This window comes from Afipia sp. GAS231 (assembly GCF_900103365.1).
In the GTDB taxonomy this organism is placed as follows: Bacteria; Pseudomonadota; Alphaproteobacteria; order Rhizobiales; family Xanthobacteraceae; genus Bradyrhizobium.
This window is the reverse complement of sequence record NZ_LT629703.1, coordinates 4822501-4936491: the sequence shown is the minus strand read 5'-3', so window position 1 is coordinate 4936491 and position 113991 is coordinate 4822501. Positions and strand designations below refer to the sequence as shown.

The 113991-nt window shown below is 60.6% G+C and carries 107 protein-coding genes and 1 tRNA gene (2 of these 108 cut by a window edge); 41 read left to right on the top strand and 67 right to left on the bottom strand.

From position 1 onward, the window contains the following. A protein-coding gene (locus BLS26_RS23300; protein ID WP_092514919.1) for a DUF6616 family protein crosses the window boundary here: on the bottom strand, nucleotides 1-222 show its 5' portion. It extends 132 nt beyond the left edge of the window; the window shows 222 of its 354 coding nt (coding positions 1-222); it begins with the start codon at nucleotides 220-222; the stop codon falls past the left edge of the window. 437 nt (nucleotides 223-659) lie between these two features. Continuing rightward, nucleotides 660-1409, bottom strand: coding sequence for a DJ-1/PfpI family protein (locus BLS26_RS23295; RefSeq protein ID WP_092514918.1), 750 nt, complete (start codon nucleotides 1407-1409; stop codon nucleotides 660-662). A gap of 353 nt (nucleotides 1410-1762) precedes the next feature. On the opposite strand from BLS26_RS23295, the gene BLS26_RS23290 reads away from it, so the two are divergent. After that, entirely contained in the window at nucleotides 1763-2662 is a 900-nt protein-coding gene (locus tag BLS26_RS23290) for a GlxA family transcriptional regulator (protein WP_244541661.1), read from the top strand. An 82-nt stretch (nucleotides 2663-2744) separates the two neighbouring features. On the opposite strand, the gene BLS26_RS23285 is transcribed toward BLS26_RS23290, so the two are convergent. Beyond that, on the bottom strand, nucleotides 2745-3035 hold the full coding sequence (locus BLS26_RS23285; RefSeq protein ID WP_092514914.1) for a hypothetical protein: 291 nt from the start codon (nucleotides 3033-3035) through the stop codon (nucleotides 2745-2747). Between the two features lie 110 nt (nucleotides 3036-3145). Between BLS26_RS23285 and BLS26_RS23280 the strand changes: the two genes are divergently transcribed. Further along, nucleotides 3146-4111 (top strand): GlxA family transcriptional regulator, encoded by a 966-nt coding sequence (locus tag BLS26_RS23280; RefSeq protein ID WP_092514912.1) that lies wholly within the window; start codon nucleotides 3146-3148, stop codon nucleotides 4109-4111. Between the two features lie 187 nt (nucleotides 4112-4298). Here BLS26_RS23280 and BLS26_RS23275 read toward each other — a convergent pair whose 3' ends face one another. The 8 genes from BLS26_RS23275 to BLS26_RS23240 all read right to left on the bottom strand — a co-directional run bounded on the left by BLS26_RS23275 (nucleotide 4299) and on the right by BLS26_RS23240 (nucleotide 13965). Continuing rightward, the gene (locus BLS26_RS23275; protein WP_092514911.1) at nucleotides 4299-4976 is read right to left on the bottom strand and encodes an ABC transporter ATP-binding protein; all 678 of its coding nucleotides are present in this window, start codon (nucleotides 4974-4976) and stop codon (nucleotides 4299-4301) included. 11 nt (nucleotides 4977-4987) lie between these two features. Beyond that, the gene (locus BLS26_RS23270; RefSeq protein WP_092514909.1) at nucleotides 4988-6721 is read right to left on the bottom strand and encodes an ATP-binding cassette domain-containing protein; all 1734 of its coding nucleotides are present in this window, start codon (nucleotides 6719-6721) and stop codon (nucleotides 4988-4990) included. Next, on the bottom strand, nucleotides 6708-7559 hold the full coding sequence (locus tag BLS26_RS23265; protein ID WP_092514907.1) for a branched-chain amino acid ABC transporter permease: 852 nt from the start codon (nucleotides 7557-7559) through the stop codon (nucleotides 6708-6710). Before BLS26_RS23265 ends, BLS26_RS23270 begins: the two co-directional genes overlap by 14 nt. Before the next feature lie 6 nt (nucleotides 7560-7565). Then, on the bottom strand, nucleotides 7566-8723 hold the full coding sequence (locus BLS26_RS23260) for a substrate-binding domain-containing protein (protein ID WP_092514905.1): 1158 nt from the start codon (nucleotides 8721-8723) through the stop codon (nucleotides 7566-7568). Nucleotides 8724-9014: 291 nt separating this feature from the next. Next, entirely contained in the window at nucleotides 9015-10004 is a 990-nt protein-coding gene (locus BLS26_RS23255; protein WP_092514903.1) for a VOC family protein, read from the bottom strand. A gap of 112 nt (nucleotides 10005-10116) precedes the next feature. Then, nucleotides 10117-11541 (bottom strand): indoleacetamide hydrolase, encoded by a 1425-nt coding sequence (gene iaaH / locus BLS26_RS23250; protein WP_092514902.1) that lies wholly within the window; start codon nucleotides 11539-11541, stop codon nucleotides 10117-10119. Between the two features lie 142 nt (nucleotides 11542-11683). Further along, nucleotides 11684-12697 (bottom strand): alpha/beta fold hydrolase, encoded by a 1014-nt coding sequence (locus BLS26_RS23245; RefSeq protein ID WP_092514901.1) that lies wholly within the window; start codon nucleotides 12695-12697, stop codon nucleotides 11684-11686. Nucleotides 12698-12969: 272 nt separating this feature from the next. Continuing rightward, the gene (locus BLS26_RS23240; RefSeq protein ID WP_157676559.1) at nucleotides 12970-13965 is read right to left on the bottom strand and encodes a transporter; all 996 of its coding nucleotides are present in this window, start codon (nucleotides 13963-13965) and stop codon (nucleotides 12970-12972) included. Between the two features lie 613 nt (nucleotides 13966-14578). Here BLS26_RS23240 and BLS26_RS23235 point away from each other — a divergent pair. The 4 genes from BLS26_RS23235 to BLS26_RS23220 all read left to right on the top strand — a co-directional run bounded on the left by BLS26_RS23235 (nucleotide 14579) and on the right by BLS26_RS23220 (nucleotide 18182). After that, a complete protein-coding gene (locus BLS26_RS23235) occupies nucleotides 14579-15490 on the top strand; it encodes an alpha/beta fold hydrolase (protein ID WP_157676558.1) in 912 nt (303 codons plus the stop codon). A 209-nt stretch (nucleotides 15491-15699) separates the two neighbouring features. Beyond that, nucleotides 15700-16428, top strand: coding sequence for a LuxR family transcriptional regulator (locus BLS26_RS23230; RefSeq protein ID WP_092518446.1), 729 nt, complete (start codon nucleotides 15700-15702; stop codon nucleotides 16426-16428). Between the two features lie 87 nt (nucleotides 16429-16515). After that, on the top strand, nucleotides 16516-17148 hold the full coding sequence (locus BLS26_RS23225) for an acyl-homoserine-lactone synthase (RefSeq protein ID WP_092514898.1): 633 nt from the start codon (nucleotides 16516-16518) through the stop codon (nucleotides 17146-17148). 95 nt (nucleotides 17149-17243) lie between these two features. Next, nucleotides 17244-18182: a LysR family transcriptional regulator gene (locus BLS26_RS23220; protein ID WP_092518444.1), complete on the top strand. Its 939-nt coding sequence runs from the start codon at nucleotides 17244-17246 to the stop codon at nucleotides 18180-18182. Here BLS26_RS23220 and BLS26_RS23215 read toward each other — a convergent pair. The 15 genes from BLS26_RS23215 to BLS26_RS23140 form a co-directional block, all read right to left on the bottom strand. Continuing rightward, entirely contained in the window at nucleotides 18155-18397 is a 243-nt protein-coding gene (locus BLS26_RS23215; RefSeq protein ID WP_092514896.1) for a DUF2274 domain-containing protein, read from the bottom strand. The two genes, BLS26_RS23220 and BLS26_RS23215, sit on opposite strands and share 28 nt — an antisense overlap. 1 nt (nucleotide 18398) lies before the next feature. After that, nucleotides 18399-19619, bottom strand: a complete 1221-nt coding sequence (locus BLS26_RS23210; protein WP_092514895.1) for a TrbI/VirB10 family protein — start codon at nucleotides 19617-19619, stop codon at nucleotides 18399-18401. After that, nucleotides 19616-20650: a P-type conjugative transfer protein TrbG gene (gene trbG / locus BLS26_RS23205; RefSeq protein ID WP_172804672.1), complete on the bottom strand. Its 1035-nt coding sequence runs from the start codon at nucleotides 20648-20650 to the stop codon at nucleotides 19616-19618. Before trbG ends, BLS26_RS23210 begins: the two co-directional genes overlap by 4 nt. Then, complete coding sequence (gene trbF / locus BLS26_RS23200; RefSeq protein WP_092514894.1) at nucleotides 20647-21330, bottom strand: conjugal transfer protein TrbF; 684 nt, start codon at nucleotides 21328-21330, stop codon at nucleotides 20647-20649. The genes trbG and trbF overlap by 4 nt, the downstream gene beginning before the upstream one ends. A gap of 106 nt (nucleotides 21331-21436) precedes the next feature. Then, entirely contained in the window at nucleotides 21437-22666 is a 1230-nt protein-coding gene (gene trbL / locus BLS26_RS23195) for a P-type conjugative transfer protein TrbL (protein ID WP_092514893.1), read from the bottom strand. After that, nucleotides 22663-23034, bottom strand: a complete 372-nt coding sequence (trbK-alt, locus tag BLS26_RS23190; RefSeq protein WP_092514892.1) for a putative entry exclusion protein TrbK-alt — start codon at nucleotides 23032-23034, stop codon at nucleotides 22663-22665. Before trbK-alt ends, trbL begins: the two co-directional genes overlap by 4 nt. Next, nucleotides 23031-23765: a P-type conjugative transfer protein TrbJ gene (gene trbJ / locus BLS26_RS23185; RefSeq protein WP_092514891.1), complete on the bottom strand. Its 735-nt coding sequence runs from the start codon at nucleotides 23763-23765 to the stop codon at nucleotides 23031-23033. Before trbJ ends, trbK-alt begins: the two co-directional genes overlap by 4 nt. Next, nucleotides 23762-26203: a conjugal transfer protein TrbE gene (gene trbE, locus BLS26_RS23180; protein ID WP_092514889.1), complete on the bottom strand. Its 2442-nt coding sequence runs from the start codon at nucleotides 26201-26203 to the stop codon at nucleotides 23762-23764. The genes trbJ and trbE overlap by 4 nt, the downstream gene beginning before the upstream one ends. An 8-nt stretch (nucleotides 26204-26211) precedes the next feature. After that, on the bottom strand, nucleotides 26212-26475 hold the full coding sequence (locus tag BLS26_RS23175) for a VirB3 family type IV secretion system protein (protein WP_092514888.1): 264 nt from the start codon (nucleotides 26473-26475) through the stop codon (nucleotides 26212-26214). After that, nucleotides 26475-26747 (bottom strand): TrbC/VirB2 family protein, encoded by a 273-nt coding sequence (locus BLS26_RS23170; RefSeq protein ID WP_244541660.1) that lies wholly within the window; start codon nucleotides 26745-26747, stop codon nucleotides 26475-26477. Before BLS26_RS23170 ends, BLS26_RS23175 begins: the two co-directional genes overlap by 1 nt. Nucleotides 26748-26797: 50 nt before the next feature. Next, on the bottom strand, nucleotides 26798-27718 hold the full coding sequence (trbB, locus tag BLS26_RS23165) for a P-type conjugative transfer ATPase TrbB (protein WP_172804671.1): 921 nt from the start codon (nucleotides 27716-27718) through the stop codon (nucleotides 26798-26800). A gap of 265 nt (nucleotides 27719-27983) precedes the next feature. Next, the gene (locus tag BLS26_RS23160; RefSeq protein WP_244542027.1) at nucleotides 27984-29264 is read right to left on the bottom strand and encodes a nitrate/nitrite transporter; all 1281 of its coding nucleotides are present in this window, start codon (nucleotides 29262-29264) and stop codon (nucleotides 27984-27986) included. A 945-nt stretch (nucleotides 29265-30209) separates the two neighbouring features. Beyond that, complete coding sequence (locus tag BLS26_RS23150) at nucleotides 30210-30638, bottom strand: CopG family transcriptional regulator (protein WP_092514885.1); 429 nt, start codon at nucleotides 30636-30638, stop codon at nucleotides 30210-30212. Between the two features lie 6 nt (nucleotides 30639-30644). Beyond that, nucleotides 30645-32633 carry a conjugal transfer protein TraG gene (locus tag BLS26_RS23145; protein WP_092514884.1) on the bottom strand — a complete coding sequence of 663 codons (1989 nt, stop codon included), beginning with the start codon at nucleotides 32631-32633 and terminating at the stop codon, nucleotides 30645-30647. Nucleotides 32634-32673: 40 nt separating this feature from the next. Continuing rightward, a complete protein-coding gene (locus BLS26_RS23140) occupies nucleotides 32674-34437 on the bottom strand; it encodes a DUF3363 domain-containing protein (protein ID WP_092514883.1) in 1764 nt (587 codons plus the stop codon). A 265-nt stretch (nucleotides 34438-34702) separates the two neighbouring features. Here BLS26_RS23140 and BLS26_RS35920 point away from each other — a divergent pair, with 265 nt between their 5' ends. Further along, entirely contained in the window at nucleotides 34703-34858 is a 156-nt protein-coding gene (locus BLS26_RS35920) for a hypothetical protein (RefSeq protein WP_157676557.1), read from the top strand. Between the two features lie 134 nt (nucleotides 34859-34992). Here the strand turns inward: BLS26_RS35920 and BLS26_RS23130 are convergent, their stop codons facing one another. The 6 genes from BLS26_RS23130 to BLS26_RS36895 form a co-directional block, all read right to left on the bottom strand. Then, complete coding sequence (locus tag BLS26_RS23130) at nucleotides 34993-36081, bottom strand: IS110 family transposase (protein WP_092514882.1); 1089 nt, start codon at nucleotides 36079-36081, stop codon at nucleotides 34993-34995. Between the two features lie 190 nt (nucleotides 36082-36271). Continuing rightward, the gene (locus tag BLS26_RS23125) at nucleotides 36272-36820 is read right to left on the bottom strand and encodes a lytic transglycosylase domain-containing protein (protein WP_244542026.1); all 549 of its coding nucleotides are present in this window, start codon (nucleotides 36818-36820) and stop codon (nucleotides 36272-36274) included. A 347-nt stretch (nucleotides 36821-37167) separates the two neighbouring features. Further along, complete coding sequence (locus BLS26_RS23120) at nucleotides 37168-37680, bottom strand: S26 family signal peptidase (protein ID WP_092514880.1); 513 nt, start codon at nucleotides 37678-37680, stop codon at nucleotides 37168-37170. Further along, a complete protein-coding gene (locus tag BLS26_RS23115; RefSeq protein WP_092514879.1) occupies nucleotides 37677-38141 on the bottom strand; it encodes a DUF2840 domain-containing protein in 465 nt (154 codons plus the stop codon). The genes BLS26_RS23120 and BLS26_RS23115 overlap by 4 nt, the downstream gene beginning before the upstream one ends. A 782-nt stretch (nucleotides 38142-38923) precedes the next feature. Then, on the bottom strand, nucleotides 38924-39118 hold the full coding sequence (locus BLS26_RS36900; RefSeq protein ID WP_092514877.1) for a transcriptional regulator domain-containing protein: 195 nt from the start codon (nucleotides 39116-39118) through the stop codon (nucleotides 38924-38926). Between the two features lie 162 nt (nucleotides 39119-39280). Further along, complete coding sequence (locus BLS26_RS36895; RefSeq protein WP_092514876.1) at nucleotides 39281-39553, bottom strand: DUF2285 domain-containing protein; 273 nt, start codon at nucleotides 39551-39553, stop codon at nucleotides 39281-39283. Nucleotides 39554-39710: 157 nt separating this feature from the next. On the opposite strand from BLS26_RS36895, the gene BLS26_RS23090 reads away from it, so the two are divergent. After that, nucleotides 39711-39962, top strand: a complete 252-nt coding sequence (locus BLS26_RS23090) for a helix-turn-helix domain-containing protein (RefSeq protein ID WP_092514874.1) — start codon at nucleotides 39711-39713, stop codon at nucleotides 39960-39962. Nucleotides 39963-40071: 109 nt separating this feature from the next. Here the strand turns inward: BLS26_RS23090 and BLS26_RS23085 are convergent, their stop codons facing one another. The 8 genes from BLS26_RS23085 to BLS26_RS23045 all read right to left on the bottom strand — a co-directional run bounded on the left by BLS26_RS23085 (nucleotide 40072) and on the right by BLS26_RS23045 (nucleotide 52832). Then, nucleotides 40072-40392, bottom strand: a complete 321-nt coding sequence (locus tag BLS26_RS23085; protein WP_092514869.1) for a DUF736 domain-containing protein — start codon at nucleotides 40390-40392, stop codon at nucleotides 40072-40074. 551 nt (nucleotides 40393-40943) lie between these two features. Continuing rightward, nucleotides 40944-41429 carry a hypothetical protein gene (locus BLS26_RS23075; RefSeq protein ID WP_092514861.1) on the bottom strand — a complete coding sequence of 162 codons (486 nt, stop codon included), beginning with the start codon at nucleotides 41427-41429 and terminating at the stop codon, nucleotides 40944-40946. A 140-nt stretch (nucleotides 41430-41569) separates the two neighbouring features. Then, entirely contained in the window at nucleotides 41570-42493 is a 924-nt protein-coding gene (locus tag BLS26_RS23070) for a DUF2493 domain-containing protein (protein ID WP_092514859.1), read from the bottom strand. 344 nt (nucleotides 42494-42837) lie between these two features. Beyond that, nucleotides 42838-43896 (bottom strand): toprim domain-containing protein, encoded by a 1059-nt coding sequence (locus BLS26_RS23065; protein WP_092514857.1) that lies wholly within the window; start codon nucleotides 43894-43896, stop codon nucleotides 42838-42840. After that, complete coding sequence (locus BLS26_RS23060; RefSeq protein ID WP_092514855.1) at nucleotides 43896-48215, bottom strand: strawberry notch-like NTP hydrolase domain-containing protein; 4320 nt, start codon at nucleotides 48213-48215, stop codon at nucleotides 43896-43898. The genes BLS26_RS23065 and BLS26_RS23060 overlap by 1 nt, the downstream gene beginning before the upstream one ends. A gap of 177 nt (nucleotides 48216-48392) precedes the next feature. Then, entirely contained in the window at nucleotides 48393-50510 is a 2118-nt protein-coding gene (locus BLS26_RS23055; RefSeq protein WP_092514854.1) for a ParB/RepB/Spo0J family partition protein, read from the bottom strand. Nucleotides 50511-51206: 696 nt separating this feature from the next. After that, nucleotides 51207-51830 (bottom strand): metal-dependent phosphohydrolase, encoded by a 624-nt coding sequence (locus BLS26_RS23050; protein WP_092514853.1) that lies wholly within the window; start codon nucleotides 51828-51830, stop codon nucleotides 51207-51209. A 126-nt stretch (nucleotides 51831-51956) separates the two neighbouring features. After that, complete coding sequence (locus BLS26_RS23045) at nucleotides 51957-52832, bottom strand: MBL fold metallo-hydrolase (RefSeq protein WP_157676556.1); 876 nt, start codon at nucleotides 52830-52832, stop codon at nucleotides 51957-51959. A gap of 131 nt (nucleotides 52833-52963) precedes the next feature. Between BLS26_RS23045 and BLS26_RS35915 the strand changes: the two genes are divergently transcribed. After that, a complete protein-coding gene (locus BLS26_RS35915) occupies nucleotides 52964-53128 on the top strand; it encodes a hypothetical protein (protein WP_157676555.1) in 165 nt (54 codons plus the stop codon). Nucleotide 53129: 1 nt separating this feature from the next. On the opposite strand, the gene BLS26_RS23040 is transcribed toward BLS26_RS35915, so the two are convergent. Then, nucleotides 53130-54086: a GlxA family transcriptional regulator gene (locus BLS26_RS23040; RefSeq protein WP_092514850.1), complete on the bottom strand. Its 957-nt coding sequence runs from the start codon at nucleotides 54084-54086 to the stop codon at nucleotides 53130-53132. Nucleotides 54087-54248: 162 nt separating this feature from the next. Here BLS26_RS23040 and BLS26_RS23035 point away from each other — a divergent pair, with 162 nt between their 5' ends. Then, nucleotides 54249-54878: an HD domain-containing protein gene (locus BLS26_RS23035; RefSeq protein WP_157676554.1), complete on the top strand. Its 630-nt coding sequence runs from the start codon at nucleotides 54249-54251 to the stop codon at nucleotides 54876-54878. A gap of 673 nt (nucleotides 54879-55551) precedes the next feature. Continuing rightward, on the top strand, nucleotides 55552-55815 hold the full coding sequence (locus tag BLS26_RS23030) for a hypothetical protein (protein WP_092514846.1): 264 nt from the start codon (nucleotides 55552-55554) through the stop codon (nucleotides 55813-55815). Between the two features lie 40 nt (nucleotides 55816-55855). On the opposite strand, the gene BLS26_RS23025 is transcribed toward BLS26_RS23030, so the two are convergent. The 8 genes from BLS26_RS23025 to BLS26_RS22990 form a co-directional block, all read right to left on the bottom strand. Further along, nucleotides 55856-56041 carry a DUF3606 domain-containing protein gene (locus tag BLS26_RS23025; RefSeq protein WP_092514844.1) on the bottom strand — a complete coding sequence of 62 codons (186 nt, stop codon included), beginning with the start codon at nucleotides 56039-56041 and terminating at the stop codon, nucleotides 55856-55858. A 421-nt stretch (nucleotides 56042-56462) separates the two neighbouring features. Then, the gene (locus tag BLS26_RS23020; RefSeq protein ID WP_092514842.1) at nucleotides 56463-56780 is read right to left on the bottom strand and encodes a hypothetical protein; all 318 of its coding nucleotides are present in this window, start codon (nucleotides 56778-56780) and stop codon (nucleotides 56463-56465) included. Between the two features lie 38 nt (nucleotides 56781-56818). After that, the gene (locus tag BLS26_RS23015) at nucleotides 56819-58969 is read right to left on the bottom strand and encodes a multicopper oxidase family protein (RefSeq protein WP_092514840.1); all 2151 of its coding nucleotides are present in this window, start codon (nucleotides 58967-58969) and stop codon (nucleotides 56819-56821) included. A 131-nt stretch (nucleotides 58970-59100) separates the two neighbouring features. Then, on the bottom strand, nucleotides 59101-59370 hold the full coding sequence (locus BLS26_RS23010) for a hypothetical protein (protein WP_157676553.1): 270 nt from the start codon (nucleotides 59368-59370) through the stop codon (nucleotides 59101-59103). Nucleotides 59371-59397: 27 nt separating this feature from the next. Then, entirely contained in the window at nucleotides 59398-60756 is a 1359-nt protein-coding gene (locus tag BLS26_RS23005; RefSeq protein WP_157676552.1) for a hypothetical protein, read from the bottom strand. Between the two features lie 732 nt (nucleotides 60757-61488). After that, nucleotides 61489-62355, bottom strand: coding sequence for a L,D-transpeptidase (locus BLS26_RS23000; protein WP_172804670.1), 867 nt, complete (start codon nucleotides 62353-62355; stop codon nucleotides 61489-61491). A 383-nt stretch (nucleotides 62356-62738) separates the two neighbouring features. Next, entirely contained in the window at nucleotides 62739-63353 is a 615-nt protein-coding gene (locus BLS26_RS22995) for a cell envelope biogenesis protein TolA (protein ID WP_092514832.1), read from the bottom strand. A 170-nt stretch (nucleotides 63354-63523) separates the two neighbouring features. After that, the gene (locus BLS26_RS22990; RefSeq protein ID WP_092514830.1) at nucleotides 63524-64456 is read right to left on the bottom strand and encodes a Ku protein; all 933 of its coding nucleotides are present in this window, start codon (nucleotides 64454-64456) and stop codon (nucleotides 63524-63526) included. Nucleotides 64457-64597: 141 nt separating this feature from the next. On the opposite strand from BLS26_RS22990, the gene BLS26_RS36890 reads away from it, so the two are divergent. The 6 genes from BLS26_RS36890 (at nucleotide 64598) to dinB (ending at nucleotide 69930) form a co-directional block, all read left to right on the top strand. After that, complete coding sequence (locus tag BLS26_RS36890) at nucleotides 64598-64993, top strand: hypothetical protein (RefSeq protein ID WP_244541659.1); 396 nt, start codon at nucleotides 64598-64600, stop codon at nucleotides 64991-64993. A 37-nt stretch (nucleotides 64994-65030) separates the two neighbouring features. Beyond that, entirely contained in the window at nucleotides 65031-65480 is a 450-nt protein-coding gene (locus tag BLS26_RS22975) for a hypothetical protein (protein WP_092514826.1), read from the top strand. Nucleotides 65481-65541: 61 nt separating this feature from the next. Then, nucleotides 65542-67605, top strand: a complete 2064-nt coding sequence (locus BLS26_RS22970) for an ATP-dependent helicase (protein WP_092518433.1) — start codon at nucleotides 65542-65544, stop codon at nucleotides 67603-67605. 15 nt (nucleotides 67606-67620) lie between these two features. Beyond that, nucleotides 67621-68046, top strand: a complete 426-nt coding sequence (locus BLS26_RS22965) for a thermonuclease family protein (protein WP_092514824.1) — start codon at nucleotides 67621-67623, stop codon at nucleotides 68044-68046. A gap of 55 nt (nucleotides 68047-68101) precedes the next feature. Next, nucleotides 68102-68827, top strand: coding sequence for an SOS response-associated peptidase (locus BLS26_RS22960; protein WP_092514823.1), 726 nt, complete (start codon nucleotides 68102-68104; stop codon nucleotides 68825-68827). A gap of 65 nt (nucleotides 68828-68892) precedes the next feature. Next, entirely contained in the window at nucleotides 68893-69930 is a 1038-nt protein-coding gene (gene dinB / locus BLS26_RS22955; protein WP_244542025.1) for a DNA polymerase IV, read from the top strand. Between the two features lie 64 nt (nucleotides 69931-69994). Here the strand turns inward: dinB and BLS26_RS22950 are convergent, their stop codons facing one another. From BLS26_RS22950 to BLS26_RS22915, 7 genes are all read right to left on the bottom strand, one after another. After that, on the bottom strand, nucleotides 69995-70687 hold the full coding sequence (locus BLS26_RS22950) for a hypothetical protein (RefSeq protein ID WP_092514819.1): 693 nt from the start codon (nucleotides 70685-70687) through the stop codon (nucleotides 69995-69997). 7 nt (nucleotides 70688-70694) lie between these two features. Then, entirely contained in the window at nucleotides 70695-71600 is a 906-nt protein-coding gene (locus BLS26_RS22945; RefSeq protein WP_092514818.1) for a nucleotidyltransferase, read from the bottom strand. Nucleotides 71601-71609: 9 nt separating this feature from the next. Beyond that, nucleotides 71610-72542 (bottom strand): patatin-like phospholipase family protein, encoded by a 933-nt coding sequence (locus tag BLS26_RS22940; protein WP_092514817.1) that lies wholly within the window; start codon nucleotides 72540-72542, stop codon nucleotides 71610-71612. A gap of 707 nt (nucleotides 72543-73249) precedes the next feature. Then, entirely contained in the window at nucleotides 73250-74872 is a 1623-nt protein-coding gene (locus BLS26_RS22930) for a nuclease-related domain-containing DEAD/DEAH box helicase (RefSeq protein ID WP_092514814.1), read from the bottom strand. Then, nucleotides 74869-76698 (bottom strand): DUF1998 domain-containing protein, encoded by a 1830-nt coding sequence (gene drmB / locus BLS26_RS22925; RefSeq protein ID WP_092514812.1) that lies wholly within the window; start codon nucleotides 76696-76698, stop codon nucleotides 74869-74871. Before drmB ends, BLS26_RS22930 begins: the two co-directional genes overlap by 4 nt. Beyond that, the gene (locus tag BLS26_RS22920; protein WP_172804669.1) at nucleotides 76688-79759 is read right to left on the bottom strand and encodes a helicase-related protein; all 3072 of its coding nucleotides are present in this window, start codon (nucleotides 79757-79759) and stop codon (nucleotides 76688-76690) included. The genes drmB and BLS26_RS22920 overlap by 11 nt, the downstream gene beginning before the upstream one ends. A 23-nt stretch (nucleotides 79760-79782) precedes the next feature. Next, nucleotides 79783-81822 (bottom strand): UvrD-helicase domain-containing protein, encoded by a 2040-nt coding sequence (locus BLS26_RS22915; protein ID WP_172804668.1) that lies wholly within the window; start codon nucleotides 81820-81822, stop codon nucleotides 79783-79785. A gap of 166 nt (nucleotides 81823-81988) precedes the next feature. Between BLS26_RS22915 and dcm the strand changes: the two genes are divergently transcribed. The 4 genes from dcm to BLS26_RS22895 are packed head-to-tail and all read left to right on the top strand — an operon-like array spanning nucleotide 81989 to nucleotide 85863. Continuing rightward, nucleotides 81989-83311, top strand: coding sequence for a DNA (cytosine-5-)-methyltransferase (gene dcm / locus BLS26_RS22910; protein ID WP_092514808.1), 1323 nt, complete (start codon nucleotides 81989-81991; stop codon nucleotides 83309-83311). Nucleotides 83312-83342: 31 nt separating this feature from the next. Then, nucleotides 83343-83756, top strand: coding sequence for a very short patch repair endonuclease (locus tag BLS26_RS22905; protein ID WP_244541658.1), 414 nt, complete (start codon nucleotides 83343-83345; stop codon nucleotides 83754-83756). Then, nucleotides 83756-84994 (top strand): type II restriction endonuclease, encoded by a 1239-nt coding sequence (locus BLS26_RS22900; protein ID WP_092514804.1) that lies wholly within the window; start codon nucleotides 83756-83758, stop codon nucleotides 84992-84994. The genes BLS26_RS22905 and BLS26_RS22900 overlap by 1 nt, the downstream gene beginning before the upstream one ends. Beyond that, on the top strand, nucleotides 84991-85863 hold the full coding sequence (locus BLS26_RS22895; RefSeq protein ID WP_092514803.1) for a DUF2971 domain-containing protein: 873 nt from the start codon (nucleotides 84991-84993) through the stop codon (nucleotides 85861-85863). The genes BLS26_RS22900 and BLS26_RS22895 overlap by 4 nt, the downstream gene beginning before the upstream one ends. A gap of 62 nt (nucleotides 85864-85925) precedes the next feature. Here BLS26_RS22895 and BLS26_RS22890 read toward each other — a convergent pair whose 3' ends face one another. The 7 genes from BLS26_RS22890 to BLS26_RS22865 all read right to left on the bottom strand — a co-directional run bounded on the left by BLS26_RS22890 (nucleotide 85926) and on the right by BLS26_RS22865 (nucleotide 89754). Beyond that, complete coding sequence (locus BLS26_RS22890) at nucleotides 85926-86321, bottom strand: hypothetical protein (protein WP_092514802.1); 396 nt, start codon at nucleotides 86319-86321, stop codon at nucleotides 85926-85928. Further along, nucleotides 86318-86881, bottom strand: coding sequence for a hypothetical protein (locus BLS26_RS22885; RefSeq protein WP_092514801.1), 564 nt, complete (start codon nucleotides 86879-86881; stop codon nucleotides 86318-86320). The genes BLS26_RS22890 and BLS26_RS22885 overlap by 4 nt, the downstream gene beginning before the upstream one ends. Nucleotides 86882-86883: 2 nt before the next feature. Continuing rightward, nucleotides 86884-87273 carry a hypothetical protein gene (locus BLS26_RS36335; RefSeq protein WP_172804508.1) on the bottom strand — a complete coding sequence of 130 codons (390 nt, stop codon included), beginning with the start codon at nucleotides 87271-87273 and terminating at the stop codon, nucleotides 86884-86886. After that, nucleotides 87225-87368, bottom strand: a complete 144-nt coding sequence (locus BLS26_RS36885) for a DUF6527 family protein (RefSeq protein WP_371361008.1) — start codon at nucleotides 87366-87368, stop codon at nucleotides 87225-87227. Before BLS26_RS36885 ends, BLS26_RS36335 begins: the two co-directional genes overlap by 49 nt. Nucleotides 87369-87595: 227 nt before the next feature. Next, nucleotides 87596-89011 carry a ThiF family adenylyltransferase gene (locus BLS26_RS22875; RefSeq protein ID WP_092514800.1) on the bottom strand — a complete coding sequence of 472 codons (1416 nt, stop codon included), beginning with the start codon at nucleotides 89009-89011 and terminating at the stop codon, nucleotides 87596-87598. After that, nucleotides 89008-89409 carry an E2/UBC family protein gene (locus BLS26_RS22870; protein ID WP_092514799.1) on the bottom strand — a complete coding sequence of 134 codons (402 nt, stop codon included), beginning with the start codon at nucleotides 89407-89409 and terminating at the stop codon, nucleotides 89008-89010. Before BLS26_RS22870 ends, BLS26_RS22875 begins: the two co-directional genes overlap by 4 nt. Nucleotides 89410-89412: 3 nt before the next feature. Beyond that, on the bottom strand, nucleotides 89413-89754 hold the full coding sequence (locus BLS26_RS22865; protein WP_092514798.1) for a multiubiquitin domain-containing protein: 342 nt from the start codon (nucleotides 89752-89754) through the stop codon (nucleotides 89413-89415). A 164-nt stretch (nucleotides 89755-89918) separates the two neighbouring features. On the opposite strand from BLS26_RS22865, the gene BLS26_RS22860 reads away from it, so the two are divergent. The 4 genes from BLS26_RS22860 (at nucleotide 89919) to BLS26_RS22845 (ending at nucleotide 93315) form a co-directional block, all read left to right on the top strand. Then, nucleotides 89919-90311 carry a helix-turn-helix domain-containing protein gene (locus BLS26_RS22860; protein ID WP_092514796.1) on the top strand — a complete coding sequence of 131 codons (393 nt, stop codon included), beginning with the start codon at nucleotides 89919-89921 and terminating at the stop codon, nucleotides 90309-90311. Continuing rightward, entirely contained in the window at nucleotides 90298-91239 is a 942-nt protein-coding gene (locus BLS26_RS22855; protein WP_092514794.1) for an ImmA/IrrE family metallo-endopeptidase, read from the top strand. Before BLS26_RS22860 ends, BLS26_RS22855 begins: the two co-directional genes overlap by 14 nt. A gap of 71 nt (nucleotides 91240-91310) precedes the next feature. Beyond that, a complete protein-coding gene (locus BLS26_RS22850; RefSeq protein WP_092514793.1) occupies nucleotides 91311-92381 on the top strand; it encodes a hypothetical protein in 1071 nt (356 codons plus the stop codon). A gap of 283 nt (nucleotides 92382-92664) precedes the next feature. After that, a complete protein-coding gene (locus BLS26_RS22845; protein WP_157676551.1) occupies nucleotides 92665-93315 on the top strand; it encodes a hypothetical protein in 651 nt (216 codons plus the stop codon). A 481-nt stretch (nucleotides 93316-93796) separates the two neighbouring features. On the opposite strand, the gene BLS26_RS22840 is transcribed toward BLS26_RS22845, so the two are convergent. Beyond that, nucleotides 93797-93873: transfer RNA gene (locus tag BLS26_RS22840), tRNA-Met, on the bottom strand. Between the two features lie 395 nt (nucleotides 93874-94268). Here BLS26_RS22840 and BLS26_RS22835 point away from each other — a divergent pair. From BLS26_RS22835 to BLS26_RS22790, 10 genes are all read left to right on the top strand, one after another. Continuing rightward, nucleotides 94269-95876 carry a GMC family oxidoreductase gene (locus tag BLS26_RS22835; protein ID WP_092514791.1) on the top strand — a complete coding sequence of 536 codons (1608 nt, stop codon included), beginning with the start codon at nucleotides 94269-94271 and terminating at the stop codon, nucleotides 95874-95876. 235 nt (nucleotides 95877-96111) lie between these two features. Next, nucleotides 96112-96627, top strand: a complete 516-nt coding sequence (locus tag BLS26_RS22830; protein WP_092514790.1) for a CvpA family protein — start codon at nucleotides 96112-96114, stop codon at nucleotides 96625-96627. Nucleotides 96628-96742: 115 nt separating this feature from the next. Continuing rightward, nucleotides 96743-97525, top strand: coding sequence for an SDR family oxidoreductase (locus tag BLS26_RS22825; protein WP_092514789.1), 783 nt, complete (start codon nucleotides 96743-96745; stop codon nucleotides 97523-97525). Nucleotides 97526-97643: 118 nt separating this feature from the next. Next, nucleotides 97644-98633 carry an NADPH:quinone reductase gene (locus BLS26_RS22820; RefSeq protein WP_092514788.1) on the top strand — a complete coding sequence of 330 codons (990 nt, stop codon included), beginning with the start codon at nucleotides 97644-97646 and terminating at the stop codon, nucleotides 98631-98633. A 38-nt stretch (nucleotides 98634-98671) separates the two neighbouring features. Further along, the gene (locus BLS26_RS22815; protein ID WP_092514787.1) at nucleotides 98672-99523 is read left to right on the top strand and encodes an MBL fold metallo-hydrolase; all 852 of its coding nucleotides are present in this window, start codon (nucleotides 98672-98674) and stop codon (nucleotides 99521-99523) included. Nucleotides 99524-99769: 246 nt separating this feature from the next. Then, nucleotides 99770-100612, top strand: a complete 843-nt coding sequence (locus tag BLS26_RS22810) for a fumarylacetoacetate hydrolase family protein (protein ID WP_092514786.1) — start codon at nucleotides 99770-99772, stop codon at nucleotides 100610-100612. A gap of 161 nt (nucleotides 100613-100773) precedes the next feature. Further along, nucleotides 100774-101388 carry a glutathione S-transferase family protein gene (locus BLS26_RS22805; protein ID WP_092514785.1) on the top strand — a complete coding sequence of 205 codons (615 nt, stop codon included), beginning with the start codon at nucleotides 100774-100776 and terminating at the stop codon, nucleotides 101386-101388. A 22-nt stretch (nucleotides 101389-101410) separates the two neighbouring features. Further along, nucleotides 101411-102625, top strand: coding sequence for a serine hydrolase (locus tag BLS26_RS22800; protein ID WP_092514784.1), 1215 nt, complete (start codon nucleotides 101411-101413; stop codon nucleotides 102623-102625). Between the two features lie 34 nt (nucleotides 102626-102659). After that, nucleotides 102660-103529 (top strand): MBL fold metallo-hydrolase, encoded by an 870-nt coding sequence (locus BLS26_RS22795; protein ID WP_092514782.1) that lies wholly within the window; start codon nucleotides 102660-102662, stop codon nucleotides 103527-103529. After that, nucleotides 103526-104326 (top strand): enoyl-CoA hydratase/isomerase family protein, encoded by an 801-nt coding sequence (locus BLS26_RS22790; RefSeq protein WP_092514781.1) that lies wholly within the window; start codon nucleotides 103526-103528, stop codon nucleotides 104324-104326. The genes BLS26_RS22795 and BLS26_RS22790 overlap by 4 nt, the downstream gene beginning before the upstream one ends. 110 nt (nucleotides 104327-104436) lie before the next feature. Here BLS26_RS22790 and BLS26_RS22785 read toward each other — a convergent pair whose 3' ends face one another. After that, nucleotides 104437-104979, bottom strand: coding sequence for a methylated-DNA--[protein]-cysteine S-methyltransferase (locus BLS26_RS22785; RefSeq protein ID WP_092514780.1), 543 nt, complete (start codon nucleotides 104977-104979; stop codon nucleotides 104437-104439). 185 nt (nucleotides 104980-105164) lie between these two features. Between BLS26_RS22785 and BLS26_RS22780 the strand changes: the two genes are divergently transcribed. Beyond that, a complete protein-coding gene (locus tag BLS26_RS22780) occupies nucleotides 105165-105983 on the top strand; it encodes an alpha/beta fold hydrolase (RefSeq protein ID WP_092514779.1) in 819 nt (272 codons plus the stop codon). A 6-nt stretch (nucleotides 105984-105989) separates the two neighbouring features. Here the strand turns inward: BLS26_RS22780 and BLS26_RS22775 are convergent, their stop codons facing one another. Continuing rightward, nucleotides 105990-107663 (bottom strand): adenylate/guanylate cyclase domain-containing protein, encoded by a 1674-nt coding sequence (locus tag BLS26_RS22775; RefSeq protein ID WP_244542023.1) that lies wholly within the window; start codon nucleotides 107661-107663, stop codon nucleotides 105990-105992. Between the two features lie 276 nt (nucleotides 107664-107939). On the opposite strand from BLS26_RS22775, the gene BLS26_RS22770 reads away from it, so the two are divergent. From BLS26_RS22770 to BLS26_RS22755, 4 genes are all read left to right on the top strand, one after another. Further along, nucleotides 107940-108614: a GntR family transcriptional regulator gene (locus BLS26_RS22770; RefSeq protein ID WP_092514775.1), complete on the top strand. Its 675-nt coding sequence runs from the start codon at nucleotides 107940-107942 to the stop codon at nucleotides 108612-108614. A 118-nt stretch (nucleotides 108615-108732) separates the two neighbouring features. Further along, nucleotides 108733-109533, top strand: coding sequence for a phytanoyl-CoA dioxygenase family protein (locus BLS26_RS22765; protein WP_092514771.1), 801 nt, complete (start codon nucleotides 108733-108735; stop codon nucleotides 109531-109533). Nucleotides 109534-109662: 129 nt separating this feature from the next. After that, nucleotides 109663-110976 (top strand): NAD(P)H-dependent oxidoreductase, encoded by a 1314-nt coding sequence (locus BLS26_RS22760; RefSeq protein ID WP_092514770.1) that lies wholly within the window; start codon nucleotides 109663-109665, stop codon nucleotides 110974-110976. A gap of 89 nt (nucleotides 110977-111065) precedes the next feature. Further along, a complete protein-coding gene (locus tag BLS26_RS22755) occupies nucleotides 111066-111959 on the top strand; it encodes a DMT family transporter (RefSeq protein ID WP_092514769.1) in 894 nt (297 codons plus the stop codon). Between the two features lie 12 nt (nucleotides 111960-111971). Here BLS26_RS22755 and BLS26_RS22750 read toward each other — a convergent pair whose 3' ends face one another. Then, nucleotides 111972-113057, bottom strand: a complete 1086-nt coding sequence (locus BLS26_RS22750; RefSeq protein WP_092514768.1) for an NAD-dependent epimerase/dehydratase family protein — start codon at nucleotides 113055-113057, stop codon at nucleotides 111972-111974. 277 nt (nucleotides 113058-113334) lie between these two features. Between BLS26_RS22750 and BLS26_RS22745 the strand changes: the two genes are divergently transcribed. Then, a protein-coding gene (locus tag BLS26_RS22745; RefSeq protein WP_092518427.1) for a TRAP transporter substrate-binding protein crosses the window boundary here: on the top strand, nucleotides 113335-113991 show its 5' portion. The gene runs 432 nt beyond the window's last position; only the first 657 of its 1089 coding nucleotides appear in the window; it begins with the start codon at nucleotides 113335-113337; its stop codon lies off the right edge, out of view.

Below are 113991 nucleotides of genomic sequence, written 5' to 3'. Positions count from 1 at the left end.
AAATTCGGCGCTCGGCACACGATAGACGCAAAAGAAGTCGTACGGCGCGCGGCGATCGGTCTCACGAGAATTCTTGCCGTAGGCAATGAGATCAACGCCGGCAGATTTCACTCCGTTGACGGATTCGATCACCTTCTTGATGAAATCGGTCCGTTCGTTTTCGGAGCATTTGCCCCAAGCCGGACCGTAGTTGTATAACTCGATGAAGATCTGCTGCATCATGTCGCCTCGTCGCGTGTTGGACGAGGCCATTCTTCTTTCATGCGCGCGAATGCGGCAACGTCAAAAAAGCTTCGTTTTCTGCCATCGACATCGTAACTGGCCGCTGGAGGACATTCGTCGTGAATTGGCACCGACGCCCTGCCGACTGCCAGGCCGCGGAAGCGTCTGCGTGGTTTGGATCGTCGGAGGCGGTCTCAGAACAAGCCTCCATCCTCGGCCGTGCGCCGATCTGAGGACACAACTATGTGCGAGCGACCAGATCTAAACTATTGCAGTCGAGCTGGAATTCACTGACGCCCATCCGACGTCGAGCATTTTGGCTCTACAAAACGAAAGGGGGATCCAGCGAAAGGATCCCCTTTCAACTTGGTGAGGGCGCCCTAGTCGGCTCGAACGCCTGGCCAAGCCGATTAGGGCAGCGTTCCCGAATGCGGCCGTCAAGCGTTTCCGGCGACCTTCAAAGCTTCGGCGTGATAGAGAGAAATCATGTCAGCCATCATTCCCTGGAACTTAGCGACCGTTCCAGGTCCGGCGCCTGCCGCGGTTCCGGTGCCGAACGGTGGGTGCGGGTCATACTCGATGATAAACTCGGCCAACTGCGCGACCGGTCGCCCGAACGCCTGTTCCGCCACGAGGAGAGCAGCTTCGAAACTGCCTACACTGGGTCCCGCAGTATAAACATTGCCATCGGCGACTACTCCGCTCTCAACGACCTCTGTCACTCCGTAATGCGGCAGAATCGCGTGGGAGTTATAGCTGATCGTCGCGCGCTTGCCGCGTAGCAGGCCTGCGGCACCGAGCGTCAGGACGCCATTGCAAACACCGATAATGTAGCGCGCTGTTTTCCCTCGAGCCGCAACGAACTCCACGACTTCGCGATCGTTCTGCACCTCCGGAGGCATCATCGGCACCGCGACCACGTCCAAGTCAGGGCAGTCGGAGAAGGTTGCCGTGGGGATTGTCCACCAGCCCCGGAAGCCTTCGACTGGCTCACGCGACTTCCAGACTAGGTAAATTTCCGCGCCAGGCATCGTACCCAGGACAGCCTGGACGCCTACCATATCCAGCGGAAAGTAACCGGGGCCGATTACTATGCCTACCCGGAACGGAGGGGCTCCCTTTTTCGCGGTCGCCCCGCGAAGCCTGTTGAGAGAAGGAATGTCTGTCTTCATGGATTCATTGGTCATCACTGCCTTCGCTTTCTATTGATATTCAACGGGACGTAGCCGGGGCCGACCAGAATGCCGACTGCAGAGGTCGGCACACCGGCGCGCAGGTCGCCGCGCGCAGTGATTTGAGATCGGTGACGTCCATCACGGAATCCTTCGTCGTTCTGGCAAGCGGACACCGGCAGCTTTGGCACAGGCCCCTCTTGGCAGAAATGACAATAAAGCCCTAAATAAAGACACGACCGCACGGCAAGTCACCGTCTGCGGCGCGTGGAAGCGACCGCGACAGCCGCTTAGACAAGGACGACGCCATGCACAGAGTCACCTTTTTCGTTGCTCCAGAGTTCGCAGCACTGGATCTCGCGGGTCCGATGAGCGTTTTCACGGTGGCGCGCGGCATCTACGATGTGCCCTATGAGGTCGGCGTCGTCTCGGTCGCCGGGGGGATGGTCACCGGCAATTCCGGGCTGATGGTCGCCACCGGCGCATCGAGCGCGGTCGGTCGTCACGATACGGTCGTCGTCGTCGGCGGACCGCAGGCCCTTGTTCCCTGCAACCAGCCCGAGACGAGCGCGACGCTGCAACGGCTTGCCGCCTCGACGCCGCGGATTGCCAGCGTCTGCACGGGGGCCTTCTATCTCGCCGAGGCCGGCGTACTGAATGGCCGCCGCGCCACCACGCATTGGCGGTACGCACCGCTGCTTCAGTCGCGCTTCCCAACCGTCTCAGTTGAGGTCGACCGGATCTTCGTGAACGATCACGGCGTCTGGACGTCGGCGGGCATTTCCGCCGGAATCGATCTGGCCCTCGCGATGTTAGAAGCCGACTTCGGGCCCGAGCTTGCAAGGTCGGTCGCGCGGGAGCTTGTCGTCTACCATCGTCGCCCTGGCGGCCAGTCGCAGTTCTCGGCGTTGCTGGAGCTGGAGCCAGCATCCGGCCGGGTTCGCAATGCCCTGGCTTATGCACGCAACCACCTGAACGAGGCGCTGTCGGTCGAGCGGCTGGCCGAGGCCGCTTGTGTCAGCAGCCGGCAGTTCGCCCGCATATTCCTGAAGGAAACCGGCGATACGCCGGCGCGCGCGGTCGAGCGCCTGCGGGCAGAGGCGGCAAGGCCGCGGATCGAGGATGGGCTCGAGCCGATCGAGAGTATCGCCCGCGACGTTGGCTTCGGCGATATCGAGTGCATGCGGCGTGCATTCGTGAAGCTGTTCGGGCATTCGCCGCAGACCGTCCGTCGGATGGCCCGCGCCCATGCGGCGAGCCTGAACTGACGGGCCCAGCCATATTGCGCGTCTTCACGAGACCGGGTCGCCGAAGAAACGGCCCGGTCTCGTTGCACACGCACTTGCGTGATTAGGCCTTGATCAACTGGCCGAGCGGCTTGAGCGGACCCAACTGCATGTATTCATAAGCGGCGACGCCCTCGATCATGAGCGGCATCGCGTCGATGATCGCCTTCGCTTCCTCGATCGTTTCTACGTCCATCAGAAAGACCGGGCCGGGCTTGTCCTGCCGGAACCAGAATTGCTCGATGGCACCCTTGAGATAGAGCTGCAGGGTGTGGGGAACTTCCTTACCCAGGACAACTTCCCGACGCTCGTCCGAAAGCGGTTTCACGAGCGAACCGATGGCAAGAACTTTCATGTCTGATTTCCTTTTCAACCGTCGACCGCCGTGGTCGATGCGACTCTGTCTAGCTATCCACCCCGCAATTTGGTATTGTCGTATACGACAACTTTCGGGTCATTCACGCCATGCGCATATTCATCCTTGCCCTTGAGGGTGTGTTCGACACGGGGCTCACCGGTCCGCTGGATATTTTCTCGTCGGCCAACTCGCTTTCCCGAGCCCTGCAAGGGAGCCCACCCGGCTTCGAAGTCTCGGTTGTCGGTGTGAGACGGAAGGTGCGCTCCAGTCAGGGTTTAACGATTCCCGTCGTCGACGCCGCCTCGGGGCCGGCCCCGGACTGGGTGATCGTGCCGGCCTTGAAGACCGTCACACCGGAAACGCTGCTCCCTGCCCTGGCCCGCCCCGACGTGCGCCAGGCGGTTGACAGGATCGCTGAGTGGCACGCCGCCGGGTCCCGCATCGCCGCCGCCTGCGTCGGCACCTATCTTTTGGCGGAGACCGGCTTGCTCAACGGGCGGAAGGCCACGAGCACATGGTCGCTCGCGCCGCTGTTTCGGCAACGCTATCCAGGCGTCCATCTCGACGAAACTCAGATGCTGGTGCCCACGGATACGGGTGTCACGGCCGGTTCGGCGATGGGGCACCTGGACCTGGCGCTCTGGCTGGTGCGCCAGGCGAGCCCCCAGCTCGCTGGTCTCGTCTCGCGCTTTCTGCTCGCCGACCAGCGCGCATCGCAGGCGCCCTATATCATTCCCAATTTCCTGGCACAGGCCGACCCAGTGGTGTTGCGATTCGAGCGCTGGTGCCGCGAGCATCTGAGCGAGGGCTTTACCCTGCAGGGGGCCGCGAGTGCGCTGGCGACGAGCCCACGCTCGCTTCAGCGTCGGTGCCAGGCGATCCTCGGCAAGTCGCCGCTCGCCTATTTCCAGGACATGCGCGTCGAACGCGCGCGCGCGCTAGTTCGCGAGCGCCGCCTCAGCCTCGACGCCATCGCCACCGAGGTCGGTTATGTCGATGCAGCGACCTTGCGCACGCTGCTTCGTCAGCGATTGGGCCGCGGCGTGCGCGAGCTTCGTGCCGAACTGCGGTAGTCCACAGGTGCGGCCACCGACACCGAAGGCTCTATCGCTAGAGAGCCCAGCGCGGCGACGGCGCTACTCGCAACGGCGGCTGTCCGCCGCAACGTCGCAGCGCCTCCCTGCGCCATCGCCCAATTGCTCGCCCGAAGCGCGCGATGAGAGCACGTGCTGTCAACCGCATTGTTCTGAGGCCGTCTCGTCACACGCGCAGCTGCGCCTCGATTTCCTGACGCAGATTGGGCATGGCCGTGCAGCGATAAATGATCTCGCCGTGATCGATTACGATCACCTTGTCGGCTACCGCTTCGACCAGCGTCAGGTTCTGTTCGACGATGGCCATGGCTGTACCTTCGGCTGCGGCTGAACGGATAGCGTCGATCATGAGCGCTATATTTTCCGGCGCGACGCCTTCGGTAGGCTCATCGAGCGCGACAAGACTGCCACCTTCGGCCATGACCCGGCAGAAGGACAAGATCTTGCGCTCGCCGCCCGAAAGGCTGCCGGCCTTCTGCTCGAGCCGCTCCTCGATCCTGGGAAACGCCTGGAAGAGGCGCTCGTAGCGCGACAGATCATACCCATCGAGATGCAGCGTCAGGTTTTCGCGCACCGTGAGCGGAGCGAAGCTGACGTTTTCCTGCGGACCGTAGCTCAAGCCCAGCTTCTGCCGTTTGTTCGTAGCAAGCGCGGTCATGTCTTGCCCGTTCAACGTGATGTGTCCCGCAATTAGCGGGAGCGCCCCGCTGACGGCTCGCATGAGCGTCGTCTTGCCAACTCCATTGCGTCCGGTAATGCACAGGATTTCTCCCTCCGCCACATCGAACGATAGATCGCGGAGCACAACCAGGTCGCCATATCCCGCAGTAAGACCTGAAACCATAAGATGGGGTCTCATTTCGCGCCCCCCGTGTAGACGGCCTGCACTTTGTGGTCCGCGCGAATGGCTTCGAGCGTGCCCTCGGACAGGGTTTGGCCCTGGTGCAGGACGAAGATATGGTCAGAGAGTTCTTCAACGACGCTGAAGTCATGCTCGATAATCAACGCCGAAATGTCGAAGCGGCCGGCGATCTTGCGTATGGCCGCGGTCAAATCCGCTGTTTCCTGCGTCGACAGACCAGCGCACGGCTCGTCGAGTAAAACTATCTCCGGCCGTGCGATGACTGAGAGGGCAAACTCAAGCACCTGCCGGTGGCCCAGCGAGAGATCGCCAGCGCGTTTTTCCTCATCGTTCAGGAAGGGAAACGTCTCCTTCAACACGCCGAGTATTTCGTTGCGGTAGCGGAAGGACCTCTGGCTCAGCAGCTCCCATCCCGATATGCCGCCCGACCACAGCGCGATATCGAGATGCACGCCGACCGTCATGTCGTGGAAGATGGCAGGCACCTGCAATTTGCGAGCAATGCCGAGGCGCGCCACTTTATGGGCAGGCAAGCCGGTGATGTCGCTTCCTCCCCATGTTATGCGTCCGCCCGAAACCGTCAGGCGGCCCGTGAGCGCATTGAAGGCCGAGGTTTTGCCAGCGCCGTTCGGCCCGATCAAGCAATGCAGCCCCCGTTTCTTGAGTTCAAGACTCAATCCCTGGAGGATGCGCACCGATCCAATCGTGACGCGCACCTCTTCGAAGGACAGCATCGGCACGTCGCCGCGGTCGGGCAGTGGGCGCTCCACATCGCGTGTAGCGTGTGCCGGCTTCGGCAAGCGTTTGAGGAGGGGAGCGATGAGGCCCGCCAGACCCGTAGGTGCAAATAGCACGATGGCGAGGAAGATAAGCGCGAGCAGGATTTCCCAGTATTGGAACGTATCTCTCAGATTCGAGGTCAGCATCCCGATCAGAACTGCGCCGGCCACCGGGCCGATGAGGCTGGCCCGGCCACCCACCGCGGTCCAAATGAGCAACTCCCCCGAAAGCACGTAAGCGAGCACCTGCGGCGTGACGATGCCTTGCTGGGCTGCATAAAGCGTCCCGGCCATGCCCGCGAGAGCCGCAGACACGGCGAAGGCCAGCGCCTTCAGCCGCGCTATGTCGAAGCCGAGAAAGGACAGGCGATCCTCGTTCTGAGAGACCGCGTGCAGAAGTTGCCCGAGTGGGCTGCGCGTAATCCACCAAAGCACCCCGGTAGAAAGCACCAGCGCGCCGAGGATGACCCAATAAAGTGTACTCCACGGGTCGGTTCCGGGCAGTGGGGGGATACCGTTCAACCCCATGTAGCCGCCGGTAAGCCAATCAGCGCCGAGTGCGACCTGATAGGCCAGCATGGAGAGGGCCAGCGTGATGAGCGAAAAATATGGACCCGAACCGACGTTCCGGCGGAAGACCAGAATGCCGATGGCTCCCGCCACGGCCGCCGGCGCCAAAACCGCCCCGAGAAGCGCCGGATAGAGCAGGATGGGGCTGTGTTCGAACCGGATCAGCGCGCCTCCGGCAAGATACGCGCCAAGGCCGAAGAAGAGGGCTTGGCCGAGTGGCAGAATGCCAACGCGGCCCCAGCAAAGCGCGATGCCTTGGGCGACAATGCCGTAAAGTAGGAAGAGCCCGACCTGATATGCAATGAAATCGCCGAAGACGAAGGGCACCGCGACGAGAGCTGCCAGCAACAACGGCAGCGAAAGGTCAGCGACCCGCATAAAGACCCTCCGGCTTCAGCCACAAGAAGAGGATCGAGACCAGCAACAACGTCACGTAGCCGCCTGTGCCCCCGAACGCAGCGGATGCGGTGCTCGCGACGCTGCCGATGACGCCTGAGCCGATAAACAGGCCTTGAAAACTGCCCAGTCCCCCAACGACCAGAACGAAGAAGCTCTGGAGAAGGTAGTTGATGCCCATATAGGGCTCAATCTGCACAAGCGGCGCAAGCATCGCGCCGGCGATACCTGCGGACGCCGCACCGATGACGAAGGCGAGACTGGCAAGGCGCTTCGTATTTATTCCGACGATGGCGGCCAGTTCCGGATTGGCGATCATCGCACGCACCCGTGCACTCGCGTGGCTCCGGCGGTACCACAGAAACAGCAGAAAGAAACAGACCAGAAGCGCCGCCATCACAGCGATGCGATAGGTCGGATAGTCGATGCCAAGAACGCCGGAACTGCCGGAGACGGGCTCGACCACGGATTTGTAATCGACGCCGAAAAGCAGCTTGATTCCTTCGCGCAGCAGGATCGAGAGCCCCCATGTCGCCAGCAAGGTGTCGAAGGGGCGCTTATAGAGATGGCGGACAACCGTCGCCTCGATGAGCCAACCGACGGCCCCGGTGATCAGGGCCGCCGCAGGCAGAGACACGAAAAGCGGCAGCCCCGCCGACTGAGCGGCATAGACGCTATAGGCTCCTATGGCGATGAACTCGCCATGGGCCATGTTCAGCACGCCAAGCAGGCCGAAGATCACGGCCAGCCCAAGGGCAACAAGCGCCAGAGTCAGTACGCCATAGCCCATGTTAAGAAGGAAGAAGAGGAAAGCATCCATTCCGGTTCAGTTGGTGCAGACTGTGCCGGGATCGATGCTCTGGAAGCTCTCGATGATCTTGAAGGCAGCCCCTTCTGCGGTGGCCAGATAGATATTGCTGTTGACGAAGCGGCCCTTCATGGTGACTTGGCCGCGCGGGCCTTGGTAGCTCGTGCCTTCAGCGGCAGCGGCAAAGGCCTTGGGATCGGTAGACCCCATCTTGCTGAACACCGCCTTGACGAAGAGCAGTCCTTCGTACAAGCCCTCGCTCGCCGTGTTGAGCACAGGCGCATCCTTGCCGAAGGTGTTGTAATAAGGCGTACGGAAGGCCTGAGCGGCCGGCGTATCGAGCGCATCAAAATAGCCAACCGTCGAGAACAGGTTCTTGCTATTTTCAGCGCCTATCCCGACGAGAGTGTTCTCTTCGATAAGCGTACCCACGCGAAGCGCCTGTTTGTCCAGGCCAAACGAGGCATAGGCGCGATTGAAGCCCACTGAGGCCGAGCCAACTAGGGTGATGAACACTGCATCTGCGCCGCTGTCGCGAATCTTTGCCAGCGTGGTGTCGAAGTTGTTGACGCTGAATGGCAGGTATTCCTCGCCGACGATCTTGCCACCGCTCGCGCTAATCATGGGCTTCGCGATATCGTTCGACTTGCGCGGCCAATCGTAATCGTTGCCGACAAGATACCACTTGGAGGCACCCTTCTTCTTCGCAAGGTAGGGGATAACTGGCCCAAGCTGTTGCTGTGGCGTTTCGCCGAGAGCGTAAAGTCCCGGCTGACAGAAGCCGCCTTCGCTCAAAGCGGTGAAGATATATGGAATCTGGCCACGGATGGACCCAATGACGGCCGCGCGCGACGCGCTGTCATGCTGGCCAATAAGCGCCACAATGCCATTGCTTCGCCACATGCGTTGTGCGGCCTGGACCGTGTCGGACGGCGCGCCACCGGCATCGCCGGTGAAGGCTTCGATCTGGCGACCTAGAATGCCGCCCGCGGCATTGATCTGATTGACGCCCAACTTGATGCAGGTCTCGGAAGACGGGCCGAAGATCGCCGCCGGACCCGACTTGGGGAAGAGAAATCCGAGTTTGAGCGTATCGGATTGCGCCAATGCCTGTCTTGGCAGCGCCGCCGAAATGCTCGCGATCAGGCTGGCCTTCAAGAAATCTCTACGTTCCATTACTAACTCCCATGTTGGCCACGCTGAGCCGAGCCGCAGCACTTTCCCCATTTGCCGAAGAGTATCCGGCGCGCTTGGAGGATGCGGTATCGACAATATTGTCGAGTGGGTTCAGCACTGATCCGTTTCGAACAGCCGAAATGAGGATGGTCTCTGTGCGATGTGCCTGTAGATTGGGCGGAAGCGAGCGCTGACACACCGAGATCGTAGATGACAATGACGAGCCGCGCCTCGCTCGACGTCGCGTGGTCGTCGACGGTGATGCCGAGCCATCGACTTGTGCGCCGGCAGTCAGATCGGATACGACAGGGTTGATGCAACTAGACCGCTGAGTTCTGCGCGATTGGCGCAGCCGAGCTTTTCAAAGCACCGATTCACGTGCGTCCGTACTGTCGAAAAGCTGATCCGGAGCATCCGCGCGATATCGAGGTCGGTGCAGCCTCTGGCTATCAATTGTGCGATCTCGCGCTCGCGCGCCGTAAGTGTTCCGCCCCGATCAGTGCCTCCTTGGCGTGAAACCGCATTCCAAACGACCGCAGTCTGCGTGTTCAGGAAGTCAACCTCGCAAGCCGCGAAGGGACTGTCTGTCCCATGCCGCCAGACCCGCAAGTCGACGATATGGCCGTCGCCCATGTCGTGATAGATATTGATCCCGTGGTACATGTCATCGGGCCGCAGGAATTCCCTGTAAAACGCCGTATGTCGGAGGCTCTTCATCGGGAAGTCCTCTTCGACCGCCTCCGCCCCCCGGAACCGGCGCATCCGCGCGGACGGTGGATCGCCGGACGGGACAGGATGGACGTCGCAACGCCCTCTTTCGGGATCCTGGTTGACGACCCTAGGCCCGTCAAAGCCAGCATCGGTGGTCAGTTCCAGCCGGATGCCGTTGGGATCGAAGAAGTAGATTGACTTGATGTAGTTGTGGTCGGTGGTCCCGAGAATCGGGACTCCCTCCGCCTCCAGAGCTGCCTTCGCCTTTTCCAGCGTGGCGAGATCGTCGACAGCGAGCGCCAGGTGGTTGAACCACGTCGAGTTATTGGCGGAGGGCTCGACCTTCTGCTGGTCGCCGAGGTCGAAGAAAGCGATGTGCGAACCGTCCTTCATCCGAAAGAAAAGTTGCACGAACTGGCAACATTCACCCGTCGAGAGCACATTGTTCGACCGCACTATGTGAACCAGCGGCAATCCGAGGATGTCCTCGTAGAAATGCCGGGTTTCCTCCGCGTCCCGACAGCGATAGGCGAAGTGGTGCAGCCCCTTCACCGGAACCATCTGGGTCATTTCGGTACCTCTCTGAGTCCGCCCCAAGAATGGAGCTTCCGATCACATGCGCAGAAATCAGACCGAGAGCACCGCGCAACTGGCTCTAAGCTTTCGGACGTGTGGCCTGAAATTAACCCGACCTGACGTTTGGAGCTCGAATGCGCGGGAAGTGCTCTGAGATCTTTGCAGCGATTTCCAGGAGACGCCGATCGCTGCCGGCTGGACCATCCATCGCAAGACCGATTGGCAAGCCGGTTGGGCTAAGGCCTATGGGTAGCGAAACGCCGGGCACACCTGCATTGCTCCCCGGATCCGTGTTGCGGATGTAGGACGGGAACGTGGGCAGGCGGTGACCGTTCAACTCGACCGTTGCATCATCACCAATAGGACGGGCGCACAAGGCACTTGTCGGAAAGATCGTCGCGTCGACCCCATTCCGAGAAAAATAATCTGCGAAGACCTGGACCAATCTGGGTCGGTATGTGTCGATCGCAGCAGCATAGGCAGTCGCCGAAACCCGGGTCTGCTCATCAAGCAGGCCCTGCACCATATGGCGCACATCGGGACTGGCAATCTTTCGAACTATGTCATTCAACGTGACTTCTGAGCGCGCGTCGCTCAGATAGGCGGGAATGTCCACTCTTGGTTCGTACCGCGCAACAATCTGGCTGACGGCCTGGTTCAGGGCTTCGATGTCCGGAAGATCAACCTCGACAAGGGTGATGCCGAGCGCGCTCAATTGCTTCAGAGCATCGGAGCAGGCAGCTTCCACGTGGCTCTCGAGCTGCTCCCAATAGAGTTTTTTAGGAACGCCGAGCCTGACCTCGCCCAAGTCGATTTCGGATCTCTCCTCGACGTCGCCTGTTACGACGCTGTCGATTATGAGTAGATCATCGATAGACCGCGCGATCGGGCCGGCCGTGTCTCTCGTCGATGCAATCGGAACGATGCCTTGTCGTGGCCACCGCTTTACCGTTGGCCGCAGGCCCGCCACTCCGCAGAGCGCCGCGGGCAATCTGACTGATCCTCCCGTATCGGTGCCGATGCCCGCTGGAGCCAATCGAGCGGCCACCGCGGCCGCAGTGCCTCCGCTCGAGCCTCCGGGTATCATCCGTGGATCGTATGGATTGCGAACCGCCCCGAAAGCGGCGTTGTTGGAGGTGATACCGAACGCAAGTTCGTGCATCGTGTTCTTTCCGAAGATGATCGCGCCTTCTTTCAGCAAAGCAGCAACGATCGGGGCATTCGTCCTCGGATTGTTTCCGGCCAGTGCCGGCGTGCACGCGGTAGTGGCGTAGCCAACCGCATCGATATTGTCCTTCAGGCAGATCGGAACACCGTGCAGTCGCCCCAGACGTTTCCCTTGTCTTCGCGCGAGGTCGGCATGCCTGGCGGACTCCAGAATGGAATCCGGCTCGAAATCGACGAAAGCGTTTAGTTCGGCGTTGGCTTTTGTCCTCGCGATCAGAGCCTCAGCCAGCAATTCCGCCGTCAAGTCTCCTGCTCGAATAGCCTGAGCCGCCTCGGCGACGCTAAGTTCCCATGCATTCGGCATTCCGTTCTCCTTAAGAGCGATGATCTATTCGATCGCCCTTCCGGCAATCTGTACTGGTGGAGATCGTGACGCATGCGTCGACAAGCGCCTGGGTTCTCCAGCAAGGCACTGTCGCCACCCGAGATGGTCCCCAAACATCTCTCTATGCCGACAGAAGGTCTTTGATCGCCTGATCAATAAATGCGGCGTCCGTCTTGTTGCGCCCGAGAGCGCCGGCCGAATGTCCCCAAATCGATGGAATCACCTTCAGCTCTGCGTTCGGCATCTGGCTGACTTCGATTTCGCTGTCCTCGGGCGGGAAGTAGAGATCCGTCTTGCAGGGCATCACGAGTGCACGCGCTTTGATGGACCCGAGCGCCCTGGAAAAATCTCCGCCGTATGTGGTGTTCGCGCTTATGTCGGCGGCCTGCCAGGTTGCGATCATGGACAGCAGGTTATTCGCATCGGCCTTCGTGAAGCGCGCCTCCCATACGCCCAAAATGAAGGCCTCAAGGGATGGAAATCCAAGGTCCTTGATATCGCACTCGGCGCGATAGAAAGCCTGCGAAAAGCCCCAACCCGCGTAGACACGGGCAAAAGCTTTGAGGCCTTCGATGGGCGGCTTGCGATAAGCTCCGCCTTCAAACGATTGATCGGCCTTCAAGGCGGCCTTTACGCCTTCCAGAAATACGAAATTGTGGCGCGATGTACGGGCAGATCCACAGAAGGGCGCGATCCGTTCAACATAGTCGGGGTACAGAGCGCCCCAATGAAACGCCTGCTGAGCTCCCACTGACCACCCCACTGCGAGAGCAACTCGACGCACCCCGAACTGCTCTGTCAGCAGGCGGTGCTGAAGCTTGACGTTGTCGTAGATGGTTACGAGCGGAAAGCTGGGTCCCGGGGAAGTGACGCTGTTGCTGGGAGAGGTGGAAAAGCCATTTCCGACGAGATTTGGTACGACGATGAAATACCGGCTCGGGTCCAAGGCAAGACCCTCGCCGATCAACCATTCATTCTCGACGTGGCTGCCGCCAAAGAACGTGGGATACACGATAACGTTGTCGCGGGCCTTGTTCAGTTTCCCATATGTCGCATAAGCGATGGTCGCGTTATCAAGAGTGGACCCGTTTTGCAGGGTTATATCTCCTGCATGGAATGCCTCGTAGTCCTTCATCGATCGTCCTCAGGTCAGGAAAGAAATGCTCTCGCCGTTCCCGCGAGCTGACCACGGCTGAATCACCGCCAGCCGATCCAAGTGCCAAACCGCCGGGCCGCTGCAGTGGGCAGCCCGCTTACGCGTTTGACTGCATTTGCGCCGCTTGCCGATTGCGACAATCGTTGGATGAGAACCAGCACCAACTGATGGGACCAACACAGCTACCTGTTCCGGGTCGTCGCCGGCCCGTCGTTTAAAAAAACGACGGGCCAGGCACAAGCTTGTCCGCTTTATTTGTGGATCAAACCGCTCAACTTGGGCGAACTCGCGGGAGCGTCAGGAGCCCAAAGACGGTAACTCAACTGGGCGAAAACCGAGTAGCCTTCAAGTGCGACTGCGCTGTCTCGCCCGGGAATTGCCGTGCCTCCTGTTGGATTGGGCTTGAACTCTTTCATCGCCCACACGTCCAGAGCGACGTGCCCAAAATTGTACCCGATCAATCCGCCGACAGCCCATTCGTCGTACTTGTTTGTATTTATCGCATTGCCATAAAAGGCGCTGGATTTGTCGCCTGTTACTTGACCGAAGTAGTATGCGACCGGTCCGAAAGTCCAATTGTCGATGCTTTTTGTAGCGCGAAACTCCGCATGGAGGATATCACCGCTGTGATAGCCGGTGATTGTGTTTTTCGTATTGATTTCCGCAAAGGTATTAGCTGTCAAATTCCAGCCGTCTTTGAGATACGAAACAATGAACTCGGGCTGGAACGTGTACCAGGGACTGCCCTGGCCCGCTAAACCTGCCGGGCCTGAAATATTTCCGGTGGGCACATGGACTCCCAAACCCGCCTTCACGAAGAACCCGGAGTCCTGCAACTTCCAGCTCAGTTCGATCGGCACGATGTAGGTGTTGCTCATGCCGAGTTGCTGAACGTTGATCGGGGAGCCGATGCTGTCCATCACAAATGGCGTGACCAAAACGGCGTCGTAGGTAGCGCCCAAGAAAGTCCAGCCAGGAACAAACAAGAAGCCTGTTGCCGCCGCACCATATTGAACTGCCGTACCTCCGGGAGGCGCCCCGGGCCCCACGATCTTTGCTTGGTAGGTCGCGAATTGATCAAACATGTAGATTCCCGGAGGCGGCGTGCCAGCGGACGTACCACCGATCGCAACCCCAGGCTTCTGAATCGCGCCTGGCGTTCCAAATTCAAAGGCGGCAGCCGGCCTTGTTGAAATAGCCGCTGAGATGATGCTCGCAGTGCAAATCAGCTTGTATACGTTGTTCACTTCATAGCCCCCCTACTGGCGCGTCCCCATGCGATGCGCACTGCATGAACCTAGTTAGGAGCGTACTTACAATTTTGTGACGGGCTGTCCTACGGGTACAGGACATGGCGAACGAGATCTTTCCCGCTGTAGAGGAAACGGAGCATGTTGCTCCATTCAAGGTTTCAAATTGGGGGAATTTGGATTATCGATCGAGATGACGTTGCAGTCGTGCGTGTCGCGTACGAGAGCGGGCTCTGGCGCGGGCTCGTGCAGGCGCGAGACGGTTCGTTCGACAGAAGCGCTTGAGTCATTCGCGGCGCTTTTCGCCTCGGTTCAATAGCGGATCAGGTGCGCGACCGCGTCCACCGCCACCGCCACCGGTACAAACTGTAATTCTGCTAAATCCTCCACCAGTCACGACTTCTCTGAGCTGACGCAACCAAAAGAGCTGCTGTTACGAGAGTGCTTTTGCTCGGGCGCATTTTTGTCGAACACTGCTCTGGCCGCGATTGCGCTCTGTCCCAATTCCGTATGTGAGATGTCCCAGTAAGCAATGCGGCGACAGTTGCAATCATCCAAAACGGCAACCACCATTCGTTATCGTCTTGGAAGAATGATCAGGAGCCCCTTCATGCGCAAAGCCTCACGCCGCGATTTCTTCATCACCTCGCTCGGTCTTGCAGCGATTCCTGCTTTCACCACTCTTCCGTGGCTGACTCCGGCAGTGGGGCAATCGACGCCGCAAAAGGCGGTCGATATCATTACCACAACGGTTCAAACTAACGGTCTCAATTTCAAGGTTCGCGAAAGTGGGGGAAAAGATCCTGCCTTGGTCTTCCTACACTACTGGGGCGGCAGCGGACGGACTTGGGATATGGCTGTGAATCAATTATCGGAACTCCACCGCTGTGTCGCGCCCGACCTACGTGGCTGGGGCGGTTCCGACAGAAGTATCGAAGACTACAGTTTGAACGCGCAGGCCGACGACGTCGGTGCCATCATTCAGTCGTTAGGCCTCACTCAATACATCCTTGTAGGTCATTCGAGTGGCGCAAAAATCGCCCAGATATTCGGCGCGCGCAAGCCGGTCGGCCTCAAAGGGCTCGTGTTGGTGGCGCCTTCTCCTCCGACTCCTTCCGGAGCTCCACAAGAGCAGAAAGATGGAATGCTGAAGAGCTATCAAAGCGCCGAAGGCGTCAAAATGGCTCTCCCCCACCTGACGGCCAGACAGCTTTCTCCTGAGCTTCAGCAGCAAGTTGTCGAAGATAGCGTCAACGGAACGCCCGCAGCCAAGCGTGCCTGGCCCCAAGAAGGTATGGCGCTCGACATCAGCAACCTGGTTGGAAATATCGATGTTCCCACTACGATCATCGTGGGCGATGCCGACAAGGTGGAGCCGGAGCCTGTCTTGCGACGCGAATTCGGAAGCCGCATCAAGAACGCCGAATTCGTTATTCTACCCGGAGTAGGCCACTTGGCTCCTTTGGAAGCGCCGAATGAATTGGCTGCCGCTATCACGAAGGCCGTGTCCCGCAGTCTTTAACCCTTCCTCGCAAAGACAAAGGCCTCGCCCGTCGTGGCGAGGCCCCACTTTTCTTGATCCTCGGGGCGCGCTGGAGCACGACGCCCCCCTTCCACGGAAGGACCGACAAGTACGTTCGCATTCCGCGTGCGGTCCCAGTCGTCGTTCCGGTCTTGCGGCAGCATCCCCCGGTGACGAGCAAATTCACCGGAGGCAGTAGGGAGACCTTGATGCACCGTGTTTATCAAAGATTTATTGATCTCCTATCGAGCGCTGGAGGCGCGGAAGATTTTTCCAAAGCGATGGCTACTGCGGCAGCCGCGATGGATTTGTCCTGTTTTGCGTATCTTGCGCTGCCGTATCGGCGAAGCAGAGAACCTCTTGTAATTTCGACATATCCTGCCGATTGGGTTACTCGCTATTTGCAAAACAATTACGAGCGCCTTGATCCGGTCATTACGCAAGCGCTTCAGAACCCAGAACCCTTCCGGTGGGGTTTGGGCTTAACCGCAAGACAACTCTCTTCGGCACAGCAGGAACTATTTTACGAAGCTTCTGAGTTTGGAATCCGATTCGGCTTTACGGTTCCTATCCACGATGGTCATGGCCCCATCGCCGCACTGACCTTCGCCACAGACGAAAAGCGGGCGCAATTCGAAAGCCGCATCAATTCGCAGGCGCGTGTTCTTCAACTCATGGCAATGTATTTCCATGCTCACGTTCGACGTAAGCTTTCAGGCGATCGGAGAATCGGCGAGGCGCTACTATCTCCTCGCGAACTCGAATGCCTGGAATGGGCTGCAAAAGGCAAGAGCGCCTGGGAGATCGGGCGCATCCTTGGCATCTCACGTCACACCGTAGCCTCCTATCTTGACAATGCGAAGGAAAAGCTTGGCGTGCGTACAATCGTGCAAGCGGCGACACGCCTAGCGGCTGCAAAACGAGAAGAGCACAATTAAGGCAGAACTCCCCCGTAAGTACGGGTGATGCCTTCTATCAAGAAGCAAGCTTCCATAAGGCATGACAAATGCTGTTAGGAGGCAATCATGATTCAGCTCATCACAGAGCGCTGCTACGGCGAATTTTCGCAAACTCTCATCGCGATGCACCAACTCCGCTATCGGGTTTTCAAGGAGCGGCTAGATTGGGAAGTCGATACCAGTGGAGACATGGAAGTTGACAGTTTCGACGCACTCCATCCTGCCTACCTTGTGCAGGTAGCAACCGACGGTCGGGCACAGGGTTGCGTTAGATTGCTTCCATCTGTCGGACCTACCATGCTGGGTGAAGCTTTTCCCGTACTTCTCGCAGGTCAAAGTGCACCGTCAAAGTGCACGATATGGGAAAGCAGTCGATTCGCGCTGGATGTAGCGACAGACGCTCCTAAAGGAAAGCACGCCATCGCTCGCGCGACATATGAATTGTTCGCTGGCATGATCGAATTCGGCCTCTCGCGACGACTTACTGATATCGTCACAGTAACCGACGCCCGAATGGAACGAATCCTGCGCCGCGCCGGCTGGCCCTTACGACGCCTGGGCAATCCGTGCAATCTTGGGAATACCCTGGCCGTTGCAGGTTATCTCGAGATATCCGCTGAGGTGCTGGCTGGGGTCCGCGACGCCGGTGGTTTCGCCGGGCCCGTCCTTTGGGAGCCGGTCGTTCTCGCGGTTGCCTGACGTTATTCTCAAGGCAAGCGATTCTATTAGCTTTCAAGCGACATCGCTGCCTACAGCGCAATACAATGCATCCGCCCACCTCGGAGAACGAGATAATGGACCAGCCACGCGTGCTCCGGATGCACGCTGTTGATCTGAAGCAGCTCCGATTTGCAATCGCAGCCGCAGATTACGGGAGTCTTCGGCAAGCTGCCGAATTACTGTCCATTCGACACTCGATCCTGAGCCGTTCTATTCGTCAGCTTGAGCATCGGATTGGCGTCACTGTATTCGAGCGCTCAGGTGGAGGGGTAAAGCCTACGCCAGCTGGGCGACGCGTTCTGAGGATGGCCCGGTTAATTCTGGAGCAAGTCGATGTGCTTGTTGCAACGGCAAAATCGAACGGGCGAGGCGAAGCTGGCCGCCTTTCGGTCGGCTTCTGCACCTCCATATCCGCCGGCAATCTGCGAGCGACACTGACCGAATTCAAGAGCCGGTTTCCGCAAGTCGAACTCGCGACCATCGAGCGGTCGCGAATACGCCTAGCAACTGCGTTGCGAAACGACACGATCGACATTCTGGTCGTAACTGGCGAGGTGCCGCTGCCCGACAATAACGTTCGCCCCCTCTGGAGTGAGCGAATCCTGGTCTCCTTGGCCGAAGATCATCCATTGGCCGCGCGCAGCGCAATCTATTGGACGGACCTCCGGAACGAGACCATTCTATTGAGCCAGCACGATCCCGGACGCGAACTCGAGGATCTCCTGATATCAAAGCTTGTTTCTCCTGAAGATCGCCCTAGGATCGCGCGCCATGACGTCAGCCGAGGCATTATTAAGAGCCTTGTCAGCATGAAGCTTGGGATCAGCTTGGTCCTGGAATCAGATGTTGGCGCAAGCTTCGCTGGTTTGGCCTATCGCGAATTGCGCGATGGGACCGGGTCGACCCGCTTTGATTTTTCGGCGCATTGGCGAGCCGATAATGACAATCCCGCCCTCGAAGGTTTTCTCAAACTCTTGGCCGAACGCTATCCTTCGCTGACGTCTGGTGAATGAGTCATACGACGCCGTTTTGCAAATCCACGATCCGTGGCCATGAATCGCGCCAACATGGGCGCGATCAGCTTACTCGGATCGCTGACCGGCTGCCCCGTTTCTCGCCCAAGAGCCGCCGCGTAAGCCACCAGATCTCGATGCACTGAAGCCGGCAGTTCAACGCTGACCTTGACTGGTCTCTCGTCTGGTAGCGCCCCAATCTTGAGCTTGGACATGTCACCCTCGGTATGGCTCTAGAACGAGATCGCGATTGACGATAACGCGCACCGGAAATCCCGGGCGTATGGTCAGCGTCGGCTGAATATTTAGGCTGCGACGAACAACCTGCTGGCCGGTTTGATTCAGCGAGTCCCCTGCCCCGTGTCGCAAAGCCTGAAGGATAGCACTGTCGTTGCTGTTGGTGTCGGAGCCCGCGCCAAGCTCGGTGCCGACGGCAAGCAGTGTCGACAGGGCAGCAGCTTTGAGCAATTCGCCCCAATGGTTGTCGACTTCGTCTTCGAGGCCGGCATATCCTGCCGTGTCTGCACCTGGCTGCCGCTCGAGCACGATCGAACGACCGTTCGGCATGATTAGCCGCGTCCAAACCAGCAGCACGCGCGATTGCCCGAAGGCGACCTGGCTGTCGTAAACGCCGATCAGACGTGCCCCTTGCGGGACGAGCAGAAGGCGCCCGGTCGGCGAATCGAATACGTTTTCAGTTATTTGCGCGGTGATTTGGCCTGGGAGGTCCGATCGGATCCCGGTGATCAATGCTCCCGGAATGACAGTTCCAGCCTGGACGATATACGGTGAAGCCGGCCTGGTGACGCGGTCAGGGCTTACTGTACGGCGATCCACTGATGCGTTGAGGAAGGCGAGCTTCCTATCCTGACCGTTCTGCGCGGATCCTTCGTCGCTATTGGTGGTCGAACTTGACGGAGCGTTGCGGTCGCTCCCCTGCGCCGCGGCAGCAGGCGAACGCACTTCTCTCCCATTGGTCGAAGCGAACACATGGCTCACGCGGGCGGCCTCGGTTTCCTGGTCCCGACGCTGCTGTTCCATATCTGGAGCCGTCACTCCGATCGTCGGAGACTGACTTTGTGCGGCAAGGATTGGCCGTCCAAGGTCTCCAGGGAGGGGCGGACCAAGCTGCGGGATGGCTTGGCGCGGCACGCCTGCGTAATCCCTCGGCAGCACCGTAAGGCCGTCGGCGACGTTGTGATGGTCGGTGCTATAGAGTTCATCAGCCGCCTGGTTTCGGAAGCGATTGCTCTGCAACGACCACAACACAGCTCCGCCGATGACAAGCAAGGCAACCGCGCTCCCTCCCGCCAGAACCTTCCGCGACAACCGTGTCACGCGCGGGTGCTCTGCTCTCAACCGGAAGTTCGTAGACTGCTCGTCCTGTGTTTGCGGCGGAATCGCCTGCCCGTGGTCGTTTCCATTCTCTGCAGTCATGTTGAGGACCTCCCGTCAGTCCTGACAATCCTGACCTTCTGCTGGTGCTCACCCCCGAGCCGCAGTTCTGCGGCTGCAAATAGCCGATCTACGATCAGAACATTACCGTAGGCGCGATAGTTGACGAGCTGGGTTTTGCCGTCGGGCCCGATGACGAAGAGCGGCGGCATCTCGCCTTGGACAATCCCTTGCGGGAATTCGACATAGACCTTATGGCCATCATCATACGCGGCAACTGGCCGCCAAGGCGGGCTGTCGCCTTCGATCGCGTAGCGAAAGACACGCTGCGTCGGATCGGGAAGAACAGGTCTTAGTGTGGCGGCTCGCGATCGTTCGCGAACCGTTTCCGGATAATACCAGGCAACGGATGGCATGTATGGCCGCTCGCGAGAGCGCAGCTCGATCAGATAGGTGCGTCGGTCCGTGTTGACGACGAGGTTGGTCTCGATCGACGCGCGGGTCGGCTTCACCAGGATGTGGACGCGCCGCGTGTCGCCGCTCCCGCTCTCTGTATCGCCCACCACCCAGCGCACGGTGTCTCCGGCCGCGATTGGACCTGATCCCGTCAATTGCTCTCCCTCCTCGAGCGCAATATCCGTGATCTGTCCGGGAGCGGCGTAAACCTGGTAGAGCGCACCCGGGCTGTAAGCATAAATTTGCGCCGCGTTGAAGTATCCTTTCTTGCGCGGTTCGACTCGTGCCGCACCGTTTGCGGTCTCAACTCGGCTCACAGGTTCGGCGTCTTCCTTCCCACCCGACTTGCCGCCCAGAACAGGCTTCCAGAGTGGTGGAACGTGAAGCGGCTGCAGTCTGTCGTCGACCGGCATCGGAGGCGCCGGCAATGGCGGGACTTCGGTGTCATAGCTGATCTCTGGCGGAATGTAGGTCGCGCACCCTCCGAGAGCCGACGTACATAGAAGAAGAGCGGACAAGAGCGTTCGCTTCGAGGCCAATAACTTGAACCAACTCGAGTTGAGCCTACGTTGCTGGATGGGATGTTTCGAAAATGCGTCAAACGTCGATTTGGTCACTGACCCAACTCCTTTGACCAGTTGATAGCGCGGACGTAGACGCCAAGGGGATTCTTGCGCAGGCGTTCGGCATCGCGCGGCGTCTCGATGACGATCGTGAGAATCGCGGTCCAGCGCTCGGTCGCACTCAACGACCCGTTGTCGTAAATGCGTTGGATCCACGCGATCCGAAAGCTGTCTGGAGAAGCGCGGATGACGCTCGAGACATCGACGGAGATCTGCGCCTTACCCAACTTGGCAAAGGGATCGTCGTTACGTGCATAATCGTTAAGTGCGCCCGCGCCGCGATCGGTCGTAAAGTCATACGCACGAAGCCAATTCTGGCGCAGAACGATACCGTCGGCCGGCAGGCCCCTGACATCTTCAATAAAGCGCGCCAAGTGGTAAGCAATCTGCGCGTCGGTGGGTTGATAGTCGGTATTGGCCGGGGCGACCCTTTGGGCCTGGCCGAGACGATCGACTTCGACCACCCAGGGCGTGATCGACCCTCGCGCCGATTGCCAGACAAGTCCGATTGCAAGACCGGCTGACAGCATGAGGCTGCCGAAGGCCATCAAGCGCCAGTTCTTGGCTTGCACGCGCGCCGATCCGATGCGCTCGTCCCAAACCTGCGCTGCCTTTTGGTACGGCGTGATAGGTTCGGGCATGCGCCCATAGTGAACGGAAGGTCGTTTGAACATCGATGATTGCCCCATTGGATCGAGTGATCGGCTTGAAGTCGTGCGGTTTCTTGATTTGAGACGTCGCTCCCCGCGGCAGGTGGCTAAGTCGGCGCTTGGCTGCGTGTCAGTGCTCTCCTTCGGACAAATCGACGGAGGAGCCGCTGCCGCCATGATCGCCGGAGCGGACCGCGTGGCCGGCTGTCGACGCGCCATGCCGAATGGTCTCGGCACGTTTCATGCGTCGTGCCCAATCAGGTTGACCGTCCGCCGAAGAGCTCGCAGCCGGTTCGCTTGCGTGCCCGTTGCTGGCGGATGCGGTCGTAGCTCGACGTAACGGGCTCATGGCAGCCGAGCTACCGGCTTCAGCGACGCCGGCAAGACCGCCGCTTCGATAGGCAGCGGATGCGCCGCTCAAGACGGCACCCCCACCACGCGCAGTACCTGCGATCGCGCCACCGGCGAAGCCAGCACCACCTGCGGCAAGTCCGGCACCTGCCGCAACAACGCCGCCAGCAGCAAGGCCAGTTCCAATTGCAGCGCCCGCGCCGAGTTGCGGTCCACCGGAAACCAGGCCGTTTGCGATTCCCGGACCGAAGATACCGAGGCCCAACAACGATAGCGCTGCGAGTACCAGCGTCATCGCGTCTTCGATCGTTGGCTGTGCACCGCCGAAGCCTGAGGTGAACTGAGAGAACAGGGTCGAGCCGACGCCGACAATGACGGCTAGGACCAAAACCTTGATTCCGGAGGATATGACGTTGCCCAAGACCCGCTCTGCCGCGAAGGCGGTCTTGCCAAACAAGCCAAAGGGAATGAGCACGAAACCGGCAAGCGTCGTGAGCTTGAACTCAATCAGGGTAACGAAGAGCTGGATCGCCAGAATGAAGAAGGCGAGCAGCACCACGACCCATGCGAACAGCAAAACGACGATCTGGACGAAATTCTCGAAGAAGCTGATGTAGCCCATCAGGTTCGAGATCGAGTCGAGTAGCGGCCGACCGGCGTCGAGTCCGACTTGAGCGATCTTTCCCGGCCTCAGGAAATCTGTCGCGGAGAGGCTCGCGCCGGACGCTTTCAGACCGAGGCCAGCAAAGCTCTCGAAGATGATGCGCGCCAGGCTGTTCCAATTGCCGATCAGATACGCAAAGACGCCGACAAAGAGCGTCTTTTTGACAAGGCGCGCGATGATGTCCTCATCCGTTCCCCAGCTCCAGAACAGGGCGGCGAGCGTGATGTCGATCGCAACCAGGGTCGTTGCAAGATAGCCGACGTCGCCACCCAGCAGTCCAAAGCCGTTGTCGATGTAGCGTGTGAACGTCTCCAGGAATTGATCGATGACCCCGGTACCAGTCATGGCTTGCCCGCCTCAGGTATCTCAACTGCGGGATACCCTTGCGGTACCCGGCTCTCATCCTTTGGCGCGGGCGTCAGGCCGGCGGCCGGATTACCGTGGCCGGAAACTGCGGCACCATCCTTCCTGCCAAGGAAGCGACGCCGGTTTTCGGCCCACACCTTCTGGCAATGCTGATAGTTCGCCGCATCCTCCGAAGTGACGCTGCGGCAGCGGGCGAGGTCGGAACCGTCGACGTCTGCGATCTGCTCTGCTTTTGACGGCGAAGACGTATCTTCTCGACCACGAAGCTGGATCGTGCAGGCTGCGACGACCAGTATCCCGGCTGATGTGAGCAGCGACAACGCCTTGAAGGGGCCTGTATCGGTCATCGGTGGAACATCTGCACGTTGGAGGATTGATATCCCTGTCCCGGCATCAGGAAACGTCGAAGCTGTTCTCGACCCTGATCTTGCGCTGAGGCGCGCTGAGCTGCCTCAAGGCTCTGCGCCCTGCCTTGTGCTGCAACTGTTGCGGTGAGATCGGCGAGTTGTTGCGCCTGAAGCGCAAGGATCTGATTGCCGGCCTGGGTCGCCTGCAGGGCGCCGCTGGCGCCCTGACTTGACGTCACCAGCGCCGACGTTTCGATGCGGTTGGTGTCGAGGTTACCGACCACGCCGGCCTGAACCCGGAGCGCGTCCTGCAACGCAGCCACTGAATTCTGCCACCGCGAATGGGCGTTGGTGATCATCATCTGGCTGGACTGGCTGCCAGTGACGGGCACATAGCTGGTCGAGAACGCGCGATCGATCTGCTGAACGTCGTAAGCGATGCGCTGAGCCTGGGCCAGCAATTGCTGAGTCCGCTGGATCGACGATTGCAGTTGCTGCAGCGATGAATACGGCAGGCTTGCGAGATTCCTTGCCTGATTGATCAGCAACTGTGCCTGGTTCTGCAACGAGGTGATCTGATTGTTGATCTGCTGCAGCGCCCGCGCCGCAGTCAGGACGTTCTGGACGTAATTGTTGGGGTCGAAGACGATCGACTGCGCTCGTACGGGCACCGTGACGCCAAGCGTGACGGCGACGGTTCCAGCGACCAGCAAAGAGCTGAGACGGCTCATAGTGATCTCTCCAGGTTGCCGAGATTGGGGATGAGGTCTGTGGCCCAGGCGACGCCTCGGTGCTGGAGCCAGGCGGGCACGAAGCCGTCGCGTCCATGTTCGGCTAGGAGCCGCTCGATGGCAGCCTGGTCGGTCTTGGAAGAGGCGGCCGTAAAGGCGAGGGCAACCTCGCCAAGGCCGAGCTCGAACATCCGGTTGCCGCGGCGGGACTGGCAATAATAGTCACGCTTCGGCGTCGCCCGGCTTAGAAGCTCGATCTGGCGGTCGTTGAGGCCGAAGCGGCGGTAGATCGCGGTGATTTGCGGCTCGATCGCCCGCTCGTTCGGCAGCAGCAGCCGCGTCGGACAGCTTTCGATGATCGCCGGCGCGATGGCGGAGCCGTCGATATCTGAAAGCGATTGGGTGGCGAAGATGACAGACGCATTCTTCTTGCGAAGCGTCTTCAGCCATTCGCGAAGCTGGCCGGCAAAATCCTCATCGTCTAGGGCCAGCCAACCCTCATCAACAATGAGAAGTGTGGGCCGGCCGTCGAGACGGTCTCCAATACGATGAAAGAGGTACGCCAGCACGGCCGGGGCCGCGCTCGTTCCGATCAACCCTTCGGTCTCAAACGCCTGGATCGAAGCTTCGCCAAGGCGCTCGAATTCGGCATCGAGTAGGCGCCCAGAAGGACCGCCCAGGCAATAGGGTTGCAAGGCGCGCTTCAGGGAGTTGGATTGCAGGAGGACTGACAGGCCCGTGAGCGTGCGTTCCTGCCTCGGCGCCGAAGCGAGAGACGTCAGCGCCGACCACAGATGATCTTTGACCTCCGGGGTGATCTCGATCTTCTCCCGCGCCAGAATCGCGCCGATCCATTCGGTGGCCCATCCTCGCTCCGAGGGATCATCGATCCAGGCCAGCGGCTGTAGGGCGACGGGGTTTTCATTTCCTTCAGACAATGCGCCGCCCAGATCATGCCAGTCGCCATCCATGGCGAGCGCGGCCGCCCGGATCGAACCGCCGAAATCGAACGCAAAGACCTGAGAGTTCGGGTAACGGCGGAACTGCAGCGCCATCAGAGCAAGCAGAACCGACTTACCAGCACCCGTGGGTCCCACCACCAGGGTATGGCCGACGTCGCCGACGTGGAGAGAGAACCGGAATGGCGTTGATCCCTCGGTCTTGCCGAACAGGAGGGGCGGACCTTTGAAGTGCAGATCCCTCGCCTCGCCAGCCCACACCGCCGACATCGGAATCATATGAGCGAGGTTAAGGGTCGAGACCGGCGGCTGCCGCACATTGGCGTAGACATGTCCCGGCAGGCTGCCGAGCCAAGCTTCGACGGCGTTCACCGTTTCGATCATGCAGGTGAAATCGCGGCCCTGAATGACTTTCTCGACCAGCCGCAGCTTTTCATCGGCTGCACCGGGATCGCCATCCCAGACGGTGATAGTTGCCGTGACAAAGGCTTGTCCGATCTGATCCGAACCGAGTTCCTGCAACGCGGCGTCGGCGTCGATAGCTTTGTTGTGGGCGTCGGTATCGAGCAGCGTCGACGCCTCGTTGGTCATGACCTCCTTGAGAATGGCGCCAATCGACTTTCTCTTTGCGAACCACTGGCGGCGGATCTTGGTCAGCAGCTTGGTGGCATCGGTCTTGTCGAGCATGATTGCCCGAGTCGACCAGCGATACGAAAACGCCAGGCGATTCAGATCATCTAAAATTCCCGGGGTCGTCGTGCCCGGGAAGCCGACAATCGTGAGAACTCGAACGTTGGCTGAGCCCAACATTGGCTCAAGCCCACCGGTCAGCGTCTGGTCGGCCAGCAGCGCATCGATGTACATGGGAATTTCGGGCACTCGAACGCGATGACGCCTGGTTGAAATCGTTGAGTGCAGGTAGGTCAGCGTGTCCTGATCATCGAGCCAGGCGCATTCCGGCATGAACCCTTCAACGAGCTGAAGCACGCGGTTGGTTTGATCGGCGAACCCATGGAGCACCTCCCGAGCGTCAGCTCCCACGGTTCGATCGCGGCCCTCATAGAGCAGTCGCTCTGCCCTGGCCACTCCTTCCTCCGGCGGCAAGTAGAGGAACGTCAGAAAATAGCTGGACTCGTAGTGGGCGCCTGCCTCCTCGAATTGTGCTCTGCGCTCGGCGTCGACCAATGCAGACGCGACATCCGGAAAGGTGTTCGGCGGGTAAACACCTGCAAAATGGCGCTGCGCCTCAACGAACACGGCCCAGCCAGATCCCAGACGACGCAAGGCGTTGTTCAGGCGACCGGCGACGCCGACAAGTTCAGCCGGCACTGCGCTGTCGAGGTCGGGGCCACGGAACTTTGCTGTCCGCTGGAACGAACCGTCCTTGTTCAGGATAATTCCCTCGTCGACCAGGGCTGCCCAAGGCAGGAAGTCCGCGAGACGAGCGTTGGAATGGCGATATTCGGCAAGATTCATCATGACTGAACTCAGACGTTGAGATGACCGGGAATGCGCAGGTGTCGACGCACCACATCGACGAAGGCGGGATCGCGCTTGGTGGCCCAGACGGCGGCCATGTGACCGACGAACCAGAGGACGAGCCCCGCGATCCACAGCCGCAGTCCAAGTCCAAGGGCGGCCGCCAACGTGCCGTTGACGATCGCAACCGATCGCGGAGCACCGCCCATCAAGATCGGCTCGGTGAGCGCACGGTGAACGGGCACGACAAAACCTGCGACCGGGTCATCCATCAGATCACCACGCCGCCGCCGAAGGAAAAGAACGACAGAAAGAAGCTCGAGGCCGCGAACGCGATCGACAGACCAAACACGATCTGGATCAACCTGCGGAAACCACCGGACGAATCGCCGAACGCGAGCGTCAGCCCGGTCACGACAATGATGATGACGGCGATGATCTTGGCGACCGGTCCTTCGACCGATTGCAGGATCTGATTGAGTGGCTGCTCCCAAGGCATGTTGGAGCCGGCGGCCCGGGCCGGCGCTGTAGCTAGGAGGACCATTCCCGATAGTGAGAACGATAGGGCTCGCGAAAAGCTAGGGAATCGAGGACTCATGTTGAATCTCCTGCAGGTGAAAGGCTGTAGTCGCCGGCGGACCCAAGCCCCGTGACGAGGGCGAGTTCGGCGAGGCGACGATCGGTACCGCGGCCGGCAAGCACGGCGATGAGGTTGATGGTCTCGGCGATCAGGGCGCGCGGAACCGTGATAACGGCTTCCTGGATGAGCTGCTCGAGCCGCCGTAGCGCGCCGAGCGCGGTGCCGGCATGGATGGTGCCGATGCCGCCGGGGTGACCGGTGCCCCAGGCCTTGAGCAAGTCGAGCGCTTCGGCGCCGCGGACCTCGCCGACCGGGATGCGGTCAGGACGCAGTCGAAGCGAGGACCGGACAAGGTCAGATAGGGTTGCTACGCCGTCCTTGGTCCGCAGGGCGACAAGATTGGGCGCCTTACACTGAAGTTCGCGGGTATCTTCAATTAGCACGACCCGATCGGAGGTCTTTGCCACCTCGGCCAGAAGCGCGTTGGTCAATGTTGTCTTGCCGGTCGACGTACCGCCAGCGACGAGGATGTTCTTGCGCGTGGCGACCGCAGCCCTTAAGGCGCTAGCCTGATCCGATGTCATCGTTCCCGCGGCGACATAGTCGTCGAGTGTGAACACCGCGACCGCGGGCTTGCGGATAGCGAACGCAGGAGCCGCAACGACGGGGGGTAACAAACCTTCGAAGCGCTCGCCGGTCCCAGGTAGTTCGGCAGAGACGCGTGGCGAGCCAGCATGCACCTCCGCGCCCACATGGTGTGCCACCAGGCGAACGATGCGCTCGCCGTCCGCCGCAGACAAAGTTTCGCCGGTATCAATGAGGCCACTCGACAGCCGGTCAATCCACAACCGCCCATCTGGATTGAGCATGACCTCGATGATTGCGTCATCTTCCAGGTAGCCCGCAATCGCCGCGCCAAGTGCGCTACGCAGCATTCGCGCGCCGCGAGAATTCGCCTCCGATTGAAAGGAATGGATTGCCACCGTCGCCCCCACCGAATGAGGACGTCTAAAGAGCGCCCTCAGATGGGGATGATTAGAAAGGCCCCCGTAGACCTAGCGCAACAGGCGCTGACAGTTGTCGTAGTACGGCGTAGAAAAAGAAAGAGTGGGAACGGATGCTTGATGTCTAGTCGACGTGGTCCACTCGATGGTGCGGTGTTTTCGTAATGCGCCCTGCGCGCAACGTGCGCGTCGGTACTCACCACGCCGCATCCTCTTCTGCGGGCACTGGTACGATCGTTTGTTCATACAAAACGACGGGCCCAATTCCGTCGGAAGAGCTAGCTGGCATAAAGAGGGAAGATGAGCCGAGCCACCAGATCAAGCGTTGTAGCCGCGGTAGCGCAAACCAAGCCAACGCCGCCATCTGAAGTGCTACGTTGAAACCAAACGCGACTTGATAGGCCACGATGGGTCTCTGGCCATCTTCCATCGACCATTGCTCCAGGATCAGACCCGTCCCGCATTGGGCTAGAAACGCCCAACCAAAGTGCAGAACGTTTAATGCGCCATTGGCACGACCGACAAGTTCCGACGGAAAATAATCAGCGATGACCGCGAAGCTGACCACGGTCGCCGCTCCGACAATTGCCACCACAGACCACGGCAAGATGGACGGAAGAGGCGCGCGTAGGGTCAAGGCAAGCTCGGCTCCGATGAACAGCATCGCAACGATCGCCAGGATTATCTCCGGGCCGAACCCTCTTCGTTTGATATGGTGGACTATCATACCAAACAAAAAGGCCCCGCCGCTCAGTACGATCGACATTACGAGTAACTGTCCAACCAGACTCGCGCGATCAAGTCCGTCTACGTCCGTCAGCCACGGCGCTGCCCACAAACCCTGCAGAGACCAGGCCGAACCGACGCAGGTCGCTGACAAGGGAGCAATTCTCCAGAAACGCCGATCTTGAAACACGTCCCTTAAAGTGCCATGGCTCGGTGGCATTGATAATGAGATGGCTCGATCGGGGACCAGGAAATAGATAAGTACGGCTGTAGCGCCGGTCGCTGCAGCCAATAAGACAAACAGCTGCTGCCAGCTGATCCACGCAAGCAACTGTTCAGCTGGAGCTGTTGCAGTCACCGCTCCAAGCGAACCCAACATAATCATGTAGCCATTCAGTAGAGCCACGCGCTCCCTCGGAAACCAGAGCACGATCGCCTTAAGTCCGGCTGTCAGCGACGCTGCGACACCAAGCCCAATCATGGCACGCCCGACTAACAATGATACGAAATCCGTCGACGTCGCGAACAGTCCGGCCCCTGCTGCAGCGACCAAGAGCAGTACGCTCTGGACACGACGCGGGCCATAGCGGTCCAAGAGTACGCCGATCGGAATCTGTGCTGCCGCGAAGACGAGAAAATAGACCGAGGTAAGCAGCCCAAGGTCAGCCGTGCCAAGACCAGCATCTGCACTGAGGCGACCGGAGATCAGACCATTGATTGTCCGAAACAGATACGCAAGGTAGTATCCCAAGGCAAACGGAAGAAAGACGCGTGCGATGAGCCGCAAACCGTGGGCTGCATTAGCAAAACGCGTTTGGAAGGTGCCGAAAGTTTGGATTGCTGCCGTCCTCCCGGACGGCAGCAATCGCTTGGTCTTGATCGACCGCTGAATCTGGCCGTGGAAGTGTATTAACTGACCGCTCCTGCGACGCTACCGGCAAAGCGTCATCCGACTTCAACTCGGAAGTTTGACGTTCAGTCTCGCTTAGGCGGTCAATCGTCTCCCGCATCAAGGATCGGCCAGAGCGAACGCGTCTCTCAACCTGTTTGGCAAGCTCATTGAACCGGTCGCGACCAAGCCCACATGCCTCGTGCTGCTGGGATTGCGACATGGGCGGGGTGATAGTCAGGTGATATCGGGCGTGGAGCGCTACTGTCTCCGCGATAATTTGGAGCTCGCTTTGAAGACGCTCCAGCTGACTGCCAATCCGATCAAAGTGGTCGTGGATAAGACCTTCGATAGGGGGAGCCAGATCGAGGAAACGCTCAAGAGCGTTCTCCACAACCATACTCTTGCCGACGCCGGGGCGGTCAGTTGCAGCTTCGAGGCGCTCAAACATCTGCTCAGAAAGTTGAACGGTTACTTTTCTGGTTCGTGGGACCTCTCGGGGCACCTGCTGCCCATCCCGACTAGCTTGATTCACAGAGTCGATGTGGCTATCGACCTCGCTCCCGACCTGCATTGTGTGCCCCCCGTCCACGTACACGCGCCAACGATCCGCACATTGTTCTCGACGCGTTACGTGAAGTTGAGTCGAGAAGGGATCAAACGCGAACTTGGCCGGCAAAAACGATGGACTGACCGCAGCCGCAACCCCGTGGACACCGGGTTCGTAGATTGTCGTAGGCAAAGAAAGAAACGGCGAGATGGATGGGTGGGTGCGCGTTTCTCAGTTCGAGATGTAAGAATGGCGTTTCAACTACCAGGTTCGTCGAGCTTCCAATGGAGGATCTCGTCCGGAATTTCCCGCAGGAAGCCCTGCCCCTTTTGCAATCGACGTCCGAGCGCCTCGACAAACCCTTCAAAGCGTTCCCTACCCTTTACCTGTGCAGCAGCTTGCGCGTCATTGGGCAACGGTGGCGTGATCGTCAGCCAGAAGCGGATGAATAGGGCTAAGGTCTCGGCCGTCAAGCCGACGTCGCGTTCCAACCTTTGCATCTGTCGCGACAACCGATCGAGGCGCCGGGTAAACGCCGCCTCCCGCCTGTCCGATCCGTCCGGTGACAGAAATGAAGCGACTGCCGCTTCCACAATCGCGGACCGGGAAAGCTTCTTGCGATCGGCAAGCTCCGTGATCTGCTTTAAAAGCTCTGGCGGGAAATACACGTTCATCCGGTCACGCATGATGCCTCACAGTTCCATGCCATCGTTCGGGTCCATGGAGATCTGACGGGCGACGCCGCGCATTTGCTGACGAAGAAGTCGGGACTGGCGGACGGAATCCTCGTCATCGTCAAGAACGGCGGAAAATTCTTCCGTAGGCGTCGGCTCGGCCGACTCCTTGACGATGGCGACATGATCGGGGAGTTCGGGCTCACGGCGAAGACCGCTGTTGGCCGTGTCCTCTCCTGCTTGCTCCGCCCGGTCGGTTGGAAGCGTCGCCGGCGTGAGCGTTCCAAGTGTTGACCATCCATCGGTTCGCGATGACCGGCCAGAGGCCGCAGGATCGGGTGGCGGCAATATCCGCTCGGTGAACCGCCGATCCTCGTAGTAGCGAACCTTCTTCGCTCGGATCGGCGGCGTACCTGCCACCATGACGACTTCCTCTCGCGACGGAAGCTGCATGACCTCGCCTGGGGTAAGCAGCGGCCGCGCCGTCTCCTGCCGCGAGACCATCAGGTGCCCCAGCCAGGGGTTCAATCTGTGTCCCGCATAATTCTTCATTGCCCGCATCTCGGTCGCCGTACCCAGCGCGTCGGACACGCGCTTGGCAGTCCGCTCATCGTTGGTCGCGAAGCTGACCCGGACGTGGCAGTTGTCGAGGATCGCGTTGTTGGGTCCGTAAGCCTTTTCGATCTGGTTGAGCGATTGCGCTATCAGAAAACTCTTGATCCCATAGCCCGCCATGAAGGCGAGCGCCGACTCAAAGAAATCAAGCCTTCCCAGCGCCGGGAACTCGTCGAGCATCATCAGAATACGATGCCGGCGATCGCTGGCATGCAAGTCCTCGGTCAAGCGCCGTCCGATCTGGTTCAGCACGAGACGGATTAAGGGCTTGGTCCGCGATATGTCGGAAGGCGGCACCACGAGGTAGAGCGTCGTCGGGCTGATGTCGGCGATCAGATCTGCAATCCGCCAGTCGCACTGGCGGGTCACCTTGGCCACGACGGGATCGCGGTAAAGTCCGAGGAACGACATCGCCGTGGAAAGAACGCCGGAGCGTTCATTCTCAGACTTGTTGAGGAGCTCGCGCGCAGTCGAAGCGACCACGGGATGCGCGCCCTGTTCGCCGAGGTGCGGCGTGGTCATCATCGCCTTCAACGTCGCCTCAATCGGCCGCTTCGGGTCTGACAGGAAGGCGGCGACGCCGGCCAAGTTCTTGTCGGCCTCGGCATAGAGGACATGGAGGATGGCGCCGACCAGGAGCGAATGACTGGTCTTCTCCCAATGGTTCCGCTTGTCGAGCGAGCCCTCGGGGTCAACCAGGACGTCGGCGACATTCTGCACGTCGCGGACCTCCCACTCCCCGCGCCGGACCTCGAGCAATGGGTTGTAAGCCGAAGACTTCGGGTTGGTCGGGTCGAACAACAGGACGCGGCCGTGCCGCGAGCGAAAGCCGGCCGTGAGTTGCCAGTTTTCCCCCTTGATGTCGTGAACGATGGCCGAACCCGGCCAGGCCAGCAGCGAGGGAACGACAAGGCCGACACCTTTGCCGGACCGGGTGGGTGCGAAACACAACACGTGCTCCGGTCCGTCATGTCGCAGGTAGTTGCGGTCGAGTTTGCCCAGCACCACGCCATCCGGACCGAGAAGTCCGGCCGCTTGAACCTCCCGTTCATCGGCCCAGCGCGCCGAGCCATAGGTCTGGACATTCTTGGCCTCGCGCGCACGCCAGACCGACATGCCGATCGCCACCGCAATCGAAAAGAAGGTTCCCGACGCGGCGATGAAGGCCCCTTCGGCAAAGACTTGAGGCGCATAGGCGTCGTAGACGAACCACCACCAGAAGAAGATCGGCGGGTAGTAGATCTTCCAACCCCAAAGCTCGAACCAAGGACGTCCGAGTTCCGACTGGTAGGCCAGCCGCCAGGCTGTCCACTCGGTCGCTCCCCAGATGCCGAGCAAAACGATCAGGCCGACAACGATTACCTGTCCCCAGAGGATTTTGGTTCCGGACATCCCAAACGTCCTTTGTGCAATTGAATTTGGCGAACTCAAGCTATAGGCCTAGGTCACGCTTGCGACCAAAACCCCATTCGATGCCGCCGCCGTCCTTCACGACGCCGGTGACGTGCTGACTGAGCCTCTTTTCGAGCTCCCGCGACCACGGCACGAGTTGGAAGCCGAGCCCGTTATCGATCATGGCGAAGCGTCCCGAGGCGAGCGTCAGGCGCTGGCGATAGGTGCCCGCCACGTGTTCACCGGATGCTCCCTTCACGTGCGGAAGCCCGATGTCGGCCGCGATCCTTGTTCCCACCTCGTCGAGTTCGCGTCGGCGCAGCGTGTTCAGGAGGTCGCGTTGTAGGATGATGCGCTGTCCCTGCCGCCGCGCCAGACCTTCCTGAACCAGATGTTCGGCGCGAGCTTCCATGGCGTCGCGGGCCTCGCGGCCGAATCCCCCCATCGCGAGTGGCATCGAGTCACGTTCGACCAGCCGGTGGTCTAGCCAGGTCGCCCCCCTCGCGCTGATCTGCTCACCGAGATCCAGATCAGAGCGGATCGCCAGCATCAGGGTGGGACGCGGATCGCTGGCTTGGCCGAACCGTCGTACTTCGACGATGCCGCCGACCGGCAGCGCATGTTCGAAGGCCTCGATCCCCGGAAAGCGGACGTGATGGGCCCTTCCGTCTGTTCCGTCGATCACCGCGTAGGCCTCGCCAGTTAACTCGTTGTGCAATCCCCGATCAACCAGCCGTCCGACGATCTGGGAGGTCGGCTGTCCACCTTCGATGACGTAATCGGAAACGCCGCGCGGTTCCTCACGCTCGGTGAAGGCGCGATGCATCGTCTTGATGATATCGCCGCGCATGCCAAGGTCGCGGAGATTACGCTCGGCCTCGAGCCCGACCATCCACTCCCCTGGCGCAGCTGGTGCCGCAAGGCCCATCTTCTCCAGATGCTGAAGACGGCCAACCATCAGGCGCCGGATCTCGAGATCGGAGCTGCCGGGATTCTCAGGGCGAAGATCGATATAGCCTGCTTCATCGGCTGCCAGCCGGATCTCCTGATCGAGCCGCGTCCATCGTTCTGCAGCGACTTCTCTCTCCAACGAATTGCATATCTCATGCTCCGGTTTTGGTCCCAGTTCGATGGCAACCAGTTCGTCGGCGCGTGAACGTAGGCCTCGGCTGATGTAGTCGCGGGAGATGACGAGATCAGTGCCCTGTTCGTCGACGCCCCGAACGAGAAGATGGACATGAGGATTGTCTGTGTTCCAGTGATCGACGGCCACCCAGTCAAGCCGCGTGCCGAGGTCTATCTCCATCTGTTTGGCCAGATCACGGGTAAAAGCCCTGAGGTCGGTCATCTCGCCGGCATCCTCGGGCGAGACGATGAACCGAAAATGATGCCGGTCGCCCTCGCATCGCTCGGCGAAGGCCGCACCATCGGCTCTGTCGCCTCTGACATCGAACATCTCGGCCCGCTCACCACTCCGGGTCACGCCGTCGCGCTTCAGGTATGAAAGATGGGCCGTCAGCGGCGCCGAGCGGAATGCTCGTCCTTTGTGGCGGACAACGCGTGCTTTCACCACGACGCGCCGCGTCGGGCTGAACAATCGGCTGCGGTTAAATGCGAGCCTACCGCGGCCAAACGTCGAGCGCCCATAAACCGTGAAACGCTTGCCAGCCGCAGCCTGACCTGAGGTGTGGCCAGCTTTCTTCGCGGCGCGTAGCACCTGGTTGATGAAGCTCTTCGGTTTTGGCGCGCGGGTGCTGCGAATGCGCCCCGGTCGAATACGCAGTTCGCTGTCACCTGCGGTCATGCCGCACCTCAATGAGCGCAACGGCGCCTACAGTGCCGAAAATGTCCTTGATTGCATTGATCAAAACGCAAGGCGCGGCACGCGCCCCGACCGACCGGCACGCCAGGACCCAAGCCATGTCAATGGCTTGCGGTTCGACCGGCGAGCCCCTTTTATCTCGCCGTCTTAATCGGTCGGGTGTTTTGCAATTTCTTACCCATTGTCGATGATTTCCTCTGTTGCGACAAGGCCCTCTGATGCACGCCTGACCACGAGACACGACGACATGAACGAGTCCTGGCGCGCTGTGCAGTCTTCCGCGCTCATCGACGGCGAAGTCGGGCTGCATCCAGGCAGCGCGGAATCCGTCGCGGCGCACCTTTCCATGGGAATGACGGAGCAGCATCACAGGCATTCCGGCGTGGTCCATCGCGCCCTTTGAAGGCGTGGCCACAGGCAAGATAGCGTGCGTTCCGTCGTCCTTTTTCTGCACCAGTCCTCTTCCGCTGTCGCGGAGCTCCGTGGTTCAACGTGTTGCAGTCAATCCGTCGTTCGATGGCTTCCGATCAACCGTCCTCATGCGTAAGTCCCGAGCAGCTTCTTGTCCTTGGCGGCGGCGCGCGCGCTCACATCAGCGGCGCGCGCCGCCGGATCACCGCAGTAAAACGTGCCGTCAACCCACATCGCATGCATGACCACGGCAAGCTTGCGTGCCACCGCCACGGTCGCCTTGCGGTGGCTCGAGCGCTTGGCGAGCGCCATGCCCCAGGCCTTGATCTTGTCCTTGCGCTTGAACCGCGTCAGCAAGGCAGAGGCCGCCTCATAGAGCGCCCGCCGCACGTCCGGGTCGCCCGCCTTGCTGATCCGCCCCTGCACGTCAATCGACTTGCCGGACTGCCAGCGCCGCGACGTCAGGCCAAAATAGGCCGCCACATCGCGTGACCTCTTGAACCGCGAGGGATCGTCGATCGCGGTCACAAAGCTCAGCGCCGCAACCGGCCCGACACCCGGGATCTGCATCAAGCGCCGGCACAGCTCATGGCCGGCAACAAATTTGACCACCATGTCGTGCAGCTTCAAATACTGCTTCCAGAGCGCGGCACGGGCATTGAGCATGGCCTCGATCAGCTCGCTCACCAGCGGATCGCCGGCGACGGCCTCGCGCACGGCCTGCGCAAAGCCGCCACGCCCGCATCCCTTGAAGCGCATGCCGAAGGCCTTCAGCGAATGCCGGATCGCATTCTCCAAATCCACGAACTTGCGCTTCAGATTGCGCCGGTGGGTCAACAACAGCCGCAGCCGGTAGCAGGCCTCGCTCTTGATATGGGCCTGGCGGAACCAGCCGGTGCGCATCAGATGCGCCAGCCCCAGCGCGTCGGTCTTGTCGGTCTTGTTGCGTTGCGCCTTCAGCGCGGCGCGCACATGCTGCGTCTCCAGGCACACCGCCGGCAGGCCGAGCTTTTCCAATTCCGGATGCAGCCACGGCGACCACGAGCCCGCCTCATGACCCACCCGCCGAAGCCGGCCCAGATACGGCCTGAGCGCAAGCTTGATCGCCTCCGGATCGGTCACCACCGTCGTCTGCAGCATCACCTTGCCCTTGTCGTCGACCACGCAAATCGCGGTTTCGTCCATGCCCACGTCCAGTCCGGTGAAGAATTCCATCGCGCGTCTCCCACGTTGCTGAGACGAATTTGTTGGCTGCGCAACCGCGCCTATTGATGATCCTTCGCAGGCTTTTCCACCGCCAAACCGATTACGGGCGGCAGTCCTGTTGTCGTGCCTCCCCACTGCTCTCGCCCTTCCGCCCACTCTTCCCCAGCGAACGCCAACGCATGCCAGCTTGCGCACTCAGTCATCGAGGGCCTCCCGCATCAGATCTCGCCACGAACAACCCTGTTGCCTGTGGTGCAATCGCCGAGATGTCGTGAACGGAGATGGCCGTCGAAGCCCGGTTCGGCGGGCGCTCAGGCTGCACCCGGGCAGCGGTCTTTGAGTCCTCAGACCGCACAACAAAGAGCGTCCCCACCGACGACCGCAGCCTCGCGGCTGCGCTGGAAGCTGCAATATCGCTGCCGATGACCGGCACGAGCGTCTTCAAGTAGGCTTGGGTCTCTGCTGGCAATGGACGGCCGACCAGTTGTTCTTCGTAGCGAGCAGGTCCCGCGTTGTAGGCTGCAAGGAACCCCGGTGAACCGTAGCGGTGACGCAGATCGCGAAGGTATGCGGTACCCGCAAGAATGTTGTCATGGGGATCGTAGGGATCGTTACCGAGGGCGTACCGCCGACGCAGCTCCGCCCACGTTTCTGGCATGATCTGCATCAGGCCCATGGCGCCTTTCGGCGACCTGGCACGCACGTCTCGGGCGCTTTCGACGTCTATGACTGCGCGTATCCAGCGCACCGGCACGCCAAAGCGGTGCGAAGCTTGCTCGACGAAATCCGCAAATGGATCGCTAGTTGCATACCTTGCTGTAGGGTCCGCGGGCCGCGTCTCTGCGACAGTAGGAACGTTGCTCACGGTCAGCGCAGCGAACAACGGTACGACAGCGAGCAGGCTCCTCTCGAACAAACGCAAGCGTGCCGCCGTGCTCGCGCCCGTCCGGGGTAAAGCCGCTTCGCGCCGACCTTTCGGCCGCCCTGAACCGCTACTGTACGCGACGGCTGCGCAATCGTTGGTCGGGACGGAGGAATGGTGCGGCACTTGGCCGAACAGAGGAATGGCAGATCGGATGCCCAATACGCGCACGATCAATCCTCCCAGGTCCACGCCGGCAGCGCGCGGCCAATGACAGCCGACGCCGGCAAGAACCCGAAATAGCGGCCATCCAGCGAGTTGGCGGACTGCCAGTTCATGACAAAGAGTTCGCCCTCGCCGACGACTCGGCAACCCTGCCATTTCGGGAGCGGCCGGCCGCGGCCATCGCGCTCCCGTGCTTCGCCCATTTCGATCGCGTCGACAGAGAGTGTGAGCCCGCTTCGGCAGACGGTCTGCCCGGGAAGCGCCAGCACGCGTTTGAGCATCGGCACCCCGGCTGGCAGATAGCCGTTCAGATCGAGGAAGGTCGCAAGCGGCTCCGGCGGCTGAACGGCAACAAGCTCGGTGATGAACAGGTTGTATGACGGCTGCAAACGATAGAGCCCGATCGGCACGCTCTCGGATGCATTCCAGACGTAGACTGGTGTGATCTCCAGAAGAATTGGCGTGATAAGAACCGCGGCACCGCCGAGCATCGCGGTCAGCGTCTTGAACCGGCTGGTCATCGCATGATCCTCTGCCGGTGAAGCCACGCCTGGTGACGTCCTTTCGTGTAAGGACGGGGGTTCTCGTTGACAGACAGCCGGTTGTGAACGTGATGCCAATAGTCCGGTGCAGCATCTGCCGGATTGATGTCCAGTGCTTCGACGGCATCGATCAACTGGAGCGCCCGTTCAACCTTCGGCCAGCCGGACAGCCGCAGAAGGATCTCTCCGCCCGGCTTCACATAAGGCACGGTCGAGCACCGCTGTCCGGGCGCGACTGCGCGCAGGATGTCGATCCGCGAGATCGCCGTTCCGAAGTCGTTCGACGTCCAACGAACGAATGCAAAGATGCTGCCTGGCGCAAATGACAACAGTCGACGGCGACGATCGAGGACTTTTTCCTCGACGGCACGCCCGAAGCGAACGCGGTTCTCAATGCGCTTCTCGAGCCAAAGGAGCTCGACTTCGGTGAGATCGCTCATAAGACGCTCCGAGCTTGAGAGATATTCCAATTGCCTGACTGGAGCGCGCTTGCGACAGCGCATCGTCGCCGTCCTTGACAGCGAGGCGAGGCAGACCTGGCGGATGGATGTTGGAGGTTGTCCTCAGCTACGCGAATGGCGCGGTCCGTTAGAAGAAATCCGAAGGATTTCAGGTTAGAAGAGTTACGGCGGCTGGAAAGCGCTAGGAGACAAGGACTTAGGCCCGATTTCGGTCCCCGATAGCACGAGGATCCGGTCCCTGATGGCACGAGGGTTGCGGTCCCCGATAGCACGAGCCGATTCACAGGCTATCTCCCGACTTCGGAATGAGACCACGCTTGCGAAGTCTCTCGGTGACTGGATCGATGAGGGCAGGCGCGAAGTTCAATCGCTCGGCGCCGTTGGCCGCGCCTAGCCGCTCGCGCCGCTGCTTGGATAACTCATGAAAAGCGGGCCCCGGCGTGCGCCCATTCATTGCGCGCCACAGCCGTCGGGCAGCGTACGCGCGCGCATCGAAGTCGCCGTCAAACGGCAACTCCGCCACATAGCTGCGACCTATCGCTGGCGGCTCTTTCAGCCAGACGCGATGCTCCACCACTCCAATGCGAAGAATAGCATGCCATCCATCAGAGGCGCGTCGCACCTGACCAACTGCGAGATCGAGCGGTGGTTGAGGCGCTTCACTGCCAGACACAGGCGACGCAGTCGCAGCGACTGGCACGACGGCCGGCAGCACCTCAGGCGCCCAATAGATGGTCTGCTCGCCGAAGGTTCCCTGCGGGTCATGAGCGAAAGCAGATGCCCCACCTCCTCCTGAACTCTGGCGTTACTTCCCCGTCGGGGGTGTTAGCGATTATCGCTTGGTAGTCGCGTTGGTAGTCGGCATTACGACGCAGACATTCCCAAGCGATGTCGGTGATGTCAGCATTTTGCAGGCTCTTGTAAGACTCCGGCGATCGCCAGTCGAATTCAGGCATTGCTTCCGCCCCATTCACAAAGCTAACGAGGATTGCGGCGCAATAATTCTGATCGATTGGGTTGTCGGAAGCCCCTACTTTGGCACCGCGTGGTGCCCCGGATGACCACCGAACGGTCGAAGAAACCTGTGTCCTCAACGGAGATATTGTCAGTAAATTCTTCTAATTTGAGCCGGCACCGCGCAAGAGACGCCCCCTCTCGGTAACCCATTTTGCGCGCGCCAGATGGCTCTCATACGCATTCCGCGCACGATCAGGCTCGCGCTCTGGATCGACATGCAAGACTATTCGCGCGACCTCCCGCCAATCAGCTCCCTCACTATCGGCTTGCAGAAGGCGCGCGTAAGTCACGACGTGCTCCTGATCGTACGCCGTCAGAATCTGCTCAGTCGGCGCAGTGTCTGCAACGTCAGGATCGAGTGGCAGATTTCTCATCAGACTCCACGCCCTAGATTTGACAAATTCTAGTTGCGAGCGGCACTGGCCGGAAGAGGGAGAAACGTTAAACTTTTGGTAGCTGGCCATTTCCGGAGATCGCTTTGTCGAGAATACTCCGTGGTGAAATACTCTTCAAGGACGTGCCCTCTCGCGTATGGACATACGCGAGATACTTGCAATCAATTTGCGAAAGCTCCGACAAGCCCGCGGCCTGTCGCAGGAGGAATTAGCTCACCGAGCGGAAATTGACCGAACCTATATCAGCGCGCTCGAGCGGAGCATCTATGCGGCGGGCATCGACGTGGTCGATCGATTGGCGCGCAGTTTGGGAGTCGAAGCGGCCGACCTTCTAACACGCCCGCCCCCAACCAGCGGTAAGCGAAAGACTCGAGGGCAGGCTGAATAGCCTGTCCGATGTGCAGCGGCTGCGCTTAGCGGTTTTGCGTCCTCGTGCCAGGTGGGCTTTGATAATGAGAAGCCCCGCCCGGCGAACCGGACGGGGCTTTGGGCGGGCCTCAGTCGCCGTTCTTCCGCGGCCGCGACCAGAGCAGGGTGTAGCCTTCGCCGCCTTCGTCGTCGAACAGGTTCGCGTAGATCGGCGCGTTGAAGGAGGGATCGTCGAGCTTGAGTGAGAGATAGTCGCGCCCCTCCTCGGAGCGCTTCGACCAGGCGGCCCCGATCTCGGCCCGGCCCACGTAGATGCGGTGGCTGGGAGCGTTCTCGTTGGAGCGGTTGGCTTCTGCGACGATGCGGACGCCCCTGGCCTGCAAGCTCAGGGTGACGATCTCGCCCTGGAAATCGTTGCCGATCTTCTTGAAAGAACCGATGGTAGCCATGTCACTTCTCCTGTTGTGTTTCGAGCCCGCGACCACCGCGGCCTCGATGGCGATCTACAGGCCGAGGACGATCGGCGACGCACCCTCTCGGGCCGCAGCGTAGCGGAGGACGCCGGCGTGAAGACTTTCTTGCCTCGCGAGGAATGGGCGTTAGCCCAGGGGAAGAAAGTCTTAAGCGGCGTTGCGGCTCAGACGATCGAGGCGTAGCCGGTCTTCGGCCAGATCAAGCCATAAAAGAGGCCACGTGCGTCCGCGTGCTGAACCGCAATTTCGGGAGAAGACTTGGCGTATCTCGGTTCTGACGAACAAGAGGTAGGAACGTTTGGGCGTAGAGAAAGAAACGACGTGCAGGAAACGGCGGCATTGTCAGCCGACCATGACCTCTAACGAAAACGCTCCCAGCCACCGCATCTGCGTGGGCCGCGCTGAGATTCGCGCAGTCTGCTCGAAGCCTCTAGAAGGAAGGGTGCCACTTCTCACTTAAGCCCGGCAATGCGTTCTTTGGTGCGCCGATCTACACGAACCTGTTCGACGACGAGGGTGGCGGAGGACTATCGGCCGCGCGTCGCGGCCAGGGAAGAACGGCGAGCGGGCTCGCTTCTCCAAGCCCCGCTGGGTACTAACGGGCGGGGTTCGGCGAAGAGGGTCAGCCGCATCCATGCCGTAGCACCAACGGAAACTGCACCGAGACAAGCGAAGACCTCACGCCAGGCCAGGGAGGGCACTCCGATCTGCGACGTCGCAAGAACCACATGGTAGCCGGCAATGGCGGCCGGGACGGCGTAGGCCGCCCCGATCGCCGCACGCAAGATCGTCGACCGCGTCATTGCGAAAGCGGTTTGACCCATAACGAGCGTCGATGCACCGGCGATAATGCCAACGAGCAGCGCGCCGATGACGCCAGCGCCGCTATTAAACGTCAGCATGCCGACGCTGACGGCGACGAAAAACGGCGCGGCATAGACTGCTAGCGCGAAGATCAGCCAGCAGAGCAAGCCGAGGCCGACGGTATTGAGCACAAGTCCAAGGGCAAGCATGGTGGTGGCTCCGTTTGCATAGAGGGAACGGTTGCGCCTTCCACCACCACCGCGGCGCAATTTTGGACATAAAGTCGAAACTTGGCGGAGTTGCGGCGCTTGCAACTCCACCTGGTTTCGGAAGGTAGCCAAGACGGCGCTTACGCGCCGCCGAACTTCCAGACGGCAATGCCGAGCCGCTTCGCCTTGTCGGCGAGGTTGTCTTGAATTCCCGTGCCCGGGAAGTGCATGAGGCCGATCGGCAGCAGTTCGAGCATGGCGTCGTTGCGTTTGAACGGTGCTGCCTTGGCGTGCTTGGTCCAATCCGGCTTAAAGGCGATCTGAGGCACCTTGCGGCTGGTCGCCCATTTGGCGGCAATCAATTCAGCGCCCTTCGGCGAGCCGCCGTGGATCAGAACCATGTCGGGATGCTTGGTGCGTACCTTGTCGAGACGATCCCAGATCAGGTGATGGTCGTTGAAGTCGAGGCCACCCGTCAGTGCGATCTTGGGACCGGGCGGCAACATGACCTCGGTGTCAGCGCGCCGCTTGGCTGCGAGATAATCTCTGGAGTCGATCATAGCTGCGGTGAGCGCGCGGTGGTTGACAAGTGATCCCGATCGGGGGCGCCAGATCGAACCGGTATGGACTTCAAAGTGGTCGACGGCTTGATCGCGGAAGAGCTCCAGGCAGTTTCGCCGCTCGATCAACGTGATGCCTTCGGCTGTCAGCCGCTCCAGTTCGACCGATCGAACTTCCGAGCCGTTCTGCTCGTGCTGACTCCTGCGTTGCGCTTGTTCGTTATTGTCGAGTTCGCGTCCAATCCGGTCTGCTGCTCGATGGAACAGGTTCACGGTCGACCAGAGCAGATCCTCGAGATCAGGTTCAAGCCGGGTGTCGCTCAGGGTGGCAACCAGGGCGTCGAAGATGTCGGCGACAGCGCCGGTGATCATCTTGCCCTCGGGAAGCGGTCTCGGATCGGGTTGGTCGTCGAATGGACGGTAGCCGAAAAGTTGCAGTTCGCTCAGGAGGTGGTCGGTAGGAGATGAGTCGTGCGCTGGTTCGATGTCGTCATGATCGGTCATGGGAGAGGTCCTTTGTCGGATTGGCTGCGCCCATCGCGGCCTTCGTGGCGATTACTCAGGCGGCGGGCGGAACGGGCCAGAACCCGAAGCGAAGCGGAGGGCCGCAGCGACAGCGGAGGATGGCGGAGGCCGGCTATTTTGCTTCGCGATGCAAAGCACGACATTCCATCATCCAAGATGTGTTTTCCCGATGCCGGCGCGCGGCGGAAAATAGCCGGGCGCAGCCATTGCCGGGCCGGGCCGCTTGCCGTCCGATCGCCCCCTAGAAGGCCGTGCGCGCGACCAAGCCCGACGAGGCGCCCCTCACCCGGCTCATTTGTCGACGTTAATCCAACGCGTGGGTCTTATGCGACCGCAGTCGACGCAGGCAGGAAGCGACCGACATCCTCCGGCACGAGTTGCAACCGTAACGCAGCCCAGAGGGCTTCGAGGCCGAAAATGTGCAGATCTTCGTTGAAGTCACCCAGCCGGGGCGACAATTTGATCGCTTCGATGCCGGCTGCTTTCGCGCGCTGCGTCAGAACTGCCACCACCATGTCTCCGGCCGCATCGGCGTCGCGCGCGATGTAGAGTCGGCGCAAACTCAGCGGGAAGTCGATAGCGCCGAGGTGACTAGCGGACAATGCTGCGGCCATCGGCAGGGTCGATAGCGGACAGCGCAACGACAGCATGGTCTCGATCCCCTCGCCGGCGGCCAGCACGTCATCGGCCGAGCCGAAGCGAACCGCATTGCCGAGCAGGTCACCCATTGCCCGTCGTGGCGTATCGATCGGAGCTTTGCCAAGTCGAATGCGATCGAAGTCTTCCGGATCGAGCCAGGTGCGGTGCACACCTGTGATCCGACCAGCGATGTCGGTCACGCGGGCGATCATTGCCGGCCAGGTTTCGGTCGGCAAGTGCTCGTCAGGCCGATAGTAGCAGCGTGGATGAAAGCGGAGGCTGCCACCATGGTGCACGAGAGCAATTCCTCGGCGCTGCAAATACGTCTCGACCACAGTCCCCTCAATCGGACCTGAGATTGCAAACAGGCGTTTTGCGGCCTCTTGCGATCCGGACGGTGCTGGTGGACAAACCGACTTTGGGGCGAGTTCCGGTTCGGTACGAGGTAGCTTGAGAAAGCGCCTTGCCTCCTCGGCAACCTCCCGGAAATCGCGCAAGCCCTGGCTTTCGCGAATGACATCGAGGAGATCCCCATGCTCGCCGGTCGCAGCATCGGTCCATTTGCCGGCGGGCCCCTTCGTCGACTGCTGTAAACGCACGAACATCGAGCGACCCGGTGTATTGTGGACGTCGCCGACCAGCCAGTACCGTCCCTCTCGCCGGCCGTTGGAGAGATAGTGCCGGCACACCGCTTCGGCCTCGCGCGCGAGGCGATGCGCCAGTTCGGCCGCATCTCGGAACATCACGCCGCCTCCCGCTCGCCGACGCGTGCGATCGGATAGTGGTCGAGCACCTTCGCCAGGATGTCGACACCACTTGCGTCTGATGGCACGAACATGCGCAGCTTCCACGAGATGATCTCGTGGAAGAGGCCGTAGGCTTTGAGACGGTCGCGCATGGCATCGGTAAAGCCTGACAGCTCGATGCGATGTTTCCCCATGACTCGGGCACGGCGCAGTTGAAGGCCTTCGGCGAGGTCGAGAACGGCTCGGCCCTCGATCAGCGCGGCGAGGACCACATCCGGCGTCAGCTTGGGCGTGTCGGTCGCGAGGGCGTTCGCCACCCAGGCGGCCGAGGCCCTGCGGCCGATCACGCGCTCGCCGGCATCGGTCTGCAACCGATAGACGCGGGTCGACTCGTTCGGCAGCCGTTTCCAGATCGGCAACAGTAACCCCGACACTACATGGATCGTGCTATCCGTGAACTCGGGTACTTCCGCAAGCTCCGCCTGCCAGGCCGAGACGAAGCGCGCACGATCCGCTTCGACCCAATGGCTTTCTGCCATCATCCTCAAGGGGACGCTGTGCTGCTCCATTGGTCTGATCAATCGGACGCGTCGCTCGATTTCGCCATCGTCAAGCATGAAACTCGGGGCCGGGATTTGCACGGCCGCGCGTCCCGAACGCTCGTTGATCAGCAGGATGGCGCGCGCGTCGGAGAGCCGGTCAAGGGCTTCATCCAGCGGCACCGGATGATTGCGCGCGCGCTGGGTGATCGTGAGAAGCCTGGTCTCCGCGGCGGTGCCGGGATGGACATAAATCGTCCGCCGGTCGGTGACGACAAAGCTTTCGGCGCGGAGCGTTTCCAACCCTACATCGTAGGTACCGGACGCGATCGCGCCCTCGATGCGAGCGGTCAGTAATTGCTCGAATGCGGTGAAGAGAATGTTCTGCAGGTCGATGGTGAGTGCCAACAGCCTGTTGAGGAAAGTCGTGATTGGCGGCAGTTCATCCTTTAATCCATTGGCGTCCGTCAGCTTCAGGCCGGTCGCGTCCTCAAACCTCTCGAGCGAGCAGCCATCTACCTTGCCCCGCGCCAGCAGCATGTAGAGCTGGCGCAACGCATCCCGACCGTACTGGCTTTCGAGATTGTCCTCGGGACGGAACAGACCGTGCCCTCCGGTCTGCCGCTGACCGCGCGTGATGGCACCGAGCGTGTCGAGCCGACGGGCAATGGTGCTGAGAAAGCGCTTTTCGGCCTTCACGTCGGTCGCAATGGGCCGAAACAACGGCGGTTGCGCCTGGTTGGTGCGGTTGGTGCGGCCGAGGCCTTGAATGGCGGCGTCCGCTTTCCAACCGGGTTCAAGCAGGTAATGGACACGCAGCCGCCTATTCCGCGCCGACAGTTCGGCATGATAGCTGCGCCCCGTGCCGCCCGCGTCCGAGAACACCAGGATGCGCTTGACGTCGTCCATGAAAGCCGCGGTCTCAGCGAGGTTGGCGGAGCCCGCGCGGCTTTCGACCACCAGCCGATCGTGCTTTCGGATGATCCGGCGCGAGCGGCCCGTCACTTCAGCAACCACGTCCGCGCCGAAGCGCTGGACGACCTGATCGAGCGCCCCAGGTACCGGTGGCAGCGAGGCGAGTTTCTCGATCAAACGGCCGCGGCGCGCGACGGCTTCCCTGCTCTCGACCGGTTGGCCGTCGCGATATACGGGCCGGGAACAGAGATTACCCTCCGCGTCGGTGAAGGGCTCGTAGAGCTGAACCGGGAAGGAATGAGCGAGATAGTCGAGGACATACTCGCGCGGGGTGATGTCGACCTGGACGTCGGCCCAGTCTTCGGTCGGGATCTCCGCAAGACGACGCTCCATCAGCGCCTCGCCGGTCGAGACGATCTGGATTACGGCGGCGTGCCCGGCCTCAAGATCGCGCTCGATCGACCGGATCAACGACGGCGTCTTCATCGAAGTCAACAGATGCCCGAAGAAGCGCTGCTTGGCGCTTTCAAAGGCAGACCGGGCCGCGGACTTCGCCTGTCCGTTCAGCGTGCCGGTTTCGCCCGTGATATTGGCGGCCCGCATCGCGGCTTCGAGGTTGTTGTGGATGATACTGAATGCGCCGGCATAGGCATCGTAGATGCGAACCTGCTCGGGCGTAAGCTGATGCTCGACCAACTCGTACGCGACGCCTTCGTAAGACAGGGAGCGGGCGGCATAGAGACCGAGCGCCTTGAGGTCACGCGCCAACACCTCCATTGCGGCAACGCCGCCTTGCTCGATGGCCTCGACGAATTCTGCACGGGTGGCGAATGGGAAGTCGTCGCCGCCCCACAAGCCGAGCCGTTGGGCGTAGCCAAGATTATGCACCGTTGTGGCGCCCGTCGCGGAGACGTAGACGACGCGGGCGTTCGGCAGCGCGTGCTGGAGGCGAAGGCCCGCGCGCCCCTGCTGCGAGGCGGCCTGGTCACCGCGCTCGCCCTTGCCGCCAACCGCATTTTGCATGGCGTGGCTCTCGTCAAAAATGATGACGCCGTCGAAGTCGGAGCCCAACCATTCGACGATCTGCTGCACCCGCGAAAGCTTTTCGCCTCGCTCGTCGGTGCGCAGCGTAGCGTAGGTGGTAAACAGGACGCCTTCCGCCAACCGGACCGACGTCCCCTGGCGGAATCTAGACAGCGGCGTAACGAGGAGCCGCTCCATGCCGAGCGCCGACCAATCGCGCTGCGCATCCTCGATCAGTTTGTCAGACTTGCTGATCCAGACGGCACGACGGCGGCCTTTCAACCAATTGTCGAGCAGGATGCCCGCGACCTGCCGGCCCTTGCCCGCCCCGGTGCCGTCGCCCAGGAACCAACCGCGGCGAAAGCGGACGGCATTTGATGCATCGTCACGCGCGGCGGCTACGACGTCAAAAGTCGCATCGACCGTCCAGGTGCCTGCGAGAAATTCCGAGTGCGCCTCGCCAGCATAAATGATGCTTTCAAGCTGGGCGTCCGACAGGACTCCATCTCCCACCAGAGTCGAAGGCAAATGCGGCCGATAGGATGGCTTTGGAGGCGCGACGGAGGCCATCGCTGCGGACTGTACGAGTTTTGTCGGATGCGCGTGGGATCCGGGAATGCGGATCGACTGGAGAGCATATTCCTCATAAAGCGTATCGGTGAGCCGGCCGCCTTCCGGCGGAGACCACTCGACCGTCTCATATATGAGTTCTACGGCTTCTGGCGCCGGGATCGCCGTTGTAGACGACCACCGCGTTGCAAAGGCCGCGACCGTTCGTGGGATCGCGGGACGTCTGATAGCATCGGCCACAACCGGGGTCGCAACTGGCAGCCTCTGAGGAACATGCTTGGTCACCCAATCAAGCAACGTGGCGACATCGCTCGCCACGCCCAGCGAGACAGGGAACACGGTCGGATCGACGGTGGGCTGCTTGTCGATCACAAGCAGCCTTGTGTCGATTTGAGTCCCGTGCTTCGCATAGACGGCGCCGTCGATGGCGGCAGAAAATACGACGCGCCCACGTTCCTGGATTCGGACGAAGGCGTCGGTCCAGGCTGGATTGTCGGGGCCGAAGTTCGCCCCGGTGATGGCGACGAGACGCCCGCCGGCGCAAAGGCGCGCTAGCGCCGAAGTGATGTGACGGAAGGCTGCATCCGCCATGCGGCGATCGACGTTCGCCATCGCCGAGAAGGGCGGGTTCATCAGAACCACGCTCGGAACAATATCGACATCGAGATGATCGTCGATCTGTGCGGCGTCGAACCGCGTCACTTTGGCGCCGGGAAACAGATGACCGAGCAAGTCGGCGCGGGCCTCGGCCAACTCGTTCAGCACCACTGTGCTGCCAGCAAGCTCCGCAAAAATGGCCAGCAGGCCGGTCCCCGCTGACGGCTCCAAAACACGGTCCGCGGAAGTGATGCCAGCCGCGGTGCATGCCGCCAGACCAAGGGGAATCGGCGTCGAGAATTGTTGAAACACCTCGCTTTCCTCGGAACGCCGAGTATGGGTCGGCAGGCAGTTCACGATCTTCGCTAGCATCGGCAACATGGCGGGCGGCGAACCGGCCCTGGCACGGATAACTGAGCCGAATTTGCGAAGGAACAGGACGGTCGCCACCTCGCAGGCGTCATAGGCAATTTTCCAATTCCAGGCGCCGGTCGCGTCGGAGGCGCCGAAGGCAGCCTCCATCGCGCTGCGAAGGACCGCGGCATCGATGCGACGGCCGCGTTCGAGATCGGTCAAAAGCTGTCGCGCAGCCTTGACGACGGCGGAGGTGAGAGTTGCGGCGGCACGGATCGAAAGCGGGACGGCGCCAGCGCCGGCGAGAGGTTCGGTCATGGCAGAATGCCTCGGGAGAGCGGGAACGGGTCGAACCGCCAGGCGCTCTCCTCGGACCGCGACGGCTCAAACCCTTCCCGGCCGGCCTCTTCCTCTCAGGCTTCCCACGAAAAAGGGGACCGGCGCTGCGCGCCGGCCCCCAACGTGCGCGGCAGCCGGAGCCGTCGCGCGATCAAGTCATTCTGCGGCGTCGAGTTGTGGCCGATCGTCGTCGCTGGCGTTGTCTCGATCCTCGTCGTCGGCAAGGAACTCGGGCAACGACGGTCCGGCTGCACCGTCCTGCTCCTGCGCCGACGTAACGTCGACGAGACGAAGCGGCTCCGGCAACCAGCCGGAAGCATCGAGAAGACGCTCGGCCTCCTTGGCCATATCGGCCTTCTTCAGATGGTCGATCAGTTGCGCGGACGTCTCACCTTTTGCTTCCCGAACTGCTTCGAGGATGCGGGGTTTTGTGACGCGGCCAAGATAGTTATCGACGGTTGGTCTCCAACCCGCCTGGACCATGTCGAGTCCGACGGACCGCGCCAGGACATCCGCGTGGTCAAGCCGGGTGCGAACGCCAAGGGCGGAGACACGGCCCTGGTTGTAGCGGTTGGCGGGCTCGTAGAGCGCGTTGACCGCAAATGATGCGCAGTGAGCGAAAAGGCAGGCTTGAGCGGCGCCATCGAGGGCTGTGAGCGCATCCCAAAGATCGTTCTCGCTCTTCGGCAGCCGCGTTTTCCAGGACTCATGCCGCGCTTCAACGGCTTTCGCGGACACGCTCTCCCTAAGTCCAGGGGCTTGAGTGGGAAACGTCGGTGGACGAAGCCCAATCTCAAGACAGCTCCCGGACGATGCGAACCGGTAAAAGGCTGTCAGAACGAAGTTGTGCAGCACCGCCTGGAACGTAATCGCTGGGTTCTCCGCCAGCGCATCCCGCAACGCCAGTGTGCGATGTGCCGTCAGCTCGGTGATGAGCCGATCCGGCAAAGGCTTTGTGACGTCCTCGTCGTCCTCTTCAGGCTCAGTCGGGCTACCTGCGACCGAAATGACCGTGCCGGGCACCGAGGTCGTATCCTCTTGGCCTCCCGTCGATGACGTATCGGCGTCCTGCCCGATTTCTGGCTCGGCCACCGTCACTTCGTCGTCCGGTCGGATATATCCCCGATCTATCGAGAGCCTCCCTTCGGAATCGATGCTGACGAAGACGCCGGCACGGACGACGTCGGCGGGATCGTAGACCAAGGATCGGTCTTCGAAGGCCAGCAGCGCCGCTTCGATCTCACCGAGTCGCTGGTCGACCTCGTCGGGCAACTCGTCCGCATCCTGATGTTCGGCCTCGAGCCCGTCATGCTCGGCGTTGAGCGCATCGATGGTCGTCTGCTCCTCGATCGTGAGATCGATCGGTTTTCCCTCCAATTCTCGCAAGCCCTCGGTGTGGCCATATGGGAAATCCACCGCGACTGAAATCCACTTCCAGCCTTCTGCCGCGATCGTCTCTGCATCGGCCTTTAGCTTCTCAGTGACGAGGCGATCCAGGAGCGCGACGTCCTTCAGCCAGCCGCCGTCGTCATGCTCGAACAGATCGCGCAAGACGGGACCTCCGGCCTGCTGGTACGCATCGATTCCGAAATACTGCGCACGGCGATCGGAGCCACGCACCGTATTTTCGGTGAGCGCGCGGCGGATCTGATATGGCTCGTCATAGCCGGAGCGGCTGACGTTCTGCCAGACTTGCTCCTGGCGGGCGTGATCGGCCGTGACCGAGAACGCCATGAGCTGCTCGAGGGTCATGCCATCTTCGGCATACACCTCGTGCAGCTTCGGTGAGACCGACGCCAGGCGCAGACGCTGCTTGACGATTGTCGCGCTCACGAAATGCCGCGCGGCAATGTCTTCCTCGGTCATGCCGAGATCCCGGAGTGTCTGGAAGGCCCGAAATTGATCAAGCGGATGCAGGCCGACCCGCTCATCGTTCTCCGCCACAGAATCGTCCTCGGCAATTCCTCCGTCACGAACGACGCACGGCACCGCCTGCGTCTTCGACATCCGCTTCTGTTTCACCAGAAGCTCGAGAGCACGATAACGCCTGCCGCCCGCCGGCACCTCGAACATGCCGGTCTCGTTGCCATCTGCATCGGCGACGGCGCGGACACTCAGGCTCTGCAGCAGAGTACGCTGCGCAATGCTTTCGGCTAGCTGCTCGATCGAAACCCCCGCCTTCACGCGCCGGACGTTGGACTGGCTGAGGACGAGCTTGTTGAAGGGAATATCCCGGGAGGGACTGAGTTTGATCTTCTGGACGACACTTGCCATGTCGGATCTCCATGACGGGCGGCCGTGAGACTCTCTCTCGGCCTCCAACCCGTCACGATAGTCCCGGCTCTCCTCTTACTCTGGACGGCTCCGCAGGCAGCCGGCCGCGCATCACGCGATAGCTCCGAGAGAGAGAGACTTCGGCCGAAGCGCAGCGGAGGCAAGAGAGAAGGCAGCCGACGAAGGGGCAGTGATAGCGACGCGGGCATGAAATGACCGCGGGCACCGAGGCGACTGCAGTCGCGAGACCGGTTAATAAGGCACCCGGGCTCGGGGCAGTGATAGCGACGCCGGAATGAAATGACGGCGGGACCCGAGAACGAGTGCCTCCGGCGAGCGACACAGTATTGCGCGGGATCGTTACCGAAAGGCGTGCGCCGTTGTGGCGCGAAGAAGCAGGAGTGCTCGTCAGTGACATGCCGTTGAAGGTCTTGCCGTCAACACCCGGCGTCAGTGCTCCCTGGTTCACGAGAGCCCGGTGCGCGTCAGCGAACGTGCCCGAAAGCAGGACCTGAACCAAAAACGATTCCGCTCACAACCGGACGGCTTGCCTGGTCCCATCGTAAGTATTCGGCCGAGGTCTTGCTCATTTATGACTGCCAGCAACACGCGACTCTCTAAGCAGCAACCAATCTCGCAGGTTCACAGCCCTTCTTCCTCTCTCGATGCCTGCTGTCTGTCTGATACCTGTTGAGCTCACTCTTCGAACGGCGCCATGTTGAGCACCGTCGAAGAGTCCGGCATCACAAGCGGCGCGCGGTTGTGCTCGATCATCGTGCATATATGATGGAAGTGCGGATACGGTTGCTTGGTATCCAGCTCGCGGTTAAGGGCCTTGTTAAAGTCGCGCTTGAAATGCAGCCTCGGGTAACGCCGAACGATCTCGGCGACGTCAGCCGGATCGAGCCCCGCATCGGCAACGCCGACGACGTCGTACAGCAGCCCGAGTTCCATGATGCGGCTGGTGTCGTCCCGGAATAGATTCACGTCCCACGTATGCAACGCGATGTTGTCCCAGACTTTCTGGGCTCGATCACTCGACACGCCCTTTTCGACCAGGAACTTGCGTGCCGCGCCGGCCCCCTCGATTTCGAAACGATGCGGTCCCGGCGCATGAGCAGTGAGGCCAAGATCGTGGAGCACCGACGACAGGAACATCAGCTCGCTGTCGACCTTCGTGCCGTGCTTCTGCGCAAAAAGCTCGCTGAACCAATAGCAGCGCATGACGTGGTTGAAGAGCATGTCGTTGGACACCGAACGCGCGAGCTCCTCGGCTTGACGGGCAATGCTGCTATCGGGAACTTTGATGTCAGAGATCATGCTGGATTCCTGAAGGTGCTAGAAACAATGGAGCGTCGGCGCAGGAGACGAAATCCAATTGCTGTTCCTGCGCGACGCTTACGAGCAGGGCTCAGTGAGAAGACCCAGACTCAAGACGTCCACATTTCAGGCGCCGGGCCGTTTGAAGAATGCATCTGCCGACATAACGAGTATCGTAGCATTCGTGTAGCCCGGATATTTGTCGCGCATCCTGGAAACAACCTCTTCGGCCGTCGCTGATGATGCGGTCACCTGAGCAAAGTCGCGTATATACGCCTCCGTTCCGTCCAGGATGGCTTCTGCCTCATCGCTGACCCCGGGCTTCTTATGCCCGGCGATTACTGTTTTTGGCTTAAGCGCTCTGAGCGCGCCCACGCTTTCGATCCAGCGTTTCCATTCCTCCGGGCCAGAGAGGCCAAGCATGAGGTGGTTCGAGTTGTAAGCGACGTCACCTGCGACAACCATTTTGAGGGTGGGAATCCACACCACCGTACTGGGCGCAATGTCTCCTTGGCCGACATTAACAACGCGAAGTTGCTCGCCCTCGAGATCAATCACGTCCGACGCAAGCGGTTCGGGAAAAGAGGTCGGCTTGGCGATATCGACGCTCATGATTTTTTCGAACTGTGCCAGGTCTTGCGGGCGATTTGCACGAATATGGTCGACCACACCTGGCGCGGCCATAACCCGGGCAGCCGGAAAACGGGACAACAAGCGATCCATACCAAAATAGTGATCTGGGTGCCCGTGCGTGATCAAAATGCTCGTCAGCCGTTGACCATGTCGTGCGATACTGTCAGCGAGAGCGTCAACGTCTTCTGTTGCGATGAGTGTATCGATGAGGACGGCTTCCGCTTCTCCACATATGAGGGTCGCTGTCGTCGGCGAAAACGTTGCTCCTGGAGGCCCCTTTAGCGGGTGCGCGGAGCTGACGAAGACATAAGCTTGCAACCTCGATCGGCCCGGTTTGCCAAGAGCTGGCTGCTGCAGAATACTGTTCATAATCATCCTTTTAGGCGAACGATCGTCGCTGCCAGTCTGTTCGTGAAGGCGAGCTCCCTCGCGGAGATAGTCCGATTAGGCTAGATCAAGCGGTTCGGAGCTGAAATGACGTTTATGCAGTGAATTCGGACATGGGGCAGCAAATCCGTGGAGCGCTCGATGAATGGTTGCTTCTTCGCTGCAATGTTCGGATGGAGCAGGAGTTCTCGACCATCTGCGGCTACTCGGTCGTGCTCTCACCTTCAGAAGGCGAATGCCTCATATCCATCGCGACCATTGAGGCTGGCGACGGGTAGATCACGCCATTCGAGATACTTTGTTCTCGTCCCGAGCTATGCGCCTGGCGGCCCGTGGCGGATATCCGAATGCTCTGATAAAGGCTTGCCGCATTCGTTCTGGATCGGAAAAACCGACCGATCGCGATATGTCCTTGAGGGAGGCGGCGCCTTCTTCGATGAGAGGCTTGGCCGCTTCAGCCCGTAGGCGTTCGATAGCCTTCGCGGGTGTTTGGCCCGTTTCAGCGACGAAAGCTCGACTGAACTGGCGCGAGCTCAATCCTACGACCTCTGCGAGCCGATCCACGGATAGATCCTCGTTCAAATGATCTCGCGCATATTGCAGGACAGATCCCACCCGTTCGGTCGGAGCGGCCATCTCAAGAAGAGCGGAGAACTGCGTCTGGCCGCCCGGTCGACGATGATAGACCACCATGTCCTGAGCGACCCGTCTCGCGACTGCGGTGCCTACATCTTCTTCGATCAGCGCCAACGCCAAATCTATTCCCGCGGCTATTCCAGCAGAAGTCCAAACGCACCCGTCCTTGATGAAGATCTTGTCAGGCTTGACGATGACCTTTGGGAATTCGGCCTGTAACCGTGGAGCATGCCGCCAATGTGTGGTGGCACGCTTGCCATCAAGAAGTCCAGCGGCGGCCAGTCCGAAGGCTCCCGTGCAGATACTTGCTACGCGGCGCGAGTGAAGCGCCATCGTGGCGATCGTGCCGGGGTCAGCCGGAAAGCCGATATCCAACACTTCGACGCCGACGACGATAAGCGTATCCCGAGCCTTTTGGGGGGCATCAGAGGTAATGGAAACGCCGCAGCTTGCCCTTACCGACGCCCCCACATCCGAAACCACGACTGCGGTATAGGTGCCTGGCGAATGTGCCTCGGCGAAGCGAAAAGCCGTCAATGGCCCGCTGAGGTCGAGCAGTTGAACGCCGTCCGAAACATAGAATTCGATAAGCCTGCTCATGTCTGGAATCGTGGCTTAAATGTCATTTACGACAGGACGTTGTTAGCTGAGAAAGACCATGTGGACAAGCGGAAGGAAATCGCGTGTTCGGATCACGCATTCCGGTTCGGAATCGGAGTGTTTTCTGCGTCAGTCGTGGCGCATCGGCAAAGGAGCGTCGCTATGCGCATGGCAGGAATTGAAGTGATCGATTCAGCGTTGACCAAACAAAGCATCGACCTCGCTCGTACTCACTTATCTCCGTATCTTTTCAATCACGTCATTCGCTCATGGCTGATGTCAACGCTCGCCGCTTCCAACTTCCCGGTCAAGCCGGACCCCGAGGTGCTCGCTTGCGCGACGATCCTCCATGATCTCGGCTTAACAGAGAAGTACGAAGCCAATGAGCGCTTTGAGGTGGATGGTGCCAACGCTGCTCGAGCCTTTTTGCGCGGGCACGGCATGAAGGAACGTGATCTCCAGCTTGTTTGGGATTCTATCGCGCTTCATACAACGCCCTCGATCGCCATCCACAAGGAACCTGAAGTCGTCTGTTGCTTGGCAGGAATTGGCGCTGACATCATTGGGTTCGGACTAGAGCGGTTCAAGCCCGAAGATGTCGAACGCATCAACCAGGCCTATCCGCGGCTCAGCATCAAAGAGCGGTTCAAGGACGACATGTGTGGGATCGTCAAACGCAAGCCCCACTGTGCTCATGGTGGCATCGCGGCCGATTTCGGGGCGCGGTACGTTCCGGGGTTCAAACCGGTATCGGCCGCAGATTTGGTTGCGAATGCACCCTATCCCGAATGAGATGTCGGACGACCGCGGTAGGGATTGCCCATTTTATCCCGTTATCGGATCGGTTAAGTGGTGTCTCTCGTCAAGGAGTTCGTTAATTCGCCGCGGCTGCACCACGCAGTTTCTCTAGGTTCGCCTGATCGAGACGCTTGGCTGCAGCGCACGGCAAAACCCAGCCTGCACTCGTACTCTCAGCCTCTTGCGCGATCTGCCTAGGGCCGCAGGCCCCGATCAGGCGTGCGCTAGCGGCGCATCGCCTTAACTAGAAATGGCACCCGCAGGAGCGTGAGCATAGCGACGCCGAAGGCGGCACGCGGGACCGAGTGCAGCGACGAGACCGGTTAAGAGGGCACCCGGGAACGGGGCAGTGATAGCGACGCCGGCATACTTCATGACGGCGGGCCCCTTTCCCGAGTGCCCCCGGCGAGGAGCTCCGCAGCTTTTGCGCGAGGGATCGAAGCCGCACGGCCGAGACGCCGCGCGGCTCGGTTCACGAGAGCCCGGTCCGGCACTTGCCGGACGCGCACAAACGGAAATGAAGCGCTAGCTGGGCCTTGGATTTCCTCGCGGGTTCGTGGGCGGTAGCACTCCAAACCCTGAGCTCCCGCCGTTGCGAATCCCAGCCATGTGTTATCGGCCGGAACGAATGGCGGACAAAACGATTCGCCGTTCAGGAGCCATTTCCATGCTGATGACAAGTGAACGAAGGCCGGCGATACGGACGATGCGCGGATGGGCGATTGACGTGCTTCAGAACGCTGGCGCCATCCGCGAGTGCGAGGAGCACGGTTGGATGCAGGACCGCGCCGATCCGCATGCACGTGAGCGGGCCTTCGATATCGCCCGTAGAGACCCGCCAGCAGGCGTCTCCCCTGATGCAGCGGCGGCCGAGGTTCGCGACGTGCTGAACTCGATCGGTGATACCTGCCCGGAATGTCCTCCTGATTAGAAGGACCGGCGCCGAGCCGATGCCAACCTAGTCCTCTAACTCAGCGGCCTAGCCGTTTCTCCACGCGCTTGCGCGCGTTGCCGACCTTTTTGACGGCCTTTTTCACCGCCGATGCGGACTTTCCGGTCTTCTTCGCCTCGTACCGCACTTCGTAGTCCTGCCCGCAAGCCACCCGCACCCGGTCCTGTTTTCGCCCGCGCGCCGTCGTCTTATTCGCTACCGCCATGGGTGCCTCCTGTTGTGACATAGAAGCAACGCGACAGGGATTCGTAGCAAGGCCACTTTAGAGATCAGCTCTCAGATTCAGAGTATGCAGGCCAGTACATAGGAATCCGTGATCGCCATAAAGGATATCAGCGAGCCATCGTCCGGACTGCCGAAATTGCATCGGCAATAACTCTCTATTGAGCAACAGAGCGCAGCGATTACGCGTTCGCTTTTCGCGTAGTGCCATCAGGGACGCCGATCGCAACTCACGAGCGGCATCCCTCAATGCCTGACGGCGCTCTCGACGAGGAATGTTGCGGAGCCTGCAATCTGCGCGGGTATTGGGGTGCGATGCCGGCTTCCGCGCCGTCATCGACACAGATAGCCGACTACAGAGAAATTTGAATGCTTATCTCTGAGAATTGCGATAACCGGTGAGGTCAAGGCAATTGACGAAAGGTGCCATGAAACTGATCGAAGGTCAGATCAGAAGCAGTTATATTCGTAACGATGGTGTTTCGGACATAATCCTCAATATGAACGACTGTTGTTTTGTCCGATTCTTGCCATGTGACGAGAAAAATTCCGTCTGTGATTGCCTCGACCTTGATGGTTACGGTTTCCGATCCGACTTTATTGCCCGATTGATCAAGATTGTAATAGGTCAGCGAGGTCTCGGACGCGAAATCAAGTTCGACCCGGAAGGCTTGAAAATCGACGAAATACCGATGTCCCACTCCCGGAAACGCGTTGCTCATAAACTTCTCCCATCTCTTGCGGCCAAGTTGCGGCGCCTTTAACGATGCATCTCGTGCGTCATCGTTCCGTTTGACGTGGTCTTCATTCCAGCCATTCCCAACCCGCCGCCAGGCGCCGAGGCGTCGGGAACGATCAGCACGTTGACCATCATGCCGCTGTCCTCGTGATCAAGAATATGACAGTGCATGACATATTCACCGATGTAGCGGTCGTACGTCGTCCTAATGTGCACCTCGTAGTCGTTCTGGACGAAGATCGTATCTTTGAACGTGTGCCACATGTTGCAGTATTGGTTTTCAAGGCCAACGCCGTCCGGAGGCACAAGGCATTTTCCATCAGGACCAAAAATGCTCTGTCCATTATGTGTCACGTCCATAATCTCAAACGGGTTGACATGGATGTGAAAAATATGGGGCTCTCCTTGCGAACTTAAAATCCAATCTTCCGTGGTATTGACCTGCATCGTGAAATCCTTGTCGATGCGATCCGGATCGTATTGTTTGCCATTGATGTAAAAGCCGAACGTCTTCGGATTATTGGGGTCGAGGAGTCCTATGAAGAACTTTGCGGTACGCGGGTTGCCCGAATTCGACGCCGGACCTTCCTCCGGCATTCCGCGCCAAGGCGAAAGGTCGCCGCGCAAAAGCCCATCAAGAGCAGCTTTCGGCAATTTCGCATCGCTTTTGTTTCCGTCATAAATCGTTTGGCGGACGAACGTCTCCAAATCACCGGCGACAGGATTTCCGCCAGATACGACAATCGTCGCGAGGAGCTGGGTTTCATTCGGTCCCTGTCCGCCGGCACCTGCACTGGCACGCTCCGCAGGCGTCGCCGCTTGGTTCAGCACGCAATAGGTACCGGCGTGCGGGAATGCCACGAGGACGTCACTTCGATAGCCGGGTTGCAGGAAATTGGTCCCGATGCCGCCACTTTGACTCTTCTGACTCACCCCGATTGATCTGATCGCCGAGCGCGTCAGCCCGTCCGCGGCGATTTCAAACTGTGGTACCAGCACTGCCGGATTGCCGTCTGGGACCAGGGTTGGGCATAGCTGCTTGACCTTGGCCGCTTGTTCTTTCGCAGTCCCCGTCACAATTCCCCGGAGCGCCAGCGCCGCCATCGGTGCGTCGGCGACCATGGGGACGATTTGCACATTCACCGTGTCGTGAATTCCCGCGTGAATGAAGCGCCATCGTTGCACTTCGCCGGCAGGAACTTGAAGAGTCGGTTGCACCACGCCATTGATGCTAGTGAACCGACCGCTCGTATCCCACACTGTCGGGGACGCAAGCTGATTGTCAAAATCGTCTACCACGCCTGTTTGATTTGCCTCACACTTCCAAGTGCCGTCTGCGTTTTGATTTATCTGTCCGGGCGCGTTGAAGCAGGCGTAGGGGATCTGTTGTAGCAGCAGAATGTGCTCCGGCATGCGCTTGCCCGAGGCGTCGTGCAGGATCGTGTCGATGTCGCCGGGGGCTGATCCTAGGTAGGGACGATCGCCGCGAATGATGATGGCCCCTGAAGCGCCGCTGGCGACGCCGATCGCGGTCGATTCATGGCGGTGAGGATGATACCAAAAAGTGCCGGAGGGATGATCCTCCGGAATATTGACCTCGTATTCATATTTTGTGTGTGGCGCGATATTGATCAACACATTGTCGCTATTTCCGGTCGGCGACACGTGAAGACCGTGAAAGTGCATATTGAGCGTGTTGAAACATCCCGGATTGGAGGCACAAGAGGGATCGTTCGGATCAAGTAAATTTGTCAGGACGATACGCAATGTGTTTCCGGGCTTCGCTTCGATGACCGGCCCAGTCAGGCAACCGCCAAACGATCGCAGCGAAACGTGATCCATGTAGCCACTAGGATTTCCAGGATTCCGTATCTGATTGGGTTTGAGTTCCAAAGCCCAATTAAGGCGCACAAGATTGCCATCATGTTTGACCGTGCCGGTCGCCCAGCACTCGGTCGCGTCCCCTGCCGGTTTTACCGACAATACGGTCGTAGCTTGTCTCTCCTCAGCCAGTTTCGGCGGATCGACATAGGGCTGCGGCGTTAGTTGTTGCGCGACGACTGATACCGGCCCGATCAAGACAAAGCCGAAGACAAAGATACCTGCGAGTATTTTTCGTTCAATTCGCGAGGCAACGGTGATTAAGCGATGAAGTTCGGCAAAAATATTCATCCGTTGCCTCCCAAATGCGTCGCCAATTGAAAATGCTTCCAGTTCCTGTGATTTCGTCGCTCGACGACAGGCGCCCGTGCGGCACTGACTCGCGCCATAGTTTTTGGAGGTGCACCGTCTCCTTCAGCGATTTACTGGAAGCCGTCCGTCATCCACTGAGCGTACAGATCAAGATTCTGTTGGCTCCAGCGTCCGCCCGCATCGGGCGGCATCTGCGGCTTCTCGGTCCCGGTGAGACGCGCGTAGACGTGCCGCGCATGTGCGTGATCTGCAAAACTCGCATCACCCGTCACGTCCGACATAAACGCATAGTCGTTAATCGGATAATGTTGGTTTTTCATGCAAACGATGTCGTGAGGTCGAAAGAGCGGCAGAATTTGTATCGCAAACTGAACGGGCATTTCGAACTTCCTCATCACAAAGGTAACTCAGGGCACCGAGTTTTGAATGGCCCAAACGAAATCCGTTTTAGTCAAGCCTCCGAATATGCTTTGGTCAGAGAGGTCAAACCATCCATTGGGCAAATAGGTCAACGGATAAAGGTTAGGCGCGGTCGAACTGATTGGCATTCGCGCGCTTGCGTGGCACGACATGCAATTGGAGTCGATGCCATCGGCTTGTGCCGTTTCCAGGTACGGGTTGAAGCAGACGATCGGCTTCCCGCTACGATCCGTCGAAGGGGTTACGGCCGCGTCCGACACGCACATCGCATAGTTCCGATAGGGTCCTTTGACGTGATTTGCATCGGGCATATCTGACAAACTGCCTGGTGAAGCGTTCGGTGGATCTTGACCGTTTTCCCAATAGAACGTCGCCCACGTCCAGTTCGCGATCTCCTTTGTGGTTACGTGCATGGCGACGAGGACCTGATAGTCGCCGGCTGCAAGCGCTGCGGCCCCCGTTAGATTCGAGAGCTTATTAATTTCGTCTGCCTGCGCTGCATCCAATTGCACCCAGTAAAACGAGTTTATTGGAACAATAGGCGCCTGAATCTGAAGAGCGTTGCAGGTCACGGACGCGGTCCCCGTCCGACTATTTGTTGGGTCGACGGCAACACAGTTCTTCCACGTATCTGGCGTCGGGCCGTCGGGGATGCTGCTTTCGTTGACCCCCGCCCAAACAGGAATCGGTGTTAGGCCTGTCGCATGAACCGTCAGAAATACGATTTTTAGGTTTGTTGCCGCGGCGGGAAAATCGATAATCTTTCTGTCGGCGACGGAAGTGTTGGCCTGGCTAAACGCATCGTTAAGACGGATAAAATCGGATTTGCTTGTGTAAGAATACGTTTGGCCAGATGCTGCGGGCGTTTCGTGCGGCTGGCGAAGGAAGCTAACCGCATCCGGGTTCATTTTTACGCCAGCAAGCAACGTCACGGCTGGCGATGGATTCGGCCCTGCGGCCATCGGGCGTACCGTCCGGGCTGCACCGTGCTCAAATTGCCGCGGTCGGGTCAGAGGTAGCAAAATCCTGGGGCGCTGCCCCGCCGATGCGATTTGGACAGGAGGAGCAAAGGCTTCCTGCTCCGACAGCCAAGTTTCCCAAATGGGCAACACCTTCCCCTGAAAGCTCTGGGTAGAATCCGCGGTTAGGCCCGACCAAAGGGTCCAAGCGTGCTGGCGGAGAGTATTCGTATCGCCCGCAGCAACTGCCGCATCTAATACACTGCTTGGCGTTGGAAATTGCGAGGAGGGCAGCTTAATTGGCTCTGGTACAATACTTTGCGCTTGAGCCTGCTGTACGATTAAAAGGGAAACGCCTACCGCGAAGAAAAACTTCGTAACGCGCATGGCCGTCCTCCGCTGGCAACCCTAGGTTTACATGGTTGTATTGTATATTGTACACTCTTTCAAGCTGCAACGCTGAACGCGAGCTAAGGGCTTCCCGCTGGGGCTCGGTCGAAAAATGGAGAATGGCGACTTCTCCAATGGACGTCGGACGGATACTTCCTTTGACACGGCGCCAAGCCGTAGTACGGCTCCATTTCCAGATCCACCAGTAGGCTGAAGCCGGATCGCATTGGCGTTTTCAAAGGTGAAAGGCACGGTCCAGCCTACCAATGACGCTCCGCGGTAGGAGGACCTGTCGGACGATACCGTACTCCGGTGAAGGATGGATCGGATCTTGCGGCACCATCGCGCGCACCGGTCGCAGCGAACCTAGGAATGGCCGCTTTGCGCCGATTGTGTTGAAAAAGTCCTTTTTCGCGATGACTGAAAATTCTCAGGACCGCCGGTGCGTTTTGCTCGCCGCGATGTGAGGGGCCATATCAAATACCGCAAAACCGACTGCCGACGCTCGTATCGATTCTACATACCTCGCTACGGCTGGAATCGCCAAAAATGCTTCATTCGCGAGATTTTCGAAGCCCCACGATTTTCGAGTTTTTCAACACAATCCGCCAATAGCGGACCAAATTCCGCTTCGCAGCAATCGGACGCTGAGGGCCAGAAGCTGACTTGGAAGCGACGACTTGAATTGCCTCCTTGTCCTCAGTTGCAAACCGAGGACGGTAGACTGAGCTACTGGATCTCGGCGATCTTCGGTCCAGACGACAGCATCTGCGGGTTCGTTGCCGAGGGCCGGTTCGACGGCGATGCCGGGTCCGGCGATCGGACAGCGGCGTCGGGCGGCACTCCCTGAGACGGCCTGCGGGCCGCAGCTGCCGGAAGCACGATCACTTTTGCTCCGACTTTCACCCGCTCATAGAGGTCCACGACGTCCTCATTGGTCAGCCGGATACAGCCGGACGACACCCGCTTGCCGATCGTATCGGGCTTGTTGGTGCCGTGAATTCTATATTCGGTTTCGCCCAGATACATCGCCCGCGCGCCGAGCGGGTTGCCGGGACCGCCTGCCATGAACCGCGGCAGATAAGGCTGACGCGAGACCATCTCAGCAGGCGGATGCCAATCCGGCCATTCTGCTTTGCGAGCCACAGTCTGCTCACCGGACCATGCGAAACCTTCGCGGCCGACACCGATGCCGTAGCGCATCGCTTGCGCGTCGTTCAGAACGAGATAGAGGAACGTGTTCTTGGTATCGATGATCACGGTGCCCGGCGCCTGGCGGCTCGTGTAGTCAACCACCTGCCGAACAAGTGCTCCGGGCCCGTCAGCGGCTGTTGGTGGTTCGACCGGAGGCGCGGGGGCCGGAATCGGAGCCGGAGCCGGAGCCGGCGCTGACGCATGAACCGGAGTTGCCACGTATACCGGAGTTGACGATGCCAGAGCCTGGGGTGCGGACGGTTTCCGTACCAGTTGCACGCTCGCCGGGCGAGACAGCCAACCGTACCCCAACGCGGCGACGGCCACGACGCCAATCGCAACTCTCGCGGCCATTGGGAGTGCGAACGTCTTCGCCTTTCCACGTTTGGTCCGCTTCCTCATATCTTTCCCCAGGTCACCATGCCCAAAAGAGGTACCCAGTAAAATTTAAGAAACTTCGAAGCGATTCCGCTCAGACTGGAACCGTTGGCGATGGTTAACGCGGACTCTTGTTCGACACTATAAAAGTTGGGGGTACCGCTTGATATTTAGCCAGCGACGTGGACAACGCGCATCGCGGAACGAGCGAGGTCTGAATCGCCCGGCGGAGCGGACACGCCCCCACTCTTTCGTTAACGGCGGCTTTCGGTCAATCGCTACACGAGCGACGGAGCGGCAATCAGGTATGCCGCCGAAAGCGGAAGCAGAGCGTAAGCTGCTCCGCCATAGGCCAATGCGGGTTGATGGCGCTGCTCGTGGGTGCCGCCGAGGGGAAGAACCGTTGACTAACCCCGCGCGCGCTGCAGCGTAGCTTCCAGTCGTTCCTTCTCCTTATCCCAGCGGGCTTTTTCGGCTTGCGATCTCTTCTTGAGCGCCTCAACCTCGGCCTGGATGGCGGCGGCCCGCTTCGCGTGCTCCTGCTCGGCCTTTTCCAACGCAGCCTGCGCCTTGTCGACGGCCTGCTGCCGGCGTTCACGGTCCTTCTGCCTGGCGGCCTCTTCGCTCGCCCGTTCACGCTCGCGCCGCTTCTGCTCCTTTTCGAAGGCGACAGCGGCCTTTCGTTCCGCAGCCTTGTCGACGGGGCGAGAGGAAGGCTGCTTCGCCTTTGCGCCTTTCGACTTGCGGACGGCTTTCGTTGGTCCTCCGCCGCCAAGATCGGTGGGCAGCTGGGCATGTTCGCTGAAAGGTCGGTCCGTTCCAACCGGGCGCCTGAGAACGACGCCAGGCTTTGCCATGGTCGCCGCGATAACGCCCGGATCGTGGCTCTCCTTTGCAGCACCCTGGTGAAAGAGATTACTGTCCGCGCCCCAGGCTTCAAGAGCCGCCTTCATCGAAGGGGCGGCCATCGCCAGATCGAAGAAGCCCAGCGAGGTCTGGTAGGTCTTCAGTTTTCTCGCCATGAGACGCTTCCCCGCACCGCCCACTGACCGCTGCCATGCGATCAGCCGTGCTGTCTACCTCACGAGCAGAGAACTTCCAAAGCGGGCGCGCAGAGCGGCCGGTCAGGAAAATATCTCGACACATCCGGCTTCTTGGAGCGAGCCTCCCGTGAACCCACAGGAATGATACCTTAAGCCGACTTCCGCTGCGGTTTTGCTGCCGGCTTCTTTGCCACCGCCTCCTTTGCCGGTTTCTTGCCGGTAATCGGCATCAGCATCTCCTTCTGCCCGGCCGCCGCCTTGCGCGCCTTCTTGGCTGGCTTCTTCGGCGCCTCTGTCGCTGTCGCCGCGCCTCCTCCGATGCTCTTGCGCAGCGCGTCCATCAGATCCACCACGTTCTCGCCGCGGGGACGCGCTTTCGCGGTGATGGGTTTGCCGGCGCGCTTCTGGTTGATGAGATCGAGAAGGGCTGTTTCGTACTGGTCTTCGAACTTATCCGGCTCGAAGTGCCCCGCCTTCTGGTTGACGATGTGTCTGGCGAGATCGAGCATGTCCTTGGTGACTTTGACATCCTGGATGTCGTCGAAGTATTCGTCCGCAGAACGCACCTCGTAAGGATAGCGCAGCAGCGTCCCCATTAGGCCCTTGTCCATGGGCTCAAGGGCGATGATGTGCTCACGGTTGGTCAGCACCACCCGTCCGATGGCGACCTTGTTCATCTCACGGATGGTTTCGCGGACGACGGCGAAGGCGTCGTGCCCCACCTTTCCGTCCGGCACCAGGTAGTAGGGACGGATCAGATACCTCGGGTCGATCTCGCTGCGGTCGACGAACTCGTCGATCTCGATGGTTCGCGTCGATTCCAGCGCAACGTTCTCAAGCTCCTCCTTCGTCACCTCGATGAAGGTGTCGGTGTCGACCTTGTAGCCCTTGACGATGTCCTCGTTGGCGACTTCCTCGCCGGTGTCGGCATCGACCTTGGCGTATTTGATCCGATGGCCGGTCTTCCGGTTGAGCTGGTTGAAGGAGACCTTTTCGGAATCCGACGTGGCCGGATAGAGCGCAACCGGACAGGTGACGAGGGAAAGACGCAGGAAGCCTTTCCAGTTGGCGCGGGGGGCCATGCGGGGGAACTCCATTGATGCCGGATTCAAGACGAATGGCCCGGCTTGGTTCCGACACCGCGACCTTTCCAACAGGAGGATTTTTTCACGGAGCGGGCTCGATCGGACTCGACTTTTGTTCTCTTTATGTTCTAATTCGGAATGAATGACCGACCCGCGAGCTGGCGCATGCCGACCCCAAAACAGATGGAAAAGCTGGCGGCTGAAGCCGCCCGCAGGCCGGGCCCCCCGGCTGCGGCTCCGGATGCGCCCCTCCCGGCGGAATATTGGGAATCGGTCCTCAAAGACCCTCGCGCCGATGCGACCGGGGCCCAGATGCGGCGGCGACGTCTTTCCGAGATTACGCGCCACGTGCTGCGCATCTCCTGCCGTCGCTGCGAGCGGACCGTGGAAATCCAGACCGCCGATGCAGTCCGATTGTATGGCGGCAACGCGGTCTGGAAGGACGTCGCGCAACGACTGCTCGACAACACCTGCCAGCAGCGCACCGGAAGACATGAAGAAGACGGGTGCTGGCCGGGATTTGACATGACCTAGCCTGCCCCCCGAGTTTGGTCTGCGCTTGGATGTCCGGATGGCGCCAAAACACCACCCCACGCCGTTGTCAGGCGGAGACCGAAAGGCTCTGACGAAGGAATTGGGGAAAGCACGCGCGATGACCGGCATTCTGGCTGCGCAATCAGCGGAGATGCGAGCCAAAGGCGCTGCGCTGATCCAGCAGGCCGACAGGTTGCTCTGCGAAAGCTGGAACGAGCGAATGTGGAGCGATGGCGAACCGATCGACCCTTCGCCAACAATTGACCAGGCTATCAACGGCGGCTTTCCCTGGCTGGAAATCCAGTGTTCGCGCTGCAAGACCCCGAACGATGTCGATTTGGCAGCCCTCAAGCACCCGCCGACCACCTTTGTGCACGATCTTGCAAGCCGTCTGCGCTGCCGCAAGTGCGCCAAGGCCGGGCGGCGCCCCTCCGCGACCTTGCTCCAACTTGGTTGGCAGCCGCGTCACCCTCGAGCGGAGGTCTAGGTTGCGATCACGGCAGGAATCATTGACCGTCGTTTATTCCAACCATGAACGGACGCCCAAGGTGCAGACGGCAACCACCTACCTCGAAGCCCTCAATCCTGAGCAGCGGTGTGCGGTCGAGCACGGCCCCGCGGGAGGATTGGCGGCGCCGCCGCTGCTGGTGATCGCAGGAGCGGGGTCCGGAAAGACTAACACCCTCGCCCATCGGGTCGCTCATCTGATCGTTCAGGGCGCTGACCCCCGCCGGATCCTGCTGATGACGTTTTCACGGCGTGCCGCGTCCGAGATGATCAAGCGGGTCGAGAGGATCGCGCGCAAGGTGTTGGGTGACAACGCCGGGATCATGACCGACGCGCTGACCTGGGCCGGCACTTACCACGGCATCGGCGCCCGGCTGCTGCGCGAGTATGCCGAACAGATCGGCCTGGACCCAGCCTTCACGATTCACGACCGCGAAGACTCCGCCGACCTCATGAACCTGGTCCGGCATGAAAAGGGATTCTCCAAGACCGAAAGTCGCTTCCCAACCAAAGGCACCTGCCTTTCCATCTATTCGCGCTGCGTCAATGCCGAGATGCCGATCGAGAAGGTCATCGGTACCTCTTATCCATGGTGCGCCGGATGGGCGGCGGAGCTGAAGGAACTGTTCGCGGCCTATGTCGAAGCCAAGCAGAAGCAGAACGTTCTCGATTACGACGATCTCCTGCTCTACTGGGCGCAGATGGTCGGCGACGCCGGCCTCGCCGATGATATCGGCGGGCGCTTCGACCACGTCCTGGTCGACGAGTATCAGGACACGAACCGCCTGCAGTCCTCGATCCTGCTGGCGCTCAAGCCTGGGGGCCGCGGCCTGACGGTCGTCGGCGACGACGCCCAATCGATCTACTCGTTCCGCGCCGCGACCGTGCGCAACATCCTCGACTTTCCCGACCAGTTCTCGCCGCCCGCGAGCATCATCACGCTCGACCGCAATTATCGCTCGACGCAGACAATTCTAGCCGCCGCCAACGGCGTCATCGGTCTCGCCAAGGAGCGTTTTACCAAGAACCTCTGGACCGATCGGACGTCCGGAGCCAAGCCGCAACTCGTCACCGTCCGCGACGAGGCCGACCAGGCCCGCTTTATCGTCGAGCGCATCCTGGAGAACCGCGAGTCCGGTACGCTCCTCAAGGAGCAAGCCATTCTGTTCCGGACGTCCAGCCACAGCGGTCCGCTTGAAATCGAACTGACGCGTCGGAACATCCCGTTCGTGAAGTTCGGCGGACTGAAATTTCTCGACGCGGCTCACATCAAGGACATGTTGGCGTTGCTGCGGTTCGTCGAAAATCCGCGCGACCGCGTCGCAGGATTCCGTCTGCTACATCTGTTGCCCGGCATCGGTTCCGCAACCGCTCAGCGCGTGCTCGACCGCATGGCGGAGGCCGCCGACCCGATCACGGCGCTCGCGGACGTACCGACGCCGCCGCGCGCCGGCGATGACTGGAAGGGCTTCGTCGAGACCGTGGGCAACCTCCGATATTCGGAATGGCCTGTCGATCTGGAACGGGCTCGCTTGTGGTACGAACCGCATCTCGACCGCATTCACGAAGACGCCGAGACCCGGCGTGCGGACCTCCTCCAACTCGAGCAGATCGCCTCCGGATATCCTTCGCGCGAACGGTTCCTGACCGAGCTCACGCTGGATCCGCCGGACGCGACCAGCGACCAGGCCGGCGTGCCGCTGCTCGACGAGGATTATCTGATCCTGTCGACGATCCACTCCGCCAAAGGCCAGGAGTGGAAGTCCGTCTATCTACTCAACGTCGTTGATGGATGCATGCCGTCTGACCTCGGTGCGGGGACCTCGGCCGAGATCGAGGAGGAACGCCGACTGCTTTACGTCGCCATGACCCGCGCCAAGGACGACCTTCATCTGGTGGTGCCGCAGCGGTTCTTCGTCCATGGTCAGCAGGCACAAGGCGATCGCCATCTCTATCCCTCCAGGACGCGCTTCATTCCCGAAAAGCTGCTGGGTCTGTTCGAGCGGACTTCCTGGCCGATTGTGCCTGCCGGTACTGCGGCGCGCACCCCCGGCCAGGGGCCGAAGGTGGATATAGGTGCCCGCATGCGGGGAATGTGGCGGTAGCCGGGAGAGACCGAAATGCGATTACTCGCCGCAATGGTCGCCGCATTTGTTTGTTCGCCAGCGATAGCGGCGGACTACCTGGGAAAGGTTCTAGCCGTGTCGGACGGAGACACCTTCACCATGGAAGCCGATGGCGCCAAGGTACGCGTGAGGATCTGCGGAATCGACGCACCCGAACGCGGGCAAGCTGGTTACGGACAGGCCGCCGGCGTTCTGTCGCGCATGATCGAGGGCAAGACGGTCCATTGCCTGCAAGTGGGTGAAGGCACCGTCTGCGACGGGCGGTCCCGACCTACCAGCCGAGACCGCATCGTGGCACAGTGCTTCCTCGACAAGGTCGACATCGCGGAACAGATGACTAGGTCCGGCACCGCGTGCGACTGGCCCAAATTCTCCGGCGGCAGGTACAAGATCAGCGACACCACCTGCTCGCGCAAATAGCATTCGACGCCGTTCAAAGGCCGTTCGTGCGGCCGCCAAAGCAGACGAGACAGCCGTGTGCAATCTTTACTCGATCACCACCAACCAGGCCGCCATCATCGCACTGTTTCGGGTGATCAACCGGTATGTCGGCAATCTGGCGCCGATGCCGGGCGTATTTCCCGATTACCAGGCACCGATCGTGCGCAACGGACCTGGCGGCCGCGAACTCGCCACGGCGCGGTGGGGCATGCCATCGTCATCAAAGGCGTTGATGGACGCCACCAAGAAGCGAGCCGAAAAGCTGCAAGCCAAGGGTAAGGCGGTCGACTTCACGCAATTGCTCCGGATGGAGCCGGACGGTGGCACGACGAACATCCGCAACGTGAAGAGCAAACACTGGACGCGATGGCTGGGAGCCGAAAACCGCTGCGTGGTGCCGTTCAACTCCTTCAGCGAATTCAACAAGGTCGAAGGCGGCGACATCTGGTTCGCGCTCGATGAGACCCGCCCCCTCGCCTGCTTTGCCGGCATCTGGACTAACTGGACCTCCGTCCGGAAGGTCAAGGAAGGCGAGACTAACAACGACCTTTACGCGTTCCTCACGACGGAGCCGAACGCCGAGGTCGGCGGCATCCACCCCAAGGCGATGCCTGTGATCTTGACGACGCCGGACGAAGTCGAGACCTGGATGACGGCCCCTCCGGACGAGGTCTTGAAGCTGCAGCGGCCGCTTCCTGACGGATTGCTCAAAATCGTCGCCCGCGGCGCCAAGGAAGATCCAGCCGGGCAGACAACGTGACCGTCGAGGACGATGACGACGAGGCAGATACCCCGGCCCGCCAGCGCAAGATCATCCACGTCGACATGGACGCATTCTACGCGTCCGTCGAGCAACGGGATAATCCGGATCTCCGCGGCAAGCCGGTCGCCGTCGGCGGATCCCGCGAGCGCGGCGTCGTGGCGGCAGCCAGCTATGAAGCGAGGAAGTTCGGGGTGCGGTCGGCCATGCCGTCCGTCACGGCAAAACGGCAATGCCACGATCTCATCTTCGTCAAGCCGCGCTTCGAGGTCTACAAGGCGGTCTCCCAGCAGATCCGTGAGATCTTCGCAGAGCACACACCGATCATCGAGCCACTGTCGCTGGACGAGGCCTACCTCGACGTGACCGAAAATCTGCAAGGCATTCCGCTGGCACGGGACGTGGCGTTGGCGATCCGTGCCAAGATCAAGCAGGAGACCGGCCTCAATGCTTCGGCCGGCATCTCCTACAACAAGTTTCTGGCGAAGCTCGCCTCTGACCACCGCAAGCCGAACGGCCAGTACGTCATCACGCCGGAGACGGGACCGGCGTTCGTCGAAGCCCTCCCCGTCGGCAAGTTTCATGGAATCGGGCCGGCGACCGGCGCCAAGATGAACGCCCTCGGCCTCTACACCGGCCTCGACGTGCGCAACCAGTCCCTCGAATTCATGCAAGCCAATTTCGGCAAGGCCGGAAGCTACTACTATTGGATCTCGCGGGGCGTCGACAATCGTGAGGTCCGCGCCGACCGGATCCGAAAATCCGTCGGCGCCGAAAACACGTTCTCCACTGACCTCACCGACTTCGACGCCATGGTCGTCGAACTCGAGCCGCTCATCGACAAAGTCTGGCGACATTGCGAAGAAAAGGGCTCGCGGGGCCGGACAGTAACGCTGAAGGTCAAATTTGCAGACTTCGAGATTATGACACGCAGCAGGTCTGTCCCCGCCGCCGTGTCGAGCAGAAGCGATCTGGAGCGCTTGGTCATCAGCCTGCTCGAGAGCGAAACGCCTCTTCCAAGACCGGTGCGGCTCTTAGGTATCTCACTCTCATCGCTACAAACGGAAGATGGCGCGGAGCCACAGCTGGATCTACCAATCTAAAACCGTGCGGATTACCACTTTGTTTCGCTGTTTCAGCTCGTCGCCCGTCCTAAAAGTCTCCTAGTCATATGGGTTCGCAACGGAAGTCTTCCGGGATCGGCTTCCCTTCCTCTAGTCGCTTTTCGCGTGTCTCTCCAACCTTCACCCCTTCGTTCAGGACGTAGAGCAGGGAGACCGCACCGTTAATCCGTCCTCCCAAGTCGAAGCGGCTCTCGGAATCCATATAATGCCCGGCTACGGCGTTGAGGACGGCTGTTATTGACAACAGCGCCGTTTTCACTTTCAGCCTGCTCGCATCCGCTAGCGGCGTGGTCGGCTGGTCGAGCGCTAGCAACAGGTCGCTGTGAGCTATGCGTCGGTTTCGCCAGTCACGGCAAAATGCGGTTTCCGCTAGGGCGTCCGCGACGAGTTGCGTCACTTGAGCTTTCAGCGTTGCATCGCTTATCAACGCCGGAAGTGCCTGAATGCTTAAGTTCTGTCTTCCAGCGCGGCCAGTCTTTGGCGGGTCAGTAAGACGAGAGATGCGAAGCAGCGCCAGCTCCCACAACTCGTCTTGAATCATGTGAAAGAAGGCTGGAGCCGCGCGATTGAGCAGGTCGATGCGCTCGGGCTTGCTGCCGAACAGCTCGACGTACTCTTTCCAGTACACATGCACGAGCGCGACCGATTGCCAGAGCGCAGAGTACAACACGCCAAGTGGCTCGCCCATTACAGCTACATTCGCGGCTTTTGCCTCGTCCGCCGTCTGGCTGCCCATCAGAAGCCTACTTCCAATAGAGCCAGAGCTTCTGAGTTTCCGCCAAGAAGTCGAGATAGCCCTGGATGGGCCACGAGGTGTGGCTGTTGTCGCGAATGAGCGGATGGATGCCGTTGGCGCACATGAGGTCGCCGGCATCTGGCGGACTGTTGAGCCAACCCCAGCACTTATTGACCGTGTTGACGTAGCTCACGCCGAACTCGCTTACCGGCACGTTGTACAGCATGCCTTCGATGAAATAGGACGGGGCGACGCCGCTCTTTATCTTCCCGTCTCGAATCAGCCGATTGCGCATGTTCTTGAAGATACGCACGGTCGGCTTGAGCCATTCGCCCGTCGCCTGATGCTTCCGAGTCATGTTCTCGGAATGGTGCTTCGGGTAGTTGACGATTTCAGTCCCGTTGGTCGTGATGAACAGGACACCCTCGACACACTCATTGTCCTGTTCGCTGTAGTAGTGGGAATATTTCTTGTGCGGTGCCACCAGCAGAATATCGGAGCTGCGCCGATTGCCGTTGGCCTTCAGGCGCGGAGCCTTCTTGCCCGAGGTGTCAAGGTCGCCCCCATACTGTTTATCGAGCCACGCGATTACGTCGGTCCGAAACGATTTCAAGGTGTATTCCGCAGGCGTGGGGTACACAGACTTGAATGCCGTCTTTTCCGGTCCCGAGAGCGCGTCGATGTTGTAATGGAACAGGCCTCTAGTGCGCAGTACTATATCGACGTCACTATCCGCGCCGTAGACGTTCGTATCGTTGCCGTACGACCCTTGCAGGAACGAGTCGACGCGCCGGTTCGAATAGGGCGCGTCCTTGTGTTCGATGACGGCCTTAATCGACTGATACGTTGCTGCAGACTGCGCGGCGGCGCCGATGTGCGTCCACGTCTCAAGTTGACTTTCAGGAATTGCCACGCGACTCTCCTATAAAATCTTCGTCAATGCAGGTTCATATTCACGAAACGATTGCCGCCCTCGCTGCCAGAGCTGGTCCAGCTTCTTCAGGTCATGCTCGAACAGATCCGTCGCCATCTCGGGCTCGGTGTACCGGGTGCTTATCCGAACGGTGTCTATGTCTTGAAAGAGAATGTCCCTGAGCTGGTTCATCGACTGCGTGTTGATTTCGAGGACCCGTTGCAGCAGCCGAACCGTGAAGAGATATCCAATCCAGCGCATCGCGCTGAACACGCTCTTTTTCGGCGGGGGATATTCGCCAACGCCGACGCTCACCACGCGTATTTGCTTGCGGTCGAACTTCAGCGCGTTCGTCGCGTCCGCGATCGCATACAGCGTCGGATTGTTCGCGCAATAGCCGCCGTCGATGAGGACAATTGACTCGCCGGCGCTCGTCGTGACGGTCTTCTTTTTGAAGAACGGATAAGCCGAACAAGACGCCTGAACCGCATCCGCTATCTTGCAGCCGAACCCCGGCACAAAATTCGGTTTGTCCCTGTGCGCTTGGTCGACGGAGGTCTTGAAAATCATCGGCGTCTCGAACGCCCATCGGGTCGACACGATGCCGACGTTGGTCTTTGTCGCCGTGAAGTCTTGGTCCTTGAACACATTCACGGCCAGAACTTCGAGCGCTGCCGTCTTGTGGCCCGGCAGCCAATACTTCATGACCTCCACGACGTGCGTCTTATAGAGTTCTAGAATCTCATCGACCGGATGCCCGAGCGCAATTAAGGCCGCGATGATAGAGCCCGTACTGGTGCCGTAAATCAAATCGAACCGCTGGTGCAGCGGACCGACCATCCCCTCGATGCCTTTTAGGACCCCCAGCGTGTAGAATCCTTTTGCACCCCCGCCATCGAGGCTGAGGATGCGGCACACCTTGGGTTCTTCTGTTTCCGCCATTACCCGCCCGTTGCGTTAGGCCGACTCGGCACCTGCAACGGGAACTATACCTGTTCCCGGTACGTTCTTGGGAACATTTCCGCGTCTCCTCGCTATTCACAACCCTGCTTCCGGACTCTGGACGCCCTGAGCCTCTGTTATTGTTCGGTCAGGGGCACCCTTCCCTCACAATTCCCCAGCTCGCGGCACCGACCGAGGCGGCGCTCGCTTGATGAAGGGATTCTCGCCCTTCAGCTGGCACACGCAATCTCAAGCGGCCTCTTTCCCGCCGATCGCCGCTCATTCCGCGATTGAGCTCTTAGTACGCTTCCATTTGGCCGTCGCACCTGCATGTGTCAGCGGAATCGTGAGCCGAAGGGTTCGCCCGTGATTCGAAAGGATGCAAGCCAATCCGGTACAGCAAGAAGCCGCGCCGTAGGCATTGGGAGATAATGAACGTCAGCAAAATTCCTTACGCCAGAGGAAGTGAGTGACCGGTATAGAGGCGAGGTCAGCGTAGGAAGGCTACGAAACTGGCGGGCGCGCAGCTTTTTGGAAGATCATTCCCGGCGCGGGGCGAAGAGCACGATGTCTGGATGCGCGCGCCATGGGATGAAGCGGTGGCATTGCAAAAAATCCTTGACCGATGACTCACTCATTGAAGTGTGTCGCGGCGCCGACAAAGAGGACACACCCGGATGATAACATGCGTCATTCGGCGCGTCAGATCACCCTGCGGCCTGAAGCCATGAGATCATGGAAGACTCTCCGAAAACCGAGAGGTGAACACGCGGTCTGGACAGCGCAACATATGCAAGTTCGCGGACGTCTGCCATCCCGCCCGATGCGGCGAGAATAATAACTTGCCGCTCAAGGCCCTTGAAATCGCGCACGTGTTCGACCGTAATTCCTTCGAACGATGCGGCCAGCTTGCCAAGATTTGCGACAAGATCCTCGTCAGCCGCGAGGATCGCAATCTTCTCGGGATGTACCTCATCTTCGCCGGTGAGCGACCGCAGCTTTGCCATGACCTTCACGGCAATGCTTCCTTTCGTGCACGCATCCCATTCGACAACGGGACCTTGAGGGCCGTCAGCAGTGATCTCGAAGCCGCTGTAAAACCGCCGTGCAACATCGTGAACGTACTGCGTATTGCGAAGGTTACGGGTCAGACGGATTGGCACAGGAATGAATGATGCGAGCGCTCCGGTTACATCGCCGTAGACGCTCTGATTGGTATCGTAGAAAGCATGGAGTTTCGACCGGGCCGGATCAACGAGCATCTCTTCGATGACAATCCACCACTGCGGCCGAAAATCCTGCGCTTCATCGACGATAACAGCGTCGAACTTCAGCTCCGGCTTTGCTGAAATTGCCCTCGCGAGAGCATCGACGGCTTCGTCCCCCGGGAGATGAGGCGCTGGCGTAAGCCTGATGCCCGATTCCGCAGCAAACGCGACACACAGCTCGTCGATGCTGTAGACATGCACCGGAGAACGGTTAAGCGTCTGGCGAAGGAAAGCCGCAAGTTTCTTTCCGGCGCAAAGTAACGCCACGCGCGAGCCATCCGCCGCGAGCCGCAAGGCATCCTCCATCGCCACAATGGTCTTGCCGGTTCCTGCCCCGCCGCCTACGGCGGCTCTCGGCAAATGCATGAATGACGAAAGAATATGGAACTGCTGTGGCGTCAGAACCGCGATCGTCTCTTCGTCGTCATCATAGTGGTGCGCGAGCGGCACGCGCAGCGTCATGGGCGAGGCCAGAAGGTCAACAAACGCCTGAACTCCGCCTGCACCAATCTCCTGTGCGCTTTCTCCGGAAAGCCGGTTTCTTATCCAGGCCCCAATATCAGCAAGTTCTGCACGGCAGCAGAACAGCTCGCGCGGACGATCAGCGCCCAGATTACCGGGAGGCTCAGCTACATCGGGGAAGACGACCCCATGCCGCATCCGGATGAAGTGGTGGCGGGGCCAGCCTGGCATTTCCCGAGCCTTGTCGAACAGCACGTGCTTTGACGAACGCGCCTGCTCGACTGGATTCTTGATCACGTGGCGGATTCGGTTCCTGTCCTCACTGATCCAGACATCAGTTGCCGGGTCCCAGGAAATTCCGCCACCCTTTACTTCAATAGTCAGAAAACCACGCACCGGGTGCACGACAACGAAATCGGCTTCCCCATCCTTCTCTTCACCATAGGGCGTGAGTCCAAGCCACGGCCGGCTGTAAAAGACCGTCCACTCCGGACCAAGCGCCTTCTCAAGCGCATCGTAAACGCGGACTTCAGCGCGGCGCTGATCGTTTTCGCGCACCTGCCGTGGCAAGCGCGCCGGCCACATCCGCGCGCCCGTCATCGTGGGGCGTCCCGCAGCAGACTGCCGAAATATCCCGTTTCAGGCGCTCCCGGCCTTCCGATAAGCAATGCCCTGTCAAGGAAACGGTTGAACTCCTCGCAGGAAGTCTCGGGCGCCAGAACACAGGAATGACATGCTGCCAGCGAAAGGTCCTCCTCGCGGGACAGCATGTCCTCAATACAAAGAGGGTCGGAGGAACACCATTCCTGCGAAGCGATTGCTGCGCGGACGGTTCGATCAATACGCTCGGGGTCACCCTGGCGCTGCAGCCCGCCAAGCGTGCCGTCGTCGTCAGTGGTCGCAGTATAAATAAGCAGCCCTGCCATGGCATTCGCGCCTGTCTGCACGTAAAGCCGCTCGCGAAGGGCAGTGGAAGAGTAACCGCAATCAAGTGTCAGCTGCCGCATCAGTGCATGTGCGAAGGTGTGTATGAGCAGGAACCTCGCGGTTATGACCCGCTCGGGCCTCTGCTCAGAACCATGTCTGGTAATCCATTCCGCAATCCAGCGGTCGTTGATCCGGGACGCGCGCGCGATTACAGCCGGGCGGTTTTCCCAGTCGGCAAGCGCTTCACTGTCCAGTTCAATGAAAATGCCTTCGCCCCGCACTTCGACGGCGGGGAGCCATTCCAGCGGTGACGCGGACAGCTGTGCGACCGGTGCAATGCTGTCGCCCGGGGGATGAATGCGGGTGAAACCAGTCATCGCACGCACTTCACGCAATCGCGTCGCCTTGACCAACCGCGAAAGCAAAGGCTTCAGCCCGTCAGGTACAGCCTGCGGCCTGATCTCGAATTCGCGATCGATGCCTCGTACATAAGTCCCGCCGGTAAACTGGCGGTACTCTTCCAGCCGGAGATTTTCAGTATCGATACTCGCTTCAGCCGCTATGCGCCGCTCAACCTCCACCCGAAACTGTTCGGGTGTCATCTCCAGCTCATTCAGCACAGCCGCCAGCACCGTTTTCGAAAGAATTTCTATTTGGCGCGGCCGGTCTTCAGGCAGTACGCCGACAATCAGCTCCCACGCCATCCCGATCGCTTCTTTCAGCCGGTCCGACCACGGCGGAATGCTGAGCGCGGACTCAATCACGGGAAAGTAGAGATTGGACGCGCCGCGCTGGGCGGCGCGGGGACGATGTGTGCAGGTTTCCGCTGGCACTGACAGCCATGGCCGCAGTCCGCGACATGCCGGCATGCGCGACGTCTCCCGGGTCGAAAAGATGCCGTCCATTGACTTTCGCGCTCCGCACTTCGCGCAGCTCAGAATCAGTCCTGCAAGACCGGCCTGCTCCGAGACAAGCTTCAGGAAGCCCTTCGTGTTCGTACAGCCCGCGTCGTGATCAACCCACATGTGCCACGGGAATTCGTCGAGATGCCCGGCTTCGCAGGCGGTAACGAAGCGGACCGGGACGACGTAGACTTCCTTGCGGCCCGGCGCCTTGCGTGTGCACTCGGGGCAAAACCGTCCCGCCCGGCCTGGCTCGTCGGCCCACATATCCTGCCTTCCAATGCGATCACATTGCGGACACTGGAGCCACGTCGGAAAACGAACCGCGACAAGGGCCTTCTCGTCATTTTCCTTCAGGGGATCGCGAACGGGCGGCAGCCTGAAGCCCCTTTTGTTCAGTTTCTTCTCAAGCCGTTCCTCGCGGATGGTCTGTTCGTTCACCATCCCCGAAGGAGGAAAGTTGCGGTCCCATTCCTCAAGGCCGGCAGCAACCGCAGAAACCGTCGCCCTGTCCGCGCGGAAATCCACCACGGCGCCGGGACCGAAGGTCGCGACAGCGGCACTCCGCCTAACTTCGCCAAGATCGTTACGTGGCATCGGTCTTCGCTTTCAGCCATTCGGCGAGTCGGTAGTGAACGGATGGTTCCACACCGCGCATCGTATTCGGTGTCGGCCACGCCTGCCCGACATTGCGTCCCGATGCGCGCTTCGCAGCGGCCTCTTCGGCACCCTGAAGCAGGGCATCCTTCGCAAACCTGTTCCAGTATTCCTGGGGTGACCGGCGAATCCATTTTTGAAGCCGCTCGCGAAGCTCGTCGCCAACTGCGGTTTCGCGCGGATCGACGCGCGCCGCGCGCTCCGCAATCCGGTCGATTAGGTCCCTTGCTTCGGCGACGGCATCATCGTCCAGTACCGGCCGCGGCAGCATCCCGGGCACGATGTGCCTTATGACTGCGACAAGAACCGCGTGAAGCGCCCGATCGCGTGCCCGCGACGCGAAGGGAGTGACGCTCGTGGCTTCAACTTCCCTGTAAAGGGTCGCGTGCCACGTGCGGAAGGTCTCATAATGCGACCGGTCGCGCGGTTTTCCGTTGTTGAGGACTGCAACCACAAGGCCGGGAATATTTCCCCGCCCGACGCGGCTCGTCGCCTGGATGTATTCAGCGATCGTCTTCGGCTGTCCGTTCACCAGCATAAGACCTAGTCGCTCGATGTCTACGCCGACGCTCACCATGTTGGTTGCGAGGACCACGTCGATCGCCGCATCGTCGCCGGCACGCCGCTTGAGTTCATCCAGCATGTCGCGGATGTCCTTCTGGGAACGCCTTGACGTCAGTTCCTCGACGGTCTTGATCCTGCGTTCGGCTTCACCACCCCGTGCTGCTGAAATGAGCCCGATCGTGTCGTAAACGTCGTCCTGCATGAGCACGAGTGCGCCACCAAGCTCCCGCAGCGAATTGAAGTACGCCACGAGTGTCCAGTAAAAGTCGCGTTCCGCGGGTTTCAGACCGGCTGCGGCCGACTGCATCAGTGAAGCCGTGACGGCCTGCAGCGTAAACTTGGCCGACCGGCCCGCCGTCGTGACACCGACGTACCGCCGGCCGGAAAGGTCGGTATCAATCACCGTGAAACCGGAATCTCCGGCATCCAGACCCGGCGGCGGGAACTGGCATGTGTCGCGATCGAACAGCGCAAGCACCTGCTCGGGCGCACGCCGGATTGTAGCTGTCGATCCGATGATCTTCGGGCGCGTGCCGTTTGTCGAGAGGATGAGATCGAGCGCAGTTTCATAAAGGCCCGAAAGCGTTCCGAGCGGGCCGGAAATCAGGTGCAATTCATCCTGCAGGATGAGCTGTGGCTGCATGCCTGCCCTGACGGCGAACAGGTTCGCCGTTGCTTCCTGACGCACGATCTGCGCGAACTTGTCAACGGTACCGATCAGCAGTGTGGGACAAAATTCGTAGATGTCCTGGTCGACTGTCCAGACCGGAAGAGGAGCGGGACCGGAAAGCAGGCAATCTTTGGTCTCGCACATGACGTGCACGGGATCCGTCGGGCGACGCTGCACGTAATTCAGTCCCTTGCCGCAGGCGGGACATGCTGCGAGCTGCCGTGGGCTGGATTTCGACGTATCGCGCTGGCTGTCGAAAGCAGCCTGTCGCCGGTTTGGCGTGGCGCCTTCACCAACCCATAGTCCGATTGAAAACGGCTCTTTGCCGAGCTTCCCCGAAAGCGAGGTTGGGATTGCACCACGCCGCACTGCCTCGCACGCACAGATCATCGCAGATGCACGAATGAACTGCTGGGTCGTCAAAAGCCGGAGCGTGTAGCGCATGATGACGGCCACACCCGCTCCGTCATCCGGCTTATTGGACGAGAGCCTGCGGTAGAAGGAAACGAACGCAATCAGGCCGAGGTAAGCTTCGGTCTTTCCGCCTCCCGTCGGAAACCAGAGAAGGTCCATGATGCCGCGATGCGGATGATCGCCCCTCACGGCACTTTCAAGCGTAAGGAGGAGGAAACCCAGCTGGAACGGGCGCCACCGCAGCGCGCCGTTGCCCGACCATTGTCGCTGAGTATCCATCACGAGGTTTGCGAGACGAAAGGCGTCTGCCGCATCTGCGTTGCTCTTCAGGAAATCAGCTCCAGCTGCCATCCGCGACCGAATCCCTGCGGCCGTTTCCAGATGGGCTTTTGCAGTCTCAGCACGTTTTCCCGTCAGTCCCGACGCACCGGCAGCCTGCAGATCGATCCACTTTCCGTAAGCGCTACACAGTTTGACAAGCGCCGCATGAAGCCGGGGCGTCTCCGCCGTTGCAAGCCACGCGGCCGACAGTACATCTGCGTCCTTGCCGGCCAGGCTGCGAAATACCTCGTGACCGTCGGGGCTGACCGCAGGAACAATCGCCTGCGGCACCCAGGACGTACGAACAGCGAGCGCCACCGTCCGGTCTGCCGTACTCTCGGTCCAGTCGGCCGAACACGTATGGCCAGCAGCAAACTCGCGTGCGTCCCGGTAGAGAAGGTCGGATGACCAGTCATCGGCATCAACCGGCGAGCGGCGGCTGGGCCGCGATATGAGCTTCGTTGCTTTTCCTGGCCTGATCTCGAAGCCGACCTGGAACATTGTCACTTTTTCGATCGCCGCGCGGTTGGGTTCGGCCGGGGTTGCGTCATTCACAAGCGTAACCGTGCACAGAAGACCGCGTTCGAAAGGCACGCTGCGGACGTGCAGCCTCAACCATGTGACTGAGCCGGACGTCAGGTTCCGGCTTTCATTTCCTTCGCGCATCGCGACAGGCACATCGTCAATGACGTGCTGCACACGTTTCCATTTTCCGTCCACCTCGCTGTATGTCGCGAAATGGATGCTGACATTTACGGACGGGTCCGCGCCCTTCTCGGCGAAAACGGCAAACGAGATTCCGGCCGTTGACGGCCGCCGCATTGCGACCGACTGTGCCTGGGCCTGATCGGCGCTTTCTTCACCACCGTCATCGCCACCCGATGATGCGTCCAGCTTCTCGTCCTCCTCCGGCGCTATCGGCGTATTTTTGGGCCAGAGAATACCTGACACATAGACGTCGGCGGGTTTCGATTCCAGGACCTCGTCTGGCGCGCGCGGTCCCACGAGATCGGCTTCGAGCCGCTCGACCATGATTTCTCGGGGAAGAAGCGCGCTCAACCTGTCGCCCCCTTGAATTTGGTCGTGCCAAAACCAGCCAGCATCGGCGCAAGCATGATGCCGCTCGAGCGCCACGGCTCATGAAGCCGCTCCAGCGCAGGGTCTTCCGGTTGGACCGCCAGTGTGCGAACGCCGATCGAACGCACGTAGGCAAGATAACCCGGCTGCACGCGATGGCCACACGTTTTCGTCACGCTATAGAGGTCGTCTTTCAACTGCCGGCTCAGAAAGCAGACACGCTCCTGGTCGTCACCGGTGCGAAGCGCGTAGCGGTAGTCCAGCTCGCGCACAGCATGCGCGTACATTTTGGTCATCACGGGCGTCTTCCGCAACCGCGCCTGGGCTGCCAGCGCTTCGCTGTCCGTCGCAAAAACCGCGCGGCCGACGAGACACGGAGCATCAAGATCACCAGCCCGCCCGATCTCGAACTGAAGCCCGTTCTGCGGCATCTTCCGCCAGACCCGGCCATTCAGGTTGCCGGCACCGCGGGATGATGAGCGGCCAACGAAGAGACGATTTTTTGCGCGGGTTGCTCCCACGAACATCACACGGATTTCTTCATCGAGATCGGACTCCTCGTCCTGATCGTCAGGCGGCAGATAGAGATGAACGTCATCCGCTTCGCGTCCCTTGCTCGCATGGATCGTTCCCAGAATTGGGCCTGCATCGCCGAATTCTCTCGACGTGAAGAGCGATGGCGGGTTTGACCGCGCGAGGATGGTTCGCAGCCGGTGCACATCGACGACAGTTTCGCTGTCGCCCGCGGTTTCGAGCAGGAGATTCCATGCCGCACCACTCGCGTCCGGTCCCTTCGCTTCCGGAACCTGCCGCAGCCACCGCTCATCGAATTCGGCGCGCGTAATCCTGCGTCCGGTAAAATTCCAGAGTACCTCGCCGATCCACGGGTGAACGCGGGGCGGCAACCCCGACATGCGCAGGCGATGCGGTATTTCTGACGACAGGCCAGACACCATCAGCACATCGCTCCTGCGTCTCAGAAGCACAAGCGTATCCGCCGAGAGACCTGCCAGACGGATTTCCCGTGCGGCACCGAGATCGTTTCCGGCGAGCCGCTCAATCTCACTCCGTAGTGCCGGGCGCCGCGTCAGTGCTGATCCCTTTTCGCCGAGAACTTTTCGCCGGACTTCAGTGAAGATTTTCAGCAGGCCCGGCTCGCTCGTGCGGTGAACACGCGACAGTTCTGCTGGTTCAAAACCCTTTTCTTCGAGCCGGGCCAGAAGGGAAGAATCGCCCTCATTACCCGTGACGGCGCTTTCTTCGGTGAAGCCATAAATCGCTTGTGCCCTGTCGGCGAAGACCGTAACACCGCAGTCCGGTGAAAGCGCGTCAATCATCGCTTCGACCAGTTCGGCGCGCGTTCCGACGATGTCCTGCGCCTCATCGACGACGAGGTGCGCAACACGCTGCATCAGATAGTCCTGCACCTCATCGTTGCTGCGGATCTGTGCTGTGGTCGCTTCGATGTTGTCATTGAACGATCCCGTGAGAGCCGCCTCGCTGGAAAATCCCGACTGCATGGCCCACGCGTGAGAATCGAGTGTTGCGATACGGACGGCGATGGCATCCGAAGGTTCGTCGAGCGATCCCGAAAGGCGGTTACGGATTTCGTGAACGGCGGTACGCGTGAAGCTGACAATCCAGATGCGGCCGGGTGCGATGCCCTCCCGGATCAGATGCGCCACGCGCTGGCACGCAACATACGTTTTACCGGTGCCCGGCCCGGCATCGACCAGCAGGCGACGGTCAACCGGCGCCCAAGCCACTCCTTCCTGAAGCCGATCGTCTTCCGGCGGCGGTTCCGGTGGAACTGCCGCCATCGGACCGGCTGCGGTAACCGCTTCTTCCAGAGACTGGTCGTCAAGGTTGATGCTTGAGCCGTTCACCCGCCAAAGCTGACGCTTGTACTTCACAACCGGGCCGTGCGGGGTTGTACGGAGGGGGCGGAGGATGCGCGCGACTTCACGGCCACGGCGCAGCACCCGCACTTCGATCTCGCCGGAGAATCCCGTTTCCATCGCAATAGGTTCCTGAAAAGCTCCACAGATAACACCAATCGAAATGCGCTTGGCAATCGCCGCATTGGGCCGCCTGCCCAAAGTTGTATTGCCCAGATTGAAGTGCCGGGCGAGGCATCGGCCGTAACTTCCAGGTAACCATGCGCTACATTCCTGTGGGAATCGCATGAAACCGTATGTTCTCTTCTTGTTCTTTGTGGCCGAATCTGACATTTTGTCAGGATTCTTCCCAGGGGCATCCGTGACACAGTTTCTTGACCTCCGCCTTCAGGCGGGCCTGACCATTCCCGAAGCGGCCATCGAGATAGGATGCTCGGAACGCGAAATTTACCGACTCGACAACGGCGAGGTTCGCGCCAAGAAGCTTGTCCTCGATCGTTTACGGATGATGGTGCCCTCCCTTTTTGAAGACGAGGAAGATGAGGCCCCCTTCACGTTCATCGATCTCTTTGCAGGCATCGGGGGGCTTCGACGCGGCTTCGATGCAATCGGGGGACGCTGCGTATTCACTTGTGAATGGGACGCATACAGCCAGCGCACCTATCGCGCCAACTATCCGCGTGACCGGCACAAGATTCACGGTGACATTCGCACCCTGCCGACCACGATGATCCCGCAGCACGACGTTCTGCTCGCCGGTTTTCCCTGCCAGCCATTCTCGATCGCAGGCGTTTCCAAAAAGAATGCGCTCAACCGTCCGCACGGATTTGCCTGCGAGGCGCAGGGGACACTGTTCTTCGAACTTGCGCGCATCATCCGTGATCTGAAGCCCAAGGCGTTTCTTCTCGAAAACGTAAAGAACCTCGTCAATCACGACAAAGGCACCACCTTTCGCGTCATCTGCGACGTGCTGACCAACGAGCTGGGCTATCACATCGACAAGCGCGTCCTTGACGCGAAATCCTGGGTGCCACAACACCGTGAACGCATATTCATTGCAGGCTTCCGCGACGAAGCCGACTTCTCCTTCAAGGAAATGGAGGTGAAGGACGCGTTGAAGGGACCGAAGCTCTCCACGATCCTCCATCCGGAAAATGGCTCCGAAAAGCCTGACAGGCATTTCACGTCGGGCCGTCAGGCCTACGTGAGTGACAAATACACCCTGACCGATCACCTTTGGCGCTATCTCAAGGCGTATGCCGAAAAGCATCAGGCCGCGGGTAACGGTTTTGGCTATGGGCTGTTCGGACCGGACAACGTCGCCCGTACTCTCTCGGCCCGTTATTATAAGGACGGCTCTGAAATTCTGATCCGGCAGAAAGGCTCCAATCCGCGCCGGTTGACCCCGCGCGAATGCGCGCGCCTGATGGGCTTCGAGAAACCCGGCAAGGCGGACTTCAAGATCGTCGTCTCCGATACCCAAGCCTACAAGCAGTTCGGTAACGCCGTCGTGGTGCCGGTCGCTGAAGCCGTCGCCCGCCACATGGAGCCGCACATCCTCGCGGCTATCGAGGCGGAGAAGCCTGCAAGGGCCGGGAAGCGTGCCTGACATCGTAGACGCCGCCACGCGAAGCCGGATGATGTCCGGCATACGCAGCAAAAACACGCGTCCCGAACTCGTTTTGCGAAAGGCGTTGCACCGGGCCGGATTTCGTTACACGCTGCACGCTAAAACTATTCCCGGCAAACCGGACATGGCATTTCCCGCACTCAACGCCGCCGTATTCGTGCATGGCTGTTTCTGGCACGGCCATGACTGCCGCTTCTTCCGTTTGCCGCAGACACGAACCGATTTCTGGAAAGCGAAGATCGATCGTAACCGTGCGCGCGACGAAATCGTCATGGCAAAGCTTGAAGAAGAGGGATGGCGTCATCTCACCGTCTGGGAGTGCGCAATTCGCGGCGCAGGGCCTGATGCACCGCTGAAGGTTGCAGCCCGTGCAGCAAATTGGCTCCGTTCCCGCCGGCGAACCGGCGAAATCAGGGGCGCCTGATGGCCGTTGCAGACGTTACCGACTGGATCGCAGACTTCGGAAAGCCGGGATACGTCTGGTACGCCAAGCGACTTTCCGGCAATGACACGCTTGCAACGCATTCACATCAGGCGGGCCCCTATATTCCGAAAGATTTTCTCTTCCGGATGTTTCCCTCGGTCCGCAAACCTGAGGAGGAGAATCCGGACCAACGTTTCGAACTCTATATCGACTCGCATTCCGACCACCGAACGGTTCGCGCGGTCTGGTACAACAACAAGATGCGGGGCGGCACGCGTAACGAATGCCGGCTGACTGGCTTCGGGGGTGGGCAGTCCGCGCTTCTCGATCCTGAAAGTACAGGCGCGCTTGCCGTGTTCGCCTTCGTGCTTGACGACGAAGGCGCCGCCACGGAATGCCACACGTGGGTTTGCCGCGACGAGGTTGAAGAAGATGTCTTTGAAGACCGTCTTGGTCCGGTTGAGCCGAAGGAATTCCGCATCTGGGAACCCGGGAGCCTGCCGCCGGGCGATCTGTTTGACGAGGCCACGCCGGAAACCCGCGCAAGCTGCTGGCTTCAGGCCAAAGAGATACCGCCCTCTTGGCTGGTGAAATTTCCAAAAGGCGAAGATGTCATCCGCAAGGCCATCGAACTTCGTCCCTTGAAGGAAATCAGCATAGACGTCCGCCTGATGCGGCGCCGCGATTGCGAATACGAAGTCTTCCGCAGCATTGAGGAAGCTTTCTTTCTGCCGCGCATCCAGCAGGGCTTCAACGCTATCGAACCGTTTCTCGGCCTCGCGCAGTCGATCCTGCAGAGCCGCAAGTCACGGTCAGGCAACTCGCTGGAATTTCATGTGCGCGAGATTTTTCTTGAGGAAGGCCTGAAAGCGGGCGAGCATTTTACGCACAAGCCAGTCATCGAAGTGAGCAAGCGACCGGACTTTCTGTTTCCCTCGAAGGCCGCTTACGATGACAAGTCATTTCCTGACGCAAACCTGCGCATGCTTGCGGCGAAGACGACCTGCAAGGACCGCTGGAGGCAGATCATCAATGAAGCCGACCGCATCAGGCTGAAACATCTGATCACGCTTCAGGAAGGCGTTTCCGAAGCGCAATTCCGTGAGATGCAGGAGGCCGGCGTCCAGCTCATCGTGCCAAAGGACGTGCAGGACTCCTATCCGAAAGAGGTCAAGCCGCACCTCTTGACCTTCGAAAGCTTCCTTGCCGATCTTCGTCTTCTGAACCTCCAGCCGTGACCCTTTACAAGTATTATCCGCCAAACCGGTACTCGCTCGAAAACCTTCGGCGTCATTCCTTCTATTGCCGCCACTACACCGACTTCAACGACCCGTTCGAGTTTTGGTGCAACATCAGTTCGGGCATTCCCGATCGGAATGCCGAGCCTAACCGGTTCAGGGCAGCCGTAGCAGAGTGGGGTTTCCCCGACGGCGAGCCGCACGACGAAGAAGACTGTCGCGCATATTTCGAATCTCTCGTCGATGCGGCACCGGACTTTCAAACCCTGATGGATCATGTCCGCATTGCCTGTTTCGCGTCGGCGCCCGACAATCTCCTCATGTGGTCGCACTATGCCGACGGCATGCGCGGATTCTGTGCCGAGTTCGATGATGCGCTTGTACAGAAAGCCGACGAGCGGGTTTTCCTCACGCCGGTAGAATACGTAGAGGCTCCGCAACACGCCGACAGCTTCGTGTACGCCGTCGCCGAGGATCAGTGGGATTTTCACGGCATGTGCGTTTACGATCATGATCGAGGTGCTGGCGGCGCAATATCTGCGCCCGAACGCGACAGCTATGAAGAAGCTTCGCTTCAGGCCCACGCCAACATGACTGCGATCTGGCGCAGGGTCTTTGCGACGAAACCGGTTGAATGGCGATACGAGGGCGAGCAGCGTCTTCTGCTTCAGGCGACCGACGGCGGTGCTGAACCCGTACAGCTTGAAATCCCGGTAGAAGCTCTCCGCGGAATCATCATGGGCGAGCGTATGGACTACGACTACCGGAAGCAGCTCGAAGTGTTGCTGGCGTCGCAGTACCCGCGCGTCCCGATCCGCCGGGCGACCCGCTCGGCCGACCGCTACACAATCGAGCTGACGGGAACGTGATGTCGCGGATTCCATCGACACATAGAGAATGCCTGTCTCAAGGCGCTCGGGGATAGACGAATTCACCGTCTGGCAGTGAGCGACAGGTGCCAGTGTGCCTCGGCTGTGCCGATTGTGAATGCCGGCACCAGGACAGGCGGAAGAGTATTGGCTTCGATGATATAGGTGCTCTCTACGAGACCCTTTGCCTTGATCTTGTTGATAACCCAGTTCGGTACCTTGTCCCGCGTAGTCCCGTGGCTCTGAGTGCCATCGCGGTTTATGATCGAAACGTCGTTGGTTCTCAGCATGACATGCACGTGGCGTTGCATGCCGGTCGTGTGCGGTGGATCGACCCTAAAACTCCAACCTTGTTGTAACTCTACCGGCTTTCCGCCCTCCACGAGGTACGCCGCATTTTTGGCCGCCACGAGATCATCGGTCCGATAGAAGACGAAGAGGTTCGCATCATCACTCATCTACTACCTCGCTTGACGTTCATCTCGTCGATCATGGCGAGCGCGCCACGCATCAGCGCGTCAACCTGATCTTGCATCAGCACATATTGGGGCACGTATCGCAGACCGTTCGGGTCCGTTCCGGTCGTAGGCCACGCGCAGAACCCACGTCCCCGACCGTATTCCTTGGCTATGTGTCTCGACAGCAACCGCGGACTCCCGCCGTCAGCAGTGCGGAACACCGACACATCCGCAAGGTAATCGCCGTAAACGATCCACGCGTGGCCATTCCAGTCCGGGTTCGACTTCGAGAATAGCGCCTTGCCGTCAAACTCTTTGCCTTCGCCGAAGATGCGCTTGTCACCGATGTAGAGCGAACCGGCCACGACGTAACCCGGCTGGGTGCCGAACTTTTCAAGCGCAATCGAATACGCGGCGCTCATCAACGCGCACTGGCCTGCCATCCGGCCCGGGAAAAAGCCCAAGACCTTAAGCGCAGCCTCACGCAATGCGAGCTTGTCTGCTTCGCCCAGTGTGAATTTGCTCCACGTCTCGGCAGCAGCCGCGTCGAACGACGCCATTATCAGGTCGCGTAAATCCCCAGGCATGTCAGTCCTGTCCCGACGGAGGTGATACCGTTGGGAATATGAGACAAATTCTTGCCCGGATCAATTTTGCGATTCGGCGCATTGCTGTCTCCGCATAACGGATAAAAAAATCCGGGCGAGACTGAACTGACCTCGAGCGACGACACGCTGACCGTCAACCAGCGTGCGACCGTCACCTCGACGAATTCAGCGATCTTCTCCTGAGTGATCCGCGCCTCGGGGCGCGTTTCAGCGAGGGCACGGTCGAATGCGACCTGCGCGACGTCCCGCTCGCTTTTACAGCGGCGACGCGTTCCTTGAGGGTTGCATCGTTCGACTAGCACCATACGACGCGGCCATTTCGAAACCAAAAATGCGAGCCGCATGCCTTCTTCCTCCAGACCGAGGGATGGAGAGTGGCAGTCCCGTCGTCATGGCGTGTGACACGCCAGCAAGGGCGTTCATCAGGGAGAAGATTCATATGTAAAACAGAGCGGCAACCGCAGGGGCAGATCATTGCTGCCTGCTCTTGGAAACCGTCCTCCTCGACGATGTAGAGGGTTCGGCGCTTCAATTGCTTGGGAAGGGTGTCTTCCACGAACAAGGTCGGATACGGCGGGACGATCCAATTATGGATACGCCCGTATGCGCCCCGCAGAAACCGGTCTGCTCGGCCATATGTATTCAGCAGAAAGCGACGAAACCTGTTCACGCCTTTCGCCTTTCCGCGAGCTCTATCAGCCCCAGGAGTGGCGTGGTATCGCCGAAGCCAACCTTCGCGCCCAGCATATCGCAAATTCCCTCTTCAGGGTCGTAGATGAGTTCCATGCTCGCAAGGCTAAACGTGACGGCGGCATACGCGCCGTTCGGCTCCTCACGGTAGGGATGCAGGCGCGCAAGCATTTCGTTTACGGCGAGCGCCGAGGCAAACATGTTGACGCTGATTACAGCGGGCCGGTGGCCGGCCACGCCCCTGATATATCCATCCTCCACCTGCCGGTCGTGAGCAGTCGGGTCATTCCGGCGCAAACCGGCAGCGGCGACGTCGCTCATCGTAAACAGTCCCCGGCTGACAAGACTGGACCGGCCAGGGCGCAAATAGTTCACGGTGCCGCAAACTTCACGGATGTGAGCCACGCCGTCGAAAACCTTGGTCGCGTCGAGGCGCACGCCGATATCGAGGTAAGGAATCGAATAGTAGGAAGCGATGGCGTTGAGAAGATACCGCCCGTCCACCGTGTCCATGCAGCCGAAGATGATGTCACATTGAGCGACTTCGCGGATGACCTCCGGGTCCCACAGATTTTTCTTTAAAGGAATGAACCGGGTGCCGAGGCCGGTCCGTTCGACCGCATCGGCAAGAACTTCAACCTTCGGGCGCTCGTTCTTCACGTCATCCATGGTCGAGTTCAGGATGCGGTTGACGTTGCGCTCCTCCATGTGATCGTCATCGACACCGACAATCAGGGCGGCACCGAGCCTCATAAGTTGTTCAATGGTTGGGCTGCCCGTCCCCGACGCGCCGATGACCGCGAACGACAACCGACGCAAGCGCTCGATCGTGCCCTTGTCGAATGCCTGCGCATGCGAGGCGACGAAGTTCGGCAGTTCGATGCTGCCAACGTCCGCGTACCAAAAGTGCAGATCGTCTCCCGCGACACTGATGCAATAGATCGGATCGAATCCGCCGGTCGCGTTCAAGACGCGCCCGAACATCTGGCCGTCCGGCAACATCACGGCGCTGCCATGCGGCACATCCGCCTCGACCCATCCTCGGATCATCGGCAACAGCCGTTCGTCGCCCTTGTCATCCGTCATCGAGAAGGCGGCATAGCCGCCGGGATGGCTGTGAACCTTAACGACCGTCAGCCCTTCGGCGGCAGCGCGGTCGAGCATTGGAGCAATATAGTCCGGTGGCCAAGTAACCCGCATCGGGGTCCGTTCTGAGCAATCCTCGTATGGGATGCCGTGAATCTCGCGCACGACGAGCCGATGGCTGCGGTCGCCCGCGCGGCTGCCGCAAAGCAAGATCGCGACGGCTTCGTTTCCGTCGCCGGGGAACAGGAAACTCTTCAAGTGCTCGTGCTGGTCGCCTGAGAAGGCCAGGGTAACGGGAGCGGTCATTTCTCGAACTCCCGGTCAAGCCAGTCTTCGATCAGGATGACATGCGTCCCGATGTGATCGCGCCCGATCTTCCACGGGTTCGCGCCCGTGCGGTGGCGGGACCAGCGCTGGTAGGTTTTTCCGTCGAGTGGCTGCGGCGCCTCGGTCGCCCCGATCGGCTTTCCGTCCGCCCGTGCGAGGGCTGGAAAGAAATACACCATGTTAAGTTCGGTGTTCGGGTAGCCGGTCTCGATCCGGATGGCCGCCGTCACCGTCGCGTGGTTGTAGCCGCGCGGCGTCGGGAAATCGTGGAGCAGCACCCACTGGGAGCCATCCACGATCGTTTCCCACGGCAGGCCGTATTCGTCGAGAAAATCCCGGTCGATGGGCAGCAGGTCAAACTGACGACGGAGGGTCATAGCTCATCCCTCCGTCTGATCACGCGGCAGCGCCTTGAACTTCTCCACACCCGGGCGGCGGAGGTCGACGTGCTCGTCGAGCCCAACCTTCTGCGGTTTCTCGCCCGCAAGTTTGATGCGGAGCGTGTAGTGCTCGGCGGGCAGCAGACCCGCGAGGGTCAGGATGGCGCGACCGGTCGGGTTCGGCTCGTTCACCACGAACGGGTCGCCGTTCACGAGGATGCGGTAGCCCTTTGAGAGCGGCGGGCGCTTGCCCAGCTTGGCGTACTCTTCGAGATCGATGATCTCGTCGAGCACCTCTTCCACGCCGGGGTCGGCGCTCCTGTCTTCGAGGTTGTCAGTCATGTTATGTTCTCCATATCGGACGTATCCAGGCACCGCGCCCTTCTACGACTCCAATATTACATAGCGCGCTAAGAATATCAAGCAATTTCTTTGCGCGCTTGACGATGCCGCGTGACTGGAGTAGAATCATAATAGAAACAATAGCTTGCAGGAGACCTCCCGCCATGCTCTCCCCCCCGGACGAAAGGAACACGTCGAAACTAACGCTCGGCCAATATCTCGCGTCGATTCGCGTGAACCGGAGCCTGAGCCTGCGCGATGTCGAGGAGGCGACGAATAAGCAGGTCTCAAACGCCTACTTGTCGCAGATCGAAAACAACAAGATCAAAAAGCCGTCGCCGAACATTCTGCATGCGCTGGCAGAACTCTATGCCATCAGCTTCGAGAATCTGATGGATATGGCCGGGTACATATCCGGCACCAAGCGCGCCGATACCGAGCGGCACGGGCGCATCGCGACGTTCGCCGAGCATAATTTGTCGGCCGAGGAAGAGACCGAGATGTTGCAGTACCTTCAATTCATGCGGGCGAGGAAAAAGCCGGGTGACAAAAGCTGACGATAGCAGCCTCGAACCCGAAGATCTTCGCGCGGTCGAGGAGCGAGCACGGCAGCTCCTTGACCGCGCAAGCGCATGGGACAGATTCCCCGTGCCTCTCGAAGATATCCTCGCCGCCGCAAACGTGCGCGTTGCACAAACCAGCCTATTCGATCCCGTCGCCGTCATGGAATACTTGGCGGGAAAGGCAATCCAAACAGCAACCGTCGTTAAATCTGCCCTTGGCAAGTTGTTCGGCCTATACGATTCCGCTGACACGCTGATCCACATCGACGACAGCGCTATAAAGTCAAAATCCAAAAAGACCTTCCTGACCCTTCATGAAACCGCGCATCACGATCTTCCCGTGCACAAGCGCATGTTTCGGTTCTTCCAGGATAGTGAACAACATCTCGATCCTGAAATCTCGGACCAGTTTGAACGCGAGGCGAACAACTTTGCTAGGTTCGCCCTGTTTAAGGGCGACACTTATGCCCGGTATGCCGCTGACTGTAAATTCGACATCAAGACACCGATCACGCTCGCGAAAAAATTCGGCGCGTCCAACTATGCCTCAGCGCGGGAATTCGCCCGTACTCACCATCGCGCCTGCATCGTCTATATCCTTGAGCCTATCGAGTTCGTTCCGGGTCACGGTGCGCGGGCCGCCGTCCGCCGTATTGAACCCTCCCCTTCGTTCATGCTTCAGTTTGGCAAGCCCACAGATACCGTTATCACGCCCGATCATAGTCTCGGCCGTATCCTGCCCGTTGGCCGAAAGATGACACGCCCCACAACCCTTTCACTGACGGATCGCAACGGCAGCTCTCACGAGTGCGTGGCGGAGGCTTTCGACACGACACACAATGTCATCATTCTGCTTTATCCGGTGAAAGCACTTGGCAAGCCGACAATTATCCTTCCACCGGGCTTCAAAAACGTCGTTTAGCGCGGCCTAAATTCAGACCGCGCTGGAGCGATACGGATAGACATATTTCTTTCGAGTGGATACCGGGACCGATGGCGCAAACAGGATTAGATGAAACGCTGAAGCTTGAGGCAGTCTATTTGACCGGCCCTGTGCCGCGTAACCTCGGCGTCCTCACGGTGCTCGGAGCCGTCTTCGACAAGGTGTATTTCCCGGGAGTTCATATGCCGAAGTCTGGCTATGACCCCAAAGAGGTCGAGAAGGAAATCGTACGTCTTGAAGGATTAAATGACCGCTGGCACGACACACAATTGCTCATCGGAGCAATGAAGTTACTGCTGCAGGCAAAGACGCTTGACGGCTTCTGCGAGTTCACCGCCGATCCTGATGATCCATTCCTGCGAAAGGACCCTGTGCCCGGCCAACTGGTCCAGGCCGTTTACGACTCAATTCATGGACCCCCACGACCTGACTTCATTCCATCGTTCAGTACGGGGCACGCCAAAGGGCTCGGCGACGGTGCTGAAACGCTCATTTATCCCGGCGACTACCACTACATTGCCGGAGCCATCGTGCATTCCGGACGAACCGGAGTGCCTCTCCTTAATGACATTCCCGGCTTGCAGATCCCGGGCATGCCAGACGTTGCGCCGGTAGACGACGCGAAGCTGCTGGCTTCTATTCTGGCCGTCGAGTGTACTCGGATCGCTCTTCCGCCGACGCCGTTGCTGCTGCCTGAAGACTTGATGGAATTCCGCGACGCCAATGCAGCATTGCTCAGAGGATTCCGGAGGTCGATGCTCCGTTACGCGGCGGACCTTAACGGCAAGATCAAAGACATGGACCGCGAGGCGTTCGAGAAGCATACGAAATTCTTCATCGAAACCCAGATCGTCCCCGCGATGGACGAGCTGAATGCCACGATGAACGATCCCGCCCGTCCGTGGCACAAGCGCGCGATTGACGCCATCAAGATTATTCCCGAAGTCGGAGGAGCTTTTCTTGCCGGCGGCCCGCACGCGGCATTGACTAAAGCGATTACCGCGACCGCGGCCCAGTTCTTCGTTGAGGTTGCGGCAAAGAACGACAAGGAAGAAGCTCTGAAGAGAAGCGGATTGACGTATTTGCTACGACTTAAAGCTTTCTATGACGAACGAAAATGACCTGCTTGATCGCTTTCAAAGCCGGTATCTGCACTGACTGATTGACCGCGAATCTTTCGCCAAGGCGTTCGCGGCTGCTCCTACGTGAAGGTCTTGGCGAATGGCGCAACGCCAGACAGCTCACGCGAAATCACCAATTTTGCCAATCGATTGCCTGTCATATCGCTATGCAAGCGGCGAAAAGGCAGGCGGTTGGCGGCCTTTCGGTTACTGAGATTTAATCCAGCAAAATATCCGAGCTGAGCGAACGGGATGCGCGCTGGATAAACGGGCGTTCATTTCCATGTCCGGTTTTAGCCACAAATCAGGACACTTACTACGCGAGTTCAACCAGGAGGAAGGGCTATTTCCCTTTACGACGATGACCAAATCTTTTCGCACAGTTTCTTGTGGAATGATTGTTGCGTTGCTGGCGAGCACTTCGATTGCGAGCGCTTGCTGCCGAGTCTCGTTTGACCTTGGTCCGGTGCACGTGGACACGGGTCACCCGCTTCAGCCGGTGACGACAACTCCGGTCAAGGTGCCCGGTGGCACGATCACGCTGCCCGCGCCCGGCCCGGTGCCGACCACACCGAGCATGCAGCTCGACAAAAACATCCCCGGCGCCGGCATAGTGAATCAGGCCGACAAGATTCTGCATATCCCTGAAACGGCGGTGCAGAGCGGCGTGAACGTGGTCGGCAAAGGCATCGAGCATCTCGCCAACGAGATTGGCATGCTTTGGGCCCATGCGAAGCAGGATGCTATCGACATGGCCAAGGGCTGGCTGGACTGGCTTTTGGCGCTTGCCAAGAAATACGCGCCGGTAGCTGTCGGCGTCGTATTCAGCGCGATGTTGCTCGCGGCGGCCATCGTCGTCCATCTGCCGAAGATGATCGTTGCACTGTTTCGCCGGAAGCGTCCCGTCCGCCGGCACACAGCACGTCACGCCTGATCGGTGAGGAAGCCTAGCGCGGCCGGAAATCCGGCCGCGCTAGAGCGATGCGGATATTGCGCAGGTTGAAGTGCGCCGCGTGCGGCTCCGGGTGGGCGGACGAGTTCGACCGGCTAATGGAGCACGGTCGTGTCATCAAAATGAGTGCCAGGCACCCCCACCCGCAGCAAAGCGCGGGGTGCGTACATTTTGTACGAGGATTTAGTTCACAGGCGGGGGCGCGCGAAGAGATTCGAACTCCTGCCCCCAAGATTCGTAGTCGTGACAAGCGGGCCTAACCGACGGCGCAACAAGCTCGTGGCGTCGCTCGCGATGCGGCCTTTGATCACAATTGAGTCATTGCGTCGCGCGCAACCCCGTCGATCTTACGCTGCGACTTTCTTCCCGCCGCTTCCACGACGCTTCCACGACCGAAATTTCGAGCTAGAATTCAGACAGCAAAAAACCCTCAAAAACAAAACGTTTTCAAGGGCTTGAAGCTTGGTTGCGGGGATAGGATTTGAACCTATGACCTTCAGGTTATGAGCCTGACGAGCTACCGGGCTGCTCCACCCCGCGTTAAACCGTTGCGATGCCGTCTCAAAAGCTGATCCGAAGCGAAAGCGGCCAACGCTTTGGGCGTCGATCGTCCCGACCGGAGGCTTCCTGAGAAGGCGACCCGGGCAAAGCCATCGGGTGCGAGGGCTATGTACCAACGTGCACCTGCTTTGGAAAGGCCCAAAGCTCCCGTTTTTGAGGTTTTTGTGACGCCGAAAACGCGGCAAAACGACCCCATGGAACCGGACTTGCCATAACCCCCGCAAAAGCGGAGTTTTGGGGCGAATAAGGGCCGGGCAACGGCCCGGGGATTCCCCGATGCGCAATTGCGCATCTGGGTTCGGTGCTACGCATCGCCCTCAGGTGCGCAATCGCGCACCGGGGAATGACGAACAAGAAATGAATGGGGGAAATACGTGACGGATACATTCGATTTCGTCGTGGTAGGCGGCGGCTCCGGCGGCTGCACGGTGGCGGGACGGCTGTCGGAGGATCCGCAGACCTCGGTGGCGCTGCTGGACGCCGGCGGCAGGAACGACAATTGGGTGGTGACGACGCCATTCGCGCTGGTGCTGATGGTCGCCGGCAACGTCAACAACTGGGCCTTCAACACCGTCCCGCAAAAGGGCCTCAACGGCCGCATCGGCTATCAGCCGCGCGGCAAGGGGCTCGGCGGTTCATCGGCGATCAACGCCATGGTCTATATCCGCGGCCACCGCGCCGACTACGACCAGTGGGCCTCGCTCGGCAATACCGGCTGGTCCTTCAACGACGTGCTGCCCTATTTCAAGCGTTCGGAAAACAACGCCGATTTCGGCGGCGAGTATCACGGCAAGGACGGCCCGCTGTCGGTCAACAAATTGCGCACCGACAATCCGGTGCAGCAGATTTTCCTGCAGGCGGCGCAGGAAGGACAGTTTCGCCTGCGCGAGGATTTCAATGCCGACGAGCACGAAGGCCTCGGCATCTACCAGGTGACGCAGCGAAACGGCGAGCGCTGCAGCGCCGCCCGCGCCTATATCCACCCGCACATGAATAACCGCGCCAACCTGCGGGTCGAGACCGGCGCGCATGCGACCCGCATCCTGTTCGAAGGCAAGCGCGCCGTCGGCGTCGAATACCGCCAGGGCAAGGAGTTGAAGCAGCTCCGCGCGCGGCGCGAGGTGATTGTCGCCTCCGGCGCGTTCCAGACGCCGCAACTGCTGCAGTTATCCGGCGTCGGCGATGCTACGGCGCTCGACAAGCACGGCATCGAAAGCCGGCATCATCTGCCCGGTGTCGGACAAAACCTGCAGGACCATCCGGATTTCGTGTTCGGCTACATGTCCGACAATCCGAATTTCAACGGCATTTCGCTTGGGGGTATCCCGCGGCTGTTGCGCGCCATCGGCCAGTACCGCCGCGAGCGCCGCGGACCGATGACCTCGAATTTTGCCGAATGCGGCGGCTTCCTGAAAACCCGTCCCGACCTCGACATCCCCGATATCCAGCTGCATTTCGGCATGGCAATGGCTGATGATCACGGCCGCAAGCGCCATCGCGGCACCGGCTTCACCTGCCACGTCTGCCTGCTGCGGCCGAAGAGCCGCGGCACGGTTTCGCTCGGCAGCACCGATCCGTTCGCGGCGCCGCTGATCGATCCGAATTTCTTCGGCGACGAGGCGGATCTCGAAACCATGGTCGCGGGCTTCAAGACCACGCGGCGGCTGATGGAAACGCCGGCGCTGAAAGCCCTGCAGAAAAAGGAAATGTACACCGCGGGCGTGAACACCGACGACGAGATCCGCGAGCTCCTGCGCCGGCGCGTCGATACCGTCTATCACCCGGTCGGCACCTGCAAGATGGGCGTCAACGATGCAATGGCGGTGGTCGATCCCAAGCTCCGGGTCTACGGCCTCGAAGGCCTGCGCGTGGTCGATGCCTCCGTGATGCCGACTTTGATCGGCGGCAATACCAACGCGCCCACCATCATGATCGGCGAAAAGGCTGCCGACATGATCAAGGCCGAGATGCGGGCTAGTTGATAGCTTCCTCGTCATGGCCGGGCATAGCCGGCCAAAGGACGGCGTTGCTTCCGCTCGCCTATTGCCCGGCCATCCCACGTCTTTTCTTGCGGATAGTGCGGAAAGACGTGGATGCCCGGCACAAGGCCGGGCATGACGGCTACTATTCAAGGCGCCCTCAATACAGACGATTTTAGCGATCGCGCCCTCGGTTCCTTGACACACCATGTGTATTGGAACCGGCGGAGAGTTCGCCATGAACAGTTTCGATGCCGTCGTCTGTGTCGGCCTGGTATTCGCCGTGGTTACCGGCTTCAACACCGGACTGGTGCGCAGCGCGGTCACGATCGTGGCCTATTTGTTTGCTGCGCCAATCGCGATGGGAGTGATGTCCGCCGTGTCGCCACCCGCGAGCGGCAATCCAACCTCCGTGCTGGCTCAGAACGGGTTTGTGTTCTTCGGCATCTTTCTGCTCGCCGGTATGGCATTTGGAAAGCTGGCACGGACGCTGGTCGACGAGGCCACCGGATCGCAATCAGGCATCGTGGACCGGCTCTGCGGCGCCGTGCTGGGCGCGGGGCGCGTCGGCCTGATTGCGGTTACCGTCGTTCTGGTCGTCGACCAGCTGCTGCCGCCGCAGCTTCAGCCACCCTGGCTGACCGGCTCGCACCTGCGGCCATGGCTTTCGGCGGCTGGACAACAAGGCGTCAAATCGCTGCCGCCGGACGTCGCCGCCACCCTCGATCGCCTGAAGCGAAACCAGCAGATATAATAGACTTACTGATATGCATTTCGTCAGGCGGGCAGCCCCTTATCAGGGATGCCTGACTTGGCTACAGTGCCATCATCGGACTTCAAAAAATCACTGACATAACGGGAGTGAAACTGTGGATCTAGGGATCAAAGGCCGCCGCGCCATCGTGTGCGCATCCAGCAAGGGACTCGGGCGCGCCTGCGCCATGGCGCTGGCCAACGAGGGCGTGCACGTGACGCTGACGGCGCGCGGCGCCGAAGCGCTGAAGAAGACCGCCGATGAAATCCGCAAAGCCAATCCCGGCATCACCGTCACCGAGGTGGCCGGCGACATCACCACGCCTGAGGGACGCGCGGCGGCGCTGAAAGCCTGTCCCGACCCGGATATCCTGATCAACAATGCCGGCGGCCCGCCGCCCGGCGATTTCCGCAACTGGACCCGCGACGACTGGATCAAGGCGATCGACGCCAACATGCTGACCCCGATCGAGCTGATCAAGGCGACGGTGGACGGCATGATGGGGCGCAAGTTCGGCCGCATCGTCAACATCACCTCGGCCGCGGTGAAGGCGCCGATCGAGATCTTGGGCCTTTCCAATGGCGCGCGCGCCGGCCTCACCGGCTTCGTCGCCGGCCTTTCGCGCAAGACCGTCATCAACAACGTCACCATCAACGGCCTGCTGCCCGGCCCCTTCAACACTGATCGCCTGCGCGGGACCGCGAAAGGCGAATCGGAAAAGCGCGGTCTTCCGGTCGAGCAGGTGCTGGCGGAACGCGCCAAGCTCAATCCGGCCGGACGCTTCGGCGATCCCGAGGAATTCGGCGAGGCTTGCGCGTTCCTGTGCAGCGCCAAGGCCGGCTTCATCACCGGCCAGAACATCCTGCTCGACGGCGGCGCATTTCCGGGGACCCTCTAGTGGTCTCCCGGTTCTGATTGCATCAGAACCGGGCTCTACTTTTTTGCTTTGACGCGTTTTCTTCATGCGAACCGGTGACCACTTCGCTCGAAAACGCTCTGGTCCGAGGGGGCGTTAGATGAAGGCAGTCTGGTACGAACGGACGGGCCCTGCGCCCGAGGTCTTGACCTATGGCGAGATGCCGACGCCGGTGGCCGGCCCGGGCGAAGTCCGGGTGCGGCTGGAGGCGTCCGGCGTCAATCCCGCCGATGTAGGCCGCCGCGGCGGCAGCTATCGCGCGCTTGAATTTCCGCGCGTGATTCCGAATAGCGATGGCGCCGGGATCGTCGATCAGGTCGGCGACGGCGTCACGCGGTTGCAGGTCGGCCAGCGCGTCTGGCTGTTCAACGGCCAGCGCAACGGCCGCGCCTTCGGTACCGCCGCTGAATATATCGCGCTATCGGAACATCTGGTGACGCCGCTGCCGGACAATCTGTCGTTCGCATCAGGCGCCACGCTCGGCATCCCCGGCATGACGGCGTGGTGCTGCCTCTATTGCGACGGACCGATCGCGGGACAAACCGTGCTGGTCACCGGCGGCGCCGGTGCCGTCGGCCACTATGCCGTGCAGCTCGCCAAATGGGGCGGCGCCAAGGTGATCGCGACCGTCAGTTCGGCGATGAAGGCCGAACAGGCGCGGCTCGCCGGTGCCGATCTCGTCATCAACTACCGCAACGAGGACGTTATCGCGAAAGTGCTGGCCTTTACCGGGCAGCGCGGCGTCGACCGCGTGGTCGAAGTCGATTTCGGCGGCAACATCGAGATCACGCTGAAGCTGATGGCGATGAATTCGACCATCGCGATCTATGCCACCAACGGCAACCGTACGCCGCTGGTGCCGATGCGCGACCTGATGGAAAAATGCGTCGCCCTGCGCGCGCTGGTGCTGTTCGCGCTGCCACCGCCCTTATTGGCGGCGGGACAGGCCGACATCACGAAATGGCTCACAGCCGGCTCGCGGCTTCACAACATCGCCGGTCAGTTTGCACTGTCGGACACCGCGCTGGCGCATCTGGCCGTGGAGAAAGGCGACAAGCTCGGCACCGTCATCGTCGACTGCGCGCGTTGAGCGACGACACGAACGCCGACATAAAAGGGAAGCGCCGGATGAACTGGAATGTGGGCAAGGTCAAAATCACAAAAATCGTCGAGCTGGAGACGGTCGGCAGCACCCGCTTCATCCTGCCGCTCGCGACCAATGAGGAAATGCAGAAACTGCCCTGGCTGATCCCGCATTTCGCCACCGAGGAAGGCCGGCTGAAAATGTCGATCCACTCGCTGCTGGTGGAAACCCCGTCGCGCCGGATCATCGTCGACACCGGACTCGGCAACGACAAAAAGGGCCGCAAGGTGCCGACCTGGAACGACCGCAAGGATCCGTTTCTCGACAGACTGACAGCGGCGGGCTTCGCCCCTGACAGCATCGACACGGTGCTTTGCACGCATCTGCATGTCGACCACGTCGGCTGGAACACGAAACTGGTCGACGGCAAATGGGTGCCGACTTTCCCTGGGGCGAGATACGTGTTCGGCAAGATCGAATACGAGTATTGGCGCGACCACAGCCACGAAGAGGCCGACAAACTGGCTGTGTTTAACGATTCCGTGAAACCGATCGCCGACGCCGGCCGGGCTGATCTTGTCGCCAGCGACGCCCGGTTGGCGGACGAGATCACCCTGATTCCGACACCCGGCCACAGCCCCGGCCATATGAGCATCCACATCACCTCGGACGGCCACGAAGCCCTGCTGACCGGCGATGTTGCCCACCATCCCTGCCAGATGGCGCATCTCGACTGGTCGTCGACCGCGGATTCCACGCCCCAGCAGTCCACGGCGACGCGGCGCGAGCTGTTCTCGCGCTTTGCCGATACGCCGACGCTGGTGATCGGCGGGCACTTCAATGCCGGCCATATCAAGCGTGAAGGGACGGCCTTCAAGTTCATCGCTTTGGGATGATGCCGGCTTCCTCGGGGTTGGTAGGGTGGGCAAAGCGACAGCGTGCCCACCATTAAACCACCGGCCTGGATAGATGGTGGGCACGACGCAAGAGCGCCTTTGCCCACCCTACCAAGTCCCCAAGAAATGAGGGGGTGCATTGCAGTACGTATCGGCAGTTGAATTTCCCCCCGTGCTGTTCCAAAAGCAGTCCAAGTCGAAAATCAAGTCGAAAAGTCCTCAAGAAAACCCGCCAGGGAGTGAAAAATGAAGCTTGTTCGTTACGGCGCCAAGGGTGCGGAAAAGCCCGGCTTGATCGATAAATCCGGCCAATTGCGCGATCTCTCCGCCCATGTGAAGGACCTCGACGGCGAGGCCTATGCGCCGGCGTCGCTGGCCAAGCTCGCCGGCCTCGATGCGTCCAAGCTGCCCGCCGTCGACGGCAAGCCGCGCTTCGGCGCCCCGGTCACCGGCATCTCGAAATTCGTTGCGATCGGCCTGAACTATGTCGATCACGCCAAGGAAACCGGTTCGCCGATCCCGACCGAGCCGATCTTCTTCATCAAGGCCAACACCGCGCTCTCAGGCCCCAATGACGCGGTCGAAAAGCCCCGCGGCTCGACCAAGCTTGACTGGGAAGTCGAGATCGCGGCCATCATCGGCACCCGCGCCAAGTATGTCAGCGAAGCCGACGCCCTCAATCACGTCGCCGGCTATTGCGTCTGCAACGACGTCTCGGAACGCAATTTCCAGATCGAACGCCTCGGTCAGTGGACCAAGGGCAAGTCGCACGACACGTTCGGCCCGGTCGGCCCGTGGCTGGTGACCAAGGATGAAGTCGCCGACGTGCAGAAGCTGTCGATGTGGCTCGACGTCAACGGCCAGCGCCGCCAGACCGGATCGACCTCGACCATGATCTTCACCATGGCGAAGTGCATTTCCTATGTTTCGCAGTTCATGACGCTGCTGCCCGGCGACATCGTCACCACGGGCACGCCTCCCGGCGTCGGCACCGGCATGAAGCCGCCGCAGTTCCTCAATGTCGGCGACGTCGTCACGCTCGGCATCGAAGGCCTCGGCGAGCAGCGGCAGGAAATCATTGCGGCGTAAGAGACCGACTGACCCAACGCGTCGTGGCCGGGCAGAAAGCGCGAAGCGCGTCTTCAAGCTAAATGTTCCGGCCATCCACGACTTCTCTCCAACAGTAAAAACGTGGATGCCCGGGACAAGCCCGGGCATGACGGAGAAAAACCCTTAAAGGGATTTCAAAAATGAAACTCACCTTCTCCCCCGCCTCGCCGTTCGCTCGCAAAGTGCGCATCGCCGCGATCGAGACCGGCCTGATCGACAAGATCGAGTTCACGCCAGCTGCGGTTGTCCCCGGCCAGCCAAACGACGAATATTCCAAGATCACGCCGCTGAAGAAGCTGCCGGTGCTGATCCTCGACAATGGCGATGTGCTTCTGGATTCCTACGTCATCGTCGAATATCTCGACGAGCTCGCCGGCGGTAACAAGCTGATCCCGGCTTCCGGCCCCGAGCGCTGGAAGGTCAAGAGCGACCATTCCCTGCTGCAGGGCATGCTCGATTCGATGCTGCTGTGCCGCTACGAAAAGATGGTGCGCCCCGAGGGGCTGCGCTGGAGCGACTGGCACAAGGACCACTGGAACCGGGCCTGGTCCGGCATGGCGCGTTTCGAGAACAGAAATGACGTGCTGTCGGGGCCGTTCAACGCCGCCCAGATCGGCCTCGTTTGCGTGCTCGGCTATGCCGACTTCCGTTTTGCCGATTGCGGCTGGCGCAAGGCCTATCCGAAGCTCGACGCCTTCAATCAAAAGATGCTGGAGCGGCCGTCGGTGAAAATCTCGGTGCCGCCGACGGCGTAACGACGAAAACGGAGACGGCAGCATGCGCGAGGGCGGCAAAAAATTGCGGCACCTCGGCCTCGCTGCCGTTGTTGTATGTGCGACGTCCGGTTTCGCGCTTGCGATAACGGGCGCGCAGGCCCAATCAAACGAAATGTCGCTGGGCCAACGAAATCTGGCCTGCGGGTCCCCGACTGCGCTCGACGACGGCTGGGTGACCGCGTCGCCCGAAAGCACAGGCCTCGACGGCGCACGGCTCTGCGGTATCGCAGCGCGGCTGAAGGAAATGGAAGCCGACGTTCACGCCGTGGTCATCGTCCGCCACGGCAAGCTCGTATTCGAGCAATACTTTGCCGGCTATGACGAGCCCTGGGGCGAGAACGGCGGGCGGCACGAATTCGATGCCACCACCAAGCACGACCTGCGCTCGGCTTCGAAGAGCTTGGTCTCGCTGCTGGTCGGCATCGCGATCGACCGCAAGCTGATTGCGAACGCCGACGAGCCGGTGGTGAAGTTCTATCCAGAATTTGCTGACGTCAAATCGCCGGGCTGGGACCAGATCACGCTGCGGCATCTGCTGACGATGTCTTCCGGCATGCAGTGGGACGAGAACCGCGGCTGGGACGATCCGAAAAACGACGAACCGCATCTCGGCAACGAATCCGATCCGATCCGCTACGTGCTGTCGAAGCCGGTCGCGAGGCCGCCGGACGCGCTGTGGACGTATAATGGTGGCAGCACCAATCTGCTCGGCAGCATCCTCGAACGCGTCTCCGGCAAGCCGCTGGACGCGTTCGCGCGCGAAACCCTGTTCCAGCCGCTTGGAATTACCGATTTCGAATGGAAGAATTATCCGGAGAACAAGAAGATCGCCCCCGCCGCCGGCCTGCGGCTGCGGCCACGCGATGCCGCCAAGATCGGCCAGCTCGTGCTCGACCATGGCGCATGGAATGGCAAACAGATCGTCTCGGCCGACTGGATCGCGCAATCGGTCAAACCGCGCTTTCAGGCCATCGGCTATTTCAGCGGATTGTTCTTCTACGGCCAGCAATGGTGGCTGGGGCGTTCGATCGTGGACGGATCGGAAGTGAAATGGATCGCCGCGATGGGCTCGGGCGGCCAGCGCATCTTCATCGTGCCCGAGCGCGACCTCGTCGTAATGACGACTTCGGGCCTGTACTTCCGGACGCGCCAGGGCGACGGCGCGCTCGACATGCTCACCAACGTCATCCTCCCATCCGTTCGCGACAAAAACTAGCGCGCCAGTCTCGCCAAAAAATCAGGGAAGAACCATGAAACTCAACTTCGCCGTCGGCGACCTCACCATCCACCGCATCATCGAGCAGGAAACCACCTTCCTGCCGGCGCTCGAGATGCTGCCGGGCCTGACGCCGGAAGTTCTGGCCGAGAACCGGTCGTGGATGCGGCAGGCCGGCGCACTCGACGACAAGGACGTGCTGATCCTGTGTTTCCAGTCCTATGTGGTGAAGACGCCGCATCACACCATCCTGATCGACAGCTGCATCGGCAACGACAAGCCGCGGCCGCTGCGTCCGAAATGGAACATGAAGACCGACGACACTTACATGCGCGGCCTCGCGGCGGCCGGTTTTTCGCCCGGCGATATCGACTACGTGATGTGCACGCATCTGCATGTCGATCACGTCGGCTGGAACACAAAACTTGAGAACGGCCGCTGGGTGCCGACCTTTCCGAAGGCGCGCTACGTGTTCGGCAAGACCGAGTTCGATTACTGGACCGAGCAGAACGCCAAGGCTCCCGTACCGCCGTTCGTCGACAGCGTGCTGCCGGTGGTCGAAGCCAAACAGGCCGAGATCGTGCGCGACGACCACGCGATCGGCGATCACGCCCGCATCCTGCCGACCCCGGGCCATACGCCCGGCCATGTCGCCTTCACCTTCGGCCGCGGCAAGGACGACGCGGTGTTCTCGGGCGATCTGATGCATTCGCCGCTGCAGACGCGGTACCCGGAATTTTCTGCGAAGTTCGATGTCGACCAGGCGCAGGCCGCGGTGACGCGGCGCAATTTCATGGAGCGCTATTGCGACACCGAAACGCTGTGCTGCACCGCGCATTTCCCCTCGCCGTCCGCGGGAAGAATTCGCCGCGCCGGCAACGGATTTTCCTGCGAGGCGATATGAGCGCATCTGTGGAGTTCGACACGCTTTCACTGGAAGCAGCCGGCGAGCACGTGACCGTCGTCCGGCTCAACCGGCCGGACGCTTCCAACGCACTCAACACCCAGATGGGCAAGGATCTGGTGCGCTGCTTCGAGGATATCGCCCTCGATCCCAAAGGCCTGCGCTGCATCGTGCTGACCGGATCAGGCGACAAAGCCTTCTGCGCCGGCGGCGACCTTAGGGAACGCCGCGGCATGACCGACGAACAATGGACGCGTCAGCATGTCATTTTTGAGCGGATGGTGCGGGCGCTGATCGATTGCCCGGTGCCGATCATCGGCGCCGTCAATGGCGCGGCCTATGGCGGCGGCTGCGAGATCGCCGGATGCTGCGATTTTCTCTACGCCGCCGACACCGCGCGCTTTGCGCTGACCGAAGTGACGCTCGGCATCATGCCGGGCGGTGGCGGCACCCAGACGCTGCCGCGCGCCGTGGGCGAACGCCGTGCCAAGGAGCTGATCCTGACCGGCAAGCCCTTTACGGCCACGCAAGCGCACGACTGGGGCCTCGTCAACGAAGTGTTTCCACAAGCCGACCTGTTGCGGGAGGCGCTGGCGACCGCATCGCATATCGCCCGCAATGCGCCGATCTCGGTGCGGCAAGCCAAGCTGTCGATCCACCGCGGCCTGCAGTCCTCGCTGCGGGACGGGCTGGCGCTCGAGATCGAGGCCTACAACCGCATGGTTCCGACCGAAGATCGCCGCGAGGGCGTGTTGGCCTTCAACGAAAAGCGAAAACCCGATTTCAAGGGGCGCTAGAGCCTTTTTCCGTTCCGATTGAATCGGAACGGGGCTCTAGATTCTTGTTTTGACGCGTTTTCTTCACGCGAACCGGCGTCCACTTCGCTGGAAAACGCTCTAACAGCCGCTCAGTCGAACAGGCTCGGCGTGTAATTCACCGGGGCGCCTTCGATCTCCAGCATCTTCAGCTTGGTCACCACCCCGCCATTGGCGGAGAAACCGCCGGGCTTGTTGCCTGCCGCCAGCACGCGATGGCAGGGCACCACGATCGGACAGGGATTGCGTCCGAGCGCCTGGCCAACGTCGCGCGACAGCTCGACGCCGCCGAGCTGCTTGGCGATATCGCCATAGGTCAGTGTCTTGCCCGGCGGAATTTTCCGCGCGATGTCGTAGACGCCGCGGTTGAATTCGGGAACGCCGTCGAGGTCGAGAACGACGTCGGCGAGGTCGTTCGGCTTGCCGGCCAACAGCTCGACGATCCCGTCGATCGCGGTCTGTATCTTCGCCGGCGGCGGCGTTTCGATCAGGTCGTCATGGCGCTGCTGCAGGCGGGTGCGGGTCATTTGGTCGTTGCCCATCGGCAATTGCACCGAGGTGATGCCACGCTCGCCCCAGACAATGCCGCAACGGCCAATGGAGGTGTCGAATATCGCAAAATGGTGCCCGGTCATGGCTGGCTCCAATTCTCCCGTTCAATGCCACCAGCTTCGTTTCCAGCCCAAATCTAGGCTTGGAGATTGTTGCTATCCACCCGAAACCTGAGGGAACTTGACGGCGTAAACAACTTCCGCTGATCTGGGGTTCTCGCATCAGCCAGTCAATGGCCCCCAGACCTTCCCATCTTCATGAGACTCCCATGCAAACGCTCCGCGTCAACGGTTATGACATGGCCTATCTCGAGGTCGGTGAAACCGGCAACGGGCCGCCGCTGGTGTGCGTGCATGGTTCGCTCTGCGATTTTAGGATCTGGTCGGCGGTGCTGGGCGCGCTGACGCGGAAACACCGTGTGATCGCGGTATCGCTGCGGCATTTCTTTCCCGACCATTGGGACGGCGTCGGCGACACCTATTCGATCGCGCAGCATGTCGACGACGTCATCGCCTTCATCGAGCAGCTCGAAGGCAGACCGATCGACCTGATGGGTCATTCCCGCGGCGGCCATATCTGCTTCCGCGTCGCGCAGCGGCGGCCGGATCTGCTGCGCAGGCTGATCCTGGCCGAGCCCGGCGGCGAACTCGACGCCACGCTCGATCCGGCGTTCAAGCCCGGCCCCTCGCCGCTGGCGGCGCGGATCGCGGCTTCCGCCGAGGTGATCGCCCAGGGCGACATCGACGGCGGCTTGCAGATCTTCATGGATGCGCTGGAAGGCCCCGGCGCCTGGAAGCGCCTGCCGGCGACGCCGAAGCAGTTGTTGCGCGACAACGCCACCACGCTGATCGGGCAGATGAAGGACCAGCGCCCGCCCTTCTCCAAGGCGGACGCGGAAGCGATCAAGACGCCGACCTTGTTCATCGGCGGCGCCAATACCAAGGGGACGCTGCCGCAGGTACTGCATACGCTGGCGGCCAACGTGAAGGGATCGCGTACCGCGATGATTCCGGGCGCCACGCATCCGATGTTCGAACAGGCGCCGCAGAAATATTGCGAGCTCGTGCTGGAATTTCTGGCGGCATAAACGCCGTTATTTTTGATCGAGGCGCCACGCGCCATCCCAATCCGCTGGCGGCGGATTGGCTTGAAACTGCGCGACACGCCGGGCCATCGCCGTCGACGGCCCGTCGCCGGGCACAGCTTCGAGCGCGGCATCGAACGCCTGACGCGCATCATCCCACTTTCGGGTGCGATAGGCGGTTAGCCCCTCGGCATAGCGCTCCCGCAACAGCAACTGGTTCTCGCCAAGTTCTTCCTTGAGGGCCATGATCTCGAACACCGCTTCGGCACTGGTCTGGCCGACAACGACGAGCCGGTCGATCTCGCGAACTTCAACGGCGTCGCCGGCGGCCCTGATCGTCGGCTCCGAGACCAGCGAGGTGGTGCCATAGATCTTGTTGGCGCCTTCGAGGCGCGACGCCAGGTTCACCGCGTCACCCATCACGGTGTAGCTCATCATGAATTCCGAACCGATGCTGCCGACCAGCACCTCGCCGGTGGCGATGCCGATCCGGATGGTGCAATCGCTCGGAATGGTCCGCACGCCGAGCAATTCGGGCAGTTCGGTCCGCAACGCCACGCCGCGCTGGGCCATCTCGACGGCGGCGAGGCAAGCCAGCCGCGCCTGTTCGCCGTTTTCGGTAAACGGAGGGCCCCAATAGGCCATGATCGCATCGCCGATATATTTGTCGATGATGCCGCGATGGCTGCGGATCGGCCCCGACATCGTCGACAGATAGTGGTTCATCACCTTGACGAGGCCCTTCGGCGTCATGCCCTCGCTGAGGGCGGTAAACCCCTTCATGTCGCAGAACAGCACCGTCATCACCCGCCGTTCGCCGTCGCTTGAGGTCAGCGCCTTCGGATCGATCAGCCCTTCGACCACGCGCGGATCGACATATCTGCCAAAGGTTTCGCGTAAGCGCTCCTTGTGGCGCAACTGCTCGACCATGTTGTTGAACGCGGCCGTCAGTTGGCCGATTTCGTCGCGCGTGGTGACGTCGATCGATCCGTCGAGCCGGCCGGCTTCCACCGCACGGGTGCCGTCCAGCAAACGCCGTACCGGACGCGTGATGCCGGTAGAGATGAAGAGCGAGAACATCAGTCCGAGGATGGCCGCCAGCACCGTCAAAATGGCCGATATGGTGATGGCGGTCTGCTGGTCGCGCATCGTCACGACGGAGTCGCTGCGGACCTGCGCCAGCATATCCGTGCGGATTTCCTCGACCTTCTGGTTGAATTCGTCACGAAACGTGTCGGACCGGGTGAGGCTGGACCGGGCTTCCACAAACTTGCCGGCTTCGAGCAGCGACAACAGCCGCTGGTATTCCTCGCCGAGGTAGCGGCGCAGATCGCCGTTGACGTGCTCGATCCGGTCGTCGATCCGGCCGAGCCGGGCATTGTCGGAGTCGGTGGAGGTATCGTCGATGATCGCATTGATCAGGACGCGCGCAGCCTTGGCTTCCTGCTCGATTTCCTGTCCCTTGGCCTCGTAAGTCTTTTGACGTTCGGCAAAACCTGCGTCGTCCGGCGGCGACAGCATCTTCGCGATCACCATCCGCCGCAACGCCAACGCTTGCTCGAGCGAGCGGACATTCATCCGCGCCAGATGGCCATAGGCTTCGACATACTTGCTGCTGAGCTCGTCGAGCTGATGGGCAACCTTTCGCGTCATCACCGTCGACAACGCCGACGTGATCGCCATCAGGAAGATCAGCCCGATGGCAATGCCGAGGATACGTTTTCGGATGGTCGGTCGCAGCACGGATCGGAACTCTGACGGGAGAAGCAGGATGGGCGGCTTGCGCAGACGACGGTAACAGATCGCGAAAGCCCAGCCGGTTCGGCCGTGTCGTGGTTTAGCGCGCAGGGGTAAATTTAGCATGCCCGGTTCCCGCTCGGGATATTCGCTCTTGACCCACCGTCCAACCGGCGTTAATTACCGAATACGGAATTCCGTATTCCAAACCGGACGGTTGGCATGATCCCGTTAGACCCGCTCCCGAACCTGATCGACCAGGTCTACGGCCGGATCCTGGAGGCGATCACCGACCGCACGCTGCCGCCGGGGCATCGCATCCGCCAGAACGAGCTGGCCGAGCGGCTCGGCGTCTCGCGCCAGCCGGTCTCGCACGCGCTGCATCTGCTGCACCGGCAGGGCCTGGTCGCCGAAAGCGGCCGCCGCGGCTTTGAGGTGACGAGATTGGACCCCTCGCGCATCCGCCAGCTCTATGAGGTGCGCGGCGCCATCGATGCGCTGGCGGCCCGGCTCGCGGCCGGACGCGCCAGGACGGATGCAGCCGGGCGCGGACAGCTCGAAGCGGCGCTGCAGGCCGGGCAGGCGATCGGCAGCAACACGCCATTGGCGCAACTGATCGCGCTCGACGTCGACTTTCACCGCGCCATCTATCGTCTCGCCGGCAATCCCGCGATCGAGGAAATGATCGCGCCGCAATGGCCGCATATGCGCCGCTCGATGGCGACCGTGCTGGCCGAACTCGATTACCGCGACAGCGCCTGGACCGAACACGAAACCATCGCCGCCCAGATTCTGGCCGGCAATGCCAGGGCAGCAGAGGCCGCGGCGCTGGCGCATGCGCAGACGGCGGGACGGATGACCGAGGAAAGGCTGAGGGAGACTGACGAGGCCGCTTGATTGAAACGCTGTCGTTCCGGGATGGTCCGAAGGACCAGACCCGGAACCTCGAGATTCCGGGTTCGATGCTTCGCATCGCCCCGGAATGACAAAAAGAAAATACACAGGAGAGAACGCCATGAAATTGACGCCAGAGCAGATCGACTCTTTCAACCGCGAAGGCTGGCTGTTCCTGCCCGAGCTGTTCAGCCCCGAGGAAGTCGCCTACCTCGCACGCGAGGCCGAGGGCATTTACGACACCGACCGCCCGGAGGTGTGGCGCGAGAAGAGCGGCGCGCCGCGCACTGCGTTTGCCGCCCATCTCTACAACGAGGCGTTCGGCGCGCTCGGCGCCCATCCGCGCATGATCGATCCGGTCGAGCAGATCTTCGGCGAGAAGGTCTACATGCATCAGTACAAGATCAACGCCAAATCCGCCTTCACCGGCGACGTCTGGCAGTGGCATCAGGATTACGGCACCTGGAAGCGCGACGACGGCATGCCGCAGCCGCGCGCCATGAACATCGCGATCTTCCTCGACGAGGTGATGCCGATCAACGGCCCCTTGATGCTGGTGCCGCGGAGCCAGCACGCCGGCGATTTGCCGGCCGCGCATGACCTCGCCACCACGTCCTATCCGCTGTGGACACTGGACGAGGCCACCGTGACCAGGCTGGTGAAGGAAGGCGGCATTGTCGCTCCGACCGGCAAGGCCGGCGGCATGCTGATGTTCCACGGCAATCTGGTGCACGGCTCGGCCGGCAACATCACGCCCTATCCGCGCAAGATCGTCTATCTGACCTTGAACGCGGTCTCGAACTATATCCGCACCCCGACGCGACCGGAATACATCGCCCATCGCGATTTCACGCCGATCCAGACGGTGGATGATGACGCACTGTTGCGGTTGGCGCGCGCGCATCGGCAGGCGGCGGAGTAAATTTGCACCGTCATTCCGGGGCGACGCGCCAGCGTCGAACCCGGAAGGTCGACATTACTTTTCATCTCGGGATTCCGGGTTCGCGACTGCGTCGCGCCCCGGAATGACCGGCTATTTATCGGATCCCCCATGAACCTCCATCACCTCCTCAACGCCCGCCTTGCGGCCGGCAAGCCGGTTCGCGTGGCGCTGATCGGCGCCGGCAAGTTCGGCTCGATGTTTCTCGCGCAGGTGCCGCACACGCCGGGGCTCGAGGTACCTGTGATCATCGACCTCGACCGCGACCGGGCGCGCGAGGCCTGCCGCACGGTCGGCTGGGACCAGGATCGCATCGCGCGGACGGCCTTCACCGACGATGGCCTGCGCGCGATCGCGGGCGGCGCGATGGACGTGGTGGTGGAAGCCACCGGCAATCCCGCGGTCGGCATCCGGCATGCCCGCGCCGCGATTGCGGCGGGCAAGCATGTCGTGATGGTCAATGTCGAGGCCGACGTGCTGGCGGGCCCACTGCTCGCCGAGGAGGCCCGCAAGGCCGGCGTGGTCTATTCGCTGGCCTATGGCGACCAGCCGGCACTGACCGCCGAGATGGTGGACTGGGCACGCGCGACCGGCTTTCGCGTCGTCGCCGCCGGCAAGGGCACCAAATACCTGCCTGCCTATCATGACGTGACGCCTGATGGCGTCTGGGGTCATTACGGGTTGACGGCGGGCGAAGCACAATCGGCCGGCATGAATCCGCAGATGTTCAACTCATTTCTGGACGGCACCAAATCCGCGATCGAAATGGCGGCGATCGCCAACGCCACCGGGCTCGACGTCCCCGCGGACGGCCTGCTGTTTCCGCCCTGCGGCGTCGACGACCTGCCGCATGTGATGCGGCCGCGCGATCACGGCGGCGTACTGGAGAAATCCGGCATCGTGGAAGTGGTGTCGTCGCTGGAACGCGACGGGCGTCCGGTGTTTCGCGACCTGCGCTGGGGCGTCTATGTCGTGCTGGAAGCGCCGAACGACTACGCCGCCGATTGCTTCAAGCAATACGGGCTGAAGACCGATGCCTCCGGCCGCTATGCCGCGATGTACAAGCCCTATCATCTGATCGGGCTGGAGCTGAACATCTCGATCCTGTCGGCGGCGCTGCGCAACGAGCCGACCGGGCAACCGCACGGTTTTCGCGGCGACGTCGCCGCCGTGGCCAAGCGCGACCTGCGGGCCGGCGAGATGCTCGACGGCGAGGGCGGCTACACGGTGTGGGGCAAACTGATGCCGGCCTCCGCCAGCCTCGCCGCCGGCGCGCTGCCGATCGGGCTCGCCCATCGCGTCAAGTTGAAGAACAACATCGCCCATGGCGCGGTGGTGCGCTGGAGCGATGTCGAGGTCGATGCTAACAACGACACCATCAAGACGCGCAAGGCGATGGAGGCGGCATTCTCCACGCCGCGATAGAACCAGAGCGTTTTCGAGCGAAGTGGGCACCGGTTCGCGTGAAGAAAACGCGTCAAAACAAAAGGATCACGCCTGAGGCTGGAAGCGGGATGTTTGTCAGGCTGGCGCCGTTCCTGTTCGTGCTGCTCTGGAGCTCCTCTTTCATCTCGGGAAAGGTCGGGTTGCGGCACCTCTCGCCGCTGCTATTCGTCGCCGTCCGCTTGATCGCCTGCGCGGTGATTTTGACCATTGCGATGTTCGTGCTGCGCAGGTCCTGGCAGCCGCTCGCCGGTTGGCGGTGGCTGCATTGTGCCGTCGCCGGTGCGCTGTTGAACGCGGTCGGGCTGATGGCGCCGCATGTCGGGCTCACGATCGCGCCGGCGGCCCATATCGCGCTGGTGCAATCGCTGACGCCGCTGCTGACGGCCGCCCTCGGCGTGATGCTGTTGCATGAGCGGCTGCGCGGGGCGCAGTGGCTGGGATTGGCGCTGGGACTGGCCGGCGTCGGCCTCGTGGTTGGCGAGGCGGCGCTCGAAAGCCCTGCCCGCTTTCAAGGTCTGGTGCTGGCCTTTGTCGGTGTCATGGGCCTGGTTTCAGGAACGCTTTATTTCGGACGGTTCTGCCGCGGCATGCCGCTTTTGCCGGGGGCCACCGTGCAGTTTCTGTCGGCGGCCGTCGTCTCTTCGCTCGGCGCGTGGCTGTTGGAAACGCCGCACGCCGATTGGACCGGCGCTGCTGTCGCAGCCACCGCCTGGGGCACGCTGATGGTTTCGCTTGGCGGCATGGGCCTCTATTCGGCGATGCTGGTTCGCGGCAGCGTGGCCCGCACCAGCGCCAATTTCTATTTGGTGCCCGGAACGGTCGCCGTACTGGCGTGGATAGGGCTCGGCGAGCAGCCCAGCGCACTCGCCATCGCCGGGCTGATCGTGGCCTCGGCCGGCTGCTGGCTTGTCAGCGCCGCACCGGCTGTGGCCGCAACGCCGCCGGAAGACAGTCACCAATAGAGCCGAATAGCCTTACGGCAGCAGCCGGCTCGACCGCGCTTGCGCAAACCACTTTCGGAACATCGCTTCGGTATCCATCATTTCGGTAAAACCGGCCTGATTGATCTTCACGGTCGAGACGATCGAGGGCGGACCCGACTGGGTCTGGCCGTAACGCATACTGTAGTCGGCATATTGAAACGAGAGGCCGACGAAGGCCTCGAGATCCGGCGCGATCAGATCGTGCTCGCGGCGCAGGGCATCCCACCGCGCGATCCATTTCGGATATTCCTGCGCCAGCGAAAGCGGCACGGCATCGCCCGGCTTCATGTCCAGCGCCTCTGCAATCGCCGGCCAGACATTCTCCCAGGTGAAGACATCGCCGTTGGTGACGTTGAAGGCCTCGTTGCGCGCAGTGGTCGCTTCGCCCGACCACGCGATGGCGCGCGCCAAGAGATCGACGTCAACCGCCTGCGACACCCGCGCCGCACCTCCGGGATAATCCAGCGCGCGTCCCTGTTGGCGCAGCATCGCCGCATACACACCCAGCGGCGGGATCAGATCCATCGCACCGCCCATGGCGAGGCCGACGATCAACACGGGGCGCAAAATGCTCCAGTGCCAGTTCTTGCCGCTTTGCAACTCGCGCAAAAAATTCTCCTGCGCCCAGTAGAAATTCGGCTGCTCATACATTTCGGAGCGGCCCTCGCGCGCCGGCACGGTAAGCGGACGGACATGGACGCCGTAGGCCTTGGTGCCCTGCAGCAGTGCAACGTGCTTGAGATCAGGCGCGACCGGCTCGAGGGCGGCCATCAGGTTGCGCAGCATCCGGTCGTTGATGCGGATCTGGTTGGCATCGCGCCAGCCGTCGATCAGGTTGGGCGCTTCATAGAGCGCGGCATAGACGAGATGGGTCGCGCCCTTCATTTCATCCGCAGCCCGCAGGCATTGCGCGGGATCGGTCAGATCGATCGGCACGTGACGGGCGCCGTAGAGCTCACGCGGCTTGCGCCGCGCCAGCGCCACAACGTCGCACCCGCCGACGCTGCCGAAGTGCCGCAGCGCGGCATTTCCGACCAGGCCGGTCGCGCCTGCCACCACGACTTTCTTGTCTGCCATTCCATGCTCCAGCGCCAGTTGCCGCTTTCAGTAGCAGACCAAGCCGGTCGCGTCAGCGTGCGGCCTTAGCCTTTCGTCGGATCGGAAAGCGAGGCTTCTCGCAACTGCGGTCGACGCAGGACGCTTGATTATCGATGCCCGATTGGTCATCCTGACCGCACGTTTGAAGGCCCGGGTTTCAATCACCAACCAGACATCGGCCATCGGCAAAAACAAAAACGACAATCAAGATCGTTGTCCCTTGGTCGGGTATCGGCACAAACAAGAGGGGAAGCGCATGAAACGTCGTGATTTCTTGAAGGTCGGCGGTGTCGGTCTCGCTGCAAGCGCAGTCGCCGCACCCGCGATCGCCCAAGGTAATCCTGAAATAAGGTGGCGGTTGACGGCGAGCTGGCCGAAGGCACTCGATACGCTCTACGGCGGCTGCGAGTATTTCGTCAAACGCGTCGCCGAGATCACGGACAACAAGTTCCAGATTCAATCGTTCGCCGCCGGCGAAATCGTTCCGGGCCTGCAGGTGCTCGACGCCGTGTCGAACGGCACCGTCGAAATGGGCAACACCGCGCTCTACTACTACTGGGGCAAGAACCCGGCTTTCACCTTCGGCACTTCGCTGCCATTCGGATTGAACACGCGGGCTCACATTTCCTGGCTGCTGTTCGGCGGCGGGCAGGAGATGCTCAACGACCTCCTGAAGGAATCCAACACGATGTGCATTCCGACCGGCTCGACCGGCGCCCAGATGGGCGGCTGGTTCCGGAAAGAGATCAAGTCGATGGAAGACTTCAAGGGCCTCAAGTTCCGCGTCGGCGGCTTTGCCGGCACCATCATCGCCAAGGTCGGCGGCGTGCCGCAGCAGATTGCCGGCGGTGACATTTATCCGGCGCTCGAAAAAGGCACCATCGACGCCGCCGAATGGGTCGGCCCTTACGAC

What these genes read in the sequence shown, in the direction of transcription:
- BLS26_RS23295 (WP_092514918.1), bottom strand. Translation starts at nt 1,409, where the DNA reads ATGACCAATGAATCCATGAAGACAGACATTCCTTCTCTCAACAGGCTT.
- BLS26_RS23290 (WP_244541661.1), top strand. Translation starts at nt 1,763, where the DNA reads ATGAGCGTTTTCACGGTGGCGCGCGGCATCTACGATGTGCCCTATGAG.
- BLS26_RS23285 (WP_092514914.1), bottom strand. Translation starts at nt 3,035, where the DNA reads ATGAAAGTTCTTGCCATCGGTTCGCTCGTGAAACCGCTTTCGGACGAG.
- BLS26_RS23280 (WP_092514912.1), top strand. Translation starts at nt 3,146, where the DNA reads ATGCGCATATTCATCCTTGCCCTTGAGGGTGTGTTCGACACGGGGCTC.
- BLS26_RS23275 (WP_092514911.1), bottom strand. Translation starts at nt 4,976, where the DNA reads ATGGTTTCAGGTCTTACTGCGGGATATGGCGACCTGGTTGTGCTCCGC.
- BLS26_RS23270 (WP_092514909.1), bottom strand. Translation starts at nt 6,721, where the DNA reads ATGCGGGTCGCTGACCTTTCGCTGCCGTTGTTGCTGGCAGCTCTCGTC.
- BLS26_RS23265 (WP_092514907.1), bottom strand. Translation starts at nt 7,559, where the DNA reads ATGGATGCTTTCCTCTTCTTCCTTCTTAACATGGGCTATGGCGTACTG.
- BLS26_RS23260 (WP_092514905.1), bottom strand. Translation starts at nt 8,723, where the DNA reads ATGGAACGTAGAGATTTCTTGAAGGCCAGCCTGATCGCGAGCATTTCG.
- BLS26_RS23255 (WP_092514903.1), bottom strand. Translation starts at nt 10,004, where the DNA reads ATGACCCAGATGGTTCCGGTGAAGGGGCTGCACCACTTCGCCTATCGC.
- iaaH (WP_092514902.1), bottom strand. Translation starts at nt 11,541, where the DNA reads ATGCCGAATGCATGGGAACTTAGCGTCGCCGAGGCGGCTCAGGCTATT.
- BLS26_RS23245 (WP_092514901.1), bottom strand. Translation starts at nt 12,697, where the DNA reads ATGAAGGACTACGAGGCATTCCATGCAGGAGATATAACCCTGCAAAAC.
- BLS26_RS23235 (WP_157676558.1), top strand. Translation starts at nt 14,579, where the DNA reads ATGCGCAAAGCCTCACGCCGCGATTTCTTCATCACCTCGCTCGGTCTT.
- BLS26_RS23230 (WP_092518446.1), top strand. Translation starts at nt 15,700, where the DNA reads ATGCACCGTGTTTATCAAAGATTTATTGATCTCCTATCGAGCGCTGGA.
- BLS26_RS23225 (WP_092514898.1), top strand. Translation starts at nt 16,516, where the DNA reads ATGATTCAGCTCATCACAGAGCGCTGCTACGGCGAATTTTCGCAAACT.
- BLS26_RS23220 (WP_092518444.1), top strand. Translation starts at nt 17,244, where the DNA reads ATGGACCAGCCACGCGTGCTCCGGATGCACGCTGTTGATCTGAAGCAG.
- BLS26_RS23215 (WP_092514896.1), bottom strand. Translation starts at nt 18,397, where the DNA reads ATGTCCAAGCTCAAGATTGGGGCGCTACCAGACGAGAGACCAGTCAAG.
- BLS26_RS23210 (WP_092514895.1), bottom strand. Translation starts at nt 19,619, where the DNA reads ATGACTGCAGAGAATGGAAACGACCACGGGCAGGCGATTCCGCCGCAA.
- trbF (WP_092514894.1), bottom strand. Translation starts at nt 21,330, where the DNA reads ATGTTCAAACGACCTTCCGTTCACTATGGGCGCATGCCCGAACCTATC.
- trbL (WP_092514893.1), bottom strand. Translation starts at nt 22,666, where the DNA reads ATGACTGGTACCGGGGTCATCGATCAATTCCTGGAGACGTTCACACGC.
- trbK-alt (WP_092514892.1), bottom strand. Translation starts at nt 23,034, where the DNA reads ATGACCGATACAGGCCCCTTCAAGGCGTTGTCGCTGCTCACATCAGCC.
- trbJ (WP_092514891.1), bottom strand. Translation starts at nt 23,765, where the DNA reads ATGAGCCGTCTCAGCTCTTTGCTGGTCGCTGGAACCGTCGCCGTCACG.
- trbE (WP_092514889.1), bottom strand. Translation starts at nt 26,203, where the DNA reads ATGATGAATCTTGCCGAATATCGCCATTCCAACGCTCGTCTCGCGGAC.
- BLS26_RS23175 (WP_092514888.1), bottom strand. Translation starts at nt 26,475, where the DNA reads ATGGATGACCCGGTCGCAGGTTTTGTCGTGCCCGTTCACCGTGCGCTC.
- BLS26_RS23170 (WP_244541660.1), bottom strand. Translation starts at nt 26,747, where the DNA reads ATGGTCCTCCTAGCTACAGCGCCGGCCCGGGCCGCCGGCTCCAACATG.
- trbB (WP_172804671.1), bottom strand. Translation starts at nt 27,718, where the DNA reads ATGCTGCGTAGCGCACTTGGCGCGGCGATTGCGGGCTACCTGGAAGAT.
- BLS26_RS23150 (WP_092514885.1), bottom strand. Translation starts at nt 30,638, where the DNA reads ATGCGTGACCGGATGAACGTGTATTTCCCGCCAGAGCTTTTAAAGCAG.
- BLS26_RS23145 (WP_092514884.1), bottom strand. Translation starts at nt 32,633, where the DNA reads ATGTCCGGAACCAAAATCCTCTGGGGACAGGTAATCGTTGTCGGCCTG.
- BLS26_RS23140 (WP_092514883.1), bottom strand. Translation starts at nt 34,437, where the DNA reads ATGACCGCAGGTGACAGCGAACTGCGTATTCGACCGGGGCGCATTCGC.
- BLS26_RS35920 (WP_157676557.1), top strand. Translation starts at nt 34,703, where the DNA reads ATGAACGAGTCCTGGCGCGCTGTGCAGTCTTCCGCGCTCATCGACGGC.
- BLS26_RS23130 (WP_092514882.1), bottom strand. Translation starts at nt 36,081, where the DNA reads ATGGAATTCTTCACCGGACTGGACGTGGGCATGGACGAAACCGCGATT.
- BLS26_RS23120 (WP_092514880.1), bottom strand. Translation starts at nt 37,680, where the DNA reads ATGACCAGCCGGTTCAAGACGCTGACCGCGATGCTCGGCGGTGCCGCG.
- BLS26_RS23115 (WP_092514879.1), bottom strand. Translation starts at nt 38,141, where the DNA reads ATGAGCGATCTCACCGAAGTCGAGCTCCTTTGGCTCGAGAAGCGCATT.
- BLS26_RS36900 (WP_092514877.1), bottom strand. Translation starts at nt 39,118, where the DNA reads ATGCCTGAATTCGACTGGCGATCGCCGGAGTCTTACAAGAGCCTGCAA.
- BLS26_RS36895 (WP_092514876.1), bottom strand. Translation starts at nt 39,553, where the DNA reads ATGAGAAATCTGCCACTCGATCCTGACGTTGCAGACACTGCGCCGACT.
- BLS26_RS23090 (WP_092514874.1), top strand. Translation starts at nt 39,711, where the DNA reads ATGGACATACGCGAGATACTTGCAATCAATTTGCGAAAGCTCCGACAA.
- BLS26_RS23085 (WP_092514869.1), bottom strand. Translation starts at nt 40,392, where the DNA reads ATGGCTACCATCGGTTCTTTCAAGAAGATCGGCAACGATTTCCAGGGC.
- BLS26_RS23075 (WP_092514861.1), bottom strand. Translation starts at nt 41,429, where the DNA reads ATGCTTGCCCTTGGACTTGTGCTCAATACCGTCGGCCTCGGCTTGCTC.
- BLS26_RS23070 (WP_092514859.1), bottom strand. Translation starts at nt 42,493, where the DNA reads ATGACCGATCATGACGACATCGAACCAGCGCACGACTCATCTCCTACC.
- BLS26_RS23065 (WP_092514857.1), bottom strand. Translation starts at nt 43,896, where the DNA reads ATGTTCCGAGATGCGGCCGAACTGGCGCATCGCCTCGCGCGCGAGGCC.
- BLS26_RS23060 (WP_092514855.1), bottom strand. Translation starts at nt 48,215, where the DNA reads ATGACCGAACCTCTCGCCGGCGCTGGCGCCGTCCCGCTTTCGATCCGT.
- BLS26_RS23055 (WP_092514854.1), bottom strand. Translation starts at nt 50,510, where the DNA reads ATGGCAAGTGTCGTCCAGAAGATCAAACTCAGTCCCTCCCGGGATATT.
- BLS26_RS23050 (WP_092514853.1), bottom strand. Translation starts at nt 51,830, where the DNA reads ATGATCTCTGACATCAAAGTTCCCGATAGCAGCATTGCCCGTCAAGCC.
- BLS26_RS23045 (WP_157676556.1), bottom strand. Translation starts at nt 52,832, where the DNA reads ATGAACAGTATTCTGCAGCAGCCAGCTCTTGGCAAACCGGGCCGATCG.
- BLS26_RS35915 (WP_157676555.1), top strand. Translation starts at nt 52,964, where the DNA reads ATGGGGCAGCAAATCCGTGGAGCGCTCGATGAATGGTTGCTTCTTCGC.
- BLS26_RS23040 (WP_092514850.1), bottom strand. Translation starts at nt 54,086, where the DNA reads ATGAGCAGGCTTATCGAATTCTATGTTTCGGACGGCGTTCAACTGCTC.
- BLS26_RS23035 (WP_157676554.1), top strand. Translation starts at nt 54,249, where the DNA reads ATGCGCATGGCAGGAATTGAAGTGATCGATTCAGCGTTGACCAAACAA.
- BLS26_RS23030 (WP_092514846.1), top strand. Translation starts at nt 55,552, where the DNA reads ATGCTGATGACAAGTGAACGAAGGCCGGCGATACGGACGATGCGCGGA.
- BLS26_RS23025 (WP_092514844.1), bottom strand. Translation starts at nt 56,041, where the DNA reads ATGGCGGTAGCGAATAAGACGACGGCGCGCGGGCGAAAACAGGACCGG.
- BLS26_RS23020 (WP_092514842.1), bottom strand. Translation starts at nt 56,780, where the DNA reads ATGAGCAACGCGTTTCCGGGAGTGGGACATCGGTATTTCGTCGATTTT.
- BLS26_RS23015 (WP_092514840.1), bottom strand. Translation starts at nt 58,969, where the DNA reads ATGAATATTTTTGCCGAACTTCATCGCTTAATCACCGTTGCCTCGCGA.
- BLS26_RS23010 (WP_157676553.1), bottom strand. Translation starts at nt 59,370, where the DNA reads ATGCCCGTTCAGTTTGCGATACAAATTCTGCCGCTCTTTCGACCTCAC.
- BLS26_RS23005 (WP_157676552.1), bottom strand. Translation starts at nt 60,756, where the DNA reads ATGCGCGTTACGAAGTTTTTCTTCGCGGTAGGCGTTTCCCTTTTAATC.
- BLS26_RS23000 (WP_172804670.1), bottom strand. Translation starts at nt 62,355, where the DNA reads ATGAGGAAGCGGACCAAACGTGGAAAGGCGAAGACGTTCGCACTCCCA.
- BLS26_RS22995 (WP_092514832.1), bottom strand. Translation starts at nt 63,353, where the DNA reads ATGGCGAGAAAACTGAAGACCTACCAGACCTCGCTGGGCTTCTTCGAT.
- BLS26_RS22990 (WP_092514830.1), bottom strand. Translation starts at nt 64,456, where the DNA reads ATGGCCCCCCGCGCCAACTGGAAAGGCTTCCTGCGTCTTTCCCTCGTC.
- BLS26_RS36890 (WP_244541659.1), top strand. Translation starts at nt 64,598, where the DNA reads ATGAATGACCGACCCGCGAGCTGGCGCATGCCGACCCCAAAACAGATG.
- BLS26_RS22975 (WP_092514826.1), top strand. Translation starts at nt 65,031, where the DNA reads ATGGCGCCAAAACACCACCCCACGCCGTTGTCAGGCGGAGACCGAAAG.
- BLS26_RS22965 (WP_092514824.1), top strand. Translation starts at nt 67,621, where the DNA reads ATGCGATTACTCGCCGCAATGGTCGCCGCATTTGTTTGTTCGCCAGCG.
- dinB (WP_244542025.1), top strand. Translation starts at nt 68,893, where the DNA reads ATGGACGCATTCTACGCGTCCGTCGAGCAACGGGATAATCCGGATCTC.
- BLS26_RS22950 (WP_092514819.1), bottom strand. Translation starts at nt 70,687, where the DNA reads ATGGGCAGCCAGACGGCGGACGAGGCAAAAGCCGCGAATGTAGCTGTA.
- BLS26_RS22940 (WP_092514817.1), bottom strand. Translation starts at nt 72,542, where the DNA reads ATGGCGGAAACAGAAGAACCCAAGGTGTGCCGCATCCTCAGCCTCGAT.
- BLS26_RS22930 (WP_092514814.1), bottom strand. Translation starts at nt 74,872, where the DNA reads ATGACGGGCGCGCGGATGTGGCCGGCGCGCTTGCCACGGCAGGTGCGC.
- drmB (WP_092514812.1), bottom strand. Translation starts at nt 76,698, where the DNA reads ATGCCACGTAACGATCTTGGCGAAGTTAGGCGGAGTGCCGCTGTCGCG.
- BLS26_RS22920 (WP_172804669.1), bottom strand. Translation starts at nt 79,759, where the DNA reads ATGGTCGAGCGGCTCGAAGCCGATCTCGTGGGACCGCGCGCGCCAGAC.
- BLS26_RS22915 (WP_172804668.1), bottom strand. Translation starts at nt 81,822, where the DNA reads ATGGAAACGGGATTCTCCGGCGAGATCGAAGTGCGGGTGCTGCGCCGT.
- dcm (WP_092514808.1), top strand. Translation starts at nt 81,989, where the DNA reads ATGAAACCGTATGTTCTCTTCTTGTTCTTTGTGGCCGAATCTGACATT.
- BLS26_RS22905 (WP_244541658.1), top strand. Translation starts at nt 83,343, where the DNA reads ATGTCCGGCATACGCAGCAAAAACACGCGTCCCGAACTCGTTTTGCGA.
- BLS26_RS22900 (WP_092514804.1), top strand. Translation starts at nt 83,756, where the DNA reads ATGGCCGTTGCAGACGTTACCGACTGGATCGCAGACTTCGGAAAGCCG.
- BLS26_RS22890 (WP_092514802.1), bottom strand. Translation starts at nt 86,321, where the DNA reads ATGAGTGATGATGCGAACCTCTTCGTCTTCTATCGGACCGATGATCTC.
- BLS26_RS22885 (WP_092514801.1), bottom strand. Translation starts at nt 86,881, where the DNA reads ATGGCGTCGTTCGACGCGGCTGCTGCCGAGACGTGGAGCAAATTCACA.
- BLS26_RS36335 (WP_172804508.1), bottom strand. Translation starts at nt 87,273, where the DNA reads ATGCGGCTCGCATTTTTGGTTTCGAAATGGCCGCGTCGTATGGTGCTA.
- BLS26_RS36885 (WP_371361008.1), bottom strand. Translation starts at nt 87,368, where the DNA reads ATGAATCTTCTCCCTGATGAACGCCCTTGCTGGCGTGTCACACGCCAT.
- BLS26_RS22875 (WP_092514800.1), bottom strand. Translation starts at nt 89,011, where the DNA reads ATGACCGCTCCCGTTACCCTGGCCTTCTCAGGCGACCAGCACGAGCAC.
- BLS26_RS22870 (WP_092514799.1), bottom strand. Translation starts at nt 89,409, where the DNA reads ATGACCCTCCGTCGTCAGTTTGACCTGCTGCCCATCGACCGGGATTTT.
- BLS26_RS22865 (WP_092514798.1), bottom strand. Translation starts at nt 89,754, where the DNA reads ATGACTGACAACCTCGAAGACAGGAGCGCCGACCCCGGCGTGGAAGAG.
- BLS26_RS22860 (WP_092514796.1), top strand. Translation starts at nt 89,919, where the DNA reads ATGCTCTCCCCCCCGGACGAAAGGAACACGTCGAAACTAACGCTCGGC.
- BLS26_RS22850 (WP_092514793.1), top strand. Translation starts at nt 91,311, where the DNA reads ATGGCGCAAACAGGATTAGATGAAACGCTGAAGCTTGAGGCAGTCTAT.
- BLS26_RS22845 (WP_157676551.1), top strand. Translation starts at nt 92,665, where the DNA reads ATGTCCGGTTTTAGCCACAAATCAGGACACTTACTACGCGAGTTCAAC.
- BLS26_RS22830 (WP_092514790.1), top strand. Translation starts at nt 96,112, where the DNA reads ATGAACAGTTTCGATGCCGTCGTCTGTGTCGGCCTGGTATTCGCCGTG.
- BLS26_RS22820 (WP_092514788.1), top strand. Translation starts at nt 97,644, where the DNA reads ATGAAGGCAGTCTGGTACGAACGGACGGGCCCTGCGCCCGAGGTCTTG.
- BLS26_RS22815 (WP_092514787.1), top strand. Translation starts at nt 98,672, where the DNA reads ATGAACTGGAATGTGGGCAAGGTCAAAATCACAAAAATCGTCGAGCTG.
- BLS26_RS22810 (WP_092514786.1), top strand. Translation starts at nt 99,770, where the DNA reads ATGAAGCTTGTTCGTTACGGCGCCAAGGGTGCGGAAAAGCCCGGCTTG.
- BLS26_RS22805 (WP_092514785.1), top strand. Translation starts at nt 100,774, where the DNA reads ATGAAACTCACCTTCTCCCCCGCCTCGCCGTTCGCTCGCAAAGTGCGC.
- BLS26_RS22800 (WP_092514784.1), top strand. Translation starts at nt 101,411, where the DNA reads ATGCGCGAGGGCGGCAAAAAATTGCGGCACCTCGGCCTCGCTGCCGTT.
- BLS26_RS22795 (WP_092514782.1), top strand. Translation starts at nt 102,660, where the DNA reads ATGAAACTCAACTTCGCCGTCGGCGACCTCACCATCCACCGCATCATC.
- BLS26_RS22790 (WP_092514781.1), top strand. Translation starts at nt 103,526, where the DNA reads ATGAGCGCATCTGTGGAGTTCGACACGCTTTCACTGGAAGCAGCCGGC.
- BLS26_RS22785 (WP_092514780.1), bottom strand. Translation starts at nt 104,979, where the DNA reads ATGACCGGGCACCATTTTGCGATATTCGACACCTCCATTGGCCGTTGC.
- BLS26_RS22780 (WP_092514779.1), top strand. Translation starts at nt 105,165, where the DNA reads ATGCAAACGCTCCGCGTCAACGGTTATGACATGGCCTATCTCGAGGTC.
- BLS26_RS22775 (WP_244542023.1), bottom strand. Translation starts at nt 107,663, where the DNA reads ATGGCGATCACGTCGGCGTTGTCGACGGTGATGACGCGAAAGGTTGCC.
- BLS26_RS22770 (WP_092514775.1), top strand. Translation starts at nt 107,940, where the DNA reads ATGATCCCGTTAGACCCGCTCCCGAACCTGATCGACCAGGTCTACGGC.
- BLS26_RS22765 (WP_092514771.1), top strand. Translation starts at nt 108,733, where the DNA reads ATGAAATTGACGCCAGAGCAGATCGACTCTTTCAACCGCGAAGGCTGG.
- BLS26_RS22760 (WP_092514770.1), top strand. Translation starts at nt 109,663, where the DNA reads ATGAACCTCCATCACCTCCTCAACGCCCGCCTTGCGGCCGGCAAGCCG.
- BLS26_RS22755 (WP_092514769.1), top strand. Translation starts at nt 111,066, where the DNA reads ATGTTTGTCAGGCTGGCGCCGTTCCTGTTCGTGCTGCTCTGGAGCTCC.
- BLS26_RS22750 (WP_092514768.1), bottom strand. Translation starts at nt 113,057, where the DNA reads ATGGCAGACAAGAAAGTCGTGGTGGCAGGCGCGACCGGCCTGGTCGGA.